Annotated in this window: 106 protein-coding genes and 1 tRNA gene (1 of these 107 running past the window's edge); 90 read left to right on the plus strand and 17 right to left on the minus strand. The window is 32.4% G+C overall.

Translation table 11 applies throughout. The features are described 5' to 3' along the window. Window positions 1–666: 666 nt before the first annotated feature. Window positions 667–906, minus strand: coding sequence for a glutaredoxin family protein (locus tag CD032_RS11305; protein WP_019467857.1), 240 nt, complete (start codon window positions 904–906; stop codon window positions 667–669). A gap of 200 nt (window positions 907–1106) precedes the next feature. Here CD032_RS11305 and CD032_RS11310 point away from each other — a divergent pair, with 200 nt between their 5' ends. The 3 genes from CD032_RS11310 to CD032_RS11320 all read left to right on the plus strand — a co-directional run bounded on the left by CD032_RS11310 (window position 1107) and on the right by CD032_RS11320 (window position 4224). After that, complete coding sequence (locus CD032_RS11310; RefSeq protein WP_019467856.1) at window positions 1107–2459, plus strand: cytochrome ubiquinol oxidase subunit I; 1353 nt, start codon at window positions 1107–1109, stop codon at window positions 2457–2459. Continuing rightward, window positions 2459–3475: a cytochrome d ubiquinol oxidase subunit II gene (locus CD032_RS11315; protein ID WP_026034735.1), complete on the plus strand. Its 1017-nt coding sequence runs from the start codon at window positions 2459–2461 to the stop codon at window positions 3473–3475. Before CD032_RS11310 ends, CD032_RS11315 begins: the two co-directional genes overlap by 1 nt. A gap of 89 nt (window positions 3476–3564) precedes the next feature. Next, window positions 3565–4224 (plus strand): potassium channel family protein, encoded by a 660-nt coding sequence (locus CD032_RS11320; RefSeq protein WP_103211499.1) that lies wholly within the window; start codon window positions 3565–3567, stop codon window positions 4222–4224. A gap of 265 nt (window positions 4225–4489) precedes the next feature. On the opposite strand, the gene rnjA is transcribed toward CD032_RS11320, so the two are convergent. Then, window positions 4490–6355: a ribonuclease J1 gene (gene rnjA, locus CD032_RS11325; RefSeq protein WP_064264095.1), complete on the minus strand. Its 1866-nt coding sequence runs from the start codon at window positions 6353–6355 to the stop codon at window positions 4490–4492. After that, window positions 6355–6570, minus strand: coding sequence for a DNA-dependent RNA polymerase subunit epsilon (locus CD032_RS11330; protein WP_019467852.1), 216 nt, complete (start codon window positions 6568–6570; stop codon window positions 6355–6357). Before CD032_RS11330 ends, rnjA begins: the two co-directional genes overlap by 1 nt. A 483-nt stretch (window positions 6571–7053) precedes the next feature. On the opposite strand from CD032_RS11330, the gene CD032_RS11335 reads away from it, so the two are divergent. After that, complete coding sequence (locus CD032_RS11335; protein ID WP_019467851.1) at window positions 7054–7326, plus strand: hypothetical protein; 273 nt, start codon at window positions 7054–7056, stop codon at window positions 7324–7326. A gap of 52 nt (window positions 7327–7378) precedes the next feature. Here the strand turns inward: CD032_RS11335 and def are convergent, their stop codons facing one another. Continuing rightward, window positions 7379–7930, minus strand: a complete 552-nt coding sequence (gene def, locus CD032_RS11340; RefSeq protein WP_019467850.1) for a peptide deformylase — start codon at window positions 7928–7930, stop codon at window positions 7379–7381. A 122-nt stretch (window positions 7931–8052) separates the two neighbouring features. Between def and CD032_RS11345 the strand changes: the two genes are divergently transcribed. The 12 genes from CD032_RS11345 (at window position 8053) to auxB (ending at window position 20168) form a co-directional block, all read left to right on the plus strand. Next, window positions 8053–8679 (plus strand): YkyA family protein, encoded by a 627-nt coding sequence (locus CD032_RS11345; protein ID WP_019467849.1) that lies wholly within the window; start codon window positions 8053–8055, stop codon window positions 8677–8679. Window positions 8680–8943: 264 nt separating this feature from the next. Continuing rightward, complete coding sequence (gene pdhA, locus CD032_RS11350; RefSeq protein WP_103211500.1) at window positions 8944–10056, plus strand: pyruvate dehydrogenase (acetyl-transferring) E1 component subunit alpha; 1113 nt, start codon at window positions 8944–8946, stop codon at window positions 10054–10056. A 3-nt stretch (window positions 10057–10059) separates the two neighbouring features. Beyond that, window positions 10060–11037, plus strand: coding sequence for an alpha-ketoacid dehydrogenase subunit beta (locus tag CD032_RS11355; protein WP_040030519.1), 978 nt, complete (start codon window positions 10060–10062; stop codon window positions 11035–11037). Between the two features lie 141 nt (window positions 11038–11178). Next, window positions 11179–12486 (plus strand): dihydrolipoamide acetyltransferase family protein, encoded by a 1308-nt coding sequence (locus CD032_RS11360; RefSeq protein WP_040030520.1) that lies wholly within the window; start codon window positions 11179–11181, stop codon window positions 12484–12486. 3 nt (window positions 12487–12489) lie between these two features. After that, entirely contained in the window at window positions 12490–13896 is a 1407-nt protein-coding gene (lpdA, locus tag CD032_RS11365) for a dihydrolipoyl dehydrogenase (RefSeq protein ID WP_019467845.1), read from the plus strand. Window positions 13897–14136: 240 nt separating this feature from the next. Beyond that, window positions 14137–14415, plus strand: a complete 279-nt coding sequence (locus CD032_RS11370) for a UPF0223 family protein (protein WP_019467844.1) — start codon at window positions 14137–14139, stop codon at window positions 14413–14415. 166 nt (window positions 14416–14581) lie between these two features. Next, complete coding sequence (locus tag CD032_RS11375) at window positions 14582–15121, plus strand: helix-turn-helix domain-containing protein (RefSeq protein WP_019467843.1); 540 nt, start codon at window positions 14582–14584, stop codon at window positions 15119–15121. 11 nt (window positions 15122–15132) lie between these two features. Continuing rightward, complete coding sequence (locus CD032_RS11380; RefSeq protein ID WP_103211501.1) at window positions 15133–16227, plus strand: ABC transporter ATP-binding protein; 1095 nt, start codon at window positions 15133–15135, stop codon at window positions 16225–16227. Continuing rightward, the gene (locus CD032_RS11385; protein WP_040030523.1) at window positions 16220–17023 is read left to right on the plus strand and encodes an ABC transporter permease; all 804 of its coding nucleotides are present in this window, start codon (window positions 16220–16222) and stop codon (window positions 17021–17023) included. Before CD032_RS11380 ends, CD032_RS11385 begins: the two co-directional genes overlap by 8 nt. 5 nt (window positions 17024–17028) lie before the next feature. Continuing rightward, a complete protein-coding gene (locus tag CD032_RS11390) occupies window positions 17029–17838 on the plus strand; it encodes an ABC transporter permease (protein ID WP_019467840.1) in 810 nt (269 codons plus the stop codon). Continuing rightward, on the plus strand, window positions 17838–18911 hold the full coding sequence (locus tag CD032_RS11395; RefSeq protein WP_040030525.1) for an ABC transporter substrate-binding protein: 1074 nt from the start codon (window positions 17838–17840) through the stop codon (window positions 18909–18911). Before CD032_RS11390 ends, CD032_RS11395 begins: the two co-directional genes overlap by 1 nt. Window positions 18912–18986: 75 nt before the next feature. Then, complete coding sequence (auxB, locus tag CD032_RS11400; protein ID WP_103211502.1) at window positions 18987–20168, plus strand: lipoteichoic acid stability factor AuxB; 1182 nt, start codon at window positions 18987–18989, stop codon at window positions 20166–20168. Window positions 20169–20642: 474 nt separating this feature from the next. Here auxB and CD032_RS11405 read toward each other — a convergent pair whose 3' ends face one another. Continuing rightward, entirely contained in the window at window positions 20643–21968 is a 1326-nt protein-coding gene (locus tag CD032_RS11405) for an Nramp family divalent metal transporter (RefSeq protein WP_103211514.1), read from the minus strand. A 236-nt stretch (window positions 21969–22204) separates the two neighbouring features. Here CD032_RS11405 and CD032_RS11410 point away from each other — a divergent pair, with 236 nt between their 5' ends. After that, window positions 22205–22717: a DUF4064 domain-containing protein gene (locus CD032_RS11410; RefSeq protein ID WP_019469258.1), complete on the plus strand. Its 513-nt coding sequence runs from the start codon at window positions 22205–22207 to the stop codon at window positions 22715–22717. A gap of 719 nt (window positions 22718–23436) precedes the next feature. On the opposite strand, the gene CD032_RS11415 is transcribed toward CD032_RS11410, so the two are convergent. After that, a complete protein-coding gene (locus tag CD032_RS11415) occupies window positions 23437–24048 on the minus strand; it encodes a YktB family protein (protein ID WP_019469260.1) in 612 nt (203 codons plus the stop codon). A 246-nt stretch (window positions 24049–24294) separates the two neighbouring features. Between CD032_RS11415 and CD032_RS11420 the strand changes: the two genes are divergently transcribed. Then, window positions 24295–25110, plus strand: coding sequence for an inositol monophosphatase family protein (locus CD032_RS11420; RefSeq protein ID WP_040030527.1), 816 nt, complete (start codon window positions 24295–24297; stop codon window positions 25108–25110). Window positions 25111–25308: 198 nt separating this feature from the next. Here the strand turns inward: CD032_RS11420 and CD032_RS11425 are convergent, their stop codons facing one another. Continuing rightward, a complete protein-coding gene (locus tag CD032_RS11425; protein ID WP_019469262.1) occupies window positions 25309–25500 on the minus strand; it encodes a DUF5325 family protein in 192 nt (63 codons plus the stop codon). A gap of 100 nt (window positions 25501–25600) precedes the next feature. Here CD032_RS11425 and typA point away from each other — a divergent pair, with 100 nt between their 5' ends. After that, window positions 25601–27448 (plus strand): translational GTPase TypA, encoded by a 1848-nt coding sequence (gene typA / locus CD032_RS11430; protein WP_103211503.1) that lies wholly within the window; start codon window positions 25601–25603, stop codon window positions 27446–27448. 598 nt (window positions 27449–28046) lie between these two features. Here the strand turns inward: typA and CD032_RS11435 are convergent. Continuing rightward, window positions 28047–28220, minus strand: coding sequence for a DUF2197 domain-containing protein (locus tag CD032_RS11435; protein WP_019469264.1), 174 nt, complete (start codon window positions 28218–28220; stop codon window positions 28047–28049). Continuing rightward, window positions 28221–28703, minus strand: coding sequence for a hypothetical protein (locus CD032_RS11440; RefSeq protein WP_103211504.1), 483 nt, complete (start codon window positions 28701–28703; stop codon window positions 28221–28223). A 344-nt stretch (window positions 28704–29047) separates the two neighbouring features. Between CD032_RS11440 and CD032_RS11445 the strand changes: the two genes are divergently transcribed. The 3 genes from CD032_RS11445 (at window position 29048) to CD032_RS11455 (ending at window position 34741) form a co-directional block, all read left to right on the plus strand. Then, on the plus strand, window positions 29048–29323 hold the full coding sequence (locus CD032_RS11445; RefSeq protein ID WP_064264221.1) for an Fpa/YlaN family protein: 276 nt from the start codon (window positions 29048–29050) through the stop codon (window positions 29321–29323). Between the two features lie 358 nt (window positions 29324–29681). Next, the gene (ftsW, locus tag CD032_RS11450) at window positions 29682–30917 is read left to right on the plus strand and encodes a cell division peptidoglycan polymerase FtsW (RefSeq protein ID WP_071562379.1); all 1236 of its coding nucleotides are present in this window, start codon (window positions 29682–29684) and stop codon (window positions 30915–30917) included. A gap of 368 nt (window positions 30918–31285) precedes the next feature. Further along, on the plus strand, window positions 31286–34741 hold the full coding sequence (locus CD032_RS11455) for a pyruvate carboxylase (RefSeq protein ID WP_103211505.1): 3456 nt from the start codon (window positions 31286–31288) through the stop codon (window positions 34739–34741). A gap of 62 nt (window positions 34742–34803) precedes the next feature. Here CD032_RS11455 and CD032_RS11460 read toward each other — a convergent pair whose 3' ends face one another. Continuing rightward, window positions 34804–35712 carry a COX15/CtaA family protein gene (locus CD032_RS11460; RefSeq protein WP_019469269.1) on the minus strand — a complete coding sequence of 303 codons (909 nt, stop codon included), beginning with the start codon at window positions 35710–35712 and terminating at the stop codon, window positions 34804–34806. Between the two features lie 279 nt (window positions 35713–35991). On the opposite strand from CD032_RS11460, the gene cyoE reads away from it, so the two are divergent. Both cyoE and CD032_RS11470 read left to right on the plus strand, forming a co-directional pair. Then, window positions 35992–36903 carry a heme o synthase gene (gene cyoE, locus CD032_RS11465; protein WP_040030530.1) on the plus strand — a complete coding sequence of 304 codons (912 nt, stop codon included), beginning with the start codon at window positions 35992–35994 and terminating at the stop codon, window positions 36901–36903. Between the two features lie 24 nt (window positions 36904–36927). Beyond that, entirely contained in the window at window positions 36928–37404 is a 477-nt protein-coding gene (locus tag CD032_RS11470; protein WP_019469271.1) for a DUF420 domain-containing protein, read from the plus strand. Between the two features lie 196 nt (window positions 37405–37600). Here CD032_RS11470 and CD032_RS11475 read toward each other — a convergent pair whose 3' ends face one another. Further along, a complete protein-coding gene (locus CD032_RS11475) occupies window positions 37601–39856 on the minus strand; it encodes an ATP-binding cassette domain-containing protein (protein ID WP_103211506.1) in 2256 nt (751 codons plus the stop codon). Window positions 39857–40036: 180 nt separating this feature from the next. Here CD032_RS11475 and CD032_RS11480 point away from each other — a divergent pair, with 180 nt between their 5' ends. Together CD032_RS11480 and CD032_RS11485 are read left to right on the plus strand one after the other, a co-directional pair. Then, window positions 40037–41086: a CAP-associated domain-containing protein gene (locus tag CD032_RS11480; RefSeq protein ID WP_019469273.1), complete on the plus strand. Its 1050-nt coding sequence runs from the start codon at window positions 40037–40039 to the stop codon at window positions 41084–41086. A gap of 11 nt (window positions 41087–41097) precedes the next feature. After that, complete coding sequence (locus CD032_RS11485) at window positions 41098–41532, plus strand: YlbF/YmcA family competence regulator (protein ID WP_019469274.1); 435 nt, start codon at window positions 41098–41100, stop codon at window positions 41530–41532. Window positions 41533–41599: 67 nt separating this feature from the next. Here the strand turns inward: CD032_RS11485 and CD032_RS11490 are convergent, their stop codons facing one another. Next, window positions 41600–42526 (minus strand): lysophosphatidylglycerol phospholipase D, encoded by a 927-nt coding sequence (locus tag CD032_RS11490; protein ID WP_040030532.1) that lies wholly within the window; start codon window positions 42524–42526, stop codon window positions 41600–41602. A 131-nt stretch (window positions 42527–42657) separates the two neighbouring features. On the opposite strand from CD032_RS11490, the gene CD032_RS11495 reads away from it, so the two are divergent. After that, window positions 42658–42909, plus strand: a complete 252-nt coding sequence (locus CD032_RS11495) for a YlbG family protein (RefSeq protein ID WP_064263882.1) — start codon at window positions 42658–42660, stop codon at window positions 42907–42909. Window positions 42910–42995: 86 nt separating this feature from the next. Here CD032_RS11495 and CD032_RS11500 read toward each other — a convergent pair whose 3' ends face one another. Then, window positions 42996–43385, minus strand: a complete 390-nt coding sequence (locus CD032_RS11500) for a DUF7147 family protein (RefSeq protein ID WP_019469277.1) — start codon at window positions 43383–43385, stop codon at window positions 42996–42998. 65 nt (window positions 43386–43450) lie between these two features. Between CD032_RS11500 and rsmD the strand changes: the two genes are divergently transcribed. The 3 genes from rsmD (at window position 43451) to CD032_RS11515 (ending at window position 45087) form a co-directional block, all read left to right on the plus strand. After that, complete coding sequence (rsmD, locus tag CD032_RS11505) at window positions 43451–43993, plus strand: 16S rRNA (guanine(966)-N(2))-methyltransferase RsmD (protein WP_019469278.1); 543 nt, start codon at window positions 43451–43453, stop codon at window positions 43991–43993. Between the two features lies 1 nt (window position 43994). Continuing rightward, a complete protein-coding gene (coaD, locus tag CD032_RS11510; RefSeq protein WP_019469279.1) occupies window positions 43995–44480 on the plus strand; it encodes a pantetheine-phosphate adenylyltransferase in 486 nt (161 codons plus the stop codon). A 106-nt stretch (window positions 44481–44586) separates the two neighbouring features. Then, window positions 44587–45087 carry a MepB family protein gene (locus CD032_RS11515; RefSeq protein ID WP_019469280.1) on the plus strand — a complete coding sequence of 167 codons (501 nt, stop codon included), beginning with the start codon at window positions 44587–44589 and terminating at the stop codon, window positions 45085–45087. Window positions 45088–45312: 225 nt separating this feature from the next. Here the strand turns inward: CD032_RS11515 and CD032_RS11520 are convergent, their stop codons facing one another. Then, window positions 45313–46452 (minus strand): nucleotidyltransferase, encoded by a 1140-nt coding sequence (locus tag CD032_RS11520; RefSeq protein WP_040030533.1) that lies wholly within the window; start codon window positions 46450–46452, stop codon window positions 45313–45315. Window positions 46453–46578: 126 nt separating this feature from the next. On the opposite strand from CD032_RS11520, the gene CD032_RS11525 reads away from it, so the two are divergent. The 6 genes from CD032_RS11525 (at window position 46579) to pheT (ending at window position 52984) form a co-directional block, all read left to right on the plus strand. After that, complete coding sequence (locus tag CD032_RS11525; protein ID WP_019469282.1) at window positions 46579–47115, plus strand: YceD family protein; 537 nt, start codon at window positions 46579–46581, stop codon at window positions 47113–47115. An 81-nt stretch (window positions 47116–47196) separates the two neighbouring features. Beyond that, window positions 47197–47370 (plus strand): 50S ribosomal protein L32, encoded by a 174-nt coding sequence (rpmF, locus tag CD032_RS11530; protein ID WP_019469283.1) that lies wholly within the window; start codon window positions 47197–47199, stop codon window positions 47368–47370. Between the two features lie 330 nt (window positions 47371–47700). Beyond that, the gene (locus CD032_RS11535) at window positions 47701–48438 is read left to right on the plus strand and encodes a M23 family metallopeptidase (RefSeq protein ID WP_231912213.1); all 738 of its coding nucleotides are present in this window, start codon (window positions 47701–47703) and stop codon (window positions 48436–48438) included. A 17-nt stretch (window positions 48439–48455) separates the two neighbouring features. After that, window positions 48456–49196, plus strand: a complete 741-nt coding sequence (locus CD032_RS11540; protein WP_019469285.1) for a TrmH family RNA methyltransferase — start codon at window positions 48456–48458, stop codon at window positions 49194–49196. 327 nt (window positions 49197–49523) lie between these two features. Further along, on the plus strand, window positions 49524–50582 hold the full coding sequence (gene pheS / locus CD032_RS11545; protein WP_040030535.1) for a phenylalanine--tRNA ligase subunit alpha: 1059 nt from the start codon (window positions 49524–49526) through the stop codon (window positions 50580–50582). Beyond that, a complete protein-coding gene (gene pheT, locus CD032_RS11550) occupies window positions 50582–52984 on the plus strand; it encodes a phenylalanine--tRNA ligase subunit beta (protein WP_103211507.1) in 2403 nt (800 codons plus the stop codon). The genes pheS and pheT overlap by 1 nt, the downstream gene beginning before the upstream one ends. An 88-nt stretch (window positions 52985–53072) precedes the next feature. Here pheT and rnhC read toward each other — a convergent pair whose 3' ends face one another. Further along, window positions 53073–54011 carry a ribonuclease HIII gene (gene rnhC / locus CD032_RS11555; RefSeq protein ID WP_071562369.1) on the minus strand — a complete coding sequence of 313 codons (939 nt, stop codon included), beginning with the start codon at window positions 54009–54011 and terminating at the stop codon, window positions 53073–53075. Window positions 54012–54312: 301 nt separating this feature from the next. Between rnhC and zapA the strand changes: the two genes are divergently transcribed. The 17 genes from zapA to CD032_RS11640 all read left to right on the plus strand — a co-directional run bounded on the left by zapA (window position 54313) and on the right by CD032_RS11640 (window position 70464). Then, the gene (gene zapA / locus CD032_RS11560) at window positions 54313–54579 is read left to right on the plus strand and encodes a cell division protein ZapA (protein WP_019469289.1); all 267 of its coding nucleotides are present in this window, start codon (window positions 54313–54315) and stop codon (window positions 54577–54579) included. Then, window positions 54579–55100: a CvpA family protein gene (locus CD032_RS11565; RefSeq protein ID WP_040030538.1), complete on the plus strand. Its 522-nt coding sequence runs from the start codon at window positions 54579–54581 to the stop codon at window positions 55098–55100. The genes zapA and CD032_RS11565 overlap by 1 nt, the downstream gene beginning before the upstream one ends. A 112-nt stretch (window positions 55101–55212) precedes the next feature. Then, complete coding sequence (polX, locus tag CD032_RS11570) at window positions 55213–56925, plus strand: DNA polymerase/3'-5' exonuclease PolX (RefSeq protein WP_026034796.1); 1713 nt, start codon at window positions 55213–55215, stop codon at window positions 56923–56925. Window positions 56926–56934: 9 nt separating this feature from the next. Continuing rightward, the gene (locus CD032_RS11575; protein WP_019469292.1) at window positions 56935–59283 is read left to right on the plus strand and encodes an endonuclease MutS2; all 2349 of its coding nucleotides are present in this window, start codon (window positions 56935–56937) and stop codon (window positions 59281–59283) included. Between the two features lie 81 nt (window positions 59284–59364). Further along, complete coding sequence (gene trxA, locus CD032_RS11580) at window positions 59365–59679, plus strand: thioredoxin (protein WP_019469293.1); 315 nt, start codon at window positions 59365–59367, stop codon at window positions 59677–59679. A gap of 492 nt (window positions 59680–60171) precedes the next feature. After that, window positions 60172–61956 carry an excinuclease ABC subunit UvrC gene (uvrC, locus tag CD032_RS11585; RefSeq protein WP_019469294.1) on the plus strand — a complete coding sequence of 595 codons (1785 nt, stop codon included), beginning with the start codon at window positions 60172–60174 and terminating at the stop codon, window positions 61954–61956. Between the two features lie 336 nt (window positions 61957–62292). Further along, a complete protein-coding gene (locus CD032_RS11590) occupies window positions 62293–62904 on the plus strand; it encodes a succinate dehydrogenase cytochrome b558 subunit (RefSeq protein ID WP_019469295.1) in 612 nt (203 codons plus the stop codon). Between the two features lie 40 nt (window positions 62905–62944). Then, window positions 62945–64708, plus strand: a complete 1764-nt coding sequence (gene sdhA, locus CD032_RS11595; protein ID WP_103211508.1) for a succinate dehydrogenase flavoprotein subunit — start codon at window positions 62945–62947, stop codon at window positions 64706–64708. 1 nt (window position 64709) lies between these two features. After that, a complete protein-coding gene (sdhB, locus tag CD032_RS11600) occupies window positions 64710–65534 on the plus strand; it encodes a succinate dehydrogenase iron-sulfur subunit (RefSeq protein ID WP_019469297.1) in 825 nt (274 codons plus the stop codon). Between the two features lie 348 nt (window positions 65535–65882). Next, on the plus strand, window positions 65883–66677 hold the full coding sequence (racE, locus tag CD032_RS11605; protein ID WP_019469298.1) for a glutamate racemase: 795 nt from the start codon (window positions 65883–65885) through the stop codon (window positions 66675–66677). 15 nt (window positions 66678–66692) lie between these two features. Further along, window positions 66693–67274: an XTP/dITP diphosphatase gene (locus CD032_RS11610; protein ID WP_040030540.1), complete on the plus strand. Its 582-nt coding sequence runs from the start codon at window positions 66693–66695 to the stop codon at window positions 67272–67274. After that, window positions 67274–67783, plus strand: coding sequence for a metallophosphoesterase family protein (locus CD032_RS11615; protein WP_019469300.1), 510 nt, complete (start codon window positions 67274–67276; stop codon window positions 67781–67783). The genes CD032_RS11610 and CD032_RS11615 overlap by 1 nt, the downstream gene beginning before the upstream one ends. Window positions 67784–68058: 275 nt before the next feature. Next, window positions 68059–68132: transfer RNA gene (locus CD032_RS11620), tRNA-Arg, on the plus strand. 991 nt (window positions 68133–69123) lie between these two features. Beyond that, window positions 69124–69258: a beta-class phenol-soluble modulin gene (locus CD032_RS11625; RefSeq protein WP_019469301.1), complete on the plus strand. Its 135-nt coding sequence runs from the start codon at window positions 69124–69126 to the stop codon at window positions 69256–69258. A gap of 37 nt (window positions 69259–69295) precedes the next feature. Next, a complete protein-coding gene (locus tag CD032_RS11630) occupies window positions 69296–69430 on the plus strand; it encodes a beta-class phenol-soluble modulin (RefSeq protein ID WP_019469302.1) in 135 nt (44 codons plus the stop codon). Window positions 69431–69477: 47 nt separating this feature from the next. Continuing rightward, window positions 69478–69612: a beta-class phenol-soluble modulin gene (locus CD032_RS11635; protein ID WP_019469303.1), complete on the plus strand. Its 135-nt coding sequence runs from the start codon at window positions 69478–69480 to the stop codon at window positions 69610–69612. A 165-nt stretch (window positions 69613–69777) separates the two neighbouring features. Beyond that, the gene (locus tag CD032_RS11640; protein WP_019469304.1) at window positions 69778–70464 is read left to right on the plus strand and encodes a YjjG family noncanonical pyrimidine nucleotidase; all 687 of its coding nucleotides are present in this window, start codon (window positions 69778–69780) and stop codon (window positions 70462–70464) included. Window positions 70465–70617: 153 nt separating this feature from the next. On the opposite strand, the gene CD032_RS11645 is transcribed toward CD032_RS11640, so the two are convergent. Continuing rightward, entirely contained in the window at window positions 70618–71058 is a 441-nt protein-coding gene (locus CD032_RS11645; RefSeq protein WP_019469305.1) for an N-acetyltransferase, read from the minus strand. A gap of 275 nt (window positions 71059–71333) precedes the next feature. Here CD032_RS11645 and bshC point away from each other — a divergent pair, with 275 nt between their 5' ends. The 32 genes from bshC to CD032_RS11805 all read left to right on the plus strand — a co-directional run bounded on the left by bshC (window position 71334) and on the right by CD032_RS11805 (window position 107816). After that, entirely contained in the window at window positions 71334–72947 is a 1614-nt protein-coding gene (gene bshC, locus CD032_RS11650) for a bacillithiol biosynthesis cysteine-adding enzyme BshC (protein ID WP_103211509.1), read from the plus strand. Between the two features lie 149 nt (window positions 72948–73096). Then, the gene (mraZ, locus tag CD032_RS11655; RefSeq protein WP_019469307.1) at window positions 73097–73528 is read left to right on the plus strand and encodes a division/cell wall cluster transcriptional repressor MraZ; all 432 of its coding nucleotides are present in this window, start codon (window positions 73097–73099) and stop codon (window positions 73526–73528) included. 14 nt (window positions 73529–73542) lie between these two features. Further along, window positions 73543–74478 carry a 16S rRNA (cytosine(1402)-N(4))-methyltransferase RsmH gene (rsmH, locus tag CD032_RS11660; RefSeq protein WP_019469308.1) on the plus strand — a complete coding sequence of 312 codons (936 nt, stop codon included), beginning with the start codon at window positions 73543–73545 and terminating at the stop codon, window positions 74476–74478. 14 nt (window positions 74479–74492) lie between these two features. Beyond that, complete coding sequence (gene ftsL, locus CD032_RS11665; RefSeq protein ID WP_019469309.1) at window positions 74493–74897, plus strand: cell division protein FtsL; 405 nt, start codon at window positions 74493–74495, stop codon at window positions 74895–74897. Continuing rightward, window positions 74878–77160 (plus strand): penicillin-binding protein, encoded by a 2283-nt coding sequence (locus CD032_RS11670; protein WP_019469310.1) that lies wholly within the window; start codon window positions 74878–74880, stop codon window positions 77158–77160. The genes ftsL and CD032_RS11670 overlap by 20 nt, the downstream gene beginning before the upstream one ends. A 202-nt stretch (window positions 77161–77362) precedes the next feature. Then, window positions 77363–78328: a phospho-N-acetylmuramoyl-pentapeptide-transferase gene (gene mraY / locus CD032_RS11675; RefSeq protein WP_019469311.1), complete on the plus strand. Its 966-nt coding sequence runs from the start codon at window positions 77363–77365 to the stop codon at window positions 78326–78328. 1 nt (window position 78329) lies between these two features. Continuing rightward, window positions 78330–79679, plus strand: a complete 1350-nt coding sequence (murD, locus tag CD032_RS11680; RefSeq protein WP_019469312.1) for a UDP-N-acetylmuramoyl-L-alanine--D-glutamate ligase — start codon at window positions 78330–78332, stop codon at window positions 79677–79679. 14 nt (window positions 79680–79693) lie between these two features. Further along, window positions 79694–80584, plus strand: coding sequence for a cell division protein FtsQ/DivIB (locus CD032_RS11685; protein WP_103211510.1), 891 nt, complete (start codon window positions 79694–79696; stop codon window positions 80582–80584). Between the two features lie 105 nt (window positions 80585–80689). Then, a complete protein-coding gene (ftsA, locus tag CD032_RS11690) occupies window positions 80690–82105 on the plus strand; it encodes a cell division protein FtsA (RefSeq protein WP_019469314.1) in 1416 nt (471 codons plus the stop codon). A 29-nt stretch (window positions 82106–82134) separates the two neighbouring features. Beyond that, on the plus strand, window positions 82135–83301 hold the full coding sequence (gene ftsZ, locus CD032_RS11695) for a cell division protein FtsZ (RefSeq protein ID WP_019469315.1): 1167 nt from the start codon (window positions 82135–82137) through the stop codon (window positions 83299–83301). 237 nt (window positions 83302–83538) lie between these two features. After that, on the plus strand, window positions 83539–84327 hold the full coding sequence (gene pgeF / locus CD032_RS11700; protein ID WP_019469316.1) for a peptidoglycan editing factor PgeF: 789 nt from the start codon (window positions 83539–83541) through the stop codon (window positions 84325–84327). A gap of 18 nt (window positions 84328–84345) precedes the next feature. After that, window positions 84346–85020 carry a YggS family pyridoxal phosphate-dependent enzyme gene (locus CD032_RS11705; protein ID WP_019469317.1) on the plus strand — a complete coding sequence of 225 codons (675 nt, stop codon included), beginning with the start codon at window positions 84346–84348 and terminating at the stop codon, window positions 85018–85020. A gap of 5 nt (window positions 85021–85025) precedes the next feature. After that, window positions 85026–85607, plus strand: a complete 582-nt coding sequence (locus CD032_RS11710) for a cell division protein SepF (RefSeq protein ID WP_019469318.1) — start codon at window positions 85026–85028, stop codon at window positions 85605–85607. A 12-nt stretch (window positions 85608–85619) separates the two neighbouring features. Continuing rightward, complete coding sequence (locus CD032_RS11715; protein WP_019469319.1) at window positions 85620–85910, plus strand: YggT family protein; 291 nt, start codon at window positions 85620–85622, stop codon at window positions 85908–85910. Window positions 85911–86031: 121 nt separating this feature from the next. Further along, window positions 86032–86802 (plus strand): YlmH family RNA-binding protein, encoded by a 771-nt coding sequence (locus tag CD032_RS11720; RefSeq protein WP_026034797.1) that lies wholly within the window; start codon window positions 86032–86034, stop codon window positions 86800–86802. Window positions 86803–86935: 133 nt separating this feature from the next. Next, window positions 86936–87544, plus strand: coding sequence for a DivIVA domain-containing protein (locus CD032_RS11725; protein WP_019469321.1), 609 nt, complete (start codon window positions 86936–86938; stop codon window positions 87542–87544). 243 nt (window positions 87545–87787) lie between these two features. After that, window positions 87788–90538, plus strand: a complete 2751-nt coding sequence (gene ileS, locus CD032_RS11730; RefSeq protein ID WP_019469322.1) for an isoleucine--tRNA ligase — start codon at window positions 87788–87790, stop codon at window positions 90536–90538. A gap of 313 nt (window positions 90539–90851) precedes the next feature. Then, window positions 90852–91646, plus strand: coding sequence for a VOC family protein (locus CD032_RS11735; RefSeq protein WP_019469323.1), 795 nt, complete (start codon window positions 90852–90854; stop codon window positions 91644–91646). A 136-nt stretch (window positions 91647–91782) separates the two neighbouring features. After that, window positions 91783–92259 carry a signal peptidase II gene (gene lspA, locus CD032_RS11740; protein ID WP_019469324.1) on the plus strand — a complete coding sequence of 159 codons (477 nt, stop codon included), beginning with the start codon at window positions 91783–91785 and terminating at the stop codon, window positions 92257–92259. A 12-nt stretch (window positions 92260–92271) separates the two neighbouring features. Next, complete coding sequence (locus CD032_RS11745) at window positions 92272–93189, plus strand: RluA family pseudouridine synthase (protein ID WP_064263623.1); 918 nt, start codon at window positions 92272–92274, stop codon at window positions 93187–93189. Between the two features lie 511 nt (window positions 93190–93700). Continuing rightward, window positions 93701–94228 carry a bifunctional pyr operon transcriptional regulator/uracil phosphoribosyltransferase PyrR gene (gene pyrR, locus CD032_RS11750; RefSeq protein ID WP_019469326.1) on the plus strand — a complete coding sequence of 176 codons (528 nt, stop codon included), beginning with the start codon at window positions 93701–93703 and terminating at the stop codon, window positions 94226–94228. 303 nt (window positions 94229–94531) lie between these two features. Further along, window positions 94532–95839, plus strand: coding sequence for a uracil-xanthine permease family protein (locus CD032_RS11755; RefSeq protein WP_040030548.1), 1308 nt, complete (start codon window positions 94532–94534; stop codon window positions 95837–95839). Window positions 95840–95869: 30 nt separating this feature from the next. Continuing rightward, window positions 95870–96784 carry an aspartate carbamoyltransferase catalytic subunit gene (locus CD032_RS11760; RefSeq protein ID WP_040030549.1) on the plus strand — a complete coding sequence of 305 codons (915 nt, stop codon included), beginning with the start codon at window positions 95870–95872 and terminating at the stop codon, window positions 96782–96784. Continuing rightward, the gene (pyrC, locus tag CD032_RS11765; protein ID WP_019469329.1) at window positions 96768–98042 is read left to right on the plus strand and encodes a dihydroorotase; all 1275 of its coding nucleotides are present in this window, start codon (window positions 96768–96770) and stop codon (window positions 98040–98042) included. Before CD032_RS11760 ends, pyrC begins: the two co-directional genes overlap by 17 nt. After that, window positions 98042–99142 carry a carbamoyl phosphate synthase small subunit gene (locus CD032_RS11770; RefSeq protein WP_019469330.1) on the plus strand — a complete coding sequence of 367 codons (1101 nt, stop codon included), beginning with the start codon at window positions 98042–98044 and terminating at the stop codon, window positions 99140–99142. The genes pyrC and CD032_RS11770 overlap by 1 nt, the downstream gene beginning before the upstream one ends. Continuing rightward, a complete protein-coding gene (gene carB, locus CD032_RS11775) occupies window positions 99135–102308 on the plus strand; it encodes a carbamoyl-phosphate synthase large subunit (RefSeq protein ID WP_019469331.1) in 3174 nt (1057 codons plus the stop codon). The genes CD032_RS11770 and carB overlap by 8 nt, the downstream gene beginning before the upstream one ends. A 218-nt stretch (window positions 102309–102526) precedes the next feature. Further along, window positions 102527–103231, plus strand: a complete 705-nt coding sequence (gene pyrF, locus CD032_RS11780) for an orotidine-5'-phosphate decarboxylase (protein WP_019469332.1) — start codon at window positions 102527–102529, stop codon at window positions 103229–103231. Further along, complete coding sequence (pyrE, locus tag CD032_RS11785) at window positions 103224–103835, plus strand: orotate phosphoribosyltransferase (protein WP_019469333.1); 612 nt, start codon at window positions 103224–103226, stop codon at window positions 103833–103835. Before pyrF ends, pyrE begins: the two co-directional genes overlap by 8 nt. Before the next feature lie 22 nt (window positions 103836–103857). Continuing rightward, window positions 103858–104043, plus strand: a complete 186-nt coding sequence (locus CD032_RS11790; protein WP_019469334.1) for a hypothetical protein — start codon at window positions 103858–103860, stop codon at window positions 104041–104043. Window positions 104044–104255: 212 nt separating this feature from the next. Beyond that, entirely contained in the window at window positions 104256–105815 is a 1560-nt protein-coding gene (locus CD032_RS11795) for an MFS transporter (RefSeq protein ID WP_230621648.1), read from the plus strand. A 620-nt stretch (window positions 105816–106435) separates the two neighbouring features. Then, on the plus strand, window positions 106436–107290 hold the full coding sequence (locus CD032_RS11800) for a YitT family protein (RefSeq protein WP_019467774.1): 855 nt from the start codon (window positions 106436–106438) through the stop codon (window positions 107288–107290). A gap of 118 nt (window positions 107291–107408) precedes the next feature. Then, on the plus strand, window positions 107409–107816 hold the full coding sequence (locus tag CD032_RS11805) for a VOC family protein (RefSeq protein WP_019467773.1): 408 nt from the start codon (window positions 107409–107411) through the stop codon (window positions 107814–107816). A gap of 119 nt (window positions 107817–107935) precedes the next feature. Here CD032_RS11805 and CD032_RS11810 read toward each other — a convergent pair whose 3' ends face one another. Beyond that, window positions 107936–109636 carry an Rqc2 family fibronectin-binding protein gene (locus CD032_RS11810; protein WP_019467772.1) on the minus strand — a complete coding sequence of 567 codons (1701 nt, stop codon included), beginning with the start codon at window positions 109634–109636 and terminating at the stop codon, window positions 107936–107938. 159 nt (window positions 109637–109795) lie between these two features. Here CD032_RS11810 and gmk point away from each other — a divergent pair, with 159 nt between their 5' ends. The 5 genes from gmk to CD032_RS11835 all read left to right on the plus strand — a co-directional run. Further along, on the plus strand, window positions 109796–110419 hold the full coding sequence (gmk, locus tag CD032_RS11815) for a guanylate kinase (RefSeq protein WP_019467771.1): 624 nt from the start codon (window positions 109796–109798) through the stop codon (window positions 110417–110419). Further along, window positions 110419–110619: a DNA-directed RNA polymerase subunit omega gene (rpoZ, locus tag CD032_RS11820; protein ID WP_019467770.1), complete on the plus strand. Its 201-nt coding sequence runs from the start codon at window positions 110419–110421 to the stop codon at window positions 110617–110619. The genes gmk and rpoZ overlap by 1 nt, the downstream gene beginning before the upstream one ends. A gap of 363 nt (window positions 110620–110982) precedes the next feature. Next, the gene (gene coaBC, locus CD032_RS11825) at window positions 110983–112185 is read left to right on the plus strand and encodes a bifunctional phosphopantothenoylcysteine decarboxylase/phosphopantothenate--cysteine ligase CoaBC (protein WP_019467769.1); all 1203 of its coding nucleotides are present in this window, start codon (window positions 110983–110985) and stop codon (window positions 112183–112185) included. Window position 112186: 1 nt separating this feature from the next. Continuing rightward, on the plus strand, window positions 112187–114595 hold the full coding sequence (gene priA, locus CD032_RS11830; protein ID WP_103211511.1) for a primosomal protein N': 2409 nt from the start codon (window positions 112187–112189) through the stop codon (window positions 114593–114595). Window positions 114596–115047: 452 nt separating this feature from the next. Then, window positions 115048–115343, plus strand: the 5' portion of a protein-coding gene (locus CD032_RS11835; RefSeq protein ID WP_019467767.1) for a GNAT family N-acetyltransferase. The gene runs 151 nt beyond the window's last position; only the first 296 of its 447 coding nucleotides appear in the window; it begins with the start codon at window positions 115048–115050; its stop codon lies off the right edge, out of view.

The following is a 115343-nucleotide window of genomic DNA, read 5'->3' on the forward strand; positions in this document are numbered from 1 at the left end:
AGACTTAGTAAGTAATTATACAAAATAAAAAAGATTGGGACACAAATCCCATTCTCACAATAAGAGGGCCAATCCTTAATATGGATTGGTCCTCTTTATATTTAAAATATTACGATTTTGATTGTGCATGCTTGCCTGGGGATATGGCTCGAGCCTGTAGTCTTTCGCTCATATCAATTCCCCGGGCGTCAGCACGATGCAAAATCGATATAATTTATATTTTGTTATTTAAAAAATAAGGCTTTTTCGTATAATTTTATAAGCACTATTAAAATAACGAAGCGCCTTATTTATAAAGATTACAACATGGCTTGAATTTACATTACCAATGGAAACTTCAACTCTTATTTCTAAAAATGATATGCCACGACATGTGAATGAAATTGTTGAAACGATTTTTAATGAAAAAAGCAATTTCTATAACATCCAATAGATATTGCCTTTTTCACTTGTTCAAGAACTTTATGTCCTAGACGTTTTTATAGTTATATTAAAATTTACTCAAAAGGTAAGGAAATGTATGTGAAATTGAATAGTTTAGAGAAGTCGCAACTTGCTAAATTGTTTATTTTAGTTGAAATTAGGTTATGGTTAGATAACTCGTTTAAAATGTTGCATTTAGCCTTATTTCAGTTGATTTAGTTAATGTGTTTGTATTTGAGTGTTTTAATGTGTTGTTTCAATATTTAAGGTTTGGTTAATTTTTTCCATATCAACCTGGTACATCGGTTCACCATTCAATAATATAAAAGGTGTTGCAAAAGCATCATAATCAATCATTTCATTTCGATATTGCTGATTAGCGATGTTTTTTTCTACATATTTAAAGCCTTTATCAGTTAAATAGTTTTTAATAAAGGTACAAGGAGGGCAGTCATTCTGTGTGTAAATGATGATATCAGTCATTCAACATCAATCCTTTCTACAAAGTCGTTTTCTATAATGGTAAGTGACTTTTAATTAAAATTCAAGTTATAAAATTGCATGTAATTGGTCATTAATTTGTCACTTAATTCTGAGTTTAACTAATTTTAAAACATAGCCATTGGGTTTATAATGAATGGACGTTGTGATTTTTGTCACAAATAAATTAAAAAGGTGATATTATGGATTCAGTTGAATTAGCTCGTTTTCTAACTGCAATGACACTTGCAGTGCATATCATATTTGCAACAATTGGTGTGGGTGTCCCATTGATGTTTGCAGTTGCTGAGTTTTTAGGGATTAAAAAGAATGATCCTCATTATATAACATTAGCCAAAAGATGGTCTAAAGGTTATACGATTACTGTGGCAGTTGGGGTTGTAACAGGTACGATTATAGGACTACAACTGTCATTATTATGGCCAACGTTTATGCAAATGGGCGGCCATGTGATTGCATTACCGTTATTTATGGAAACATTTGCGTTTTTCTTTGAAGCAATTTTCTTAAGTATATATTTATACACTTGGGATAGATTTAAGAGTAAATGGACACATTTTTTAATTAGTATACCAGTGATTATTGGAGGTTCTTTCTCTGCCTTCTTTATTACGGCTGTCAATTCATTTATGAATACACCAGCTGGTTTTGATATTAAGAATGGTAAAATGATAAATGTTGAACCTTGGGTAGCAATGTTTAACGATTCATTTTTAATAAGATCTTTTCACGTTGTAACGACTGCTTTTATGACGATGGCTTTTGTACTAGCTGCCATTGCTGCATTCAAGTTAGTGAAAAATAAGTTTAAAAAAGATGCAGAATATCATAAAAAAGCATTGAAGTTAACAATGATTCTTGGCATTATCTTTACTTTAGGTTCAATGTTAGCAGGAGATTTATCTGCAAAATTTTTACATCAAGAACAACCAGAAAAACTAGCTGCGTATGAGTGGCATTTTGATACGGAATCCAATGCTGATTTAGTACTTTTTGGTTCTTTAAATGAAGAAACACAAGAAGTAACTGGAGCAATTAAAATTCCTAGTCTACTTAGTTTCTTGGCTGATAACAATGTCAATACTAAAGTGAAAGGCTTGGATGAATTTCCAAAAGAATTACATCCTCCAATGATTGTCCATTATTACTTTGATTTAATGGTGTCAATGGGTGTGTTCTGTTTAATTGTTTCAGCTGCATTTGTACTAACATTATGCTTTAAAAAATTACGGAAATTCACTTATTCAAAACCAATGTTATACGGTGCTTTATTAACTGGACCTGCAGCGATGTTAGCGATAGAGTTTGGTTGGTTCTTAACTGAACAAGGACGTCAACCTTGGATTGTACGTGGATATCTAAAAGTGGCTGAAGCAGCTACTCAAGCAGGTGGCTTAACACTCGTGACAATATTATTTGGTATATTATATTTAATATTAATTGTTACTTCTTCCTATGTATTAATAAGAATGTTTAAGGATAAACCAGCATACGAAGAATTTGAAGTAACTTCATCGGAAAGAGGTGATGCATGATGGTATTCGCATATATAGGTATCACGGTACTATGGATATTCTTATTTTGTTATATTATTGTTGCATCAATTGATTTTGGTGCTGGTTTCTTTACGCTACATGCTAAAATAACAAAACAAGATAAAAAAATTAATCACTTGATTGCACGTTACCTTAATCCAGTTTGGGAAGTAACGAATGTTTTCTTCGTATTCTTTTTCGTAGGAATGGTTGGTTTTTTCCCAGATTCAGCTAAGTATTTCGGTACAGTATTGCTTTTACCAGCATCTATTGCGCTGATATTGTTGTCCATTAGAGGTGGCTTTTATGCCTTTGAAAACTATGGACCAGATACAAAACTACCGTGGCTTGTACTATATGGTTTAGCAGGTTTATTCATACCTGCAGCCTTAGCCACTACTTTAACGATTTCTGAAGGTGGTTATATTACTGGCTCAAGTAATCACTTAGATTTAAATTGGTTTGAATTGTTGTTAAGTCCATATTCATGGTCGGTTGTATTTCTTGCAATTATATCCGTACTTTATATTTCATCTGGATTTTTAACTTACTATGCTTCAAAAGCAAATGATAAACCTGCTTATGGGTTATTAAGATACTGGTTCTTATTTTGGGGACCGCCAATGATCGCTATTTCATTATTTGTATTTCTATCATTAAGATTGCAAAATGAGACGCATTTCTATACAGCAGTATTTGATTATTGGTGGATGTTTGTACTCAGCTTACTATGTTTTGTTGGTGCAATGTTACTCACATTGATGAAAAAATGGCACGGTTTTGCATTTGTTTTAGTAATTTTACAAATGGCTTTTGCGTTCTTCGGCTACGGTGCAAGTAAATTACCATATATTTTATATCCATATATTCGCATAGATGAACATGTTGTTAATAGTGGTATGGCTATTGCTTTAATCATTGCGTTTATTTTAGGTTTACTTTTATTAATTCCATCGCTAATATTATTATTGAGATTATTTGTTTTTGATAAAAAATATGTTGAAGGTAAAAAGTAGACAAATATACTTAAATACAGTAGTAATGTTTATTGTTTAAACTACTAATATTTGATATATTTCAATTATCTTATTTTTGGAGGACGCATATGGATAAAGAATATGTGGTTATAGGTTTAGGTCGTTTTGGTGGTAGTATTGTTAGAGAATTAAATGCTTTAGATATGGATGTCATGGCGATTGATATGGATGAAGCGCGTGTGAATGAATATAGTGATATTGCCACACATGCAGTAATTGCTGACACAACTGATGAAGCAGTGATGAAAAGCTTAGGTATTAGAAATTTTGATCACGTTATTGTTGCAATAGGCGAAAATATTCAATCTAGTACGTTAACGACTTTGATTTTAAAAGAGTTGGGCGTAAAAAAAGTAACGGCTAAGGCTCAAAATGATTATCATGCTAAAATTTTAAATAAAATTGGTGCAGATACTGTTGTTCATCCTGAAAGAGATATGGGCAGAAGAATTGCACATAATGTAGCTAGTGCTAGTGTTTTAGATTATTTAGAATTAGCAGATGAACATTCAATAGTAGAAATTAAAGTTAATGAAAAGATGGCAGGCCAAACAATTATAGAATTAGATATTAGAGCTCAATATGGTATAAGTATTATTGCTATTAAAAGAGGCAGAGATATTATCGTATCTCCGGATCCAAACATAAATATTGAAATTGGAGATATTTTAATTATGATTGGCCATGACAATGACTTAAACCGATTTGAAAAAAAGGGAGTTAGATAAATAATAATATATAAATTAAAGAAGGGATAGGGACGAATCAATGGTGCCCATACCCTTCTTTTTTTAACACTTAACTGATTTTGTTTACTGGTGATGCGCAATATGTATATTATGTAAGAGTGATACTGTAGAGACGTACTATATCCTCCACACACAAGCAAACCAATACGTTCAAAATAGTAAGTATTTTAATATAAAAAGCACTCATCCAATGCAAATAGATGAGTGCTTTATTTTGAAAAGCTGATTATATTTTTGGTTATGATTATGATTCTGATGATTGATCTGATTGATTATCATCTTTTTTTGGTTTTGATTTCTGAGTTGTGTTTTTATTAGTTTTATTGTTCGAAACTTTTGTGTTTTTGCTTTGAGATTTAGGATTGTGTTTTTTTGCATTGTCTTTTTTTTGATTTGGTTTATTTTGTGGTTTTTTATTTTGAGAAGGTGTATCACCTTCATTTACTTTCATTATCACTGGTAAAATCATTGGCTTACGTGCTGTTTTTTCAAATAAATATGGTTGCAGCGTTTCAATGATTGATGATTTAATTTGATGCCATTGTATTTCTGGATTTTGGTTCAGTTTAGAAATTACATCGGTCTTGATTTTTCTTTGAGCATCATATATTAATTGACCAGATTCACGCATGTAAACAAAACCACGAGAAATAATGTCAGGGCCTGAGAGTAGTTTATTTGTTTTAAAGTCTATACTAACGACGACGATGACTAAACCTTCTTCAGACAATAATTTTCTATCTCGAAGAACTACATTTCCAATATCTCCAATACCGCTACCATCGACTAACACGTTGCCGGATGGTATTCTTCCAGCTTTTCTAGCTGAATTATGTGTTAAAGCTAAGACGTCACCGATATCAAAGATAAACACGTTGTCTGGTTCTACGCCACATTCAATTCCTGATTGACCGTGTGCTTTTAACATACGATATTCGCCATGAATAGGAAGGAAGAATTTTGGACGTAGTAAGCGTAACATTAATTGTTGATCACCTTTAGATCCGTGTCCAGATGTGTGAATGTTTGAAACCTTATTGTGTATTACTTCAGCACCAGCGCGATATAATGAATTTATTGTGCGGTTGATACTTTTAGTATTACCTGGAATAGGCGAAGAACTAAATACAACAGTATCTTCTGGAATAATTTTTATTTGTTTGTGTGTACCGTTAGCAATTCTTGATAAAGCTGCCATTGGTTCACCTTGTGAACCTGTACATAAAATGAGTAACTCATGTTTAGGAACACTATTAATTTTGTTTGGTTCTATAAATGTTTCAGGTGGTGCTTTGATATAACCGAGTTCCATACCAATTTTAATATTGTTTTCCATTGAGCGACCAAAAGTTACAATTTTACGGTTGTGTTTAATTGCAGCTTCGACTGCTTGTTGAACACGGTAGATATTAGAAGCAAAAGTTGCAAAGATAATTCTACCACTACAATTACGGAATATCTTTTCAACATTTTGGCCTACTTCACGTTCACTCAATGTAAAATCAGGAACTAATGAGTTAGTAGAGTCTGAAAGTAAACAAAGTACACCTTCTTCTCCGAGTTTCGCCATTTTCGCTATATTTGCTGGCTCACCAACTGGCGTAAAATCAAATTTGAAATCTCCAGTGTGAACAATATTACCTTCTGGTGTATTAACAATAACACCATATGATTCTGGAATACTATGTGTTGTTAAATAGAAAGAAACTTCGAAATGTTTAGATTTGATAACGGAACTTTCTTCAATTTCAATAAGTTTTGTTGTTCTTAACAAGTGATGTTCTTCCAGCTTATTTCTGATTAAACCTAAAGCTAATGGTCCACCATATATAGGCACGTTTATTTGTTTTAATAGGTAGGGCACACCACCTATATGGTCTTCGTGGCCGTGTGTTATAAACAGACCAACTATTTTGTCTTGGTTCTGTTCTAAATAAGTAATGTCAGGAATCACGTAATCAATACCTAATAAGTTATCATCAGGGAATTTGATACCTGCATCTATAATTACGATTTCATCCTGATATTCTACGGCATAAGTGTTTTTTCCGATTTCACCTAAGCCACCAAGGGCATAAACCGCAACTTCATTTTTATGAATTTGTTTCATTACTCAGCTTGCTCCACATTAAAGTGATCAGATTGTTTTTCATATTCTAAATGTGCGCCCTCAAGTTTAGTAATAAACTCGATATTGTAATTACGGTCTTTCAAATATCTTCTTACTTGTTCTTCTGATTGAGCTTCAACATAAATAGTTTGTGTATGTTCTCTAACAACTACTTCTTCTTTGTTATGTTGAAAAAATACTTTAAATACTGCCATTATATCTATTTCCTCCTAAAATTTGGTTAAATTATTTATATAAACCCTGAAATGTATATTATTTTGTGAGCTTCTTAATCTTAAATAAAATGATATTTACTAAAAGTGTATTGAAACTACGTTTTTATATAAAGAGAACATACGAGCATTTGCCCAGTATGTTTCTAGGGTCATTTTAAATTCGTTCGTATAGAAAAATACAATTAGAAAGCATTTGTATGTTTTCAGTTATTTCTCATTTTACATGATGTAGTAGAATAAATAAAGCAGTTTTATTTTCTACTGATACTTAATATGTAGAAAAAAGTGATTCGCTATATATAAGGTGTTTAACATGAGTAAATTTAAATTAATCATTTTGAAATATTAAATGAATTACCAAATAGCTTGAGTCGATAATAAAAATTAATTATGATTAAAAGGAAATATAATAAGTAATAATATAAAGTAAAAAGTAATAGAGATGAAATGAAGGTGGTTGCTATGGATAAAGTGAAGCGTATTGTTGAAGATATTAAAAATGAAAAACAACGAACTGATAAGGTCTTTCAAGATATTACATTTGAAATACGTGCGGAACAAGTTATCATGTTTTTCAATTACAATGAAATCATTGATACTGTGAATGGAGATCAAAATTATGTAAAGCACAATCATGATCCTGTATTTATTGATATACAAGAATTAAATGCTTTGAAGAAAGAATTACAAGAATTGAATATAATGTACCATGAAAGAAGAGACGATTTTATGTAAAAAGAACTGTTAGTAAACGTGTGCAATTGCCACATATACTAACAGTTCTTTTTTATACTTCTACTGCATCTTCATGAGGTTGCAGTGGATGTTCTGAATCTATGTGATCATAAAACATGATACCATTAATATGGTCTATTTCATGTTGAACAACAACAGCTGGATAACCTTTTAATCGTAGTTTAACATCATTACCATCTATATCTTTTGCTTTAACAGTGACTCTATATTTACGATGTACTAGGCCTGGTACATTTTCGTCTACACTTAAGCAACCCTCACCAGTAGGTAAATAGGCTTCTTGAATGCTATGACTCATAATTTTAGGATTTACTAACATCAAGTCATAACTTTTACCTTCTCCATCATCTGGTAAATAGACGGCAATCATTCTTTTAGAAATATTGATTTGTGGTGCTGCAAGTCCGACGCCAGAACGAAGACCATATTTATTAGCAGTTTCTTCATCTTGGCTATTTATTAAAAATGCTCTCATAGATTTTAATGTCTCTCTATCTTCATCTGATAATGGGATTTCGACATCTTTAGCTTTTTCACGTAGTGTTGGATGTCCGTCTCTAATTATATCTTTCATTGTTAACATTTGTTCATACACCTTCCTTAATATAAAATATACCAAAGATTACCAAATAAAATACAGTAATAAATTTGATTTATTAAAATTTATTATATAATATAGCACACAAAAAAGGAGGATTTCTCAAAATGAAATTTAAATATGGTATTGGTGCCATACTAGCTTCCACTGTACTTATAGCTGGATGTACAACTGATAAAGGTGAAATAAAAGATTATAATGAAAAAATACAACAAGCATTCGATGAAGAAAAGCCTGTTTCATCAGTAGGCAAAAAACTTAATGAACTAGAGCAAAAAAAACAAAAGCTTGTTAAAAAAATCAATGGGAAAGATCAACAAGAAGCCAAACAAACTTCTGAAAAAATTGTAGATAATGTTGAAGAAAGACAAAAAGAATTTAAAAAAGAAGAAAATGCGTTAGATAATTCAGAAAAAGAATTTAAAAAAGCACAAAAACATTTAGATAATATTAGTGATAAAGATAAGAAAAAAGAAGTGAAAGAATTAAATGATGCTTTGAAAAATAAATATAAAGCACATGATAACTATGCAAATGCATACAAAAATATTATGAACAAAGAAAAAGATTTATTTGAATATGGATCTCGTGATCAAGCAAACCAAGAGGAAATGAATAAAAAGACAGAAGCTGTATCCAAATCATATAAAACTATGGATAAATCTTTTGATAAATACAAAGATGCAATGGAAAAAGTAAATAAAGAAAAACAAGATGTAGATAATTTAAATTAACTTAAAATGCTATTAATTTGAAATTTAAGGTAAATAACTATAGCATAATAAATGAGGACGCTTACATTCTTTTGGGAGTGGACAATTTGAAACTTGTAAAAAAGATAGTACAGCATGTTTGAAAATAGTAATACAGTTTTAAAACTGTACCTATTTACTGTATTACAGAACTTTTCATATTTGTTTAACAGTGAAACAGTTTTGTGATACAATGTTAAAGGATAAAATGAATTTCTATTATACGGGAAAGGTATGGTGAATTGAATGGCTCCGAAATTGAAAGCCCAATTCGATGCAGAGAAAGTATTGAAAGATACTGAATCTCAATTTGAAATGATCCAAATTTTGGATGAAGACGGTAATATCGTTAATAAAGATCTAGTACCTGATTTATCAGACGAGCAATTAGTAGAATTAATGGAAAGAATGGTTTGGACACGTATTCTTGATCAACGTTCTATTTCACTAAATAGACAAGGAAGATTAGGATTCTATGCACCTACTGCTGGACAAGAAGCTTCACAGTTAGCTTCTCAATATGCATTAGAACAAGAAGACTTTATTCTTCCTGGTTATCGTGATGTTCCACAATTAATTTGGCAAGGTCTGCCATTAACTGAAGCATTTTTATTCTCTAGAGGTCACTTCAAAGGAAATAGAATGCCTGAAGGTGTTAATGCACTAAGCCCACAAATTATTATCGGTGCACAATACGTACAAACAGCTGGTGTTGCACTTGGACTTAAAAAACGCGGGAAACAAGCTGTAGCAATCACATATACTGGTGATGGTGGTTCTTCACAAGGTGATTTCTATGAAGGTATTAACTTCGCTTCAGCTTACAAAGCGCCAGCAATATTTGTAATTCAAAATAATAACTATGCGATTTCTACGCCACGTAGTAAACAAACAGCTGCTGAAACTTTAGCTCAAAAAGCTATCTCAGTAGGTATTCCTGGCATACAAGTAGATGGAATGGATGCACTTGCAGTATATCAAGCAACTAAAGAAGCTCGTGATCGTGCTGTAAATGGTGAAGGTCCAACACTTATTGAAACAATCACTTATCGTTACGGTCCACATACAATGGCTGGCGACGATCCAACGAAATATAGAACTTCAGACGAAGATTCTGAATGGGAGAAAAAAGATCCATTAGTTCGTTTAAGAAAACATCTTGAAAATAAAGGTCTATGGACTGAAGAGAAAGAAAACGAAGTAATCGATCGTGCGAAAGCTGAAATTAAAACTGCTATCAAAGAAGCGGATAATACAGAAAAACAAAAAGTTACAGACTTAATGGAAAATATGTATGAAGAAATGCCTCAACATTTAGCAGAACAATATGAAATCTATAAAGAGAAGGAGTCGAAGTAACCGATGGCACAAATGACAATGGTTCAAGCGATTAATAATGCGCTTAAAACCGAATTACAAAATGATGAAAATGTCTTACTTTTCGGTGAAGACGTCGGTGTTAACGGTGGTGTATTCCGTGTAACTGAAGGATTACAAAAAGAATTCGGTGAAGACCGAGTATTTGATACACCTTTAGCAGAATCTGGAATTGGTGGTTTAGCTCTAGGCTTAACTACACAAGGTTACCGTCCAGTTATGGAAATCCAATTCTTAGGATTCGTATTTGAAGTGTTTGACTCTGTTGCAGGTCAAATTGCACGTACACGTTTCCGTTCTGGTAACTCAAAACAAGCACCAGTAACTATTCGCGCCCCATTTGGTGGTGGTGTGCACACTCCTGAATTACACGCAGATAATTTAGAAGGTATCTTAGCTCAATCACCAGGATTGAATGTAGTTATCCCATCTAGTCCTTATGACGCAAAAGGATTATTAATTTCTGCAATTAGAAGTAACGACCCAGTTGTATATTTAGAACACATGAAATTGTATCGTTCTTTCCGTGAAGAAGTGCCTGATGAAGAGTATACAATTGAAATTGGCAAAGCGAGTGTCAAACAAGAAGGTAATGACATTACATTAATAGCTTATGGTGCTATGGTACAAGAATCATTAAAAGCTGCTGAAGAATTAGAAAAAGATGGTCATTCAGTGGAAGTTATTGATTTACGTACTGTGCAACCAATCGACATAGAAACGTTAGTTGCTTCAGTAGAAAAAACTGGACGTGCAGTCGTAGTTCAAGAAGCACAACGTCAAGCTGGTGTTGGAGCTACTGTTGCTTCAGAATTAGCAGAGCGCGCAATTCTGTCATTAGAAGCACCTATTGCTCGTGTAGCTGCTGCTGATACCGTTTATCCGTTTACTCAAGCTGAAAATGTTTGGTTACCAAACAAAAACGATATCGTTGAAAAAGCAAAAGCAACATTAGAATTCTAATATTAATAAGTTTGGTATAACTTTTAAAATGTTATCCCGACTTCATTGATTAATAATAAAACAGCATGAGATTGCGAATCATAAGTTCCGCTCTCATTTTCTAATTTTTGACTAAATATGAATTTTTAGGAGGATAATAACGTGGCATTTGAATTTAAATTACCCGATATTGGTGAAGGTATCCACGAAGGTGAAATTGTAAAATGGTTTGTTAAAGCTGGAGATACTATCGAAGAAGATGATGTTTTAGCTGAAGTTCAAAATGACAAATCTGTAGTAGAAATTCCGTCACCTGTGTCAGGTACAGTGGAAGAAGTACTTGTAGATGAAGGTACAGTAGCTGTTGTCGGAGATACAATTGTTAAAATTGACGCGCCTGATGCAGAAGATATGGAATTTAAAGGTAGCGGTAGCAGTGAGTCTAAAGATGAAGCTGAAGCAGAAGCAGAACCTGCTAAAGAAGAAAGCTCTGAAGCAGCGGCAGCAACGCAATCATCAGCTGATGAAGATGTAGATGAAAATAAACGTGTTAAAGCAATGCCTTCAGTACGTAAATATGCACGTGAAAATGGCGTAAACATTAAAGCAGTTGTAGCTTCAGGTAAAAATGGACGTACAACGAAAGAAGACATTGATGCATACTTAAATGGAGATGCAAGTGCAGCTTCAACTGAAAGTGCAAGTGAAACTGCAGAAGAAACTTCTGCGAGCACAGCACAATCAGCGCCAGTTTCTAGTGAAGGTGAATTCCCAGAAACAACAGAAAAAATTCCTGCTATGCGTAAAGCAATCGCAAAAGCAATGGTGAATTCTAAACACACTGCACCTCACGTAACTTTAATGGATGAAATTGATGTTCAAGAATTATGGGATCATCGTAAAAAATTCAAAGAAGTTGCAGCTGAGCAAGGTACTAAATTAACATTCTTACCTTATGTAGTGAAAGCTCTTGTTTCTGCACTTAAGAAATATCCAGCACTTAACACAGAATTTAATGAAGAAGCTGGAGAAATTGTACACAAGCATTATTGGAATATTGGTATTGCAGCTGATACAGACAGAGGTTTATTAGTACCTGTTGTCAAACATGCTGACCGTAAGTCTATGTTCCAAATTTCAGATGAAATTAATGAATTAGCTGTAAAAGCACGCGATGGTAAATTAACTTCAGATGAAATGAAAGGTGCTACTTGTACTATTAGTAATATTGGATCAGCAGGTGGACAATGGTTCACACCAGTTATAAATCATCCAGAAGTAGCTATCTTAGGTATTGGTCGTATTGCCCAAAAACCTATCGTTAAAGACGGAGAAATTGTAGCTGCGCCAGTATTATCATTATCATTAAGCTTTGACCATAGACAAATCGATGGTGCTACTGGACAAAATGCAATGAACCATATCAAGCGTTTATTAAATAATCCAGAATTATTATTAATGGAGGGGTAAAACATGGTAGTTGGAGATTTCCCAATTGAAACAGATACTATTGTAATCGGAGCAGGACCTGGAGGATATGTTGCAGCAATTCGTGCAGCACAATTAGGTCAAAAAGTAACAATCGTTGAAAAAGGCGAATTAGGCGGTGTATGTCTTAACGTTGGATGTATTCCATCAAAAGCATTATTACACGCATCTCACCGTTATGATGAAACTAAAAACTCTGAAAATTTAGGTGTTATTGCTGAAAGTGTTTCACTTAAATTTGACAAAGTTCAAGAATTCAAACAATCAGTTGTTAAGAAATTAACTGGTGGCGTTGAAGGATTATTAAAAGGAAACAAAGTAGAAATCGTTAAAGGTGAAGCTTATTTCGTAGATAACAATAGTTTACGTGTTATGGATGAGAAAAGTGCTCAAACTTATAACTTCAAACATGCAATCATTGCAACTGGTTCAAGACCAATTGAAATTCCTAATTTCGAATTTGGTAACCGTGTTATTGATTCAACTGGTGCTTTGAATTTACAAGAAGTTCCTGGTAAATTAGTAGTCGTTGGTGGCGGTTATATCGGTTCAGAACTAGGTACTGCATTTGCAAACTTTGGTTCAGAAGTTACTATTTTAGAAGGTGCTAAAGATATCTTAGGCGGCTTCGAAAAACAAATGACACAACCTGTTAAAAAAGGCATGAAAGAAAAAGGCGTTGAAATTGTTACTGAAGCAATGGCTAAATCTGCTGAAGAAACAGATAACGGTGTTAAAGTAACTTATGAAGTTAAAGGTGAAGAACAAACGATTGATGCTGATTATGTATTAGTTACTGTTGGTCGTCGTCCAAACACTGATGAATTAGGTTTAGAAGAATTAGGCCTTAAATTCGCAGATCGTGGATTATTAGAAGTAGACAAACAAAGCCGTACTTCTATCGACAACATTTTTGCAATTGGTGATATCGTTCCTGGGCTACCATTAGCTCATAAAGCGAGCTATGAAGCAAAAGTAGCTGCTGAGGTTATTTCTGGAGAAGCATCAGAAGTGGATTACATTGGTATGCCTGCTGTTTGTTTCACAGAACCAGAACTAGCACAAGTAGGTTACACTGAAGCGCAAGCAAAAGAAGAAGGATTAGAAGTTACAGCTTCTAAATTCCCATACGCAGCAAACGGTCGTGCATTATCATTAGATGATACAACTGGTTTCGTTAAATTGTTAACACTTAAAGAAGATAATACACTAGTTGGTGCACAAGTAGTTGGTACTGGTGCTTCTGACATTATCTCTGAATTAGGCTTAGCAATAGAAGCTGGTATGAATGCTGAAGATTTAGCATTAACTGTACATGCTCACCCAACATTAGGTGAAATGTCTATGGAAGCTGCTGAAAAAGCTTTAGGATTACCAATTCATACAATGTAATAAATTAAAAAGTATAAATAGTTACACTTTAGATGTTTTATCTTAAATGGTTATGGAAGTAATGAACGAGATTACTGTTCTAGTGCTTTCAAATCAATGTATAAATGTTTAAAGCTTACAACAAATATATAGGGGCGGGAATAAGGAATCAATTTATTATATTTTGATTTCTGTCCCGCTCTTTTTTTACATTTTTTAAAATTTTGGTAACTATTTGTTAATTATAGGGAGGATAAGTATATGGAATATTCATATCCGATTGATCTTGAATGGACAAATGAAGAAATGATGCAAGTGGTTGCTTTTTTTAATGCTATTGAAAAATACTATGAATCAAAAGTTGAAGGTAAAGTACTGTTAGAACGTTACAATCAATTTAAAAAAATAGTTCCAGGTAAAGCCCAAGAAAAGCAAATATTTAAAGAATTTGAAAAACAAAGCGGCTACAATAGTTACAAAGTAGTAAAATCAGTCAAAGATGCGTCAAATCAAAAATATTTTAGTTCAAAACAAATTTAACTATTGTCATCTTAGCTATATTTTGATATTTTTATTAAGCACTAAACAAAATGTTTGATAAAAGTAAACAAAATATAGCTTTTTTTGTATAAATAATACTCATGTTTTGGTTAACTATTGTTTCCTAAATGTGCAAAATAAGAAATTAAAAAAATAAGGTGACAGAATGAAGATTGGAAAAAAATTAAAAAATCTTAGAAATATTAAGCAACTCACTCAAGGTGAGCTGGCAGAGCGTACAAATCTATCTAAAGGATATGTTTCACAAATTGAAAGTGAACATGCCTCACCAAGTATGGAAACTTTTTTTAATATTTTAGAAGTGTTAGGTACTACTCCTCGTGAATTTTTTTATGATTCAGCAAATACTAAGGTGTTATATAGGAAAAATGAACAAATTCATTATGATGAATCTGATAAAGGATATTTACTAAATTGGCCAATCACACAATCGAATAATTTTGAAATGGAACCGTTAATACTTACTTTGAGACCTAATGCATCGTATAAAAGTTTTGATCCATCAGATTCCGATACATTTATATATTGTCTACAAGGCGAAGTTTCACTTTTATTAGGAAGTGATTATTATCACGCTGAAGAAGGAGATGCGTTATATTTTAAAGCAAATCAAATACATAGATTAAAGAACCTTACATCACAAGATGTGAAAGTTTTGGTTGTTGCTACAGCATCATATTTATAGGAGGACAATACATGAACCCTTTATTGACATTCCAATCAGTAAGTAAAGCTTATGATGGAACTCAAATATTAGATAATATAGATTTGAATATTGAGTCTGGACATTTTTACACATTATTAGGCCCTTCTGGTTGTGGAAAAACTACAATTCTGAAACTGATTGCAGGCTTTGAACAAGTTGATCATGGACAAATCGTTTATCAAGGAAAATTGATTAATCAAGTTCCTGCTAATAAGAGAAAAGTAAATACTGTTTTTCAAGATTATGCCTTATTTCCCCATTTGACTGTATTTGATAATATCGCATTTGGATTAAAAATAAAAAAATTAAATAAGGAAGTAATTAAAGCTAAAGTGCAGGAAGCTTTAAAATTAGTGAAATTAACTGGCTTTGAAAATAGAATGATAGATGGTATGAGTGGTGGACAAAAGCAACGAATTGCAATTGCGCGAGCTATCGTAAATGAACCTGAGATTTTACTTTTAGACGAATCATTATCGGCATTGGATTTAAAATTAAGAACTGAAATGCAATATGAATTAAGAGAAATTCAATCTAGATTAGGTATTACTTTTATTTTTGTGACACATGATCAAGAAGAAGCATTGGCATTGAGTGATTATATCTTTGTTATGAAAGATGGGAAAATACAACAATTTGGTACACCTACAGATATTTATGATGAACCAGTAAATCGTTTTGTTGCTGATTTTATTGGAGAATCTAATATTTTGAAAGGGACAATGGTCGAAGATTATGTTGTTAATATTTACGACCAAGCATTTAAGTGTGTTGATATGGGAATTCCTAGTCAACAACAAGTTGAAGTCGTAATCAGACCAGAATACATTGCGTTAGTAAACCACAACGAAGGATTATTTGAAGTGACTGTTGATTCTATGTTATTTAGAGGTGTACACTATGAAATCAATTGTGTAGATAGAAAAGGTTATGAGTGGATGGTGCATTCTACAAAGAAAACTGAAGTAGGTAATAAAGTAGGTTTGTTTTTTGAACCAGAAGCGATTCATATTATGGTGCCTGGCGAAACCGAAGCAGAGTTTGATGAACGTATTAATAGTTATGAGGTTAATGATAATGCGTAAAATAAATAGATTTTTATTTATACCATATATTTTATGGATGGTTTTATTTATCGTTGTGCCAGTCATTTTGCTAATTTATTTCTCAATGATTGATATACATGGTCATTTTAGTTTACATAATTATAAACAAATGCTGACACCAAAATATTTTTTGATGATATGGGACTCTATAGTGTACGCTGTGTTAATTACGATGACTACGTTGCTTATTAGTTATCCAGCAGCATACTTTATCCGTACAGCAAAACATCAGAATTTATGGTTATTGATATTAATTATACCTACTTGGATTAATTTACTTCTAAAGACCTATGCATTTATTGGCTTGTTCAGTCATGATGGTATTATCAACCGAATATTATATAGTTTGCATTTACCTAAAGCGGAACTTTTATTTACAGGTCCTGCCTTTATAATTGTAGCCAGTTATATTTATATACCATTTATGATTTTACCAATTTTTAATAATATGAAGGACATACCAAATAATTTATTACAAGCTTCAAGTGATTTAGGTGCTAGTCGATTAATGACCTTTAAAAAAGTGATTATGCCTTTGACAAAACGTGGCGTACTAACAGGGGTGCAAGTTACATTTATTCCTGCGCTTTCTTTGTTTATGATCACAAGGTTAATTGCTGGTAATAAAGTCATTAATATTGGAACGGCGATTGAGGAACAATTTCTTGTAATTCAAAACTATGGGATGGGTTCAACTATTGCGTTGTTTCTCATTCTTTTTATGGCTTTTGTCTTAATCATTACAAATAAAAAATCTACAAATGGAAAAGGGTGAATCATATGAAATGGTATGGCAAACTATATATCGGTATATTAATTGCAGTGTTGTATATCCCTATACTGTTTTTAATGTTTTATTCATTTAATTCAGCAGGTAATATGATTCACTTTGAGCATTTTACATTAGCGCACTATTTATCCTTATTTAAAAATGACAGATTATTAGCAGTTATTTTTAATACGATTGCAGTGGCATTATTAGCGGCTGCAATTGCAACGGTAATTGGAACAATGGGGGCCATTGCTTTATATCATTTAAGAAATAAAAAATTAAAAATTTCGTTACTCACTTTAAATAATGTGCTCATGGTTTCTTCAGATGTTGTTATTGGTGCATCATTTTTGATTATGTTTACGGCAATAGGTCATTTTACAGGTTTAGGGCTTGGATTTATCACTGTATTAATTTCACATATTGCTTTTTGCATTCCAATTGTAGTGATTATTGTGTTACCCAAGTTATATGAAATGAATGTACATACTTTAGATGCTGCTAGAGATTTAGGTGCTAGTGAATTGCAAGTTTTAAATAAAGTGATGTTACCACATTTGTTTCCAGCGATACTTGGCGGTTTTTTTATGGCATTAACCTATTCTTTGGATGATTTTACAGTTAGTTTTTTCGTTACAGGCAATGGATTTAGTGTATTATCAGTAGAAGTTTATGCTATGGCAAGAAAAGGTATAAGTATGGAAATTAATGCGATATCGACAATACTTTTTATAACGATCATCATAGGCATTCTTGGTTATTATTTGATACTAAAATTTATCAAACGAAATAAAGTATTGAAGCAGGTGACACAATAATGAAACGATTTTTACAATTAATCGTGCTTTCAATTTTCGTTGGACTACTATGTTTATTGGTAAGCCAAAAACTCACTGAAAAAGAGCATTCTGCTTCAGGTGAAAAAATTTATGTGTATAATTGGGGAGAATATATTGATCCGAGTTTAGTAAAAAAATTTCAAAAAGAAACTGGCATTGAAGTTGTGTACGAAACATTCGATTCAAACGAAGCTATGGAAGCAAAAATACGTAATGGTGGTACAAATTATGATGTAGCTTTTCCAAGTGAATATACGATAGAAAAAATGAAAAAAGAAGGTTTGTTATTACCTTTAAATCATGAGAAAATACCAAATATGAAAAATTTAGATAAAGATTATATGAATATGTCATTTGATAGGGGTAATCATTATTCGGTGCCATATTTTTTTGGGACAGTAGGTATTTTATATAATAAAAATGTATATCCACAAGATAACTTTAATTCATGGGAAAGTTTATATAATCCCAAATATCAAAATGATATTTTATTAGTAGACGGTGCAAGAGAAGTTATGGGTTTAGGTTTAAACAAATTAGGCTACAGTTTAAATGATAAGCAATCAAAACATCTTGCAGAAGTTGAACAAGATTTAAAACAATTAAGCCCTAATATTAAAGGTGTTGTCGGTGATGAAATAACTATGATGCTTGAACAACACGAAGCTAATATTGCAGTTGTGTGGAGCGGTATAGCAGCGCCAATTTTACAAAATAATAGTGATTTTGATTACGTTGTACCAAAAGAAGGGTCAAACTTATGGTTTGATAATATGGTAATACCAAAGACAGCTCAAAATAAAGCAGGGGCACATAAGTTTATCAATTTTATGTTAGATGCACAGAATAGTAAACAAAATACGGAGTGGGTAGCTTATGCAACACCTAATAAGGCTGCAAGAGCACAATTACCAAAAGACATCAAAGATGATGAACGTTTTTATCCTTCAAAGCGTACACAAGCACGTTTAGAAGTCTATAAAGATTTAGGTAAAGATACACTAAGTGAATATAATGAACGCTTTTTAAATTTTAAAATGTCGCTAAATTAAAGCGTAGTATAGTAGTTATTTTATCGTTTATTCGATATAATAGTTTGATAAGTAGTATAAGGAGTTGTATAAAAAATGTCAGGAGAACAATATACTCAAGTTAGGCGTCCAGTGAGTCGACTAGCAGAAAAGGTATTGGGTTGGTTGAGCTGGATATTCTTACTATTACTAACAATCATCACAATGTTTATTGCATTAGTTTCTTTTAGTAGTGAAAGTTCTATTCAAGATTTAGAAACGTCGTTAAATGGTAATGATTTTATTCAGCAAATATTGGCAAATAATGGATTAAATACGATTCAATTTGTTATTTGGTTACAAAATGGTATATGGGCAGTTATTGTATATTTCATTGTTTGTTTATTAATATCATTTTTAGCGTTAATTTCAATGAATATTAGAATATTATCTGGGTTTTTATTTTTAATAGCTACCATCGTCACTTTACCTTTAGTTCTATTATTTGTACCACTCATTATACCGATTCTATTTTTAATAGTTGCAATTATGATGTTCGCACGTAAAGATAAAGTAGAAATGATACCAGCTTATTATTCAGGTGGTTATCAAGGTAGTTATAATGACTATGGTCAAGAAAGAGAATCAGAACCAAAATCTGAACCGAGGTCTGAGCCAAAATCTGAACCAAACCCACAATATAATGTACAACAAGATACTTCTGACTTAGAACAACCATCCAATCAAGAACAACAATTAAGAAGAGGTGGGTATAGTTCCGAAATTGCAGACAAAGTAAATTCGGATATTAATTCAAAAGAGGAAGAACCTCAAGTATTATCTCGACAGGCTAAATATAATTATAAATCAAGAAAACAGTCAAATGATATTGATGATAATCTTCAAAATGAACAAGAGGACGCAAACATAGATAGTGAAGAATCTGAAATAGAAGCTAGACAAAGACAAGAAGCATTTGAAAAAGAACAACAACTTCAGCAAGAAGCTTATGAAGAACAACAGCGAATCAAGCAAGAAAAGGCTGAGGAAGCTGCTAGATTGAAACAAGAAAAAGCTGAAGAAAAAGCTAGAATTAAGCAAGAAAAGAAAGCACGTAAACAGCGTGAAAAAGAAAGACGTAAACAACAACCAAGTGCTGTTAGTCAACGAAGAATGAACTTTGAAGAACGAAAGAAAATCACAGGTCAATCTGCTGAATCATCAGAGATTGATGAAGCAAAAAGTCAATCAAGTAAAACTAAACAAAATGAAGCAATAGATTCAGATAAAGAAAAATAATGGTTTTATTTGCGCTATGCTATACGCAAAATAAGAGGGTCAATCCTTAATATGGATTGACCCTCTTTATATTTACGATTTTGATCGTGCATGCTTGCCTGGGGATATGGTTCGAGCCTGTAGTCTCTCACTCATATCATTTCCCCGGGCGTCAGCACGATGCAAAATCCCTATAAGTGATATGATTTAATACAATAGAAACTTCTTCGTATTATTTAACTTATACAACTAAAGCAAGTCATATTTTTAATTAACCAAAAGATATAACTTAATATGAATACACATGATGGATGCGTCCATTTTATATAAAAAACTTACGATTTTGATCGTGCATGCTTACCTGGGGATATGGTTCGAGCCTGTAGTCTCTCACTCATATCATTTCCCCGGGCGTCAGCACATTTCAAAACCGCAATTTCGCAAAGAAATCGTCAGTTTTGTTTCTCTGTAAATATTTGAGTTGCAGTCGCATGTTTACATGAGTTCTTTAAATGTTTCTAATATTAAGTATACATTTAATATGCTTAAAATAATGATTAATAGCCATGAAATTGTATTAACCCAGGTTCTGTTTTTAAATTGACCCATTAAATAACGATTATTTGTTGCCAGTTGTAAAGGTATTAATGAGAACGGTAAAGCTAAACTTAAAAATACTTGTGAGAATACTAGCAATTGTTCAATTTTTGCTTCATCACTTTTGAAAATAATGATACAGAATATGATAGGTAAAATTGCAAGTAGACGAGTAACTAGTCTACGTAACCAGTTTGGAATTTTAAGATGCAAAAACCCTTCCATTACAATTTGACCAGCCATTGTACCAGTAATTGTAGAATTTTGGCCTGATGCTAATAGAGCAACTGCGAATAAGGTACTCATAATTTCACCCATAGAAGCTCCTAATACAGGCTGATTTTGTAAAGCGTGATATAAATCGTAGAAACCACCTAATTGATCAGTATTAACACCATAAAATAAGGCAGCACCTAAAACGAGTAATAAGCAATTAATGATAAATGCAATCGAAAGTTGAATATTAGAATCCATCGTAGCATATTTAATTGCATGTGCTTTTGATTTTAAACTATTTCTATCATACATTCTTGATTGAACAATTGAAGAATGTAGATATAAATTGTGTGGCATAATCGTAGCCCCAATAATTCCTAAAGCAATAAACAATGCGCTATTATTCGTTATTATTTCTTTGCTTGGTACAAAACCAGTTAACACTTCATTGACATGAGGTGAAGCAATAAACACCTCAAATATAAAGATCACAAGTACCGTGAAAATTAACGTACCTACAATCGCTTCAATTTTTCGGAATCCAAATCGCATGATAAAGAGTAATAAAAATACGTCCAATACCGTGATAAGTGCACCGACAAGTAGTGGAATGCCAAACAATAAATCTAATGCTATCGCACTCCCGATAACTTCTGCGATATCAGTTGCAATAATTGCTAATTCAGCAATAATCCAAAAAACAAAAGCTAATGGTTTGTTTAAGTAATATTTTGTAGCTTGTACTAAATCCATACCTGTCGCTATTCCTAATCTTACCGTCATACTTTGTAGTAACATTGCCGATAAGCTAGAGAGTAAAATTACGAATAGCAAAATGTATCCAAATTGTGCACCACCTTGCATTGAAGTAATCCAATTTCCTGGATCCATGTAACCAACTGCTACTAACAACCCTGGACCTAAATAAGATAATAACTTTTGACTAAATTTACCATTGCTATTAATAGAAACCGTGTTATTGATTTCTTCTAAACTTTTATTATGCATTTTTATATTATTAGCCAATAATGATACCTCCTATACTTCTAACTAACTTTTTATAGGTTACTCCAAAAAAATATTAGGTCAACCTAATAACGCGTAATTGCTTAGATAAAGTTTTACTGTTTTTAATTTTTTATTAGTAAATTAATATTTTGAAATATAGAAAATAACACTTTGTAATTTTGTAATTTTGTTAAATTTGCTATGATAGTGATAATGAAAGAATAGGAGGAAAAATGATGAATCGGAAAGCAGAAAAAATCCTTGCTTGGATTGCAAACGGTCTTAGTCTATTATTTTTAATACTCATGATTTTGGGACTAATTTTATTGAATTTTCCCGAATCCAAGGAAGCATTAAACCAAATATATGAACAGCAAGGTATGTCTATATCGGCAGATGCGCTTAAAGCTTCAATATTAATGCAAGGTGGATTTTTATTATTCGCGACGATTCTAGGGTTCTGTGGCGTATTTACAATTAAAGGAAACAGAATTTTAGCTGGTTGCCTATTAATTGCTGCAGCTTTAATTAGTCTTTTTACTGGTAATTTTATTGCGTTAATACTTTGGATTATTGCTGGAATTATGCTATTAGTGAAAAAAGACAAGGGTCAACCACAATATCATAATCAAATACAACAAAATGACATTAGTGAAGATGCCAAAGATATTGGTCAACGACAAAAAAGTGATATGAATCCAGAACAAGAATTAAAAAAGAAAAAAGATGAGGATCCTTATATTTATTAAGTTATGTGAAAAGGCTTAGTAATAAATGATCTATAAAAACTGAAAATATACGCTAACTGCTAACAAAGTAATAACTATGTTAGCAGATTAGTTGTTAGTACAATTTTTGATTTTATATACAATACAAATTCAGGAGTTTAAAACACCATCCTTTTTTTTGATTATATTAATAACAAGATAGATATCACAACATGCTAATGTATTATTTATAAACGTAAAACAGCGACAACTTCTATTTTAAATAGAAATTGTCGCTGTTTATAGTCTAAAATATTTATATCTTAGTTCAGACTGTCGACAAAGCCTCCGACTTTGTTGGCAGTTTTTTATGCACGCTTTCCGCGGGCACTGCCTTAGCCTGTAGTCTTCGGCTAGAGCTCTTCTCGCAAGAGTCGGCATAAATCACTGTCAATATTATAATATATGTAAATTAAGCAGTGGTGGTGTTTATTATGTTGAATAAATCTATTGATAAAAGAGATCAATATGAAATGATTTCTATCTCTGAATTAGCAGAAAACGACACACTTTATTTTCAAGAAGAATTAAATAATGAAATTAACGAGTAAAGACTAGTTAAAGGAAAAGAATCCTATTTGAAAAACTATAAAAACAGAAAATAGACAAACCCTTCGCATTAATAATTTGCGAAGGGTTTGTCTACGGTCTGTTCTTATATATTAATATCTTAGTTTATTTATAGAATTAAAAATAAAACTTTAGTTGTAAAATTTTAATAGCTGTTCGAAGGTTTCTTCTAAAAATTTTAAAAAGGTTTTATCTGTTTTTAATTCGTCTGCATTTGGAGCAAGGGTACGTGCAACAAATAATTCACCTTTTTTTACTTTTTTAACACGATCAATTGCACTTTGTATTTCGTCATCTGACATGTCTTTAATATATGTTTTTTCTTGAGACATGTGGTCCAAGCTTAAGCTATAATCGGATGGTAAATTTCTAAGCGTATGAAATTGTTCTTCAAAAACTTTCACACGCTGTGCTTTATCTTTTGCTTCATGCATAACACCGTACATGACAAATAATTGGTTTTCAAAAAGACCTATTTGAAAATGTGGTAACATTTTATAACCGCGATTGTTGGTTGCAAAAGCGACCCATGTATCTTTAGGTGGATTTACACTTCGTCTTGCATGTTTAGCAACGTGTGGATAAAAAACTTCTCCAGTTGTTGCCTCTAAATATTGAGAAAAATATTCTCCTAGTTCATGCAATTGTGGTCGAACATGTTTATTCAAAGCTTCCATTCTATTATCTAAACCATCAACAGTAAATGCTTTGAAATCGTTTGTTTTAAATGTATATTTAGCCATTTTAACCTCCTAGTGTGCATCTATTCGTTTATATTTTAGCATAATATAACACTATAAACATTGACTTTGTTTTTTTATTTGAACAATCGTACATTGTACAGAAACGTGTATAAATCTATGAATTAGGGTAAAAACATAGTATTATTAACTAATATGATATTACATACAATTGACTATTTTAAATATATAGTTCTATATCTTATTAAATATTAATGAAAAGTGAGTCGTGAAAAGGAGAGGGATACAATGACTGTTTATGAGTTTGCAAAAGGCCTTATTTTAGAAGCGGGCATCAATGTAAAAAAAATCATGAAACAAGGTATAGAAATAGAAACTAAGTCAAATCCCAATGATTTAGTGACAAATGTTGATAAAGCGACAGAAAAATATATTTTTGACAATATCAAGCAGACTTATCCAGAGCATTTAGTAATTGGTGAAGAAGGGCATGGACATGACCTTAAAGACGAATCAGGTATTGTATGGGTTATTGATCCAATTGATGGGACATTGAATTTTGTACACCAAAAAGAAAACTTTGCAATTTCTATTGGTATATTTAACGATGGCAAACCATATGCAGGATTTGTATACGATGTAATAAACGATAAACTTTACCATGCAAAAGCTGGTGAAGGTGCATTTGAAAATGGTAACTTACTACCTGCAATTCAATCGAGCCCTTTAAGTACAAGCATAATTGGTATCAATCCTAATTGGCTTACAAAACCAAGATTGGGTGAAGTGTTCAAACCAATTGTGGATGAAGCTAGAAGCGCGAGAGCTTATGGTTCAGCCGCGTTAGAAATTATTCATGTTGCTACTGGCAAATTAGGAGGCTACATTACACCAAGATTACAACCTTGGGATTTTGCTGGTGGTTTAATCATCCTGCAAGAAGTAGGTGGCATTGGTACAGATTTAATGGGTAACATCTTGTCTATATATGAACCAAGTTCCATAGTAATGGCTAATCCACAATTACATGCGGAATTATTAGAATTTCATTTTCAAAAGAATAATGAAATCATCGAAACATTACAAAAACGTTTAAAACATTAAGATAACTACTTTAATTCATACTATTATGCAAAATTTATATACTTAAATAAAAGATATATGACAAAAGCAATGAATAAGATAATAAGTAGAGAACCGAATATAAACTTTAAATCATTTTAAAAATTTAAATCGATATATATATAAAAGGACAGAAAATACATTTTCAAAATGATTTTCTGTCCCTATTTATTTTAACAATTATAGCCAGTTATTTTCACGATATTTCTTTTTTAAAGTGAAACCGTACCCAAATGTTGCAATGAATAGTATAAATGTTAAAATCATCATTGGAACATTTGTAGCAGCGATACTAAAGCTAAATAAAAGCAATAATATAACAGCTATGATAGCGAGTACCCAGAATATTGATTTAGATTTTTTTTGTTGCATCCCAACCACACCTTTATAGTTTTCTTTAACCAATTATATGATATAATAAAAAAGTTGCAAAGAAAAGTGGGAATTTACTCGAGAAAGGAAATTGTATAAAATGACTAAAATAAGAGAAGATGTTCGTAATATCGCAATCATCGCTCACGTTGACCATGGTAAAACTACATTAGTAGATGAATTATTAAAACAATCAGGAATATTCCGTGAAAATGAGCATGTAGATGAAAGAGCAATGGATTCTAACGACATAGAAAGAGAACGAGGCATAACAATTCTTGCTAAAAATACAGCAATTAATTATAAAGATAACAGAATCAATATTTTAGATACGCCAGGACACGCCGATTTCGGTGGAGAAGTTGAACGTATTATGAAAATGGTTGATGGTGTAATCTTAGTTGTAGATGCTTATGAAGGTACAATGCCACAAACACGTTTCGTCTTGAAAAAAGCACTTGAACAAAATTTAAAACCTGTAGTAGTTGTAAATAAAATTGATAAACCTGAAGCTAGACCAGAAGGTGTAGTAGATGAAGTATTAGACTTATTTATTGAATTAGAAGCTAACGATGAGCAATTGGATTTCCCCGTTGTTTATGCATCAGCTGTTAATGGTACTGCAAGTCTAGATTCTGAAAAACAAGATGAAAACATGCAATCACTATACGAGACGATTATTGATTATGTCCCAGCTCCAATTGATAATAGAGATGAGCCGTTACAATTCCAAATAGCATTATTGGATTATAACGATTACGTTGGACGTATTGGTGTAGGACGTGTGTTTAGAGGAACGATGCGTGTTGGTGATAGTGTATCTTTATTAAAATTAGATGGCTCAGTTAAGAATTTCAGAGTAACTAAAATTTTCGGTTATTTCGGATTAAAACGTGAAGAAATTGAAGAAGCTTATGCTGGTGATTTAATTGCCGTTTCAGGTATGGAGGATATTAACGTAGGTGAAACTGTAACACCTAATGATCATCAAGAGCCTTTACCAGTTCTAAGAATTGATGAACCTACATTGGAAATGACATTTAGAGTGAATAATTCACCGTTTGCTGGACGTGAAGGTGACTTCGTAACATCTCGTCAAATTCAAGAACGTTTAGATGAACAACTAGAAACAGATGTATCATTAAAAGTAACTCAAACAGAATCGCCAGATAAATGGATAGTTGCAGGACGTGGTGAACTACATTTATCTATTTTAATTGAAAATATGAGACGTGAAGGTTATGAATTACAAGTTTCGAAACCACAAGTTATCTTAAGAGAAATTGATGGCGTTAAATGTGAACCATTTGAACGTGTGCAATGTGAAGTGCCTCAAGAATATACAGGTGCTGTCATAGAGTCATTAGGTCAACGTAAAGGTGAAATGTTAGATATGGTGACAACGGATAATGGTTTAACTCGTCTTATCTTCATGGTTCCAGCACGTGGTTTAATCGGTTATACTACTGAGTTTATGTCACAAACACGTGGCTATGGTATTATTAATCATACTTTTGAAGAATTCAAACCTCGTGTTAAAGGCCGTATAGGTGGTAGAAGAAATGGTGCGCTTGTTTCTATGGATAAAGGTCAAGCAAGTTCATATGCGATTATGGGACTAGAAGATCGTGGTACAAACTTTATGGACCCAGGAACTGAAGTTTATGAAGGTATGATTGTTGGTGAACACAATCGTGAAAATGACTTAACAGTAAATATTACGAAAGAAAAACACCAAACTAACGTACGTTCAGCTACAAAAGACCAAACAGTTACAATGAAACGACCAAGAAAATTAACTTTAGAAGAAGCATTACAATTTATCAATGATGATGAATTAGTAGAGGTGACACCTGAAACGATTCGTATTAGAAAGACAATTTTAGAAAAAGCAGCACGTGAGAAAGAATCGAAACGAATCAAACAATTAATGCAAGAAGAAGAATAATTAGTAAATCATTAAAATAATCGAGAGATAAATATCGTTGATTCACATGACAACGTCAATTTCTATTGAAATAAAATAGAGATTGACGTTGTCTTTTTTTATAACATTATATTGTTTAGTAAATATACAATGATTTTTATTTAGTAATAAAGTCAGTTCAAATTTCAATCTCCTAATTTGAAAGATTTAGTATGAGGTGTGTTGCATTAGAATATAACTATTATGTGTATTACACTGAGGTAATTTGATTGAATTGCATTTAATTAAAGTGTAAGTAAATAATTTAATTGTGTGGTGAATGATTGGAAAAATTTCAATGAAATTTAAAATAATTTTCATTGATAAATGTTAGCGTGTATATTTGCGTTTATATGTTAAGTCTTGTTTCACATCAAGAAAGTTGTTGATATAAAAAACATGAAAGTTTCAAATTAATAGAAACTTTCATGGAGTAATTTTTAGAATTAAACGTTCAGTTTAATGTGGTAATATTAACAATTATTGATAATCGTCACATACCTTCTTCAACGATTACTAATATTACGATGACATGTTTTAGTTTTTCGGTTAAAAATAACATTAAGATTGTAAAAATATGCTATCGATGGTCGAAAGTGGTTTCTCGTTTTCGTTGTTTTGGTGTATCTAGACGACTTTTACATTCGTCGCACATAAAAGTGTGCATTGGATCATTTCTTAATCTTTTAGCTTCTAATGTATTTTGATCAATGAAAACTTCAGTATCACAGATAATACATTGAACTTTTATCATTTAAATCACCTCGATATGAGTAACATACTTGAACTCATATGAATAACCTTGTTTTGGTATATAGACAAAACTATCAACGAAGTTATCGTCATACAATCTTTTGCCATCACGAGCAAATTGGAAGAAAAGATATGGTAGTAGGTCTATTGGTACTTCTATAGAATCTTTATCATTAAACAAACGTATTGCCTTCGCATGATCATATGGTTCAGCATTTTTGAAAAATGGTGACATATTAATTACAAATGAATCTTTTAAAACTGCTCTTTTTCGATATTTAATTTCTGAATTTAGTGTTGGAGGATTTGTTTGTCCTTCTAAAATTGCACGATTCCATTCGCGGTTATCACTGAAATTGATTGGTTTGGTGCCATCAAATACACCATTCTCTAAATCTTCTAATTTAACTTTTCTATCATCAAATATCCAAGTAGTGCTATCTAAAGTAATTGGATATTTAACTTCGCCCTTAATTTGAATCATAATCCCACTCCTAATATATTTTAAAAATTTTAAATAAAACGATTCGACAACAAGTTAAGTCGTTATGATAATTGACATTTTTGTGAATTTGAACATAATTAAATAATTTGTATCATTGAAGATGCATCATAAAATTAAAAATGCCTAATTGTTTGAATGCTCATATCACAATGATTTGTGCAGTTCGTTTTATTAATTGTATATGTAACTAAAACAAATATATCACTAATTCCAATATTATCATAAATAACTAGCCTTAGTATATTACTGAATTCACTTGCTTTTTCCGTATCAGTGAGATAAACTTTTACATATAAAGTTACAATTGATAGGGGGAGTATGTCATGGTAAAGGGCCAAAAATTAAATAGTGCGGCATATGACCAATTAAATAAAGATGCAGACAGGATTCTTCAATTGATTAAAGTTCAAATGAATAATCTTACATTACCTCAATGCCCATTGTATGAAGAAGTTCTTGATACACAAATGTTTGGTTTACAAAAAGAAGTTGATTTTGCTGTTGAACTAGGCTTAGTGGATAGAGAATCGGGCAAAGATTTAATGCTTCGTTTAGAAAAAGAATTGTCTAAATTACACGAAGCATTTACAAACGTTTAATTGGATTCGCTAATTTTGAAAAGTATAAATTTATTTTTACTAAATAAAATGATATAAAACGAATTAACGTAGTTAAAAACTACATAAGATATTTGAAGTGGCTAAGATGTCAATATTATATTGATTATTTCGTAGCCACTTTTTTTGTTGGATAATAAATGATGTTACGGTTTGATAATGATTGAACAACAAATTTTATTTGTTCGAAAAATGAATACATTTTTTGATATACTATTAAAGGTACAATGAATTTTTAAAAACAATTTCAGTATTTGAAATAGTGAAAGTGATTGAAACTATTATAAAAAAATGATTAATATGTAAAGAATATATAAAATAGAATTGGATGATATGTCGAATGAATAACATAAAGAAATTTTTTCAGTATATTAGCAAGAATGCTAAATATATTGACTATCCGTTAGTAATTACATATTTGTTGTTATGTCTCATTGGCTTAGTCATGGTATATAGTGCAAGTATGGTTGCAGCCACTAAAGGTTCTTTAACAGGTGGCGTACCTGTAACAGGAACATATTTTTATACTAGGCAATTAATGTACGTAATTATGAGTATCATTCTTGTTTTTTTTATGGCATTCGTGATGAATGTGAAGTTACTAGAAACGATTAAGTTTCAAAAATGGATGATGCTTGGCATTATCTTATTGTTAGTAGCAACCCTATTAGTAGGAAGTAATATTAATGGCTCAAAAAGTTGGATTAATTTAGGTTTTATGAATTTACAAGCATCAGAATTATTGAAAATTGCCTTGATATTATATATTCCATATATGATTGAAAAGAAAAGGCCAAAAGTTTTTAAAAATCCTAAACTCATGACTTCTCCAATTATTTTATCTGCTATTTGTATCGGCCTTGTATTTTTACAACGCGATGTTGGTCAAACATTATTAATTTTAATAATTTTTTTCTCAATCTTATTTTATGCAGGAATTGGAGTCCAAAAATCGCTAAAATATGGATTAATGATACTCACAGGTATTGTACTTATCGGTGGTTTATTTTTACTGATAGGACTTGTGCCAGATTATTTAACTGCTAGATTTAGTACGCTAACAGATCCATTCAGCAATGAAGGTGGCACAGGGTACCATATTTCTAATTCATTAATTGCAATTGGTAATGGCGGTTTGTTAGGTCGTGGTTTGGGAAACAGTATTATGAAGTTAGGCTACTTGCCTGAACCACATACTGACTTTATTTTTTCCATTATTTGTGAGGAACTTGGACTTGTTGGAGGACTAGTTGTCATTTGCTTATTATTCTTTATTGTATATAGAGCATTTGAACTTGCGAGTAAGACGACTTCATACTTTTATAAATTAGTTTGTGTAGGTGTTGCTAGCTATATAGGTAGTCAAACATTTGTCAATTTAGGTGGTATTTCAGGTACGATTCCTTTAACTGGTGTTCCATTACCATTTATTAGCTTTGGTGGGTCGTCAATGATTAGTCTAAGTATTGCAATGGGGCTATTATTAATCACTGCTAAACAAATTAAAGTCGATGAATCCAAAAAAAGACAACAGCGTAAACATACGCACCATTTTAGCGTTCCCAAAAATGGTTAATACGCGCATAATAAGCAAACGATTCAACATATTGATGTTGAAAACGTTTGCTTATTTTTTTAACGATATTATTTACTTTTGAAAAACTTAGCAATTATAGTGGTTTTAATAAGTTAAAGTTATTATTAATGATAACTTTATATTATGTTATTTTTATGATATAATCTCTTTTAAATACGATAGGTATCAATTTTTAAGTGCTCATTGCTGTAAAAAAGATAGTGTTATGGTAAAAATATTAGCACTAGTCATATTGTAATTTTAAATAATGTGAAAACTATTTTACTGTATACATAGTTCGTATTTTGCTATAATCAATTTTATATCCAACTTTTTAGAAAATTCAAAATTTAAGGGGGGACCATGATTTGAAACAAATTAATAAACTTATGGTAGCCAATCGTGGAGAAATAGCAATAAGGATTTTTAGGGCTGCAACAGAATTAAATATTAAAACGGTTGCGATTTATTCAAATGAAGATAAAGGATCATTACATAGATATAAAGCTGATGAGTCATATTTAGTTGGGAAAGATTTAGGACCAGCAGAATCATATTTGGATATAGAACGCATCTTAGATGTTGCGAAACGTGCAGGAGTGGACGCAATTCATCCTGGTTATGGATTTTTAAGCGAAAATGAAACTTTTGCCAAACGTTGCCAAGAAGAGGGGATTAAGTTTATCGGACCACATGTCGAACATTTGGACATGTTTGGTGATAAAGTTAAGGCAAGAACTACAGCAATTAATGCTGATTTAAGAGTTATTCCAGGTACAGATGGACCAATTGATAGTCAATCCGATGCAATTGCTTTTGCAAATGAAGCCGGCTATCCTTTGATGATTAAAGCTACAAGTGGTGGCGGTGGAAAGGGCATGCGTATTGTGCGTTCCGAAGATGAATTAGAGGAGGCATTCCACAGAGCAAAATCTGAAGCGGAAAAATCTTTTGGTAATAGTGAAGTTTATATTGAAAAATATATAGATAATCCAAAACACATTGAAGTACAAGTCATTGGTGATGAACATGGTAACATTGTTCATTTATATGAACGTGATTGTTCTGTTCAAAGACGTCATCAAAAAGTTGTTGAAGTTGCGCCATCTGTTGCACTTACTGATGATTTGAGGGAACGTATATGTGATGCTGCAATTCAATTAATGGAGAAAATTGAGTATGTGAATGCTGGCACAGTTGAATTTTTAGTATCTGGAGACGATTTTTATTTCATAGAAGTCAATCCACGTGTACAAGTTGAGCATACGATTTCTGAGATGGTGACTGGTGTAGATATAGTTAAAACGCAAATTCTTGTAGCTGATGGTGAAAAGCTATTTGATAATGAAATTGGCATGCCACAACAAAAAGATATTCAAACATTAGGTTATGCAATTCAATGTCGTATTACAACTGAAGATCCAACAAATGACTTTATGCCAGATACTGGTAGAATTATAGCTTATCGTTCAAGCGGTGGCTTCGGAGTAAGACTTGATGCTGGTGATGGTTTCCAAGGTGCTGAAATTTCACCCTATTATGATTCATTACTTGTAAAATTATCTACACATGGCATGACATTTAAACAAGCAAATGAAAAAATGGATCGTTCATTACAAGAAATGCGTATTCGTGGTGTGAAAACAAATGTGCCATTTTTAATTAATGTTATGAGAAATACACAATTTAAGACTGGCGACTACACAACTAAGTTTATCGAAAGTACACCAGAATTATTTGATATTGAGCCTACATTAGATAGAGGTACGAAAACGTTAGAGTATATTGGTAATGTGTCTATCAATGGTTTTCCTAACGTAGAAAAAAGACCGAAACCAATTTATGAAACGTCGACAATCCCTCAGGTTCCAAAAAAGGTTGTCGAAAAATTTGAAGGTACGAAGCAGTTATTAGATCATAAAGGACCGCAAGCAGTTGCAGAATGGTTAAAACAGCAAGAGGATGTATTAATTACAGATACTACTTTCAGAGATGCACATCAATCATTGTTGGCTACACGCGTACGTACTAAAGATATGATGAATATTGCTTCTAAAACAGCTGATGTAATGAAAGATAGTTTTTCATTAGAAATGTGGGGTGGTGCAACATTTGATGTTGCTTACAACTTTTTAAAGGAAAATCCATGGGAAAGACTTGAAAGATTGAGAAAAGCCATTCCAAATGTTTTATTCCAAATGCTTTTACGTGCGTCTAACGCTGTTGGCTATAAAAATTATCCAGATAATGTCATTAAAAAATTTGTGAAAGAAAGTGCTGATGCAGGTATAGATGTTTTCCGTATCTTTGATTCGTTAAACTGGATAGATCAAATGAAAGTAGCAAATGAAGCAGTTCAAGAAGCAGGTAAGATTTCAGAGAGCGCTATTTGCTATACAGGAGATTTTTTAAATGCAAATCGTTCTGACATTTATACCTTAGATTACTATGTAAATATGGCAAAAACACTTGAATCTGAAGGATTCCATATATTAGCGATTAAAGATATGGCTGGTTTATTAAAACCGAAAGCAGCTTATGAATTAATCGGTGAGTTAAAAGCAGCAGTTGACTTACCAATTCATTTACACACACATGATACGAGTGGTAATGGACTATTAACTTATAAAGAAGCTATTGATGCTGGCGTAGATGTTATTGATACAGCAGTTGCATCAATGAGTGGTTTAACAAGTCAACCAAGTGCTAATTCATTGTATTATGCACTGAATGGCTTCGGTAGAAGTATGCGTGCAGACATTGATGGAATGGAAGAATTATCACATTATTGGGGTACTGTACGTCAATACTATAGCGATTTCGAAAGTGATATTAAGTCACCTAACACAGAAATTTATCAGCATGAAATGCCAGGTGGACAATATTCTAATTTGCGTCAACAAGCGAAAAGTTTAGGCTTAGGCAACAGATTTAATGAAGTAAAAGATATGTATAAGCGTGTTAATTTCTTATTCGGTGATATTGTTAAAGTAACACCTTCATCAAAAGTTGTTGGTGATATGGCCTTATACATGGTTCAAAATGATTTAGATGAGCAATCCGTAATAAAAGATGGACATAAATTAGATTTCCCTGAATCAGTAGTATCCTTCTTTAAAGGAGAAATTGGTCAGCCAGTTAATGGATTCAATAAAGATTTACAAAAGGTAATATTGAAAGGTCAAACACCATTAACTGAACGACCAGGAGAATATTTAAAGCCAGTTGATTTCGAAACAGTAAGACAAGAATTAGAGGAAAAACAACAAAAAGAAGTCACTGAACAAGATGTAATTAGTTATGTGTTATATCCAAAAGTATATGAACAATTTATTGCGACACAAGAACAATATGGAAATGTATCACTTTTAGATACACCAACATTTTTCTTTGGCATGAGAGCAAACGAGACTGTAGAAATAGAAATTGATACAGGAAAACGTTTGATTATTACACTTAAAACGATTACAGAACCTGATGAAAAAGGTGTACGTACAATATTTTATGATATGAATGGCCAGGCAAGACGTATCTTCATACAAGATGAAAATGTTAAAGCCAATGCAAGTGTTAAACCAAAAGCAGATAAACTAAATCCAAATCACATTGGTGCACAAATGCCTGGATCAGTTACAGAAGTTAAAATTGCTGAAGGTGAATCTGTGACGAGTGGACAAGCATTATTGATTACTGAAGCAATGAAGATGGAAACAACGATTCAAGCACCATTTGATGGTGTTGTAAGAAAAGTGACAGTACAAAATGGTGATGCCATTGAAACAGGTGACTTATTAATAGAAATTGAAAAAGAACAAGAAGATTAAATTAAAAATGGCTGTGATACGATTAATGTATCACAGCCATTTTATATGTTAATTAAAGTGGATTATCCGCCACTTCGTATGGTTCTTAGCATCAGTACAATAAAGTAAGCAATCAATCCAAACAATATTGTTATGAATAGTGCGTGTAATAGAGCGATTAATAAATTCACTTCAGTAATAATAGATAAAGCACCTGTTATCACTTGTAAAATTATTAAAATAAATGCAGCGGTATAGCCGAAACGAATTGTTCGATTTTCTTTGTAATTATTAATTGCATGGACAAACGTGATTAAAATCCAAATAAAAGCGATTAAAGCCATACCTCTGTGAGTGAAATTCACCCAATCTTGAACGTTATGAGGTATTAAATCATTAAATGGAAGCGGCCATTGACCATAAGCTAAACTTGCTTCCTTATGTCTAACTAACGCACCAGTATATATCGTTAAGTATACAATGATTGCCATAATCCACGTATAAATTCTAAGCGGCTTACGAATAAATAATTCATCAGCTTCGTATTTACGGTCTACTTCAAAGATAATTAAAGTTAAAACAAATACTGAAGAAAATGAAATTAATGAAATACCAAAATGTAACGCCAAAACATAATCGTTTTGTTGCCACATTACTGCTGCTGCACCAACAAGTGCTTGCAATAATAGGAAACCAATACTGATCATGCATAACGGTTTAACTTCTTTGATATAGCCAATGTGTTTCCAAGCAACAATCACTAGCCATAAAACAAGAATTAAAGATAGACCTGATACTGCACGATGACTTAATTCAATTATTGTTTGTATAGGCAAATTTTGAGGTAAAAAAGCACCATGACACAATGGCCAGTCAGAGCCACAACCATCAGCTGAACCAGTTTTAGTAACCAATGCGCCTCCGAGCTGTACAAATGCCATTATTATCGCTGCCAATACAGATAACCATTTCAGGTTTTTTTTGTTAAACAAGAATTAACCCCCCACAAATAAATAAAACAGATATGAGTAATGATTCAGCTACAATGATATCAATCATTTATAGTTTAAACCAAAGACTCTTTACATTTACTTTTATATTTTTAAATAAAACTTAACTATTATTATAACAAGAAATACGCTTCTAATTGTGTCACAAAAATGACTATTTGTGAATGTCGATAAAGTGTCACAAATAACTTTGTATAAATGTAGTCAATCACAGTAAATTGATATATCATTGTATTATATGGAAAAATTAGGAGGGAAATTATGAACAAAGAACAAACTTTGTCGCATAATTCTAGTCGTGTAACGTTTAAAGAGTTACAACAAATTATTAAAATGGGACTAGTTCAGGGCAATTTAATTCCAGCATTCGCTGGTTCATGGCTTGCAATTGTGTTGGCAAATCATTCCTTCCTCTCGTCAATACCACAGATTTTAATGATGTTGGTAGGTTCGACATTAATTATGGGGGGCGCATGCGCTTTAAATAATTACTATGATCAAGATATTGACAGTATCATGCCAAGTAAACAGCAAAGACCTTCAGTTAATGGAAAAATTTCAAATAGAAATTTATTATTACTTAGTTTTGGAATGATGCTCGTAGGGGAAGCATTATTATTTGCTTTAAACATACCATCTGGTGTAATAGGATTGTTAGGTATTGTTGGATATGTGTCATTTTATTCAATTTGGTCTAAACGTCATACAGTTTGGAATACAGTGATTGGGAGTTTTCCTGGTGCTGTACCACCGTTAATAGGTTGGACAGCTATCGAAGGCAATATTAGTATGGTTGCTGTAGCGCTTTTCTTAGTCATATTTTGTTGGCAACCAGTACATTTTTATGCATTGGCAATAAAGCGTAAAGATGAATATAGCTTGGCAAATATTCCAATGTTACCTTCTGTTAAAGGTTTCAACCGCACGAGAGTGAGTATGTTTATCTGGCTAGTATTGTTATTACCGCTACCATTATTATTGAATGATCTTGGTACAACATTTATTATATTAGCTACATTATTAAATTTAGGCTGGTTATATTTAGGTTTAACGAGTTTTAAAAAAGATTCAGATCAAACAAAATGGGCAACAAAAATGTTTATATACTCTTTAAACTATTTAGTAGTTTTCTTCGTACTCGTTGTTGTTGTTTCATTAATTAAAATGTTCTAATAAATATTAATAAGGATGGAATATATGAATTTACCAATCTTACCTACAATTAGCACAACATGTATAGTGATAAGCGCAATCCTTATTGCAATAGGATGGCGTAAAATATGGAAAAGAGAAATCGAAAGTCATAAAAAATTTATGTTACTTGCTGCTATATTTGCGCTAACTTTCTTTATTATTTATGCTTCGAGAACAATATTTATTGGTAATACTGCTTTTGGTGGCCCAGATTCAATTAAGATTTATTATACAATCTTCTTAATTTTTCATATCAATTTAGCTACCATCGGTGGTCTGCTAGGACTTTTCCAAATCATCACTGCGTTCAAAGACAAATTTAAACTTCATAGATTTGTAGGACCAATTGCATCAATTGTTTGGTTTTGTACTGCTATCACAGGAGTGATGGTTTATGTATTACTCTATGTATTGTATCCAGGTGGAGAAACAACATCATTGTTAAAAGCAACTTTCGGTTTTGTAAATATACTTAGTTAAAATATTGATGAACTAAGTTGAAATAATCATTATATCTAAAAATAACCTGAGACACAGTTGTGTCTCAGGTTATTTTTATTTTAAAGTTGCAGATGTTATCTGTTTAAGTGAGAGATTCTTTTTTATAATTTTTGTAATTCAAATTTTGCGTGTCGTTTCACTCAAATGATTTAAATGAATATTAAAAAAAAGCAACTCAAGATAAATATCTTTTTAAGTGTTTAGCCGTAACAGAAGCAGTGTTTGCTAATAAACCATCTGGATTTCCTTGGTAAAGTAACTTACCACCTTTGTTTCCAGCATATGGCCCTATATCAATAATCCAGTCTGCATTTGTCATCATCGTTAAATTATGTTCAAAGATAATTACTGTGTTACCTTGGTCAATTAAATTATCAAAACAAGCTAAAATGATTGGTATATCATCTTCATGTAAGCCAGTAGTTGGCTCATCAAATACAAAAATATGATTACTCACAACGTGTGTCAAATATTTACTGAGCTTAACACGTTGTATTTCTCCACCAGATAATGTATCAAGTGTTTGTCCTAAATTCATGTAATTTAAACCTGTTGCTTTCAGTGATTGCAAAGGCTGTGCAATAGACTGATTTGTATTAAAAAAATCTAAAGCTTCATCCACTGTTAAGTTCAATATATCTGCTATAGAATAGCCTGAGATAGTTGCATTTAAAACTTCAGGTTTATATCGTTTACCACCACAAACGTTACAAATTTGGGTGAAGTCTGGCATAAATGCAAGCTCCGTTTTTAGCACACCTTTGCCATGACATTCAGGACATGCGCCTTCAGAGTTGTAACTGAATAATGACTTCTTCAACCCTGTGTTTTTATTGAAATAGGTGCGAACATCATCAAATATATCTAAGTAAGTTAACAAATGAGAACGACTTGAAGCATGTACGGGCTTTTGATCAATAATAATAGCGTCTCTATTGTTTTGTAAGCCGCCATGTATAAGCGTACTCTTGCCAGAACCAGCTACACCAGTTACAACGGTCATTGCATGTTTAGGAATACGAACTGAAATATCTTTTAAATTATTTTGCGTCATATGATTTAAGTCAATAAACGCATCTGTTTGTCTAATGTATGATTTCAATTTATGTTTTTTCTTTAATGCTTTTCCAGTACTGGAATTTGATGATAATAAATCAGAATAGTTACCAGTGAAAATAATTTCACCACCGTTTTTACCAGCATAAGGCCCTAAATCTATGATGTGATCTGCAATTTTGATAACGTCCGGATCATGTTCTACTACTAGAACTGTGTTACCTTTATTTTTTAAAGATTGAATGATTTCATTTATTTTTTGAATATCCTCAGGATGTAGTCCGATACTCGGTTCATCGATGATATATACTAAGTCACTTAAAGGGCTATTTAGATGCCTGATAAGTTTAATACGTTGAGATTCTCCACCAGATAGTGTTTTCGTTTCACGATCCAAAGTGAGATAATTAAGCCCAATATAACTAAGAGATTCTAATTGTTTTAGCAAAGGGCTAATTATAAATTGTGCTTTGGTAGATTCTAATTTTTGAATGAAAGTTATTGCTTCATCTATAGATAAATGCGTGAACTCAGCGATATCTAAGCCATTAATTTTGGATTGTAATACATTTTGATTTAATCTTTTACCATCACATGTTGGGCATTTTTTTGATGTCACAACTCTTTCAATATCGTGTTTGAATTTATTTTTTTCAAAATTATCATTTAATAAAAATGAGCGCCTAAACCGATGAATAAGCCCTTCAAATTTTGCAGTTTTTGGCCAATTTTGTGGAGGGTTTTTCAATTTGGTAGGTTTTGTGTATAACAGAGTATCCAATTCTTTTTTATCATAATGTTTCAATTTCTTGTCATTATCAAATAAACCAGAATATAAATAACGTTTACCGCGCCAACTATCCGGTCTGAAAGAGGGAAAACGGATTGCGTCTTCATTTAAAGATTTTTCAAAATCTAACAGTTCCTCCAAGTTAATATCTTCTACGTATCCAAGACCAGAACATGTTTCACACATACCTTTTGGATTGTTAAAAGAAAAAACATCAGAATATCCTACAAATGGTGTTCCGATACGGGACCATAATAAACGCACTGAAGCATAAATATCGGAAATTGTACCTACTGTAGAGCGCGAATTACCACCTAACCTTTTTTGATTGATAATCATAGCTACGGGTAAATGTTCTATTAAATCTACATTTGCTTTACTAAATTGTTTTAATTGATTTTGTATATATGTAGAATATGTTTCGTTAAGTAAACGTTCAGATTCGGCAGCAATTGTATTGAAGACTAATGATGACTTACCCGAACCAGAACGACCCGTGAATACAGAAATTTTATGTTTTGGTATATCTAAAGAAATATCTTTTAAATTATTTTGTTTCGCACCATGTATACGAATGATTGACATATTTGTCACCCCTTCATTTATTTTATACCCAAAATTCTCTTGTATATTACGTCATGCAAATATTGTATATGATGAAAATGTAAAGGGTTTATTACAAATTAACAAATTTGAGGACATGCCTTGCTTGTATCTGTCATAAACATGTACAATGAACCAAAGAATAATGTAGGTGGATGAGCGATGAAGAAACTAATAATTAAAGTTATTGGTGTATTATTATTGATTTGTTTTATAATTTATCTATTTTACTCACCGCGTTTGAAATTTGATGTTTTAGAAAATCCTAATAAAGAAACTTCAAAAACAACTCAAAACAAAGATTTTCAAAACAAAAAAACAAATGTTGAAAATCCTAAACTTAAAAAAGGTGTGGGTACTTGGATTGGACAAGATTTACATAATTTAACTGATAATTATGGTCAAGCAGATAGAGTTTATTCATATAAAGGTGGTTTTAAAAACTACGTATATAAACAAAACGATCAGTATTATCTTGTCACAACGAAAAAAAATAAAATTAAATCAGTTTATGCCACTGGTAAAAATGCTAACGTTAATCCAGTAGAAATTGGTGATAATGCGGCGCATGTTTTTGAAAAGTACAGTATCAATCCAGAGCCAACGATTAAAGCTAATGGAAAAGCGTATGAAATAGAACTTTCAGATTCAGATATGAAAACACAGACACTAATAAAATTCAATAATGTTTACGCACAAGTATATATTGATCAACAAGCTAACGAAATCGTAGGTGTAAGATATTTAGATAGTGAAGCATTAATAGCATTCAAACCCTATCAAATGATTACTGCACAAGAAGATAAAAAAGTGAAAAATAATTATAAAAAAATACCATATGAACAAAATGCAAATCAATTGATGACACTTTATGAAATTACTAATGAGATGCGCAAATTAAAAGATGCTAAGCCTTTAAAAGTTAATAATGACGTAGCTCATATTGCATCATATAATTTGTACGAAGCAATTGATACTGATAGTGTAGAATTTACAGAAGATGCCTTAAAACAAAAGCTTAATGAACAAAATATTTCTTTTGTTTCTACTAGTCAAAATGTAGGATATGATTTTAACGAAGTACCAACTTTAATCCATAGTTGGTTAAACTCTGATATTCATAGATCAAGGATGTTAAATTCTAAATACAATGAAGTCGGCGGCGAAGTGTCAAACGGTTATTATACAATTATTTTCATTGAAGATAAGTAGGAGAGGTTATAATGATAACAGAAGAAACTTTGAACATTCTTGATGATATTGAGGAATTAAGTGATAAAATACTTGATTCAAGTTTATATCATTCATTTAAAATAGCAGAACAAAATTTACAAGAAAATGATGAAGCGCATTTGCTCTATCAAGCTTTTTTAAAATCAAAAGAGCAATATGATGAAATAATGAGATTTGGAAAATATCATCCAGATTATCAAAAAGTAATGTTAGAAACACGTAAACGAAAACGTGCTTATGAAATGTTACCAGTAGTTATGGATTACAAACAAAAAGAAGTCGCATTACAAGATCTAATAGACGAGGTTATAATGAAAATAGCTTATGCTGTATCTGAAAATGTAAAGATAGAAACAGGTAATCCATTTTTCCAAAAAGATGCAAGTGGTTGTGCAACAGGTGGTTCTTGTAGCTGTTCCTTATAGTGAATCAGGGCGGTAATGTTAATTAATATAAAAGCTGGGCACTTGTAGTGACCCAGCTTTTATATAACTATTTATTTTGATAGGTGTTTTTAAAACGTTCTGCTAAATCAGGCCTATCTGTGACTATAGTATGCACCCCGTTTTTGGCTAAATCATTCATTAAATCAAGATTATTAATACCATAAAAGCCAGGGACGATGTTGCGTTCATTCAACCACTGTATAAATTTAGGTGAAGTCAATTTAATACCATTAAACGTCACTGGCATTTGAAACGTATGTGCTTGTGGTTTAAATGTATCGCCTAAACCTGATTTGAATTTTAAGAAGCCTTCTGCCACTTCGCTCTGACTTGCTCCAATAGCTATTGTGTAGTTACTTTCTTTTTTGAATCTTTCAATTTGATCACTTTGAAAACTAGTAACTAAAACACGATTTTGCGCGTGGTTTTTAACAATGATATCATGAATGATTTTAGGTGCCAATTTACCTTGATCACTTTGTGAATCATCTTTAAGATCAACATTTATAAGTGTATTAGGATATAATTTTAATAATTCATCAAAAGTTAGTATTTTAGCGTCAGTATTATTACGATAAGGTGTTGACCCGTTTAAATCAGTAAAATGGTAACCTGCGTCTAATTGCTTTAATTCTGTTAAAGTATGTGTTGCTACTTTTCCTGAACCATTTGTCGTACGATCAACGTCTGCATCATGAAAAACCACCAATTGTTGATCTTTAGTCAATCTCACATCAATTTCGAATCCGTCAATGTGATGTGATAAAGCATTGTCAAATGCGAGTTTTGTCAGTTCAGGCCTTACTGCCATGCCACCACGGTGTGCAAAGATATACGGTGCAGGCATAGAGAAAAAGGGCGGGATTTCTTGGTTCATAGGTTTAACTTTATATTTAGAAAAGAAGATAACACTACCTACTAAACCAACTGTACCTAGAAACGCACCTTTTATTAATTTGTTGATTGTTGTCATGCGCAAATCCTCCTTGATTTGAGTATATACGGTAATATAGCAAATGTTAGCTATTGTTCAAAATAATTGTTATTTATTAATCGAATTAGACATGATATTATAAAGTGGCTAATAAATGGAGTGATAATTGTATGAATATTGTATCTAGAACAAGTTTAGTTATATATTTAAAACATATGAAACACGAACGCCAAATTAGAAAATTTGGACATATTGTCAGTACGAATAAGCTACATCGCTATGTTATTATGTATATAAATGAAGAAGAAGTGGACGCAATTGTAGATAAACTTATGAACTTAAAATATGTAAAACATATTGCAGGTTCACCTTATAAATATCTTAAAAAGGAATATCCCAAAGAACAACATGAATTTTCTTGATTACATGATACTTAAATAAAATTTTAATTAACAAGCAAAGTCACATTAGATTTATATATAGCTACGTGACTTTGTTTTATTTACGATTATTGCAATGGTGGTATCCATCTTTGAAGTCGCAATACACTGATTAGATAATTGAAATAAATACTGTTGGAATGAAAATGCTCTGGTGGTTGCACATCAATTTCTTTTACATCAATATTAAAACGTGTTGCTTGTTCATTAATTAAATCGAATTTTTTGTTTGAATGAGGATATGGATATTTAACCGCGTTTACCATAATATACATCGCTTGGAAATGTTTACCATGTGTAGGTTTCATAATAATAGCCACTGAAGATAATTGTTTATCAAAAGTAGGGGTGTGGAAATAAACGATATGCTCAATTCTTGCATGATTGTATTCAATAAGTGTTGTAAATTCAAATAAGTCCGTAAGGCCTTCGCCCAATTGTATAAATGCTTGTTTCATTTTGCCCCTCCTTTCATGCAGTATGTATTATATAAAAATAACTTAAAGAATGGAAGTGTTTCTCAATGAGAGTGATTTCTGGAATCCATAAAAGTAAACCATTAGAAAGTATGGAAGGCCGTAACACTCGGCCTACGATGGACAAAGTTAAGGAAGGTATTTTTAACAGCCTACATGAAGTATCAGGTATCGGGTTAGATTTATTTGCTGGAAGTGGTGCTTTGGGTATTGAAGCATTGTCTCGGGGAATGGAAAAAGTGATTTTTGTAGATCAAAATTTTAAAGCAATAAAAATCATCAAAGCGAACCTTCAACATTTAAACATCTCTGACCAAGCGGAAGTATATAAGAATAATGCAGATAGAGCCCTTAAGGCACTTTCAAAAAGAGCGATGCAATTTGATGTTATATTTTTAGACCCACCTTATGATAAAGGATTAATTGATGAAGCACTGGACGGAATTATAAAGTTTAATTTATTAAAAGAAAATGGTATTATCGTTTGTGAGTTCAATCATAAAGAAGATATTGATACAAAATCATTTCATGTGATTAAAAGATATCATTATGGATTAACAGACACTTTGTTATTAGAAAAAGGAGATTAAGATGTCTACAACTAAAGCAGTGATTCCAGGAAGTTTTGATCCAATTACATATGGTCATATTGACATCATTGATAGGAGTGCCGATCGTTTCGATGAATTGCATATTTGTGTTTTGAAAAATAACAACAAGTCGGGGACCTTTTCAGTTGATGAGCGCATTGAATTAATAGAAGCATCTGTAAAACACCTTGATAATGTTACAGTACATCATTTTAATGGATTACTTGTCGATTTTTGTGATGAAATTGGTGCGCAAACAATTATTAGAGGATTAAGAGCTGTAAGTGATTTTGAATATGAATTGAGATTGACTTCAATGAACAAGAAGTTAAATAGTAATGTAGAAACTATGTACATGATGACAAGTACAAATTATTCCTTTATTAGTTCGAGTGTAGTGAAAGAAGTGGCTGCATATAAGGCTAATGTATCAGATTTTGTACCAGAACATGTTGAAAAAGCGTTGAATGAAAAGTTCAAGAAATGATAAAGAACCACTTCCCAACTTGTTGGGTTAGTGGTTCTTTATGCTTTGAGTAGAATGAGAGAAAATAAAGTTGCGCACTTCACGGTGAACAATAGAATATAAAAGGGTGATAATCATTAATTTTAACTCGAGTTTATTATTTGATAAATTAAAAGAAACGAAATTAGCATTTTCATTGAAAGATTTAAATATAGAAACCTGGAATCAAGATTATGAAGCTATCAATTTTATTTTTAATAACATCACTTTTAAAAGTAGATTAGCTAAAAAAACACCAAAGAAACACGGCTATTTTGTTGCAATATGGCATAAAAATAATCAAGGGAACAATGTACCTTTTACATATGATGAAATAGCAGATAAATTAGTTGTTAATATTATAGATGGTGTACAAAAAGGACAATTCATTTTTCGAAAAGAAATACTCATGCATAAGGGTATAATTAGTTCTGAAAATAACAAAGGGAAAATGGCTTTTCGTGTTTATCCGAGTTGGGAAAATAATTTAAACAAAGTTGCACAGCTTAGTCAAAAATGGCAACTCGAATATTTTGTTGATTTGTCAAATGCTGTTGATGAACAAAAGTTAATTGAATTGTATACATAGTGTTGATTTAAGATATTTAATATAGGCATCCATTATTTTTTATTTCGTCTAATTGCGAACAATAAATGATATATAATATTGTTTAAAATAAAATATTATCAAAAAAAAGAGCCGAATATTAAAATTTACCATTTTAAACTAGCCTGAGAATGAAACTTTTATAAATTCATTTTCAGGCTGATTATACTAGAAAAGAAATTTTAAATTTTTACGAGTAGTAATTATTCAATCTTCAATGCGTAATACATGTGTATTAAAATCTGTTTCTGTACGATTAGAAAGCAAATTGTAAATGTGTGTTGAATGGATTTCTTGCTCAAATAAATGTGCATTTTGTTGATTTAGTTGCGTAATGAAATGACGTTCTGGAAATTTTTGCTTTAAGTATTTTAAATATTGTTGACCTTTTGGTGACATACCAAGGATATGCACTGCTTTTATGCTGTTATGTTTATGGTGGTGTTGAAAGTTTAGTAAAATATTCATTAATACACGTTGTATATGCGTATATGTATATCTCTTTGTTTTAATCAATGACATTAAATGCTCGAATGATGAAGCATATCTGATTTTATCTAAGATGCGATTTTCTAATCCTTCGCTCATCGTATAGATATTTTTCAATGAATGGGTCGTATGACTTAAAATAGCATATTTAATATACGGAAACGTATCTTCTACAGTCGCGTGTGGCTCTTGATAAAGCTGTTGTATTGAGTTGGGAACAACCGATTTCCATAGATCGTTTTGAGTTTGTAATGCATTGCGAATGGCAGTGCCACTAGCGAAATTTAGGTTTGAAATGTTGAAATCATGGTGATGACTACTTTCTCTTGATATCGTCCAAGGTTTGATATGTGGTGCTAGCTTTTGAATTGCCCGCATATAAGAAACACCTAATGTATTATTTGGAGAAGATAATAACGTATGATTGTTTAAAAGTTCGCTTAATATTCTGGGGTAACTTTTACCTTCTTTTAGTTTCATTAAAAATTCAGATGTTTGTTCTATTTTAGAAATGTCTTTTTGCAATTCGTGAAATGAATCGATGTCACCTGATTCACTACCAAATGATAGATGATCTGCGTCAACATAACTTGCTATTTGGACAGCTGTTTCTGCAAAATATTGGCCTGCTGATAAAGCGGCTACTGCTGGTAATTCAATGACTAAATCGACAGCATTCAATGCCATTCGGGTGCGTATAAATTTATTATATATAGCTGGTTGTCCTCTCATAACAAAATTACCACTCATAATGGCTATTGATATTTCAGAATCAGTTATTGACTTTGATGTCTGGGCATGGTATAAGTGACCATTGTGGAAAGGATTATATTCAGTGACTAGTGCAACGCTTTTCATTTGCAATTCTCCCTTTCAGAATTCATTATAGATATTGTATCAGATTAATTTGTGTTAAGAAAAAATCTTGACAACTTTTATCTATAAAGTTAAAATAAATTTTGTGCTTGTTAGAGGTGAAGCCATATGAAATGGTCAATAACACAATTAAGAAAATTCCAAGATAAGCCATTTGAGTTCCATCAAACGGTGAATTTTGATCATTTAGTAAAATCATTAGATTTAATAGATCTATCTGATATTGATGTTGAGGGTGAACTAACTGTCAAATCAAATGAAGTCATTGCAGATATGCATATAACTGGAACCTATACGATGGCATGTGCCCGTACGTTAGTACCAGTCGAAGTTCCTATTGATATAAAATCACAAGAAATTTTTGATTTAGAAGGTAACGCGTATATAAGTGATGACGAGGAAGATGAGCATTATCATGATGCCACAGACGGCATGATTAATCTAAAAGATATTGCTGAAGAACTTGTTATTATAGAAAAGCCAATGCGCGCTTTTGCAAATAATAGCGATCAGATGTTACGTGAAGGTAATGGTTGGGAAGTTATTGACGAGGAACAAGCGGTTGAGCTTGCTGAAGAAGAGGAAACTGAGCAAATCGATCCTAGGCTTCAAAAACTACAACAATTATATGACGAAGAGCAATAGCGGATTTAAATAATTTATAGTATAATAGATTATTGAGTCTGAAAATAATTTAGTAATGTATGAATATAAGGAGGATATATCATGGCAGTACCAAAAAGAAGAACGTCAAAAACAAGAAAAAATAAACGTCGTACGCATTTTAAAATTTCAGTACCTGGTATGACAGAATGCCCAAATTGTGGTGAATACAAATTATCTCACCGTGTTTGTAAGAACTGTGGTTCATACAAAGGTGAAGAAGTTGTATCTAAATAATTTCATTTATTTAAAGGCTAATGTATAGCCGAGATTAATCGTTCATTAATTATTCATATAATAATTTTTGAGCGATTTTTTATTTTATAATACAAATGTTATATACAATTGATGGGTTGTGTAAATGATGATTGAAATAAATGCACAAGTAATTTTAGAAAAAAAGAAAAAAGTGATAGCGAATGGTTGTATAATCAATTTAGTGATTATTTTCAAGAAATTTCTTCTTTTCACGAATTAGAAAGATTATTGAAATCTTATAATACAATCAGGCATAAAAATATATTATATAAACACATACACCTCAATTATAAAGAAGAATACATATGGTTGGATGTTAAGCAAACATCTGGTATTAGTGTGACTTTAAATAAATATCATGAAATTATTGGTTTCGTTCTTATGCCTATTAATTTGGTAAACAGGCATAAAGAAACGAAATTAAGATATACGATACCAGTTCTAAATAGTTGGTTTGTTTACGCTGGCGGTGAAAATGAACTTTTAAACCATCATTACGCATACAAAAATCAAAGTCATGCATTAGATTTAATTTTTGTGAAAAATCATCTTACTTATCAGGGCAATCCTAATAGCTGTGAAAGTTATTATAGTTATGGTCAAAGCGTGATTGCACCAGCAAATGGCGTTGTCATAGATATTGTAGATGGAATACCAGATGCACCACCAGGTGAAAATAATATGAAGCATCCTGAAGGTAATTACATCATTATTAAACATGCAAGTAAAGAGTATAGTATGATAGCACATCTTAAACCAGACGCTTTTGAAGTGAATGTTGGAGATTATATAAGGCGTGGGCAATTAATTGCACGGGTAGGAAATTCGGGTAACTCAATGGAACCGCACATACATTTTCAAATTATGAATCAAAGCAACCCACAATTCGCCAAAACATATAAGATTAGGTTACTAGATAACGTTTTGCCTGAAAAAGGTGATATGGTAAGTTATAGTGGAGACAGTATTATTATAGAAAATCAATTTGATTTAGCTAGAAGATGTAAGCAATTAAGTTCAAATATTAGGCATATATTTAAAAATTGAAATAAAGAGGCTATATTATGGAAATGATAACTTCTGCACAAAATAATAAAATTAAAAGTGCAAATAAATTAAAAAAGAAACGTGAAAGAGATAAAACAGGTCATGTACTTATCGAAGGTGTACACTTAATTGATGAAGCATATAAGAGTAATATAAAAATATTGCAATTATTCGCTATTGATATCGATAGACTAGATGGGCAATTAGTGAATGATGCAGAAGAAGTATATGAAATAAATATAAAAGTTGCGGAGTCATTGTCTGGTACGGTAACCCCACAGGGATTCTTTGCGATTATAGAAAAAGTACATTATGAGGAACGCGCATACCAGCAAGTACTATTGTTAGATCGTATCCAAGATCCAGGCAATATGGGGACATTAATACGTACTGCGGATGCGGCAGGTATTGATTTAATCGTGCTAGAAAAAGGAACCGCAGATCCTTATCAAGATAAAGTACTACGTGCAAGTCAAGGTAGTGTTTTTCATATTCCTATTATCACTAGAGACTTAAGTGAATTTATAGATGGTTTTAATGGAAATGTTTATGGTACAGCGTTAGAGAACGCTATACCTTATAATCAATTGCAACATCAAGAAAGATTTGCACTGCTCCTTGGAAATGAGGGAGAAGGTGTTAATCCTGATTTATTAACACAAACGACTCAGAATTTAAACATTCCCATATATGGACAAGCCGAAAGTTTAAACGTTGCCATAGCTGGTAGCATATTATTGTATCATCTCAAAGGTTGACCCTTTGAATGAACTTCGTATATAATACAAATATCAATGAAAAATATTAACCTATAAAAAGACGTAAACTAATTGAGACAGTTGTTCAAGGGAGATTATTCATAGACTGAAAGATAATCCGCTGTGATTGGTTTTTTTCATCTTTTTGGTTACTTAAAGAAATTTAAGTCGGAAATCATTTCCGTTATCAAAGATTACAAGTGTATGCGTGTGCATAAATTTGGGTGGTACCACGGAAAGCTTTCGTCCCAGTTTCAAGGGATGAAAGCTTTTTTGTATGCATTTATTGTTTATTTGAAAATATAGATCTTAAATAGGAGGCAAAGTATGGCACAAACAGAGGCAATGTCCGAGATTAAACAACAAGCATTAGTTGATATAAATGAAGCTCAAAATGAAAAAGAGTTACAAGATGTCAAAGTCAAATATCTAGGTAAAAAAGGTTCTGTGACTGGTTTGATGAAACATATGAAAGAATTATCAAATGAAGAGAAACCAGCATATGGCCAAAAAGTAAATGAAGTGAGACAAACCATCGAAGGTGAGATTGAATCTCGTCGAGAGGTTTTAGCAAATGCAAAATTAGAACAACAGTTAGAAGAAGAAAAAATTGACGTAACGTTGCCTAGCCGTAAAATTTCAATAGGTGCTAAGCATCCTTTAACAAGAACGATTGAAGAAATTGAAGATTTATTTTTAGGATTGGGCTATGAAATTGTTGATGGATATGAAGTTGAAAAAGATTATTACAATTTTGAAGCATTAAATTTACCAAAATCTCATCCAGCGAGAGATATGCAAGATAGTTTTTATATTACAGAAGATATTTTAATGCGTACACATACGTCACCAGTTCAAGCGAGAACAATGGAACAACGTAATGGTCAAGGACCAGTGAAAATATTATGTCCTGGTAAAGTTTATAGACGTGATTCTGACGATGCAACACACAGTCATCAATTTACGCAAATTGAAGGTTTAGTTGTTGACGAAAATATTCAAATGAGTGATTTGAAAGGGACATTAGAGTTGTTAGCCAAACAATTATTTGGTGAAGACAGAGAAATTCGTCTTCGTCCAAGCTACTTCCCATTTACTGAACCATCTGTAGAAGTTGATGTTTCTTGTTTTAAATGTGGTGGGGAAGGATGCAATGTCTGTAAACAAACAGGTTGGATAGAGATTTTAGGAGCTGGTATGGTTCACCCGAATGTACTAGAAATGGCTGGATTTGATGCAACGAAATATACAGGATTTGCTTTTGGTATGGGACCAGATAGAATTGCGATGCTCAAGTATGGTATTGAAGATATACGTCATTTCTATACGAATGATGTGCGTTTCTTAGACCAATTTAAAGCAGTAGAAGATAGAGGTGAGTTATAATGTTTATTTCAAAAGAATGGTTAGAGACATTTGTAGAAATTAATCAACCTGTCAATGTTCTAGCAGAAAAAATTACACGCACAGGTATTGAAGTAGATGATATTATTGATTACACAAAAGACATTAAAAATTTAGTGGTTGGACATATTCAATCTAAAGCACCGCATCCAGATGCAGATAAACTAAGTTTATGTCAGGTTGATATAGGTGAAGAAGCACCAGTGCAAATTGTTTGTGGTGCACCTAATGTAGATGCAGGACAGAGTGTCATAGTGGCAACTGTAGGTGGACGTTTACCCGGGGGAATAAAAATCAAAAGAGCAAAATTACGAGGTGAACGTTCAGAAGGCATGATTTGTTCATTACAAGAAATTGGTATTTCTTCAAATCTTGTTCCTAAGCAATTCGAAGAGGGCATATATGTATTTACCTCAGATGTCAAACCTGGAACAGCTGCACTTACGGCTTTATATTTAAATGACCAAGTTATGGAATTTGATTTAACACCAAATAGAGCAGATGCGTTAAGTATGATAGGTACAGCTTACGAAACAGCTGCACTTTATAATATGCCTTTAAAAAAACCTGAAACACAATGCGAGACAACAAACGAAAAAGCCGCTGATGAATTAAGTATTAGTGTTCAAAACCAAGACAAGGTACCATACTATAGTGCTAGAATAGTAAAAAATGTTCAAATTCAACCATCACCAGAATGGATGCAAATGAGATTGATTAAAGCAGGTATTCGACCAATCAATAATGTTGTAGATATTTCAAATTATGTATTATTAGAATATGGTCAACCACTGCATATGTTTGATAAAGACCACATCGGCTCTGATCAAATAGAAGTGCGCCAAGCCAAAGCAGAAGAAAAAATGACAACACTAGATGATCAAGAGAGAACATTAAAAGAAAGTGATATTGTTATTACTAATGGTGATAGCCCTATTGCAATTGCTGGTGTTATGGGCGGTGATTTCTCAGAGGTGACTGAAAATACCACAAATGTCATCATCGAAGGTGCAATTTTTGACCCAGTTTCAATTAGACACACTTCCCGACGTTTAAATTTGCGTAGTGAAGCTTCAAGTCGATTTGAAAAAGGGATTGCAACAGAATTTGTAGATGAAGCTGTGGACAGAGCATGTTATTTGCTACAACAATATGCGAGTGGAACGGTGGTACAAGATCGAGTAGCTGAAGGCGACTTGGGTCAATTTGTTACTCCGATTGAAATTACTGTTGAAAAAGTGAACAAAACGATTGGTTTTGATTTATCGAGAGAAGAAATTGAAGCGATTTTTGTGCAACTTGGCTTTGAAATAACACGAGAAGGTAATACATTAACAGTAATGGTTCCGTCTCGTCGTAAAGATATTACAATCAAAGAAGACCTAATCGAAGAAATTGCTCGAATATACGGTTATGATGAAATTCCTTCAACGTTACCTGTGTTTGAACATGTAACACCGGGTACATTAAATGATAGACAAGCAAAAACAAGAATAGTAAAAGCGACATTAGAAGGTGCCGGTTTAAGCCAAGCGATTAATTATTCACTTGTAGATAAAGCACGTGCAACTGATTTTGCATTGCAAGATCGCTCAACTATATCATTGTTGATGCCTATGAGTGAAGCACATGCTACTTTGAGACAAAGTTTGATTCCTCATCTCATTGATGATGTGTCTTATAATGTAGCTAGAAGTAATCATCATGTTGCGCTATATGAATTGGGCCGTGTATTCTTCGGCAATGAGGAAGATCAATTGCCAGACGAAGTAGAATATTTAAGTGGTATACTAACAGGAGATTATGCTGTTAATACTTGGCAAAATAAAAAGGAAGCAATTGATTTCTTTGTAGCAAAAGGTATCGTTGAACGTATTGCAGAAATTTTAGACATTCAATTTGAATATGAAGCTGGTGAAATAGCTGGATTACACCCAGGTAGAACTGCATTGGTTAAATTAGATAATGAAATTGTTGGATTCGTAGGGGAATTACATCCGCAAACTGAAAATGATTATGATTTAAAACGAACTTATGTATTTGAACTTAATTACGATAAGTTGATGTCAGTTTCAGTAGGCTACATTAATTATCAACCAATACCAAGATTCCCTGGTGTATCAAGAGATATTGCACTAGTCATTAATCGTGCAACACCATCAGCGCAAATCGTTAATGTGATTAAAAATAACGGTGGCGACATTTTACAAAAAACGGAAGTCTTTGACGTTTATGAAGGTGAACATGTGGCAGGAGATGAAAAATCAATTGCACTGCGTTTATCATATTTAGATACCAAACAAACACTTACTGATGATAAAGTAAATGAAGTACATGACCGTATTTTAGAAGCTTTACAAGCAGAAGGTGCAACGATTAGATAATATAATAAAGCCTTGAATCTATGCCGCATGTGGCTATGATTCAAGGCTTTATTTTGCATTAGTAACGTTATGATTTACAAGGAAGCGTTTATTGATGCTTTTTATTTATTAAATTTAAGGCTTTTGTTCTGTTAGCAAAATGTCTTTTGGTCATGGTATCTAAATAATGGACACCTTTTTTATCAATGATTTTTGCAGCGGCCAAATCTACTTTATTACTGGCGCCTTTAGGTAATTCAACTTTGGCGTACTTTGAAAGTTGATCCATATTTTTCACAAAGGCATAACGTGAAATAATACTAGCAGCAGCAATTGCTATGGATTTTGATTCACCTTTCGTTTCAAATTTTGTCTTATTTTCATACGGCAGTTCGCTAAGTGCATATCTTTTATATACGCCAGGTTCAGCAAATTGATCAATAACGATATAATCAAGTTCGTCTGTGTCAATTTTTGCAACGACATTTTTAATTGCTTCGTTATGCAAAACTGCTTTCATTTTAACTTGAGACCAACCTGCTTTTTGTTTCTCGTTGTATTTTTCATTATTCATTGTTAATAAAGAATGTGGGATGAAAGTGATAATTTGTTCGGCAATTTCTATTATTTTAGGATCAGTAAGTCTTTTAGAGTCGTCTACGCCAAGTGTTTTTAAGATTTGAGCGTGTTTTTTTGATACATAAGCTGCACAAACTGTTAGTGGTCCAAAGTAATCACCACTGCCTGCCTCGTCACTGCCGATACATTGAAATTGGTTATAGGAGATGTGCTGTTTAGTTTGTTTGGTACTACCATGTTTTGTATTATTTTTGGGAGAAGCTGATTTATTAGGTAATATAGCGTTTACTACAGCTTCAGCATCTTTACCTTGAAACATTACTTTATTAGAATTATATATCGTAATCGCAGTATTGCGATGTTTTGTACGTGCTTTCATACCTTGTGAAAGATTAGACGTATCAAAATTGATTTTAGTCATTAATTGTTGTATTTCTGAATTTGTTAATTTATGTACTATATTAGTCATTTAGCGACCTCTCTTTGTTCGTATAACGTATTTTAAAATTTAACAATGCATATCATATCATAAATTTAAATAAGTAAGCTATTTATGATATAACTAGCAATATGACTTTAATGAATGATTATTAAACAATAGTTTTATAATCATTGAATATTTCAAATAGAACAATTCCCACCTCTTACAAAAAAATATCTTGTCGTGTATAATAGTTCGTAATAAATATTATAAATTACCAACATATAAATATAAACAAAGTAAAAAACATTTAGATTAGAAATAAAATACAAAAGTCAGGAGTTATTATATGGGTGAGTTTAAAAATCGGATTAACGTAACTATAAATGATCAACATTATACAATCGTCGGAGAAGATAATCCTGAGCATATCCGTTATGTAGCACATTTGGTAGATGAGAGACTTAAAGAGTTAGCAAGTAAAAGTGCGGGTTTAGACACAACTAGAAAAGCCATTCTTACTGCAGTTAATATCATGCATGAAAAAGTCCAAGTAGAAGAAGAAAATGATCGTTTAAGACAAGAAATAAATCAATTGAAACACAGTGAAGATTAATGATTATTGATATAGTGATAGCTGTCATCTTTATATATATTGGCATCATTGGATTTAGAAGAGGTATATGGTTATCAGCTATACATTTGAGCACAACAATTTTTGCTTTGTGGATGGCTCAACGATATTATTTACAAATAGCACAACGCTTGGAGTTATTTGTACCATATCCAAAGACACGTGCTTACGATATGAATTTTGCTTTTCAATTTGATAATTTGCAACAACGTTTTGAGCATATTGTCGCATTTGTAACGATTGCTCTGATTACAAAAATAATATGTTATGGCATTATTGCTATATTTGACTATACGCTTAAACAAAAGTTACCAAATATTACGAGCAGGCTATGTGGTATGATTTTAAGTGTTATTCCATCGTTAAGCATTAATGTTATTTTGTTATATAGTTGTGCAATTTATCCTAATGCGACGATACAACAACAACTTTCTCATTCGATTATAGCAGAACATATATTATTACATATTCCATTTATCTCAATGTTTATCACGCAACTATAAAGATATTGATGTGAAATTTATAGATTTAAAAAAATTAGGGGGTCAAGGCATAACTGAAATACCAAAATGGTTTGGTGATGCTGTCTTGGCCTTTTTCTATGGAGTGAAACAAATGACTAAAAAAGAAATTATTCAATTATTAGAAAAAATTGCGGTATATATGGAAATAAAAGGCGAAAACACTTTCAAAATTTCAGCTTATAGAAAAGCAGCTCAAAGTTTAGAAATAGATGAACGGCCTTTAGACCAAATTGAAGATGTTACAGAATTAAAAGGGATTGGTAAGGGTGTAGGAGACGTGATCAATGAATATAGAGAAACAGGTAATTCTACGACTTTAGCAACATTACAAGAAGAGGTGCCAGAAGGGTTAATTCCATTACTTAAAATACAAGGTCTCGGTAGTAAAAAAATAGCGAAATTATATAAAGCGCTTAATATTGATGGGAAAGAAGCGTTGCAAAAAGCATGTGAAGAAGGAAAAGTAAGTGAATTAAGTGGATTCGCTAAGAAAACTGAAAAGAATATTCTTGAAGCAGTAAAAGCATTGGGAGCGAAAAAAGAGCGTTATCCAATTGATCAAATGAGAGGACTAAATTTAGAAATTTGTGACTATTTGTCATCGATTGAAACGATAGAAAAATATGAAGTTGCAGGTAGTTTCCGTCGCTTTAAGGAAATGAGTAAAGACTTAGATTATATTATAAGTACGAATCAACCTTTAGAAGTTCAAAAAGCTTTATTAAAGATTCCTAATAAGGTTAAAGAAGTGGCAGTTGGAGCAACAAAAGTGTCATTAGAGTTAACTTATGATGATGAAACCATTGGCGTAGATTTTAGATTAATCGAACCATCTGCGTTTTACCATACACTACAGCATTTTACAGGTTCAAAGGATCATAATATTCGAATTCGTCAATTGGCAAAAGAAAACAACGAAAAGGTTAGTGAGTATGGTATAGAAAAAGCGAACGGAACACTAATCCAATATAACAGTGAAGAAGAGATTTATAATCACTTTGGTGTGAATTGTATTGAACCTGCACTACGTGAAGATGGTAGCGAATTTGACAAAGATTTAACAGATATTATCAATATCAATGATATCAATGGTGATATTCATATGCATACAACATATAGTGATGGTGCTTTTAGTATTGAAGATATGATTGAAGCCAATATCGCAAAAGGTTATCAGTTTATGGTTATTACAGATCATTCTCAAAGCTTAAAAGTCGCCAATGGACTTTCTGTTGAGCGGTTGTTGCGACAAAATGAAGAAATTAAAGCGTTAAACGAAAAATATGATGACATTGATATATATTCAGGCATTGAAATGGACATTTTGCCTGATGGCCGTTTAGACTATGATGATGAAATATTAGCACAGTTAGATTATGTCATCGCAGCGATACATCAAAGTTTTAACCAATCTCAAGAAGATATTATGTATCGACTAGAACAAGCATGTCGTAATCCTTATGTCCGTCATATTGCACATCCAACAGGACGTATCATAGGTAAACGTGCAGGTTATGAACCTGATATTGATAAATTATGTGAAATCGCAGAAGAAACAAATACAATTTTAGAAATCAATGCGAACCCTAAACGCTTAGACTTAAATGCAGATATCGTTAAAAAACACCCTAATGTTAAATTAACGATTAATACTGATGCGCATCATGTAGATCACTTAGAATTTATGAAATACGGTATAGCTACTGCACAAAAAGGATTTGTAAAAAAAGAAAGCGTGATTAATACAATGGATAGAGCATCCTTTAAAACATTTATTGAAAATAATATAAAATTGAAGAAATAGAGGGATTATATGAGACAAAAATCATTAAATGTCTTAGAATTCGATAAAATAAAAGCACTTGTTGAAAAAGAAACCATGAGTGACTTAGGTAGAGAAAAAGTTGTTGGAATGGTACCAGCAACTGACTTTCAAACTGTCGAATTTCAAATGAATGAAACGGATGAAATTGCTCAAATATATAATAAACATCGTTTACCCAGTTTGAGTGGATTGTCTAAGATTTCTTCACTGATTCATAGGGCGACAATCGGTGGTGTATTAAGTGTTAAAGAACTCAATGCAATTAAACGTTTAATTCAAATTCAAAATCAATATAAGACATTTTATAACAATTTATTAGAAGAAGAAGAAATAGTGAATTATGCTATTCTTCACGATAGGATGGAACAATTACCTGTGCTTTCAGAATTGTATCAAAATATCCATCAAAAATGTGATGCTAATGACTTATTTGATAACGCTAGTTACGAATTACAAGGTATCCGGAGTAAAATTTCTGGTACGACGCAACGGATAAAACAAAACTTAGACAAAATTGTTAAGCGTCAAGCTAATCAGAAAAAATTGTCAGATGCTATTATAACGGTACGTAATGAACGCAATGTTATTCCAGTAAAAGCAGAATATCGTCAAGATTTTAATGGCATCGTTCATGATCAATCAGCTTCTGGGCAAACACTTTATATTGAACCTTCGTCTATCGTTGAAATGAATAACCAAATCAGTCGTCTACGAAACGATGAAGCGGCTGAACGTGAACGTATTTTAACTGAGTTAACGGGTTATGTAGCGGCTGAAGCAGACGCTTGTTTAATTTCAGAAAATATTATGGGGCAAATTGACTTTTTAACCGCTAAAGCACGTTATGCACGATCAATCAAAGGTACGAAACCTGAGTTTACGAACGAGCGAACTGTTTATTTACCCAAGGCATTTCATCCATTATTAGATAGAGATACTGTTGTAGCAAATACAATTGAATTTGCAGACGATATTGAAACTGTGATTATCACTGGTCCTAATACAGGGGGTAAAACTGTAACACTAAAAACCCTTGGACTCGTTATTTTGATGGCACAATCAGGGATGTTGATACCAACATTAGACGGTAGTAAACTAAGCATTTTTGAAAACGTTTATTGTGATATCGGAGATGAGCAATCTATTGAACAATCACTTTCAACTTTTTCATCACACATGAAAAATATTGTTGAAATCTTACAGCATACAACTAAAAATAGTTTGATTCTTTTTGATGAACTCGGTGCTGGAACAGATCCAAGCGAAGGTGCAGCTTTAGCGATGAGTATCTTAGATCATGTTCATGAAATAGGTTCATTAGTAATGGCGACAACGCATTACCCTGAACTTAAAGCATACAGTTACAATAGATCAGGTGTGATGAATGCTAGCGTAGAGTTTGATGTTAATACATTAAGCCCAACATATAAATTGCTCATGGGTGTACCGGGACGTTCTAATGCTTTTGATATTTCAAAAAAATTAGGACTTAATATGAAAGTGATTCAAAATGCGAAAGCAATGATAGGACAAGATGAGCAAGAAATAAATGAAATGATTGCTTCATTAGAACAAAATTCTAAACGTGTAGACGAACAGAGAATTGAATTAGATGGCTTATTAAGAGAAGCTCAAGAAACACATGATGAACTTGAAAAAGAGTACGATAAATATCGTAATCAAGAGAAACAATTAATGAGTGAAGCCAAAGAAAAAGCCAATCAACGCGTGAAAGCCGCTACCCAAGAAGCAGATGAAATCATTAAAGAATTACGCGAACTTAGAGATAAAAAAGGTGCTGATGTAAAAGAACATGAGCTTATCAATAAAAAGAAACAGTTAGATGATCAATATGAAGCTAAGTCTATAAAGCAAAATGTTGAAAAGAAAAAATGGGATGAAATTAAGGTTGGCGATGAAGTAAAAGTTCTGACATATGGCCAAAAAGGCGAAATATTAGAATTACTAGCTGATAATGAAGCGGTTGTTCAAATGGGCATCATTAAAATGAAATTACCAACCAGTGATTTAGAAAAAACACAAAAGACGAAAGAAACACCTTCTAAAATGGTTAAACGTGAAAATCGTCAAAGTATTAAAATGGAACTTGATTTACGTGGCTACCGCTATGATGAAGCCATGGTTGCAGTTGATCAATATTTAGACCAAGCTGTATTAAGTAATTATGAACAAGTATATATTATTCATGGTAAAGGCACAGGCGCACTTCAAAAAGGTGTGCAAAAACATTTAAAACAACATAAAAATGTGTCATCATATAGGAACGGCATGCCAAGTGAAGGTGGATTTGGCGTGACCGTTGCAGAATTGAAATAAATGTGAGCAAGAGGTATGCAGATTTGTACAAAGTCTGTTATAATTTCTTCATCATTTGAAATTTAAGGAGGATTGGCAGTTATGGCAATCGTAAAAGTAACAGATTCAAACTTTGATGAAAATATTCAATCAGGTGTCAATTTAGTAGATTTTTGGGCAACATGGTGTGGCCCATGTAAGATGATTGCTCCAGTATTAGAAGAATTAGCTGGTGATTATGATGGAAAAGCTAATATTTTAAAACTTGATGTAGATGAAAATCCATCAACAGCTGCTAAATTTGAAGTAATGAGTATCCCAACTTTAATCTTATTTAAAGATGGTGAACCTGTCGATAAAGTTGTAGGTTTCCAACCTAAAGAAAACTTAGCAGAAGTAATTGAGAAACACTTATAAAAGCACAACGAAACGACCTGGGACATCAATGATTGTCTCAGGTTTTTTCTATGATTTTTGTTAGTTTGTCTGAAATCGTAGTTTTTATGGTTTTTATAGAGCTAGGCTTACATTCTGGTTATTTAGAGCATTAGTATAAAAATGCGAATTCGTTTTATCTTCATAACTAAAATTGAGTGCATATTCACATCCTATATTATTAAGCGTTGCTTATCCTCTAGTTAAGTTTTATGAAAAAGCTTCAGTGATTAAAATATTTTGATGTACCAGCACTTTAAAGATTAAGGTGCTTTATATATAATATATAAAATTTTTACTTGCCAATTATTTCATGTTCAAACGAATACTTTGGTTTAATGATAATGTATATTCTATAATGATTATTAGAATTGAAATTTTATATTTGCGAACCAGCTTTCAACATTATACAACTGTGATGCAAATGATATATCTTATTTTAACAATATATTTTTACTAGAAAGGGGGGCTAAAGTGGAAAAATACCAAGAAGATATTAAACAAAAATTAACGGTCGTACCCACTGAACCGGGTTGCTATTTAATGAAAGATAGAAATGATCAAATTATTTATGTCGGCAAGGCTAAAAAATTAAGAAATAGATTAAGGTCTTATTTTACAGGTGCACATGATGCTAAAACGACACGGCTCGTTTCAGAAATTAGAAACTTCGAATATATTGTAACTTCAAGTGAAACAGAATCACTATTGCTCGAACTCAATTTGATTAAACAATATCAACCAAGATATAACATTTTGTTGAAAGACGATAAAAGTTACCCTTTTATTAAAATCACTAAAGAAAAATATCCTCGATTAATTGTGACACGCACAGTTAAAAAAGGAACAGGAAAATATTTTGGTCCTTACCCTAATGCATATTCAGCACAAGAGACAAAAAAGTTATTAGATAGAATTTATCCATTTAGAAAATGTGATAAAATGCCCGATAAATTGTGTCTGTATTACCATATTGGCCAATGTTTAGGTCCTTGTGTTTACCCAGTAGATTTAAATAAATATGCGGAAATGACTAAAGAAATTACTGACTTTTTAAATGGAGAAGATAAAACAATACTGAATAACTTAGAACAAAAAATGAATGAAGCGAGTGAAGCACTGGACTTTGAAAGAGCAAAAGAGTATCGAGATTTAATACAACATATTCATAATTTAACTAAAAAACAAAAAATTACAACTTCGGATAATACTATAAGAGATGTTTTTGGATATAGTGTGTCAAAAGGTTGGATGTGTATTCAAGTATTTTTCATTAGACAAGGGAATATGATCAAACGAGATGCAACAATGATTCCATTGCAACAAACAGAAGAAGAAGAATTTTATACTTTTATAGGTCAATTTTATGATTTAAATCAACACATTCTTCCTAAAGAAGTCCATATTCCTAAAAATTTAAACAAAGACATCATTCAATCGGTAGTAGATACGAAAATAGTCCAACCCATTAAAGGAAAGAAAAAAGAAATGATTGATTTAGCGAATCATAATGCTGAAGTAACGCTAGAGAATAAATTTGAACTCATTGCTAAAGATGAATCACGTACCGTGAAGGCGATTGAAGAATTAGGGGATCATATGGGTATTCAAACACCTATTCGTATTGAAGCTTTTGACAATTCAAACATACAAGGTGTACATCCGGTTTCAGCTATGGTTTCATTTGTTGATGGCAAACCTAATAAAAAAGGATACCGTAAATATAAAATTAAAACAGTGGATGGTCCAGATGATTATAAATCGATGAGAGAAGTTGTGCGTAGACGTTATACACGTGTTTTAAATGAAGGTACACCATTACCAGACTTAATCATCGTCGATGGTGGTAAAGGTCATATGAACGGAGTAATCGATGTGCTTGAAAACGAATTAGGTTTGGATATACCAGTTGCTGGGCTACGTAAAAATGATAAACACCAAACTTCAGAGATTCTGTATGGTGAAAGTGCAGAGATTGTACCTTTGAAAAAAAATAGCCAAGCGTTTTATTTACTTCAAAGAATACAAGATGAAGTTCATAGATTTGCAATTACGTTTCATAGACAAACACGCCAGAAAACTGGTTTGCAATCAGTTTTAGATACCGTAGACGGTATTGGTTCTAAACGCAAAACTAAACTATTACGAACTTTTGGTTCCATAAAGAAAATGAAAGAGGCAAGTATCGAAGATTTAAAATCTTCTGGTTTACCTCAAAAAGTCGCTGAGAATCTTCATCACGCACTATATAACAAATAGAAAAAAAGAATATGGCATGAGAATCATTCTCATGCCCAAAATTTTATGAATTAGTGTTACAATAGCAAATAACAGGAATTCTTTTTTTAAAAGTATATGGAAGCGTTTACTAATTGAGAAAAATTATCACTTAAATCTAAATAATAAAACAATTGTTAAATTCAACTAGGGGTATTACTTCATTGTTTTATACATACATGTTGAAGTTTATATTGCTATAAATATAAAGCGATTGCATAACATGTTGTTGTTTAGTTTTAGTTGATAAGTATCATCACATTTATACTTTAAAAAAAGATACCAAAAAATTAATTGTTTCACAGGGGGGACTTCCTTTTGGCATATTCGAAAAATCAATTCTATTTAAGACGCTTACATTCTTTGTTAGGCGTAATACCGATAGGTGGATTCTTATTAGTGCATCTACTTGTTAACCACCAAGCTACAAAAGGCGTTGAGGCGTTTAACAAGGCTGCTGGATTTATGGAATCTTTACCATTCTTGATTGCATTGGAGTTTATCGTAATTTATATTCCAATTCTATATCATGCGGTATATGGTGTACATATTGCATTTACGGCAAAAGAAAACGTAGGACATTACTCTCAATTTAGAAATTGGATGTTCTTATTGCAACGTATTACAGGTATTATAACGTTTATTTTTGTTGCTATACATTTATGGCAAACACGTATCCAGCGTGCATTAGGTCAAGAAGTAAACTTCGATATGGTACATGATATTGTATCTAATCCAGGTTGGTTAATTTTCTATATCATTTGTTTACTTTCTGTAACATTCCACTTCGCAAATGGCTTATGGTCATTTTTAGTTACATGGGGTGTTTTACAATCTAAAAGATCACAACAGATCTTTACATGGGTATCACTTGTTGTATTTATCGTAGTTTCGTATATCGGAATAAGTGCTATTCTTGCGTTCGTATAATTTAAAAATGTTTCAGATATATTTAGGGGAGTGACTATTTATGGCAGAGAAGAAAATTATTGTTGTCGGTGGAGGACTTGCCGGTCTGATGTCAACAATTAAAGCAGCAGAACAAGGCGCACACGTTGACTTGTTCTCATTAGTGCCTGTTAAACGTTCACACTCCGTATGTGCTCAAGGTGGCATAAACGGAGCAATCAATACGAAAGGTGAAGGTGATTCACCTGCTGTTCACTTTGATGACACAGTTTATGGTGGAGATTTCTTAGCGAATCAACCACCAGTAAAAGCAATGGCAGAAGAAGCGCCCAATATTATACATTTGCTTGACCGTATGGGTGTAATGTTTAATAGAACGAATGAAGGCTTGCTAGATTTCCGTCGCTTTGGTGGTACGATGTATCACAGAACAGCATATGCTGGCGCAACAACTGGTCAGCAATTAATGTATGCCTTAGATGAACAAGTACGTAGTTATGAAGTGGATGGTTTAGTTACAAAATATGAAGGATGGGAATTCTTAGGTATTGTCAAAGATGATGACAATATGGCTAGAGGTATTGTGGCTCAAGATATGACATCTTCTGAAATAAAATCATTCGGTTCAGATGCAGTTATTATGGCAACTGGTGGTCCAGGTATTATATTTGGTAAAACAACTAACTCAATGATTAATACTGGTTCTGCTGCCTCAATTGTTTACCAACAAGGAGCAATTTATGCAAATGGTGAGTTTATTCAAATTCATCCAACTGCAATCCCTGGTGATGACAAACTACGATTAATGAGTGAATCGGCTCGTGGTGAAGGTGGACGTATTTGGACATACAAAGATGGGAAACCATGGTACTTCTTAGAAGAAAAATATCCAGATTATGGTAACTTAGTACCTCGTGATATTGCAACACGTGAAATTTTTGATGTATGTGTTAATCAAAAATTAGGTATTAACGGTGAAAACATGGTATACCTTGATCTTTCTCATAAAGATCCGCATGAATTGGATGTAAAATTAGGTGGCATCATTGAAATTTATGAAAAATTCACTGGTGACGATCCAAGAAAAGTTCCAATGAAAATCTTCCCAGCAGTCCACTATTCAATGGGTGGTCTTTATGTAGATTACGATCAAATGACGAATATCAAAGGCTTATTTGCAGCAGGTGAGTGTGATTTCTCACAACATGGTGGTAACCGCTTAGGTGCTAATTCATTGTTGTCTGCTATTTACGGCGGAACAGTTGCAGGACCAAATGCAATTGAATATGTTGCAAATATTGAAAAATCATATACTGATTTGAACGACAGTATTTATGAAAAACGCGTTAAAGAAGAACAAGATAAATTCGATAATTTATTGAATATGAATGGTACAGAAAATGCATATAAACTTCATAGAGAACTTGGTGAAGTTATGACAGCAAATGTTACTGTTGTACGTGATAATAAAGCATTATTAGAAACCGACAAGAAAATCTTAGAATTGATGGAGCGTTATCAAAATATTGACATTGAAGATACGCAAACATGGAGTAACCAAGCAGTCTTCTTTACTCGTCAATTATGGAATATGTTAGTACTAGCACGTGTAATTACCATCGGTGCATACAACCGAAATGAGACTCGTGGGGCACATTATAAACCTGAATTCCCTGAGAGAAACGACGAAGAATGGTTAAAAACGACTTTAGCATCATATCAAGGAAAAACAGAACCGCCTAAATTTACATACGAACCAGTAGATGTAAGTTTAATCCCACCTCGTAAACGTGACTATTCAAGTAGTTCTAAAGGAGGTAAATAAAATGGCAGATACTAAAGAAGTAAATGAAACTCAAGCGCAAAGCGAACAACAAAGCCAACAACAAAATCAAAAAACAATTAAATTTATCATTAAACGACAAGATGATGCAGAATCTAAACCTTATGAGGAAGAGTTTGAAATTCCTTATAAAGAGAATTTAAACGTTATTGCTTGTTTAATGGAAATTAGACGTAACCCAGTTAATAGTAAAGGTGAGAAAACAACACCTGTTATTTGGGATATGAATTGTTTAGAGGAAGTTTGTGGTGCTTGTTCTATGGTTATCAATGGTAAAGCGAGACAATCTTGTACAGCAATTGTTGACCAATTAGAACAACCAATTAAGTTGGAGCCAATGAGTACATTCCCAGTGGTTCGTGACTTACAAGTTGATCGTAGTAGAATGTTTGATAACTTAAAACGCATGAAAGCATGGGTACCGATTGATGGTACGTATGATCTTGGACCAGGGCCTCGTATGCCAGAGAAAAAACGTCAAACTGCATATGAATTATCTAAATGTATGACATGTGGTGTATGTTTAGAAGTTTGTCCAAACGTTACAAGAAATAACGACTTTGTTGGTGCGCAAGCTATTTCACAAGTTAGATTGTTTAACTTACACCCAACAGGTTCGATGACTAAAGATGAACGTTTAAATGCATTGATGGGCGCAGGTGGTTTACAAGAGTGTGGTAACTCACAAAACTGTGTTAACGCATGTCCTAAAGGTATACCTTTAACGACATCAATTGCAGCATTAAACCGTGAAACTTCTTTCCATATGTTTAAATCATTCTTTGGTTCAGACCACCAAGTAAATTAATATATATTAAGACTGTCAACAAAGTATTAACTTTGTTGGCAGTTTTTTTATGAATTATGATATAGATAGAAATTAATTATAATATTTAGATGGATAGTATATTTAATTTTCATAGTTATATATTATTAAGTCACTGATTCAGTACTTTATATAAAAATTAGTAATTCGTTTTATTATAATTAAATGGCGAAGATGAACAACATTGCTAACTTTTATTTATGCGGATCATATGACTAAATTTAATGTCTGAAATGCCTGTTATTTAGAAATTTAGTTCTTGTAAAATGATTTTGAAAACACAGCTATGCTACAATAATAGACAAGTAAATATATAAGGATGAACAATATATGGAGAAACCAATTGGAGTTATTGACTCTGGCGTTGGAGGTTTAACAGTAGCTAAAGAAATCATGCGTCAATTACCAAACGAAACAATCTACTATTTAGGAGATATAAAACGTTGTCCGTATGGGCCAAGAGAAGCTTCGGAGGTAAGACAATTTACTACAGAATTAGCTGAAAAGCTCATGACGTTTGATATCAAGATGTTAGTGATTGCGTGTAATACTGCAACGGCAGTCGCATTAAAACATTTACAAAATTTATTAGCGATACCAGTTATTGGTGTAATAGAACCAGGCGCTAGAACAGCCATTATGACAACAAAAAATCAAAATGTTTTAATATTAGGTACAGAAGGTACGATTAAATCAGAGGCGTACAGACACCACATTAAGCAAATTAATCCGAATGTGGAAGTATCTGGGGTTGCATGTCCAGGCTTTGTTCCACTTGTAGAACAAATGAGATACAAAGATCCAACGATTACGAGTATTGTTATACATCAAACATTAAAGCAGTGGAGGAACAGCAAAGCAGATACAGTTATTTTAGGATGTACGCATTATCCATTACTGTATCAACCAATTAATGATTATTTTCATGGAGAAAAAGTAGTTATTTCATCTGGTTTAGAAACAGCGAGAGAAGTGAGTGCATTATTAACGTTCAGTAACGAACATGCAGGTTATAAAAAGCAGCCCGAACATAAATTTTTTGCTACAGGAGAAACAGAACATATTGAACGCATTATTGAAGAATGGTTAAATATGAAAGCAACAGTTGAAAAAATAGAAGTTTAAAGCGAGGCGTAAATAATGGAAGATATTGTTATTGCATCAAATAATAAAGGGAAAATAAACGATTTTAGAGTTATTTTTCCTGATTATAATGTTATAGGTATATCAGAACTCATCGAAGGTTTTGATGTTGAGGAAACAGGTGACACTTTTGAAGAAAATGCAAAACTAAAATCTGAAGCAGCTGCGCAAGCATTAAATAAACGTGTTATTGCTGATGATAGTGGATTGGAAGTTTTTGCGTTAAATGGTGAACCTGGTATATATTCAGCTCGCTATGCTGGAGAAACTAAAGATGATAATGCAAATATTGAAAAACTATTAACTAAATTAGGTGATGAAACTGACCGTAGTGCGCAATTTGTTTGTGTTATTAGCATGAGTGCACCGGGTGAAGATACAGTACAGTTTAAAGGAACTGTACAAGGAGAAATCACACTAAATAAAATTGGTGAACATGGCTTTGGATATGATCCTATCTTTTTCGTAGAAGACAAAAATAAAACAATGGCTCAACTAACTGCAGAAGAAAAAGGGCAAATTAGTCATAGAGGTAAAGCAATAGAACAACTACAACAATACTTAGAAGGTGATCAATAATGTCGAAATGGATTATAGTTAGTGACAATCATACCGAACAAGGTGTGTTGTTTGATATTATAAATCAACATGAACATGTAGATGTTGCTATTCATTTAGGTGACTCTGAATTTGCTTATGATGATAGTGAACTCAGTCATTTTTATAGGGTAAAAGGAAATACCGATTTTTATCCTGAGTTTCCAAATGAACAAACAATTAAAATAAATGGTATCAATGCATTTTTAACGCATGGTCATTTATATCAAGTGAATCGTACAAGAATCCCTTTAGCAGAACAAGCAAAAACAGCAGACTGCAAATTAGCATTTTATGGACATACACATGTTGCTAAACATGAAGCAATAAATGGTGTGCATGTAATAAATCCAGGCAGTATTTCACAGTCAAGAAGTAATATTGAAGAAACATATGCAGAATTGCTTATTGATGATACGAGTTTAGATGCGACTTTAAATTTCCGTAATCGAAATCATGAAATCATTAGCAGTGAAAACTTTACAATTTAAAAAGACGGAGGATGGAGCTACGTTTAGAATTAATTTAATCGTAGCTTCATTCTCTTATTTCTATAAATAGTTAGATGCAACAAATATTTGAGGATTATAAAGTTGTAAAAATAACGCTAACGTTAATGCATATCTCAATTTAAAGAATTTAAATAAATTAGCAATATTATGATAAAAAGTTTACAATAGTGAAAAATCATATTTATTTTTAAGGGATAGAGTATTGCTTTATCAGTGCAAGTTAGATATAATTATTCTTGTGTTCAAAAGATAATGTCCTGGTAGCTCAGCTGGATAGAGCAATGGCCTTCTAAGCCATCGGTCGGGGGTTCGAATCCCTCCCAGGACACTAAAAACCGTTGTTATGACAACGTTTCAAGCGTGCAGGTGTCAAATATGTGTCAAGAGAATATTTCTCTGACATGTTGGCCCTGCTTTTTTTATGTTCTTCAAGTAAATGTGTATAAACACTCTCAGGACACTAAAAACGTTAAAATACATAAATTAATTTATGCATTTACTGACTAGACTGCTGATATATGAGTAGTCTTTTTATTTTGCTTTAAATTTTATTTACATATAATTGACACACATAGTGAATACAAACATACTGTTGATTAAAATCATAAAATAATTAATTAGCACATTGCAAAAGTAAGTTTACAGATGAGATTGGTTATTGCATAAAGTGAATTAGCATTGTGAGAATTATGTCAAAAAGTATTATTTTATATAGTGAATTTAAACTTCCATTGATCATTTAGCCATAACAATTAAAATATATTGTCATTTAATGTTTTAATCCTCTAAATTTGAAGGATGCTGAAATTGTTTATAGATAATTGAGACATTAATATATGTTTCAGTCCAACAATAAGTGGTATTCAATATATAACTATAAGGTAATGTATAATTTAATGATTATTTTGCGTTAGCGCTACTTCAATTTGAAGTGGCGCATTTTTAATGTTACTTATAAAATTAATAAAAAGTCTTTCATATTAAAAACATTGATATATTACATAGCGAGCTTAATTAGCATTAAATTATTCGGTAAGTTTAATTATATATATATATATTATAATTAAAAATGCACGTCTAAGTTGTATGGCATGGAATTGTGCAAAATACAGTTGGGCATTCAAAACTGTAAGATGATGTGTTTTTCACTACAGTTTTTACTACTATTTAATGAAGTATGAAATAAAACACAATTTTATATGTAAATGTCTTATAGTTATAGATAACAAACGATACTTAATTAAATAACAAATTAACAGTATCGTTTAAAACATAAAAAACAGTCATAAGCATCTATCATATAATGAGGAGTGTTTATAATGGAAGGTTTATTTAACGCAATCAAAGATACAGTTCAAGCTGGCATAGCAGGGGACGGTGCTAAATTAGGTACAAGTATCGTAAGCATCGTAGAAAACGGTGTAGGTTTAGCAAGTAAATTATTCGGATTCTAATATAAATAAATAATAAATAATAAAGGAGAAATAAATTATGACTAAATTAGCAGAAGCAATTGCAAACACAGTTGAAGCGGCAAAATCAGGTAACGGTTCAGAATTAGGTACAAGTATTGTAGATATCGTTTCAAGTGGTGTAGGTTTACTAGGTAAACTTTTCGGATTTTAAAATTGAGTACTTAGCTTATTTTAAAAATATAGTGAGGGGTGTTTATAATGGAAGGTTTATTTAATGCAATTAAAGATACAGTACAAGCTGGCATAGCAGGCGATGGTGCTAAATTAGGTACAAGTATTGTAGACATCGTAGAAAACGGTGTAGGTTTAGCAAGTAAATTATTCGGATTCTAATATAAATTTCTATGACGGACTGGCCAAGGTAATAACCTTGGCTTTTTTTGTTTGCTGAAATATGAAATATGATATGATGAAATAAAATTCGGCTATGTTTACATATTGACGAGGACATAACTAACTTAGTTTAAAAAAGATATCAATAAGAGGTTAGAAAACACTATGAATAAAAGATGTTTGCTTATCGATTTTGACGATACAATTGTTGATTTTCATGATGCAGAAGCATATGCATTTCACCAACTTACAAAAAAATATAATTTAGAGACAAACCAAAATGATTTAAATCAATTTATGACTATAAATCAAGCGCATTGGGAAGCGTTTCAACAAAATCAATTATCAAAGACTGAAGTTTTAAGTAAAAGGTTTGAAGTGTATTTTGATTTGCATCAAATCAATGTTAATGGAGAAGAAGCAGACGTAATCTTTCGAGATGAACTCGCAAATGCTCCAATAAAGTATTTTATGAATACGGTGGAAACGTTGAGAATGCTCAAAGATACACATGATCTATATATTGTTACAAATGGTGTTTTAGAAACACAAGAAAGACGCATAGCAAAAACAAAAATGGGAAATTGGTTTAAAGGTGTTTATGTATCTGAGGAAACAGGATATCAAAAGCCGATGCCAGAATTTTTTGATTTTGTGTTTAATGAAATTGGTCATGATAAAAGGGACCATGCAATGATTGTTGGCGATTCAATAACATCAGATATTTTAGGTGGGAAAAATGCTGCGATAAAAACATGTTGGTTTAATCCAAGAAATAAAATAAATAACACAGAAATTAATCCGGATTATACTATCGAATCGCTTGATCAATTGTTAGATATAGCAAAATAAAAGAAGCGTGAATTCTAATCAGAAAATTGATTTTAATTCACGCTTCATATTATGTTAATAATCATTCAAGAAATGAAAAAAGTTTACTTTATTAATAAGTATCTACTATATTATAAAAATGAGTGTATTATTTTAAATGTATTGGATGTAAAATTAAGGTGTCCAAATAAGTATATCGTGACCATCTTTATTTTGTTGTTCAATATCTTTAAATCCATGTTTAATGAAGAAATTTTTTGATTGATTACGTGCAATAACTTTAATAGGTTGGCCTTGTTCCTTAGCGAAATCTAACAACGCTTTACCGTAACCACGACCTTGGAAATCACGTAAAACTTCTAGTTTCCATAAAATGTTATAATCATCAAAATCTGAGAAGTATACATCTTCAACTTCTCCTTTACGGTATAAAGCCATACGAGCGCCCAACCTATCACCAACATATATGCCATAAAATGGTGAGTCTGAACTAGCGTCTATCATTTCACCGCGTAATTCATCTACTAAATATAAATCTTCATTTCCGAAGTTTCTAAAATCTTCAAATAATTCGTCGGTTTTGTAATTAATATCTAGTCGTTTAACATTACTCACTTTAGCTTCCCCCTTTGTTTTATTACTAACTATTATACCTTATTTTATTGAATATTTCACAAAAATGAATGCTTAAAACATTTTGTAAAATAACGATATTAATTTGCTCATTGTTTTTATATAATGTAAAGTGCTGATAACTTGTATGAATATTGATCAACAATGTTTATACATATGTAAAATAATTTTCAATCAATTTATAAGCCGTAAAATTGTCAATGTTGAATATAAACTTTATACTATATAGGAATAGAGTAACGTAAGGAGAATTACGAATGGATTGTATGACAACGAAACTTAATGAAAAAGATCAATTTATATCTAATGTTAAAAATAGTGATTCAACTTTAGCTAAATATTATCATTTTGATGCGATGAATAAACATGATTATAAAAAAAGACTGCTTATGGAAAATAACGGAAGAGAAGCATCGCTAGCTAAAATCATTGAAGCATACATGGGTGATTTAACATTAGATCATCAACAAAATGATAACTTAAAAGCACTTAGTAACGGTGCGAAAGTTGTGATCGGAGGCCAACAAGCCGGTTTGTTTGGTGGGCCCTTATACACGTTCCATAAAATATTTTCAATTATTACATTAAGTGAAAAACTATCAAAAGATTATGATACGCACGTTGTCCCTGTTTTTTGGATTGCGGGTGAAGATCATGATTTTGATGAAGTAAATCATACTTATGTTTTTAATGAGCACAAGGCAACTTTACAAAAAATTAGATATAGTACAATGACGCCACCAGAGTCTAGTGTTTCAAAATATTTGCCAGATAAAGAAGCGTTACATAAAGCGTTAAATCATTTTTTTAAAGAATTAAAAGAAACTGAGTCTTCTTCAAAATTATTAAACATGTGTAGAAATATTATTGATCATTATGATAGTTGGACTGACATGTTTAAAGCGTTATTACACGAAGTTTTCAAACATTATGGATTGTTACTGATAGATGCAAATGATAAAGCGTTGCGTCAATTAGAAAAACCAATGTTTAGAAACATGATTGAAAAGCATCATTCAGTTGACGATGCCTTTAGACAAACGCAAGCTCAAACGATGGCTGATGGCTTGGAGCAAATGATACAGACAGAGACGAATGTGCATTTGTTCATGCATGATGAGAGTGTAAGACAACTATTAACTTTTGAAAATGGGAGATTTTATTTAAATAAATCAGAGAAGTCGTTTTCGAAACAAGAGCTTCTTAATATAGTAGAAACAGAACCAGAAAGATTTTCTAATAATGTCGTTACAAGGCCAGTAATGGAAGAGTGGCTATTTAATACAGTAGCCTTTGTAGGCGGTCCTAGTGAAATTAAATATTGGACAGAATTAAGTGAAGTTTTTCGAACGTTAGAAGTATCCATGCCTATCGTTTTACCACGATTAAGAATTACTTATATAAATGATAGAATTGAAAAGTTATTAGCACATTATCAATTGAACCGTAATGATATCATTGAAAAAGGAATCGAGGCAGACAAAGCACAGTTTATTAGATCCAAAGCGTCACAATCTTTTATAGAACAAGTTGAAGCACTGAAAGAACAACAAAAGGATCTATTTCATTCTCTGCAAGCAGAAGTTACAGACAATCATGATAATAAAGTATTGTTAAATAAAAATAATGAAATTCATCAAAAACAATTTGATTATTTGCTAAAACGGTACTTATTAAATATCGAAAGAGAAAACGACATTAGCATGAAACATTTTGAGACATTAAGTAAAACACTCCATCCAATGGGTGGATTACAAGAAAGAATATGGAATCCACTTCAAATTATGAATGATTTTGGGATAGATGTGTTTAGTCCCTCCACCTATCCACCACTTTCTTACACATTTGATCATATATTGATAAAACCTTAGAGCGACAACGGGAACACCCGATTCATCATTGAGATGAATCGGGTGTTTTTTTCTATGTTTCAAGAAATTTTGGTGGAATTTGTATAATTAGTGGAGGATAGTGGTGAGATGTGGTAAATTATATATATAAGAAGGTGAGGTGATTATAAATGTTCATGGGTGAATACGAGCATCAATTGGATACCAAGGGACGTATGATTGTTCCTTCCAAATTTCGTTACGACCTAAATGAGCGTTTTATAATTACTCGAGGCCTTGATAAATGCTTATTTGGTTACACTTTAGAAGAATGGCAAGTAATTGAAGAGAAAATGAAAACCTTACCAATGACAAAAAAAGATGCACGTAAATTTATGCGTATGTTCTTTTCAGGCGCTGTCGAAGTAGAATTAGATAAGCAAGGGCGTATTAATATTCCTCAGAATTTGAGGAAGTATGCCAATTTAAACAAGGAATGTACGGTAATAGGTGTCTCAAATCGCATAGAAATTTGGGATAGAGAAACTTGGAATGATTTTTATGATGAATCAGAAGATAGTTTTGAAGATATTGCCGAAGACTTAATTGACTTTGATTTTTAAATGGAGGCGTTAAATTGTTTCATCATGTCAGCGTTATGCTAAAAGAAACTATAGATTACTTAAATATTAAAGAAGATGGCATATATGTCGACTGTACATTAGGTGGAGCAGGTCATGCCCTCTATTTATTAAATCAAATTGGAGACGAAGGTAGACTAATTGCAATTGATCAAGACACAACAGCACTTGAAAATGCAAAAGAAGTATTGAAAGACCATATACATAAAGTTACCTTCGTGCATAGCAACTTTAGAAAATTGACTGAAATTTTAGATGATTTAAATATTGAAAAAGTAGATGGCATTTATTATGACTTAGGTGTGTCTAGCCCACAATTAGACGTGCCTGAAAGAGGTTTTAGTTATCATAATGAAGCAAAATTAGATATGCGTATGGATCAAACTCAATCATTATCAGCATATGAAGTAGTGAATGAATGGTCGTTTGAAAAATTAGTGAGAATTTTCCATCGTTATGGTGAAGAAAAATTTTCAAAACAAATTGCAAGACGTATAGAACAAAACAGAGCACAAAAGCCAATAGAAACAACTTTAGAACTTGTAGATGTTATTAAAGAAGGCATCCCAGCTAAGGCAAGAAGAAAGGGTGGGCATCCTGCTAAAAGAATTTTTCAAGCAATTAGGATTGCAGTTAATGATGAATTATCTGCATTTGAAAATTCGTTAGAACAAGCGATTGATTTGGTGAAAGTGGACGGAAGAATATCTGTGATTACATTCCATTCGTTAGAAGATCGACTATGTAAACAAATGTTCCAAGAGTACGAAAAAGGACCCGAAGTTCCTAGAGGATTACCTGTCATACCAGAAGCTTATACACCTAAATTGAAACGAGTTAACAGAAAACCAATTATTGCTACAGATGAAGATTTAGAAGAAAATAATCGAGCGCGTAGTGCCAAGTTACGTATAGCTGAAATACTAAAATAAGGAGTGATTTTTGAGTGGCAGTAGAGAAAATATACCAACCGTATAGTGGAGCAGAGCAGCATATACCACAAACGCAACCGTCGCCTCATCCCCAGAGTCAACCCCAGACAGTTAAGCGTAAAGTAATTGTCAAGCTAACTAAGTTTGAAAAGATGTTATACATAGGACTTATAACAGTAATTGCTTTAATAAGTATTTATATGCTATCTTTAAAAATGGATGCGTATGAAACTCGAGAAAAAATTGCAGATTTAGATACAAAAATTGAAAAACAATCTAGTGAAAACAGCGCAATAAAATCTGAAATTAAAAAGAACTCCTCATATGAACGCATTTACGATAAGGCCAAAAAAGATGGAATGAGCCTTAAGAACGATAATGTAAAGGTAGTGCGTAATAATGGCGAAGCGAAGAATTAAATTAAAAAAACCGAAGTTTTCAATTAAAAAAAGTAAAATAGGGGCAGTCCTACTCATCCTTGGATTTGGACTGCTCTTTTTTACGTTGGTTTTAAGATACTCGTTTATTATGTTGACAGGACACTCTTCTGGTGAAGATTTAATTATGAAAGCGAATGAAAAGTATTTAGTAAATACACAACAACAACCAGAAAGAGGTAAGATTTATGACAGAAATGGCAAAGTCTTAGCTGAAGATGTGGAACGTTATAAAGTTGTGGCAGTTGTAGATAAAAAAGCGAGTGAAGGTAGTGATAAACCTAAGCATGTGACAGACAAAAAAGAAACCGCTAAAAAACTTGCTACTGTGATTGATATGTCAGCAAAAGAAATTGAAAAAAAACTGGATAATAAAAAAGCCTTTCAAGTGGAATTTGGTCAAAAAGGCACAGACTTAACGTATCAAGAGAAAGAAAAAATTGAAAAAATGAAACTTCCTGGTGTGACGTTATATCCAGAAACTGAAAGATTTTATCCTAATGGAAACTTCGCATCTCATTTGATAGGTATTGCTCAAAAAGATCCAGATAGTGGCGAATTAAAAGGTGCTTTAGGCGTTGAAAAAATATTTGATAGCTATCTTTCAGGTCAAAAAGGTGCATTATCATATATTCATGATATTTGGGGCTATATTGCACCAAATACAAAAAAAGAAAAAGTACCTAAACGTGGAGATGACGTCCATTTAACCCTTGATTCAAACATACAAGTTTTCGTTGAAGAAGCGCTAGATGGCATGGTTGAACACTATAAACCTAAAGATTTATTTGCCGTAGTTATGGATGCGAAAACAGGTGAAATCTTGGCATTTAGTCAAAGGCCAACTTTCAACCCAGAAACTGGTAAAAATTTTGGCAAAAAATGGGCGAATGATTTATATCAAAACACATATGAACCGGGATCAACTTTTAAATCTTACGGATTAGCTGCTGCAATTCAAGAAGGTGAATTTAAGCCAGATAAAAAATACACTGCTGAACCTAGAGAAGTAATGGGATCTAAAATATCTGACTGGAATAAAGTAGGTTGGGGAGAAATCTCAATGTCTACTGGTTTCACATATTCTTCAAACACTTTAATGATGCACTTACAAGATTTAGTTGGCGCAGATAAGATGAAAGAATGGTATGAAAAATTTGGTTTTGGTAAATCTACTGATAGCATGTTTGATGGTGAATCTACAGGCGGTATTGCTTGGGATAATGAAGCACAGCAAAAAACATCTTCATTCGGTCAATCTACAACCGTAACACCAGTTCAAATGTTAAGAGCGCAATCAGCTTTTAATAATGAAGGTAAAATGTTGCAACCATGGTTTGTGGATAGCGTGAGCAATCCTGTTACTGATGATACCTTTTATAAAGGTAAAAAAGAGTTTGCAGGAAAACCAATTACTAAAGATACTGCTAAGAAAGTTCGTACCGAATTAGATAAAGTTGTAAACAGTGAAGACAGTCATGCTAAAAACTATCAAATTGATGGTTATGATGTAGCAGGTAAAACAGGTACAGCACAAGTTGCCGACTCTGATAATGGTGGTTATGTTCAAGGTGAAAATCCATATTTTGTAAGCTTTATTGGTGACGCACCTAAAGATGATCCAGAAGTAATTGTATATGCTGGTATGAGTTTAGCACAAAAAAACGACCAAGAAGCCTACGAAATGGGTGTAAGTAAAGCGTTCAAACCTATTATGGAAAATACATTAAAATACTTAAATGTTGGAGATAAAAATTCTAAAGATAAATCTGATGTGAAGTATAGTAAAGTACCAGATGTTCAAGGTCAGGAGACGCAAAAAGCACAAGATAAGGTGAATAGTAAATCTCTTGATCCAATAGTCATAGGAAGTGGCGATAAAGTTGTAAAACAATCAGTATCACCTGATAAAGAAGTGCTTCCAAATAGTAAGGTGCTCCTATTGACAGATGGGGATATAACAATGCCTGACATGACTGGTTGGACAAAAGAAGAAGTGATTGCCTTTGAAACATTGACGCAAACAAAAGTGACTACAAAAGGTAGTGGTTTTGTTTCTAATCAATCTGTTAATAAGGGACAGAAAATTGACAAAAAAGATAAAGTAGAAGTGTCATTATCTGCTGAAGCGATTAATGGTGAATCATCGACCACGTCATCTGAAGAAAAGGAATCATCCAAAGCCGATTCTGATAAAAATGATGATAACAACTCAGATTCAAGCAGTGATAAACAAAGCGAATAAATAAGTTATTTTATTTCTGACGTCAATGGTAAAACATGTTAAAATGTATAATTTGAAATTGATGCGAGGTAGTAATTTAAATGTTTAGTACGAAATATATTTTTGTAGTTTTAAAACATAAATACTGCCTCGTTACATATGATTTATAAGTTGCACCTAGCATTAACGACATTAATCCAATTTAATATTAAAGGAGCATAATATGGTTTATTTACTAGCGATCATTGCATTACTAATAACATTTATATTAGTCCCTGTATTGATACCAACACTAAAGAGAATGAAATTTGGACAAAGCATAAGAGAAGAGGGCCCTCAAAGTCATATGAAAAAAACAGGTACACCAACTATGGGTGGGTTAACTTTCCTACTTAGTATTATTGTCACATCAATATTAGCTATTATTTTTATGGATAATGCGAATCCGATTATATTATTATTGTTTGTGACGATTGGTTTTGGGTTAATTGGTTTTATAGATGACTACATCATTGTAGTTAAAAAAAATAATCAAGGTTTAACGAGTAAACAAAAATTCCTTGCTCAAATTGCTATTGCGGTTATTTTCTTCATATTAAGCCAAGTATTTAATTTAACAGACTTTTCAACTGGCATTCATATTCCATTTACAGGTTTAGAAGTACCTTTATCAATTGCATATGTAATTTTCATTGTATTTTGGCAAGTTGGTTTTTCTAATGCAGTGAATTTAACGGATGGATTAGATGGACTTTCTACAGGGCTTTCCATTATTGGATTTATTATGTATGCATTAATGGCTTATATCCAAGGAGCTAATTCCATTGGTTTGTTTTGTATTATCATGATTTTCGCATTGCTTGGATTCTTACCGTTTAATTTAAATCCTGCAAAGGTATTTATGGGAGATACAGGTAGTTTAGCTTTAGGTGGTATCTTTGCCACGATTTCAATTATGCTAAATCAAGAATTGTCACTCATTTTTATCGGTTTTGTATTTGTAGCCGAAACATTATCAGTTATGATTCAAGTTACATCATATAAGCTTACAGGGAAAAGAGTTTTCAAAATGTCACCACTACATCACCATTTTGAGTTAGTCGGTTGGAATGAACGAAAAGTTGTTACTGTATTTTGGACAGTTGGTATTATTTCGGGTCTTATTGGCTTATGGATTGGAGTGAATTAAATTGCTGAAATATACAGGTTTAGAAAATAAAGATGTATTAGTAATAGGATTAGCAAAAAGTGGATATGAAGCAGCGAAATTATTACAAAAACTTGGCGCAAATGTCGTTGTTAACGATGGCAAGGATTTAAGTAGAGATGCACATGCAATTGATTTAGAAAATATGGGGGTCAAAGTTGTCGGTGGGGAGCACCCATTTTCTTTACTTGATAATGAACCACTCATTTTTAAAAACCCTGGCATACCTTATACTGTTCCGTTGATTCAAGAAGCGGAACGCCGAGGATTACAAATACTTACTGAAGTGGAATTGAGTTATTTAGTTTCAAAAGCACCTATTATTGGTGTGACAGGTACAAATGGAAAAACAACGGTAACTTCATTAATTGGAGATATGTTTAAAAAAAGTAGAATTACTGGTAAATTATCTGGCAATATAGGTTATGTTGCTTCAAAAGTGGCACAAGAAGTAGATGAAGAGGATTACCTTATAACTGAATTATCTTCATTTCAATTATTAGGCATTGATCAATATAAACCACATATCTCAATTATTACAAATATTTATTCGGCACATTTGGATTATCATGAAAATTTAGAGAATTATCAAAATGCCAAAAAGCAAATATATAAAAACCAAACAGAAGAGGATTACTTAATATGTAATTATCATCAACGCCATTTGATAGAATCTGAATCTTTAAAAGCCAAAGTATATTATTTTTCAACACAGCAAGAGGTTGATGGTATCTATGTAAAAGATGGTTATATTACATTTAAAGGTTTCCGACTTATTCATAAAGATGACTTAGTATTACCTGGTGAACATAATTTAGAAAACATACTAGCTGCTGTATTAGCTGCATTATTAGCAGGTATTTCTGTAAGAGCAATTATAGATAGTTTGACAACATTTTCAGGCATAGAACATAGGCTTCAATATGTAGGGTCAAACAAAACGAATAAATACTACAATGACTCAAAGGCTACTAATACTTTAGCAACGCAATTTGCGCTTAATTCATTTAAACAACCTATTATTTGGTTGTGTGGTGGTTTAGACAGAGGAAATGGATTTGATGAATTAATTCCATATATGAATAACGTCAGAGTGATGGTAACTTTTGGTGAAACACAAGATAAATTTGTGAAATTAGGCGAGAATCAAGGCAAATATGTAATAAAGGCTACTGATGTAGCGGATGCAGTCGATAAAGTACAATCAATTATTGAGCCTAATGACGTTGTATTATTATCGCCAGCTTGTGCTAGTTGGGATCAATACAATACATTCGAAGAGCGCGGAAATAAGTTTATAAAGAGTTTCCAAGCGCATTTACCTTCACTTTAAAGGTTGTGAAATAAATGTCAGATAAAGTTAGTGAATTTGATTCTGAATATTTAAAAGAGAAACGTGCAAAGCGACGTAAAAAACAAAAGCAAATCCAATATACTATTTTCGGTATTTTGTTATTTATCATTTTGCTGATTCTTATTTATATGTTCACACCATTAAGTAAAATCAACTCAGTAACCATTGAAGGTAATGATAATGTATCAAAAACTTCTATTAAAAAAGCTATTGATGTGAAAGATGATTCAAGAATGTATACCTATAGTACTTCAACAGCTGTTAATAATTTAAAAGAGAATAAATTAATAAAACATGCAGAAGTGACTAAAGTATTACCAAATAAGTTGAAGGTTAAAGTGACAGAAAGTCAAATCGTGGGTTTAGTTAAAAAGAAGGATGATTATGTTCCCATTCTTGAAGATGGTACAGAGTTAGAAAATTATGAAGATAGTAATGTAACAGATGACGGTCCCGTACTTGAAGGATTCAAAAAAGAGAAAAAAGAAAAAATGATACAAGAATTATCAAAAATGCCTGCAAAAGTTCGAGGTATGATTGCAGAAGTGCAATATGATCCACAAGAAAATTTACAAAATCAAATCAAATTATTTACGACAGATGAGATTCAAATTGTAGGTAACATAAATACTATTGGTAATAAGATGAAGTATTATCCTCAAATGTCACAATCATTAGAACGTGATGAATCTGGAAGTTTGAAAAAATCAGGTTATATTGATTTGTCAGTTGGCGCTTCTTTCATTCCTTATAGTGGCGGAAGTACGACTAAATCAACGAGTGATCAAAATGTTGATAAAGGAAATACACAGGAAGATAAGGCTAAAGACGAGTTACAAAGTGCAATAAATAAGATAAATAAAGAATCAGACAAAAATAATTAAAAAATTTAGACAAATACATGTGTTTATAGTTCACAAGCGTCAAAACGTATTGTAAACTGTTAATAGTGTGAACATGAATAAGTAATTGTCAGGAGGTGCCTATCTATGGAAGAGCATTATTATGTAAGTATAGATATCGGTTCGTCAAGTGTTAAAGCGATAGTGGGCGAAAAATTTCACAATGGAATAAATGTGATAGGTACAGGACAGACCTACACAAGTGGTATAAAAAATGGTCTTATTGATGATTTCGACATCGCAAAACAAGCGGTTAAAGATACAATCAAAAAAGCCTCTATTGCATCAGGCGTCGATGTTAAAGAAGTGTTTTTAAAACTTCCAATTATCGGTACTGAGGTATTTGATGAATCAAATGAAATTGAATTTTATGAAGATACTGAACTAGATGGTACACACATTGAAAGTGTACTGGAAGGTATACGTGAAAAAAATGATGTACCCGAAACAGAAATAATAAACGCATTCCCAATTAAATTTGTGGTAGATGGCGAAAATGAAGTATCAGATCCTAAAGAACTCATTGCTAGACACAGTTTAAAAGTTGAAGCTGGTGTCATTGCCATTCAAAAATCAATCTTAATAAACATGATTAAATGTGTAGAATCTTGCGGTGTAGACGTATTAGATGTTTATTCTGATGCATATAACTATGGGTCAGTACTTTCAGCAACAGAGAAAGAACTGGGTGCATGCATCATCGACATAGGTGAAGATATAACACAATTAGCATTTTACGAAAGAGGAGAGCTCGTGGATGCTGATGCCATAGAAATGGCTGGTAGAGATATAACAGAAGATATTGCAAAAGGTTTAAATACGTCATATGAAACGGCTGAAAAAATTAAACATCAATATGGTCACGCTTTCTTCGATTCAGCGTCCGATCATGACGTCTTCACTATTGACCAAGTAAATAGTGAAGAAGAAGCGCAATTTACTCAAAAAGATTTAGCAGATGTAATAGAAGCACGTGTGGAAGATATATTCTTTAATGTGTTTGATGTATTACAAGAGTTAGGTCTTACAAAGGTAAATGGTGGTTTCGTTGTAACTGGTGGTTCAGCTAATTTACTAGGCGTTAAAGAATTGCTTCAAGATATGGTAAGTGAAAAAGTAAGAATTCATACACCATCACAAATGGGCATAAGAAAACCAGAGTTTTCTTCAGCGATTTCAACGATTTCTAGTAGCATTACTTTCGACGAATTACTAGATTATGTTACAATTAATAATCATGACAGTGAAGAATTTGAAGAAGAAGTCATAGAATCAAATGATCGAGAAAATAGTACGAAGTCAAGCGGATTTGATTGGTTCAAAAAGAAATCAAACAAACAAGAAGAGCCACATACATCAACTTCTGATATAGAAGAACCAGAAGCGTCTGAGGCATACGAACATGAAGACAACAAAGAACAAGAACAAGAAGTACAAGAAAGTAAACCTCAAGACAAAGAAGAAAGTAAGTTCAAGAAACTTATGAAATCTCTATTCGATTGATTGGCCACTAAAACTAGGAGGAAATTTAAATGTTAGAATTTGAACAAGGATTTAATCATTTAGCGACGTTAAAAGTCATCGGTGTAGGGGGCGGCGGAAATAACGCTGTTAACCGAATGATTGATCATGGTATGAATAATGTTGAATTTATTTCTATCAATACGGATGGACAAGCTTTAAACTTATCTAAAGCGGAGTCTAAAATCCAAATTGGTGAAAAATTAACGCGTGGGTTAGGCGCTGGTGCAAACCCTGAAATAGGTAAAAAAGCTGCCGAAGAATCGCGTGAACAAATTGAAGATGCAATCCAAGGTGCTGATATGGTCTTCGTAACAGCAGGTATGGGTGGCGGTACTGGTACAGGTGCTGCGCCAGTTGTAGCGAAAATCGCAAAAGAAATGGGAGCGTTAACTGTTGGTGTTGTTACACGTCCATTTGGATTTGAAGGCCGTAAACGTCAAACACAAGCAGCTGCTGGTGTAGAATCAATGAAAGCTGCTGTTGACACATTAATCGTAATTCCTAATGACCGTTTATTAGATATTGTTGATAAGTCTACACCAATGATGGAAGCATTTAAAGAAGCTGACAATGTATTACGTCAAGGTGTTCAAGGTATTTCAGATCTAATCGCTGTTTCAGGTGAAGTTAACCTTGACTTTGCAGACGTTAAAACAATTATGTCTAACCAAGGTTCTGCGTTAATGGGAATCGGTGTTTCTTCTGGTGAAAACCGTGCAGTAGAAGCTGCTAAAAAAGCTATTTCTTCACCGTTATTAGAAACTTCTATTGTGGGTGCACAAGGTGTGTTAATGAACATTACTGGTGGAGAATCACTTTCATTATTCGAAGCACAGGAAGCAGCAGATATTGTACAAGATGCAGCAGATGAAGACGTTAATATGATTTTCGGTACTGTCATTAATCCAGAATTACAAGATGAAATCGTGGTAACAGTTATTGCTACTGGATTTGAAGATAAACCTTCATCTCAAGGTCGCAAAGCTTCAAATACTGGATTCGGCAATAGTGCATCATCTGGAAGTACAACTGCAAAAGAAGATTCATTCTCTTCTAGTGCATCACAATCTACAGATAGTGCAAATGAAGGTAGAACACATACTACAAATGAAGATGATATTCCTAGCTTTATTAGAAACCGTGAAGAAAGACGTTCTAGAAGAACTAGACGTTAATCTCGAATGAACTTCTTCTTCTGTTAGTTTTTCATAATAATTAATATTAATTAAGACAACATAAAACATATAGATGTCATCAGGTCCAAAGATCTGATGACTTTTTTGAATTTAGAAATTGGCATATAATTAGATGTGAAATACTTCGTTATGGAGCAAAATGCAGTTTCCAATTATTTAGAATCTCCCAATGACTTTAGATAGTTTGTAAATGTTGAATAGCTGGAGGTTTATGACATGCAAGAGAAATTTATTAAAGACCGTCATATTTTAAAATATGATGACAATCAATTAAACAATGTGAAATTGGGTATAACAACAAGAGAAGATGGATTTAGTAATTATCCGAAAAATGCATTTAACATGGCAAGATATATTAATGATGATCAAGATAATGTTACAAAGCATCAAATGTTACTTGCTTCTGTAATTCAGTTTCCTAGAGATCAATGGGTTTTTCCGATTCAAACACATGAAAATAAAGTGGTTGAAATTACAAACAAAGATAAGGGTACAAATATTGATAGACTTTCTAATGCGTTACATGGTATAGATGGTATGTATACATTTGAAAAAGATATTTTATTAACCATGTGTTATGCAGATTGTGTACCAATTTATTTTTACAGCGAAAAACATGACTTTATTGGTTTGGCTCATGCGGGTTGGCGTGGCACAGTAGGACAAATTGTCAACCAAATGTTAAAACATATACCATTTGATTTTAATGATTTAAAAGTTGTTATAGGACCAGCTACAGCAACTTCATATGAAATTAATGATGATATTAAAAGTAAATTTGAGCGCTTACCTATAGATTCACATCAATATATTGAGACGAGAGCAGAAAACCGTCACGGTATAGACTTAAAAAAAGCGAATGCTATGTTGTTAGCGTATGGTGGCGTCCCTGAAAATAACATTTATATAACGAATTATGCTACTTCAGAAGATTTAACTTTATTCTTTTCATATAGAGTAGAAAAAGGTAATACTGGTCGTATGTTAGCTTATATTGGTCAATAACTAAGAGGTGTATAAAAATTGGATGTACAACAAAGTTTAACGCAAATAAATAAACAATTGGACATACATTGTAAAAAAGGAAATATTACAACAGTCCCAAACGTGATAGCAGTGACAAAATATGTTACAATAGAGCGAGCTAATGATGCTTACCAAGCAGGTATTAGACATTTTGGTGAAAATCGTTTAGAAGGTTTTCAACAAAAAAAAGCAGCCTTACCAGACGATGTAGTCATGCATTTTATAGGTTCCTTACAAACAAGGAAAGTTAAAGAGGTAATCAATGATATCGACTATTTTCACGCTTTAGATCGTCTGAAATTAGCAAAAGAGATTAATAAAAGAGCTCAACATAAAGTGAAATGTTTTGTTCAAGTAAATGTTTCTGGAGAAACATCAAAACAAGGCATCGCTTTAGATGAAGTAGATACGTTTATTAAAGATTTAGAGCAATATGAAAACATTGAAATTACTGGTCTTATGACTATGGCACCATACACGGACGATGAACCGTACATTAAAGATTTATTCAAATCATTAAGAGCAAAAAGAGATGAAATTAAAGCGCTCAATTTAAATTTTGCACCATGCACAGAGTTGTCGATGGGAATGAGTAATGATTACCATTTAGCAGCTGAAGAAGGTGCGTCATTTGTGAGAATTGGGACTAAACTTGTAGGAAAAGAGGAGTGAGCCCCGTGGCTTTAAAAGATTTATTTAGTGGTTTTTTCGTAGTTGAAGAGGAAGACGATGATTTAAAAGCGCCACCCGAAGAAGAACAAGATAGACAACAAGCACAGTCTCAAACAAATTATAATAACCAACAAACTGAAAATACAGAAAGACAACGTATACAGTCCGTACCCAAAAAACAACCAACAAGATTACAACAATCAACAGGGGAAAGGAAGTATCAAATGAATAACAGTGCACCTAAAAATAATACTAGGAACGTTGTGAACATGAATAATCAAGAACAAAATAATTATGGATTTACACAAGAAAGTTCTAAAATGTGTTTATTTGAGCCACGCGTTTTTTCAGATACTCAAGATATTGCGGATGAATTAAAAAATCGCAGAGCAACTTTAGTAAACTTACAACGTATAGATAAAGTGTCGGCAAAAAGAATTATTGATTTTCTAAGTGGTACAGTTTATGCAATTGGTGGAGACATTCAACGTGTAGGTTCTGATATATTCTTATGTACACCAGATAATGTTGAAGTCGCAGGAAGCATAACGGACCAAATTGAAAATATGGAATACCAAAGTGAATAGAGGTAAACAGAAATGGATATAGGTTTATTAGCAAATATATTTCAATTTATTTTATTCTTGGTTCAAGTTTATTACTTTGGGATGATAGTGTATTTCTTTATGTCATGGCTTCCAGGCGCACGTGAGAATAAATTCGGTCGATTTTTATCAAAATTGTATGAGCCGTTTTTAGAACCATTCCGTAAAATTATTCCGCCCATCGGCATGATTGATATTTCTTCAATTGTTGCAATTATTGTTTTATATCTATTTAGAATGGGACTAGCAAATATTTTTAGCCTTATATTAAATTATTTAGCATAGCCTATTTTAAATATAATTCATGAAACATACGGAGCTAAAAATAACTAATGTATAAAATAAATGTTAAGCACCTAACGTTAAAAACGAGAGGTGCTTTAACTTATATTTGGAGTGAAATCACATCGATATTTATCAACATTTTAGAAAAGAAGAGCATGAATTAATCGATCAACTTATCGATAAGTGTTATCGTGCCAACGAACAATTTGCGCCTGTGTTAACTTCTTTTTTAGATCCCAGAGGCCAATATATATTAAATGTTGTAGTTGGTAGTTTTCAAGATTTAGAAGTAACATTTTATGGAGGACCATTTGCTGAGAGACAAAGAGCCATCATAGCACCAGATTACTTTCAACCTGAAGTGGAAGATTTTGAAATCATTCTTTTTGAAATTGATTATCCTCAAAAATTTGTGACACTTCAACATCAACATGTACTGGGTACAATTATGTCATTAGGTATCGAAAGAGATCAATTAGGTGACATTGTGGTAGATGAAAGTATACAATTTACTTTGACAAAGCAATTAGAATCATATATTATGTTGGAATTAAATAAAATTAAAGGTGCTGCAGTTAAACTAAATGCGATATCAATAAAAGATATGATACAATCAAAAGAGAACTGGCACTCATTTGAGACAACTGTATCTGGTTTACGTTTAGATGTCGTTCTAAAAGAAATGATTCGTAAATCGCGTTCTATTAGCAAACAGTTAATTGAAAAAAAACGTGTTAAAGTTAATCATACGATTATTGATTCTGCTGATTTTCAACTGGACAAAGGTGACTTACTATCTATTCAAGGTTATGGAAGAGCAATGATTGTTGATATTGGTGGAAAAACAAAAAAAGATAAAACACGAATTTCCTACAAAACTTTATTCAAATAAGTTATACTTATAGAGTGTAAAACAACCGAATTTTAACGACTAAAATTAGCAGTGTTACGATATAAAATAAATTTTATTTCTGATATTTAATGAAATAACAAAATAGTGTATGATAAAAGGAGGATAATGACGCATGGCTTTTACACCAAGTGAAATAAAAAACAAGTCATTTACTCGTGTTAAAACGGGTTTTGAACCAACTGAAGTTGAAAGTTATTTAGAACAACTCAGTAATGAAATTGAACGTTTAAAAGAAGATAAAGCACAATTAGAAAAAGTTGTTGAAGATAAAGAAACGAATATTCAATCTTATAAAGATGTGCATCAGTCAGTGAGCGATGCATTAGTTCAAGCGAAACAAGCTGGAGAAGAAACGAAAGCAGCAGCAAATAAAGACGCAGAGGCAACAATTGCAAAAGCGAAAAGTGAAGCAGATCGAATTGTCAATGATGCAGTTGAAAAAGCCCGTAGACTTTCTTTCCAAACAGAAGATATGAAGCGTCAATCTAAAATATTTAGATCTCGTTTCCGTATGTTAGTAGAAGCACAATTAGATTTACTTAAAAATGATGATTGGGATTATTTATTAAATTATGACCTTGATTCTGAACAAGTAACACAAGAGAACATTAATCATTTAAATGAAAATGAATTAACTGAAGAAGAAAAAGCGATGAAAGCAAAAGCAGATAGTGCAGCAGAAGCGGATGCAGATGCAACAGATAATGAGAATAAACAATAAACAAACAACAGACGCGTAAGAAACAGTCGATATATTCAAGCGAGTTAGGGATAGTGCGAGCCTAATATATATTTGTTTCTTATATCACTGTCGTTTAAATTGAATAACATGCAATGAGAGAACTCTAAGTTGAGTTAATCAGGGTGGTAACGCGGTAAATATCGTCCCTGTTAATTGAACTTAGAGTTCTTTTTATTGTTTGATACTAGACAAGTTAGAATATTGTAATAAGGAGTGTAGGAAATGGATTACAAAGATACGTTATTAATGCCAAAAACGAATTTTCCAATGCGTGGAGGATTACCAAATAAAGAACCAAAGATTCAAGAAGAATGGGATGCTAATGATATTTATCAAAAAGCATTAGAAAAAAACAAAGATAATGAACATTACATTTTACACGATGGTCCACCGTATGCAAATGGTAATTTACATATGGGACATGCGTTAAATAAAATTTTGAAGGACTTTATTACCCGTTATAAAACAATGCAAGGTTTCTATACACCATATGTTCCAGGTTGGGATACACATGGATTACCAATCGAACAAGCACTTACTAAAAAAGGTGTTAAGCGTAAAGAATTATCAATTGCTGAATTTAGAAGAAAATGTGAAGCATTTGCGTTAGAGCAAATTGAAAATCAAAAAAAAGATTTTAAACGACTTGGTGTTAAAGGAGATTTTGCTAATCCTTATATAACATTAAAACCAGAATACGAAGCGGCTCAAATTCGTTTGTTTGGTGAAATGGCTGATAAAGGACTTATTTATAAAGGTAAAAAACCAGTTTATTGGTCACCATCTAGTGAATCTTCATTAGCTGAAGCAGAAATTGAATATCAAGATAAGCGTTCGCCATCTATTTATGTCGCATTTGATGTTAAAGATAGTAAAGGTATTGTTGCTGAAGATGCAAAATTCGTTATTTGGACTACTACACCTTGGACATTACCATCTAATGTTGCAATCACTGTACATCCAGATTTAGTTTATGGTCAATATAATGTGAATGGTGACAAATATATTATCGGTAAAGACTTAGTAGCTAATGTTGCAGAAGCATTAGAATGGGATGAAGATGCCATTGAACTAGAAAAAGAATTCAAAGGTAGTGACTTAGAATACATCGAAACACAACATCCATTCGTTGATCGTGTGTCACTTGTAATTAATGGATTACATGTTACAACAGATGCTGGTACAGGATGTGTTCATACAGCTCCTGGACACGGGGAAGATGACTTTATAGTAGGTCAAAAATATAACTTGCCTGTTATCAGCCCTGTAGATGATAAAGGTGTATTTACTGAAGAAGCTGGTCAATTTGAAGGTATGTTCTACGATAAAGCCAATAAAGAAATTACAGATTTATTAAAAGAGAATGGTTCATTATTGAAATTAGAATTCATGACACATAGTTACCCACATGACTGGCGTACTAAAAAACCTGTTATTTTCCGTGCAACACCACAATGGTTTGCTTCTATTGATAAAGTACGTCAAGATATTTTAGATGCAATCGAAAATACACACTTTAAGGTTGATTGGGGCAGAACTCGTATTTACAACATGGTAAGAGACCGTGGCGAATGGGTTATTTCACGCCAACGTGTTTGGGGTGTGCCATTACCAGTATTTTATGCGGAAAATGGCGACATTATTATGACTAAAGAAACTGTTAATCATGTTGCAGATTTATTCCAAGAGCATGGTTCAAATGTGTGGTTTGAGCGAGAAGCTAAAGATTTATTACCTGATGGATTCACACATCCTAGCAGCCCGAATGGTGTATTTACAAAAGAAACAGATATCATGGATGTTTGGTTCGATTCAGGGTCATCACACCGTGGTGTATTAGAAGAACGTCCGGAATTGTCTTATCCTGCTGATTTATATTTAGAAGGCAGTGATCAGTATCGTGGTTGGTTTAACTCCTCAATTACAACATCTGTTGCTACGAGAGGTATTTCACCATACAAAATGTTACTTTCACATGGATTCGTCATGGACGGTGACGGTAAAAAAATGAGTAAATCATTGGGCAATGTCATCGTACCTGATCAAATAGTAAAACAAAAAGGTGCAGATATTGCACGTCTTTGGGTAAGTAGTGTTGATTATTTATCAGATGTGCGTATTTCTGATGAAATTTTAAAACAAACTTCTGATGTATATCGTAAAATTAGAAATACACTAAGATTTATGTTGGGTAATTTAAATGATTATAATCCGTCAACAGATGCAATCCCAGAATCTGATTTATTAGAAGTAGATAAATATTTATTAAATAGATTACGTGAATTTACTGCGAACACATTAGACAATTATGATAACTATGATTATTTAGATATATATCAAGAATTACAAAATTTCATTAACGTTGAACTAAGTAATTTCTATTTAGATTATGGTAAAGACATCTTATATATAGAAGAACAAAATGCGCATAAACGTCGTAGTATGCAAACTGTGTTATACCAAATTGTAGTAGACATGACGAAATTATTAGCACCTATTCTAGCACATACATCTGAAGAAGTATGGTCACATATTCCACATGTAGAGGAAGAAAGTGTGCATTTATCACGCATGCCTGAACGTGTAGCTGTTGACACTGAATTCATGGAAAAATGGAATACATTTATGAAATTGCGTGACGATGTGAACCGAGCTTTAGAAGTTGCACGTAATGAAAAAGTAATTGGAAAATCATTAGAAGCCAAAGTAGTAATCGGTAGTAACGATAACTTTGATGCAACTACATTTTTACAACAATTTTCTGATTTACATCAACTATTCATTACTTCACAAGCAGAGGTAGTTGATAAAGTTGAAAATGGAGAAGCATATCAATATGGTGATATCCACATTGAACATGCTCATGGAGAAAAATGTGAACGTTGTTGGAATTATAGTGAAACATTAGGTTCTGTAGGCGAACTAGATAACCTATGCCCACGTTGTCAAGCAGTTGTTAAAACACTTGTTTAAACATTTATAAATGAAAATGTAGAAGTATAGCAATAACTGTATTAACAAAAATATTCCACAGTTTTGTTCCAACATAATTGAATTGAATTAAATAAAGTTCGATATGTGTTTTAAATACTACAACAACTTTCGACTAATATTTTTGAATAACCTGAGACATCGTTGCGATGTCCCAGGTTTTCTTTTCTCTTATATAAAGATTAAGCGAAATATTTAGCAAATCCAATTTTTAGATTAAAATGAGCATATTGAAATTTAAAATTGAACAATTCATATATAATGAATGCAATAAGTAATTAGAAAGGTGTTAAATATGTTCCATAACGAAAGTGCGCATTTTGTAAATGGCATTATATTAAATGTGAGAGACAAAGATGAAATGAAAAAATTTTATGGTGACATAATAGGATTAAATGTAGTGAATGAATCATATTCTACGATTCAATATGAGATTGGAAATCTAAATCACTTCATGACACTTAATCAAATAAATATGGGCAGAGAACCACTTGTTTCAGAAGCAGGTTTATTTCACTTAGCTATTAAATTACCAACTAAAACAGATTTAGCAGACTTACTTGTACAATTAAGTGAATATAAAATACCAATCAACGGTGGAGAACATGATATTTCAACTTCATTATATTTAGAAGATACTGAAGGAAATGGTTTAGAGTTTTATGTAGACAATCCAATTGATGAATGGTCTATTGAAAATGAAAAAGCAGTATTAGAAACAAAACCATTAAATGTACCTAAATTATTAACATATGTCTCAGATGAAAAATGGCAAGGCATTCCTGATGACAGTATTATCGGATATATTAATTTAAAAACAATTCGGTTAAAAAGAGTTAAACAATATTATAAAAATTACTTTGGTTTGGTCCCATCTTCTGTAGAAACAGATAGTGCAGTATATTTGGCATCAAATGGTTATCATCAACATCTTGTAGTGAATAATTGGCTATCAAGTGTTAAACGTATAGAAAATCATAAAACTTATGGTCTAGCATGCGTGGATTTTCATTTTCCAGAAACAACACATAAATTATTGACTGGTCCCGATGGAATTCAGTTTAGGTTTAATTATTATTCTGTACTTTAAAAGAATGTCTATTTGAATAATCTTTCAAAAAATTAACTTAATATTTGAACTGTAACTTTTTTTATAAGTTTGATTAGGATATAATGAGAGTTGTTGTAAAAATCGACCGCACGTAGAATAAATAGGAGGTACAGACATGAAACGTCAGTACTATATTGGTACTTCTATATTTATAACAATCGTTATACTTATATTAGATCAAATCACAAAATTTATAATAACTAAAACAATGCAAATTGGTGACTCATTTGAAGTAATTCCTAATTTTTTGAGCATCACTTCACATAGAAATAATGGTGCAGCATGGGGGATTTTAAGTGGAAAGATGGCTTTTTTCTATATCATAACTGTCATTATTCTGATTATACTCATTGTCTTTTTTATAAAAGAAGCGAAGCATAATTTATTGATGCAAATTGCTATAAGTTTGTTATTTGCTGGTGCTTTAGGTAACTTTATTGACCGTGTATTAAACGGTGAAGTTGTAGACTTTGTTGATACTTATATATTTAGTTATAATTTTCCAATATTTAACGTAGCTGATTCTAGTTTAACTATAGGCGTCGTTTTAGTAATAATCGCTTTATTAAGGGATATGAGGACAGAAGAATAGGAGAGATATTGTATGGAGTTTCATGAGTTTAACATAGAAGACCCAGTTAACGCAGGACAACGAATAGATAAACTATTGCCTGAATTTAATGCTGAATGGTCACGTACTCAAATGCAAGATTGGATAAAAGAAGGTTTAGTTAAAGTCAATGATAAAGTGATAAAATCCAATTATAAAACTAAGGTAAATGATAAAATTGTAGTAACTGAAAAAGAAATTGTTGAGGCAGATATTAAACCAGAAAATCTAAATCTGAATTTTTATTATGAGGATGATGATGTTGCAATTGTTTATAAACCTAAGGGTATGGTAGTCCATCCTTCTGCAGGTCATTATTCAGGTACGTTAGTAAATGGTTTAATGTATCAAATGAAAGACTTATCTGGTATAAATGGTGAAATACGTCCGGGAATTGTACATCGTATTGATAAAGATACTTCTGGTTTATTAATGATTGCGAAAAACGATATTGCACATCGTAGTTTAGTTGAACAATTGATAGATAAATCAGTTACGCGTAAGTATATCGCATTAGTACATGGTAACATTCCACATGATTACGGTACTGTTGATGCACCTATTGGTCGAAATAAAAATGACCGTCAATCAATGGCTGTGGTCGATGATGGTAAAGACGCAATCACTCACTTTAATGTATTAGAACATTTTAATAAGTATACTTTAATAGAGTGTCAGTTAGAAACAGGTCGTACCCACCAAATTCGTGTGCATATGAAATATATTGGTTACCCATTAGTAGGAGATCCAAAATATGGTCAGAAGAAAACATTAGATATTGGTGGTCAAGCATTACATGCGGCAGTGATTGGTTTTGAACATCCAGTTACACAAGCTTACATTGAAAAGACATCACCTTTGCCAGATGATTTTGAACAACTTTTAAATGATATTCGTAAATCTGATAATTAAAAAGGCTAAGTGGTATGACAAATTAAAAGTCATACCATGATATTGATATGAGAGTGGACAGAAATCTAATTTTATTAAATAGGCTTCGTTGTCCCACCTCGACAAGGATAACTAGAATTGAAAAAATGATTTAAAGAAAAACGATAGCTTTTACAAATCGAACGATATTCTAATATAGACTTGCAACAACATGTTATTCATGATAATATAATGACAGTTTAATAAAGAACGAACGTCTTTAATTGAAAGTCCAGAGAGGCTTCGAAGACATGTAATGAAAATGGAATATACAAACAAAGCATTTTAGTCAAAAATAGCTAAAAGCCATCGTAGTTTTATAGTAAACGCGATAAAAATCGTAATCTCAGACACAAAATGGGTTATGATGGAGAAATCATCTGAATTTCAGATATGTCTCTGCGTTTTGTTTGTAATATTTTATTACGCAACCTCATGTCTTCTGAAGATGTGAGGTTTTTTTATATCATTAAGATTAAGGTAGGTGCCCAAAATGTCAGAACGAGTGATTATGGATGAAGCAGCAATACAAAGAACAGTGACACGTATTGCACATGAAATCTTAGAATATAATAAAGGTACTGATGATTTAATTTTGTTAGGTATTAAAACAAGAGGGGCATTTTTAGCGCGACGGATACAACAAAAAATTGAACAAATTGAAGAACTCACTGTTCCAACAGGTACCATTGATATCACACAATTTAGAGATGATTTGGAACAGACAATAGATCAAGTTTCAGAGCAAACATATGAAATTGATGTCAATATAACAAATCAAGTCGTAATTATAGTGGATGATGTTTTATATACTGGACGCACAGTTAGGGCATCACTTGATGCAGTACTTCAATATGCAAGACCTAGAAAAATAGGGCTAGCAACACTTATCGATCGCGGACATAGAGAACTGCCGATACGCGCAGACTTTGTTGGTAAAAACATACCTACTGCTAGAGAAGAAGCAGTCTCAGTTTTTCTTAGTGAAATAGATAGTAGAAATGCAGTTGTAATTGAATAAATCAACACCTTTTAATTCAGTACGAGAGACTGAAAAAGGGAAGAGAATCATGTGGTAGTTAAAATCAAGTTTCAAAACAACCACATTTCAAAATATAGTTATATTATATAAAACATATACTATAGATTCTCTCCATATCATCTGATCTTAATTTAAACTAAGTATTCAAATAACAATCCTAACGCTTTGAGCAGTAATGTTGTTTGAATGAGCTAAATTTTGATTTGAAGATTGATACTTTTTAAGTCTCTTTACATGAAAACAATGTAAAGAGACTTTTTTAATGAGAGGAAGCGGAAAGTCATGGAAAATGAAACAATGTTTGAACGGACAGCTAAACCAGTATTAGATGTACAAGATAAACCTAAATTAGGACAATTGGCATTTTTAAGCACCCAACATTTATTTGCAATGTTTGGATCGACTGTTCTCGTACCTTTTTTAACTGGATTACCCATATCATCTGCCTTACTAGCATCAGGCATAGGGACATTATTGTATATACTAATTACAAAAGCGAAAATACCTGCATATTTAGGTTCAAGTTTCGCATTTATCACACCAATCATAACTGGATTGAATTCACATGGTTTAGGTGACATGTTAGTGGCATTGTTTATGAGCGGTGTAATGTATGTGCTCATTGGATTAGCTATTAGATTAAGCGGAACAGGGTGGCTTATGCACTTACTCCCTCCTGTTGTTGTCGGACCTGTCATTATGGTGATTGGTTTGAGTCTAGCACCTACTGCGGTTAACATGGCAATGTTTGAAAATTCAGGAGATATGAAAGGTTATAACTTAAGTTATTTAGTAGTAGCAATGATTACATTACTTGTAACGATTATCGTTCAAGGATATTTTAAAGGTTTCTTGTCTCTTATACCTGTCTTAATAGGCATTATCACGGGTTACATTGTTTCAATTTTCATGGGACTTGTTAACTTTAAACCTGTAGCCGAAGCAAAATGGCTGCAGTTTCCAGAGGTGTATCTACCGTTTAAAGATTACACGCCATCATTTCATTTAGGTTTGGTTCTCGTTTTAATACCAATCGTTTTTGTTACGGTAAGTGAGCATATTGGACATCAAATGGTGATTAACAAAATCGTGGGACGAAATTTCTTTAAAGATCCAGGATTAGATAAATCCATTATTGGTGACGGTGTGTCAACAATGTTTGCAAGTATTATAGGTGGTCCTCCAAGTACAACTTACGGAGAAAACATCGGCGTATTAGCTATCACGAAAATTTATAGTATATATGTGATTGGCGGTGCTGCAGTCATAGCTATAATATTAGGGTTTGTAGGCAAATTCACAGCATTAGTTTCATCTATACCAACACCTGTTATGGGAGGTGTATCGATATTACTTTTCGGAATTATTGCAGCAAGTGGTCTGAGAATGCTTGTAGAAAGTGAGGTTGATTTTGCAAGTAATCGAAATCTTGTCATTGCATCAGTCATATTAGTAATAGGTATAGGCAACCTCGTCTTCAACTTAAACGGGATAGGTATTAATTTAGAAATTGAAGGTATGGCATTAGCAGCACTCGCAGGTATTCTACTAAACTTAATTTTACCGCAAGAGATTGAAACAAATAAATAAATGCGTATTTCATTATTAGGAGGCTGAAAAATGGATAATTTACTATCAATGGAACATCTAACTACAAATGAGATTTATGAACTAATCGAAATTGCTAGCGGTATTAAAAACGGATCGTTTAAACCACATAATTATGAAGACAAATTTGTAGCAAATTTATTTTTCGAAAATTCTACACGTACGAAAAGTAGTTTTTTAGTGGCAGAGCAAAAATTAGGGTTAAAATTGATTGATTTTGAGACGAGCACTTCTTCAGTTCAAAAAGGTGAGAGCTTATACGATACGTGTAAAACATTAGAACAAGTAGGTGCAGATGTTTTAGTAATTAGACATTCAGATACAACATACTATAATGATTTAAATTCACTGAAGTTACCGATTATCAATGCAGGTGATGGAAGTGGACAGCATCCAACACAAAGTTTATTAGACCTTATGACAATATATGAAGAGTACGACACATTTAAAGATTTAAATATTTTAATATGCGGAGACATAAAAAACTCTCGTGTAGCGAGAAGTAACTTCCAAAGTTTAACAGCACTCGGTGCAAACGTTATGTTCTCAAGTCCTGAAGCATGGAGAGATGACACTTTAGCAGCACCCTATGTTGATATAGATAAAGTGATAGATGATATAGATATTGTCATGTTACTTAGAGTACAGCACGAAAGACATGGAGATGAAGAAACATCAAATTTTGAAAATCAAAATTATCACGAAAACTTTGGTTTGACGAAAGAACGTTATAATCGATTGAAATCATCAGCAATTGTTATGCATCCAGCACCTGTCAATCGTGGTGTTGAAATTGATGATTGTTTAGTGGAAGCAGAAAAATCACGCATCTTTAAACAGATGGAAAATGGCATGTATACACGTATGGCTGTCATTGAGTATATATTACAAACAAAGGAGGCAGAAATAAATGAAATTGCTAACTAATGCGAAAATCTTAGAAAATGGTGAACTTAAAACCACTTCTATCTTAATAGAGGGTAAAAATATAAAAAAAATTGCGTCAGATATAGAGGTTGATGACGATGTTGAAATCATTGATTTAAAAGGGGATTTTGTTGCTCCAGGTTTAGTTGATGTACATGTACACTTAAGAGAACCGGGTGGTGAACATAAAGAAACAATTGCAACAGGGACTCAAGCAGCTGCAAGAGGAGGTTTTACGACAGTTTGTCCAATGCCAAACACGCGACCTGTACCTGACTCTGTTGAAAATTTAGAGCGTTTAAACAAATTAATCGAAGAAAATGCACAAGTTAGAGTTTTGCCATATAGTGCAATCACAGTTAGACAAGCAGGTAATGAACACGTAGATTTCGAAGCTTTAGCAAAATTAGGTACATTTGCCTTTACTGATGATGGCGTAGGTGTACAACAAGCAAATATGATGTATGAAGCTATGCAGCAAGCAGCAAAAGTAAATAAAGCAGTTGTTGCGCATTGTGAAGATAATAGTTTGATATATGGCGGTGCTATGCATGAAGGGGAACGTAGTAAAACTTTAGGTATACCGGGCATACCTAATATTTGTGAAGCGGTTCAAATTGCGAGAGATGTTCTATTAGCTGAAGCAGCAGGAGCACATTACCATGTGTGTCATGTATCTACAAAAGAAAGTGTAAGAGCTATAAGAGATGCTAAAAAAGCAGGTATTCATGTAACAGCAGAAGTGACACCACATCATTTATTATTAACTGAAGAGGATGTGCCTGGCGATGATGCAATCTATAAAATGAATCCTCCTTTAAGAAGTAAAGAAGATCGAGCTGCGCTAATCGAAGGATTGTTGGATGGGACAATAGATTGCATTGCTACAGACCATGCACCACATGCGAAAGAAGAAAAAGCACAACCAATGACAAAAGCACCTTTTGGCATCGTTGGCAGTGAAACAGCATTTCCATTATTGTATACGCACTTTGTAAAAAATGGAGATTGGTCATTACAACAATTGGTTGATTATTTAACAATCAAACCATCTCAAATATTTGATTTACCTTATGGAAAATTAGAAGAAGGTGGTTTGGCTGACCTTACTGCCATTAATCTAGAAGAAGAGCAAGAGATTAGGGCAGAAGATTTTGCATCTAAAGGAACCAATACACCATTTATAGGTGAAAAAGTATACGGTACTCCAGTATTAACATTGGTAGAAGGTGAAGTTAAATTTAAGGAGGAAAAGTAATGTTGCAAAAACGCTATTTAGTTTTAGAAGATGGAACATATTATGAAGGTTATCCATTAGGTTCAGATCATTTGACGAAAGGTGAAATAGTATTTAATACTGCTATGACAGGATATCAAGAAACGATATCAGATCCATCATACACTGGACAAATTATTACATTTACTTATCCATTAATAGGAAACTACGGAATTAATCGAGATGATTTTGAATCACTGATACCAACATTGAGTGGTGTTGTTGTTAAAGAAGCGAGCACTTATCCGAGCCATTTTCGCATGCAAAAAACATTCCACGAAGTGTTAAAAGACTATGATATACCAGGTATTTCTGGCGTGGATACACGTAGTATTACTCGGAAAATTAGAAACTATGGCGTTTTAAAAGCAGCTTTTACAGATAATAAGGCAGATATTCCACAATTGTTAGAAGAGTTGAAGGTAATTGAATTACCTAGAGATGAAGTGAAAACAGTGTCTACGAAGACACCATATGTGTCAACTGGCTATGATTTAAGTGTTGTATTAGTAGATTTTGGTAAAAAACAAAATATTGTGAGAGAACTTAATTTACGTGGTTGTAACGTTACAGTTGTACCTTATGATTCCACAGCAGAAGAAATTATTAGAATGTCACCAGACGGTGTGATGTTATCAAATGGCCCTGGTGATCCAGAAGAAGTCAAAGTTGCAATTAATATGATTAATGGCATTTTAGGAAAAATTCCTTTCTTTGGCATTTGCTTAGGACATCAATTATTTGCGCTTTCACAAGGAGCTACATCATTTAAAATGAAATTTGGACATAGAGGTGCAAATCATCCTGTGAAAGATTTAAAAACTGGGAAAATAGCATTAACAAGCCAAAATCATGGTTATGCAATTGATAAAGATTCATTAGTTAATACACCATTAGAAATCACACATGTTGCGATTAATGATGGTACAGTTGAAGGATTAAGACACAAATCATTACCTGCATTTTCAGTACAATATCATCCTGAAGCCAATCCTGGCCCGACAGATTCAAATTATTTGTTTGATGAATTTATTAAAATGATGCATGACTTTAAAGAAAAGGAGCTTTTGACAAATGCCTAAACGTAACGATATTAAAACGATTTTAGTAATAGGATCTGGACCGATTATTATAGGTCAAGCTGCAGAGTTTGATTATGCCGGAACACAAGCTTGCTTAGCATTACGAGAAGAAGGTTATCGTGTTATATTAGTAAATTCAAATCCAGCGACAATCATGACGGATAATGAAATTGCTGACAAAGTCTATATTGAACCCTTAACGCATGATTTTATTGCACGTATTATTCGTAAAGAACAACCTGATGCTTTACTACCAACCTTAGGTGGTCAAACAGGGCTTAATATGGCGATTCAATTACATGATAGTGGCGTATTAGAAGCGAACAATGTACAACTACTTGGTACAAAACTAGCGTCTATTCAACAAGCGGAAGATAGAGAATTATTCAGAGACTTAATGAATGAGCTAGATGTTCCCGTTCCGGAAAGTGATATCGTAAATACTTTAGAACAGGCGTTTGAATTTAAAGAAGTGGTAGGATACCCATTAATTGTGAGACCTGCTTTCACTATGGGCGGTACTGGCGGTGGTATTTGCCATAATGATGAAGAGTTCAGACAAGTGGTAACAAACGGCTTGCATTACAGCCCTGCAACGCAATGTTTAATAGAAAAATCAATTGCAGGTTTTAAAGAGATTGAATATGAAGTGATGCGCGATAAAAATGATAATGCCATTGTTGTTTGTAACATGGAGAATATAGATCCAGTCGGTATACATACAGGGGATTCAATTGTAGTAGCACCTAGCCAAACTTTATCAGACGTTGAATATCAAATGTTACGTGATGTGTCGTTAAAAGTGATTCGTGCTTTGGGCATTGAAGGTGGCTGTAATGTACAACTGGCATTAGATCCACACTCAATGAAATATTATATTATTGAAGTGAATCCACGTGTTTCACGTTCATCAGCTTTAGCTTCAAAGGCTACAGGCTATCCGATTGCAAAATTAGCTGCCAAAATAGCGATAGGCTTATCATTAGATGAAATGCTGAATCCAATAACTAAAACGTCTTATGCTGCATTTGAACCTACGTTGGATTATGTTATAACAAAAATTCCACGTTTTCCGTTTGATAAGTTTGAAAAAGGTGAACGTGTGCTAGGTACACAAATGAAAGCAACTGGTGAGGTAATGGCGATTGGCCGAACATATGAAGAGTCTTTATTGAAAGCGATTCGTTCACTTGAATATGGTGTACATCATTTAGGATTACCAAATGGTGAAACATATGATTTAGATTATATAAAAACGCGTATACAAGATCAAGATGATGAACGTTTATTCTTTATAGGAGAAGCTATAAGACGAGGTACATCATTAGAAGAAATACACGAAATGACTAAGATTGATTATTTCTTCTTAAATAAATTCCTACACATCATTGATATAGAACATGATTTAAAAGAACACAAAGGAGATATAGACTATTTAAAATTTGCTAAGAGTTATGGTTTTAGTGATCGAGTTATTGCACATCGTTTTGATATGTCAGAATCTGAAGTTTATAACTTAAGAAAACAACATAATATTTCACCAGTATATAAAATGGTAGATACTTGTGCAGCAGAATTTGAATCTGCTACTCCATATTACTATGGCACATATGAACAAGAAAATGAGTCAATCGTCACTGAAAAAGAGAAAATATTAGTTTTAGGTTCAGGACCAATTAGAATCGGTCAAGGTGTAGAATTTGATTACGCAACTGTGCATGCTGTTTGGGCAATTCAGCAAGCTGGTTATGAAGCTATTATCGTCAATAATAATCCTGAAACAGTATCTACAGACTTCTCAATTTCAGACAAATTATATTTTGAACCATTAACAGAAGAAGATGTAATGAATATTATAAATATTGAACAACCAAAAGGTGTAGTAGTTCAGTTTGGCGGTCAAACTGCGATTAATTTAGCAGATAAAATTGAAAAGTATGGTGTGAAAATTTTAGGTACATCACTTGAAGATCTGAACCGTGCAGAAGATCGTAAAGAATTTGAGGCGCTATTACATACGATTGATGTGCCTCAACCTAACGGTAAAACAGCAACTTCAGCTGAAGAAGCGCTCAAAAATGCACGTGCAATAGGATATCCTGTAGTAGTTAGACCATCATATGTATTAGGTGGACGTGCTATGGAAATCGTGTATAACGATGAAGAGTTAACCAATTATATGAACCAAGCAGTGAAAGCGAGTCCGGATCATCCTGTATTAGTTGATAGATATCTCACAGGTAAAGAAATTGAAGTCGATGCTATCTCAGATGGTGAAACGGTAATTATACCTGGGATTATGGAACATATTGAACGCGCTGGTGTTCATTCAGGTGATTCGATTGCAGTATATCCTCCACAAACCTTGACACAAGAAGAGCTTAAAACACTTGAAGATTATACAATTCGCTTGGCGAAAGGTCTAAATATCGTAGGTTTAATCAATATCCAATTTGTTATTGCACATGATGGTGTATATGTTTTAGAAGTGAACCCTCGTGCGAGTCGTACAGTTCCTTTCTTAAGTAAAATTACACATATACAAATGGCACAGTTGGCCATGCGTGCAATTATAGGGGAGCAACTTACAGAATTAGGATATAGCGAAGGTGTTCAGCCATATAGTGAAGGTGTCTTTGTCAAAGCACCGGTATTTAGCTTTAATAAATTGAAAAATGTAGATATCACATTAGGACCTGAAATGAAGTCAACTGGAGAAGTAATGGGCAAAGATTTAACTATGGAAAAGGCTTTATATAAAGGTTTGACAGCAAGTGGTATGGAAGTTAAAGATTATGGCACGGTATTGATGACAGTAAGTGATAAAGATAAAGATGAAATTGTGAACATTGCAGCTCGTTTAAATGAAGTCGGCTATAAAATATTAGCTACTGAAGGTACTGCTAAAAAATTAGAAAATAACCATATAACTGCAGAAACTGTAGGGAAAATTGGTGGAGAAGACGATTTATTATCACGTATCCAAACGAATGATGTGCAAATTGTGATTAATACGATGACAAAAGGAAAGGAAGTTGAACGTGATGGTTTTCAAATCAGACGTGCTTCTGTAGAAAATGGTGTACCTTGTCTAACTTCATTAGATACAGCGGAAGCATTAACTTCGGTTATAGAAAGCATGACTTTCACGATGAAAAATATGTAAAGTTTAATTTTCAATGTCAAGAAAAAGAAAACAATTGTTTATGTTTAAGTAAAATTATGATATTGACAGTAGATAGCTAGGATGAAAAACAGTTTTATAAATTTTTCTCCTAGTTGTCGTTGTCAGAATGAAAAAATTTTAAAATATCATTGCTGTCAGATGATGCCTTTACACGCTTGGCAAATATAATAACAAAGATATTATGAGAGGCGATATATATGCAAAATAACCTACCTATTATTGCTTTAGATTTTGATTCAGCAGAAGCAGTTGAACAATTTTTAGATCAATTTGATGAACCCTTATTTGTCAAAGTCGGGATGGAACTTTTTTATCAAACTGGTCCGTCATTAATCACTAATATTAAAAAACGTGGTCATCGCATATTCTTAGATTTAAAATTACATGATATTCCTAACACTGTTGGCAAAGCAATGGAAGGCTTAAGTAAATTAGATGTCGATTTAGTAAATGTACATGCGGCTGGTGGTTCAGAAATGATGAAACGAGCCCTAGAAGGCATTAAAAAATATAATAGTAATATTAAAATTATTGCAGTGACACAATTAACGTCAACTACTGAAATAATGTTACATGATGAACAAAATATCCAAAGTACAATGGATGAAGCAGTTTTGAATTATGCGCGTTTAGCCAAATTATCAGGTTTAGATGGCGTTGTATGTTCACCACTTGAGGCAAAATTATTAACACAAGAATTAGGTGAAGATTTCTTGAAAGTGACGCCAGGCATCCGACCGGAAAATACTTCCTCCGATGATCAGCAACGTGTTACGACACCAGAAAAGGCAAGCATTTTTGGTGCTACACATATTGTTGTAGGGCGACCAATCACGCAGAGTGAAACTCCGGTTAAGAGTTACCAAAAAATTAAAGAAAGTTGGTTGAAATCAAATGACTAAATCAATAGCACAAGCATTGTTGGACATAAAAGCTGTATCATTATCTCCCAATGATCCATTTACTTGGAGTTCAGGCATTAAATCACCAATATATTGTGATAATCGTGTTACATTAGGTTTTCCAGACGTACGTAATCATATTAGAGATGGACTACAAGCATTGATTGAATCACATTTTAAAGATATTGAAGTTATATCAGGGACTGCAACGGCCGGTATTCCGCATGCAGCTTATGTCTCAGAAGTGATGAACTTACCGATGAACTATGTTCGATCAAAAAGTAAAAGCCATGGTAAACAGAATCAAATTGAAGGTGCATCAAGTGAAGGTAAAAAGGTAGTAGTTATAGAAGATTTAATATCTACAGGTGGTTCTTCAATAACTGCAGTAGAAGCATTGAAAGCTGCTGGTGCGAATGTCATAGGTGTAGTAGCAATTTTTACTTATGGTTTGAAAAAAGCAGATGAACAATTTGCACAAGCTGGAGTTCCTTTTTATACATTAAGTAATTATAATGAATTAATTGAAGTTGCAAGAGAAAATGGAGAAATTTCTGAAAATGATATTACTACATTAGTTGATTGGAGAGATAACTTGTCATAAAATGTTAAGTGGAGGGGATGTTATGACAAAAGACTCGAATGTAGCCTATAATCATTTTGCTCATTTAAATAAATTCCTCAAAAAATCAGAAGACTATAGAGCACAATCAACTTCAGAAGACGAAAATAAATGGGTATTTAACGCTACAGAACCAAATATTTATAAACAATCTAAATCAAATCTTAAGCAAAAAGGCCATATTAAATAACTATATTTGCAAATATATTGTGAAATTTGAAATAACGCAAAAATGATGTAATTAAATTGATTAGAAAATGCTTAAAAGACTTTTATATATTGATAAAAGGTCTTTTAGGCATTTTTTAATATGTAAGTACATTTGTGTTCATAATTAGTTCACAAAGTAGGTTTTAAATAATAAATATCATATGAAACCCTAAGACAGAAAGAAAGGAATGAATGAATTTGAAACATAAAAAATTTGATATTGTTGCACTATTTTTACTCATTGGTGTGTTTATGGCGGCTTTAGATAACGGTATTATTAGTGCAGCGTTAACTACAATAAATCAATCCTTTGAGATTTCAGCACAAATGGGATCGTGGGGAATAACGATTTATACATTAGGTATGGCTGTAACCACACCTATAGCAGGTAAACTTGCTGATATGTATGGTCGTAAAAAAATATTTATTATTGAAGTGATTTTATTTGGTTTTGGATCATTGTTAGTTGCATTAAGCCCTAATTATACGTTCTTTATCATTGCACGTTTAATTCAATCATTTGGTGGTGGCGGTTTATTTGTAATCGCTAGTTCACATATCATTTCTACATATACTAAAGAAAAACAAGGTAGTATGCTTGGTGGATTAGGTGCAATGAATGGTATTGCTTCGGTATTAGGACCAAATATTGGAAGTTTATTAATTAATGTAAGTGGTACATGGCATTGGTTATTCTTGATCAATGTTCCAGTGGCAATAATGATTGTTATTTTTATGATGATTAAAATGCCAGAAACACAAGAAAAAGTTAAAACTAAAATTGATAAATATGCCATCATTGTATTTTCATTTTCAACATTATTAATAATGTTTGCGATTAATAATATACAAACCGGTAATATTGCTAATAGTATACTCAGTTTTTCGGTGATTGGTTTATTTGTATTGGCTATTATTGGCTATGGTATTTTAATTTTAGTGGAATATAAAAATGAAGCAACTGATATAGATGCTTTCTTACCTTTTTATTTACTGAAAAAGCCAGCTTTTTCAGTGGTATTGATTATGGGCGTTTTATCTGGGATGTTAATAGGCTCAATTATTTTCATTCCTTCATTTGTTGAAAACGTATTACATGTTAAAGCTGCTAACAGTGGATATTGGATGACGCCCTTGGCATTAGCTTCAGGTGTAGGCGCATCAATAGGTGGTAAGATAGTAGATAAAAAAGGACCAATATTTGCATTAGTGATTGCAAGTATCATTAGTATGGTTGGTTATGGCGGTTTAGCATTTTTAACTTATTCAACTATGCCATTTTTAGTATTTTCAATAATTGCAGGCTTAGGATTTGGTTTTACTATTGGCGCACCAATGACTGTATTAGCAACTAAGTCAGCACATTCAGCTAAAAATAATAGTACAGTTATTGGAACATTATCAGTTTCCAGACAAGTCGGAATTACTATTGCACCGACAATATTTACGACATTTATTCAATTCGGCTATAGCCAAATGGGGAGTAAAATTAAAGACAGTATAAATTCAGCACATTTTGGACTCAAAGACATACCAGTTTCTTTAATGAACACAATGGAGCATCGTTCAGGTAATCTTACTAAAATATTAGGACAAGTAAATGAAATTTCTAATGATACATTAAGGCATGCAATCACAAATGGGATTGAAGATGCAACCCACCTTGCGTATATGCCAATATTTTTAACTGCAGTTATTGCAGCTTTTATCATTTTGTTACTTGTTACACTTTTTAGAAAAGAATTTAAATAAAGTGAAAATTTAACAAGTAAGTCAATGGTATAGACTTTTTATAGGAGTTTCGGTTAATTTCAAAAGCAACAACACAGAAACGTAGACAAGATTACATTGTCTACGTTTCTGTGTTGTTGAATATTGTTATATGAAAACGACTGAAATCATTCGTGATGTTGAAATGATTAAAAAGAAATGTGATAACGTTGTTGTATAAAATTTATTAACGAATCATAATTTTAATGATGATAAAGCCAATGAGTATCACTAAAGCTGCAATAAGTAATGGAATAACATAATAAAGCATGAAATACCTCCAATTGTATTTGTATTTATTTTAACTATAAATATTCAAAAGTAAAGTGATTTTATTGTTTAAAGTCGTCAAAGCTTTCAATAACACACGCTTTAGAAATTAATGTTGCAAACTACACTAAGTGGTATATTGGAATAGGTTGTGTTACATTTGCAATTATACTATGTAACAAAAAATAATGTTATATTTTCATTTAATTTGGTTTTTAATTCAATTGTGAGTGAAAATACGCATTTGTAAAATCAAAACGGTGCATGATTTAAATACGCTTTTCTAGCTTACCTTATTTAATTTTATATTATCAAATGTAAGGGGAAATGATATGAAATTTGTGAAACAACTACTAAAAAACCATACTAAAAATGTGATTGTTTGTTTAATTGGTGCATTTGTGAGTGCAATTGCAGTTAATTCATTTATATTAGAATCTAATTTAGGTGATGGGGGTACAGTTGGTATGGCATTGGCATTAAAATATGCTTTTGGCTTTTCACCTGCTATATCCTCTTTAATTATAAATACATTGGTCATTATTGTAGGGTGGCGTTTTTTAAGTACCAGAACAGCGGTATATACTTTTATTGCCAATACAGCGATATCTATCTTTTTAGATTTAACTGAAAACTTTAAAACAGGTATTGATAATTTTGTAATAAATGCTTCTTTTGGAGGGGTATTAGTAGGCGTGGGTATAGGATTAGTAATTGCTTCTGGGGGTGTGATAGGGGGCACATCAGTTATTGCTAAGATGTTAAATAAATATTTTGACATCAAAACATCGCAAGGTATTTTTGTTTTAGATGCTCTGGTTGTCTTATCCTTTTTATTTGTTTTACCATTAGAAAATGTCTTATTTACTGTAATTATGATATTTATCACTGAACGTGCGACTGCATTTATTATAGAAGGATTCCATCCTAAAAAAGCAGTTACTGTGATATCAAGTAAAAATGAGATAATTAGTGATGAAATCAATAGCTTTACAGGTAGAGGCTCGACACTTTTAAAAGGTAAGGGTGGTTACGGTAAGCATGAAACAAGTATGTTGTATGTTGTAGTGCCGCAATCACAAGTGACCAGAGTTAAAAAACTTGTAAATGAGGTAGATGAAAATGCCTTTTTAGTTATTCATGATGTGAGAGATGTATTAGGAAACGGATTTATGAATTTATCTTAATTATAGATTATTATAAGTACTATGTTTCAGGTTATTTGTCAATTGCTAATTTTATTCGTTCGATTTTTTTAAGAATTTGTTTTATTCTATATTTAAGATGTTTTAAGGAGGCAATTCAATGGCAATTCCAAAAATAACGACATTTCTTATGTTTAATGGGCAAGCAGAGGAAGCAATCAATCTGTATGTAGAAGCATTTGAAGATGCAGAAATATTAACGATGGTTAAATATGAAGAAAATGATGAAGAACCTACCGGTGCAGTGCAACATGCTATCTTTCGCTTGAAAGATCAAGTTTTTATGGCGATTGATAATATGAATGGTGTCGATGTGGACATGAATCCAGCAATGTCATTATATGTGACAGTAGACAGTCCGTTAGAAATGGAAAGATTATTTAGTAAATTAAAAAGTGGTGGGGCAATTTTAATGCCTAAAACTGAAATGCCACCATTTAGAGAATTTACATGGATTGTAGATAGATTTGGTGTTAATTTTCAACTCGCGTTACCAGAAAAAAAATAAATATTAAAAAGGCTAAGATTAAGCATCGTGCACATGTTGTGTGTACTGATTACTCATAATCTTAGCCTTGTTTTTAATTTATAGAGACGTGGTTACTACAACTTTAAAGTATTTGACATTTATGATGTCACTTTCATTTTTTGAATATGATCGTAATCAGGTGTAGCATAGAGCGTTTTTTGATGATCATATGTTACAAACCCTGGTTTTGCGCCAGAAGGTTTATGAACATGTTTAATTTCAGTGTAATCTACTGGTATTTGTCCAGAATTACCAGCTTTTGAAAAATAACCAGCTAGCATAGCCGCCTCTTTGATGGTATTTTCACTAGGTGTATCATTTAAGATCACCACATGAGAACCAGGAATGTCTTTTGTATGAAACCAGAGATGCTGTTTGCTTGCCTTTTTATTTGTTAAATAATCATTTTGCTTATTATTCTTTCCTACAAGCATCGTATCTCCGTCAGTTGAGACATATTCCTGTAATTGAATAGTAGGTTTCTTTTTCTTATTTTTTTGTTTGCGTTGCTTCATATAACCTTGTTCGGCAAGTTCTTCTCTAATGTCATCAATATCCTCTACGGATATATGTGTAAGTTGTTGTTCTATATTTTCAAAATATGTGATGTTTTCTTTAGTTAAATCAATTTGACGTGTTAATTCATGTGCACGTGTTTTTAATTTATTATATTTTTTATAATACATTTGGGCATTGGTTGCTGGTGATTTTGTGATATCTAAAGGAATGGTTACTTCATTACCATCATAATAATTAGTAGTCGTCAGATACTCATCGCCTTGTTTAATTCTATAAATATTGGCAGTGATTAATTCACCAAATAATTGCTGTTCTTCTTTATCTTTAGTACCTTCTTGTTCATCGATTAATTTACTTAATTTATTTTGATATTTATGCAACTGTTGCTGTACAAATTTAACTAAATCATTTGCACGTTGTTTAACGCGTTCTCTTTCGCCTCTGGCATCATAATATCTATCTAATAAATCATGTAAAGAATCATATTCAACCATATCATCATAAAACTGATTTAAATGCATGAAGTAGAAATCTTCTTTTCCTGTTTCATGATTTTTATGAAAAACAGGGGTAGGCGATTCCTTTGTCTCATTCATTACAGAATCAAAAGCCTCTGGTAACGTTTCAGGTGTCATAAATTGTTTGCGATTGACGATTTCGTTCGTAATTAAAGGACTAAAGCCTTCAAATTGATTTAATAGCTGTCTAGCGATTTTCCCACTATTGAAATCAATGAATTTTAAAGCTTCTGTACCTGTAATATCATATGGATTTGTTTTATTTTGCGTAGGAGGTACTTCATATTGAAACCCAGGCATAACTGTACGATATTGATTTGTATTAGGCGTTAAATGTTTAAAACCTTCAATGATTTTGCGTTGATCATCTACTAATATTAAATTACTGTGTTTACCCATTATTTCTAAAATAACTGTACGGTATGTGGTATCACCAATTTCATCTTTACTGTGTATATCTATTTCTACACGTCTATCATTTCCAATTTGTCTTATAGCTTTAATAAAGCCACCCTCTAGATGCTTACGAAATACTCTTGCAAACATTGGTGGTTCAAATGGATTATCGTATTTTTTATCTGTTAAATGCATTCTAGCAAAACTAGGATGGATCGAGAGTAGAAGTTGATGGTTTTTACGATTTTGACGTATTACCATGATGATTGTATCGTTTTCAGGTTGATTGATTTTATGAATTCTACCATCAACGAGAAATTGTAAAGATTCTACCATTTTTCGTGTAAATAAACCATCGTATGCCATTACTATCAGCCACCTTATTTTTAGTCATTCATCATATTGTAACATGATGAAAAGATTTGGTCATGAGCAAAGATTGTTTGAACGTATGCTATACAACCAAACGCTCATTATGGTATCATAGTTTAATAATAGAAGAATAGCTTAGAGAGGTAGTAAGGCATGGACAATGAGAAAGGTTTGTTGATTGTACTTTCTGGACCTTCTGGTGTAGGAAAAGGTACAGTTAGAAAAAAAATATTTGATGACCCAACCACATCTTATAAATATTCTATCTCGATGACAACACGTAATATGCGTGAAGGTGAAGTCGATGGTGTAGATTATTTCTTCAAAACAAAATCAGAGTTTGAAGCATTAATTAAACAAGACCAATTTATAGAATATGCAGAGTATGTGGGTAATTATTATGGTACACCGGTGCAATACGTAAAAGATACAATGGACCAAGGACATGACGTATTTTTAGAAATTGAAGTAGAAGGTGCCAAACAAGTTCGTAAAAAGTTCCCTGATGCATTATTTATTTTTCTAGCACCACCAAGTTTAGATCATTTACGTGAACGCTTAGTCGGGCGTGGTACTGAGTCTGATGAAAAAATACAAAGTAGAGTACTCGAAGCTCGTAAAGAGGTTGAAATGATGAATTTATATGATTATGTTGTGGTTAATGACGAAGTTGAATTAGCTAAGCAACGTATTCAATCTATTGTTGAAGCTGAGCATTTGAAAAGGGAAAGAATTGAAGCAAAATATAGAAAAATGATATTGGAGGCAAAAAAATAATGTTATATCCACCATTAAATGATTTAACATCAAAAATCACATCAAAGTATTTAATCGCTACGACTGCTGCTAAACGTGCACGTGAGTTGGACGAGCATCCAAATAGTACGCTATTAAACAAATATAATTCTGAAAAATCAGTGGGAAAAGCATTGGAAGAAATTGCTGGCGGCGAAGTTTATCCTGAAACTACTAAATAACACTTTCTAAGCGAATGTTGAATAATATAATTTTATAATTTTGAAAAGTACACCGGGTTAATGTTGTGCACTTCAAAAGTCGGACATATGCGATGACTTTGAGGTTTCATAGCCAAGGTGTGCTTTTTTAATTTGGACATTAATTTGTGTATAATAAGCAGTAACCATATGTATACTTAAAGCAATTTAGCTAAAATATTAAAAGTTAAATTAACTAATGAAAAAATGCTATGTAATCCTATACATTAACCTTATACAGAATAAATACATTTGTCTATATTTAGTTATATTGAAGATTAAATATATAAACTACTATGTTAAATCATTAATAGAAAGATATAAATTATTTGGAGGAGAACTACGATGAAAAATATATTACTTGCTGTAACTGGTGGTATCGCTGCGTATAAAGCAATAGATTTAACGAGTAAACTCACACAGGCTGATTATAATGTCAGAGTGATGTTAACAGACCATGCACAAGAGTTTGTAACGCCTTTAGCTTTTCAAGCCATCGGTAGAAATCCTGTTTATACGAGCACTTTTAAAGAACACAATCCAGAAGAAATTCAACATGTAGCTTTAGGAGATTGGGCAGATGCAATTGTAGTTGCACCGGCAACTGCAAATATAATCGCTAAACTAGCAAACGGTATTGCTGATGACATGGTTACATCAACACTATTAGCTACAGAAACACCTAAATTTATCGCTCCAGCAATGAATGTACATATGTATGAGAATAAAAGAACGCAACATAATTTAGCAACGTTAAGCTCAGATGGTTATTATTTCTTAGAACCTGGTGAAGGTTTCTTAGCATGTGGCTATGTTGCAAAAGGTAGAATGGAAGAACCTTTGCAAATTGTAGAAAGGTTAAATCAATATTTTCAACACGACATATCAACACCAACAAATAGTAGATTTAACGGTATGAAAGCTTTGGTGACTGCTGGACCCACGATAGAAGAACTAGATCCAGTTCGTTATTTATCTAATCGCTCATCAGGTAAAATGGGATATGCGCTAGCAGAATCTTTAGCTCAAAGAGGGGCGACCGTGACACTTATATCTGGTCCAACCAAACTAACACCACCGAAAAATGTGGAAGTCATACAAGTAGAAAGTGCACAGCAGATGTTTGAAGCGGTTAAAACACGATTCGAGAACATGGATATTGTCTTTAAGTCTGCAGCAGTATCAGATTATGCTCCAACAGAATTATTAGAGCATAAACTAAAAAAACAACAAGGTGATTTGACGGTTACTTTTAAACGCACACCCGATATTTTAAAATATTTGGGAGAACATAAAGGTAAACAATTTTTAGTTGGTTTTGCAGCAGAAACGCAAAATATTGAAACATATGCTCAAAGAAAATTAAAAAGAAAAAACGCAGATGTTATCATAGCGAATAATGTTGGAGATCGCACAATTGGGTTTAGCTCTGATGATAATGCATATACAATGTACTATAAAAACGGTGAAACAATAGCGTTAGGAAAACACAAAAAAGTCATATTAGCGGAGCATATACTAGATAGTTTAGAAACAAGGTGGCAATAAAATGATAGCAAAAGTAATCGTAGATATCCCATCTAAAAGTGTTGACTTTACATTTGATTATATAATTCCACAAAAATTTCAAGCGATGATTGAAGTTGGTATGCGCGTAATTGTACCTTTTGGGCCGAGAACGATACAAGGTTATGTCATGGACATCACTAAGCAACCTGACACTGATATGGACATATCAAAATTAAAAGCAATAAAAGAGATACAAGATATTAAACCTGAATTAACGAAAGAATTAATACAACTAACAGACTGGTACCATACTTATTTTGTAACAAAGCGAATTTCTATGTTAGAGGTTATGCTTCCAAGTGCAATCAAAGCTAAATATACTAAAGTGTTTGCAGTTAAAGATGCTGAAGCTATACCAGAAAAATTATTAAAACGATTTGACTCGGAAGGGCATTATGCATATAAAGAAGCACAAAAAAATGATGACTTAACTCTAATTGCACCATTCTTAAAGCAAGGTGCAATTCTTGAAGATACCATTTTATCTCAAAGTTTAAAGAAAAAGAAACAACGTGCAGTGCGTATCGTCGAAGGTTTTGATTATGATATGGTATTAGGTTCTTTAGAAAAATCAAAAAAGCAATATGAATTATATGCTTATTTAATCGATGAAAGTCATCACGTTGTTTTTTTAAAGCAATTAGAAGAAATGGGATTTTCAAAATCTAGCATTGAGACATTAGCTCGTAAAGGTTTTATTGAGAAATATGATACAACCGTAGAGCGCGATCCTTTTGCGACGCGAGTATTTGAACAAGATCAAAAGCAACAACTTACAGAAGAACAACAAGAAGCATATGATGCCATACTTGAGACGATTAATAAAAATGAACAACGGACATTTTTATTACACGGTGTAACAGGTTCTGGGAAAACGGAAGTTTACTTACAAACCATAGAAAAAGTACTCAATCAGGGTAAACAAGCGATGATGTTAGTACCGGAAATTGCACTCACACCCCAAATGGTACTAAGATTTAAGCGAAGATTTGGGGATGAAGTTGCTGTTTTACATTCAGGATTATCTAAAGGTGAACGTTATGATGAATGGCAAAAAATTAGAGATGGTAAAGCGAGTGTGAGTGTTGGTGCTCGTTCCAGTGTGTTTGCCCCTTTTAAAGATTTAGGTATGATTATAATTGATGAAGAGCACGAGTCTTCGTATAAACAAGAAGACTATCCAAGATACCATGCTAGAGATATTGCACAATGGCGCAGTCAATATCATCAATGTCCTTTAGTATTAGGCAGTGCTACGCCAAGTTTGGAAACATATGCACGTGCAACTAAAGGTGTTTATGAACTATTATCATTACCTCATAGAGTGAATCAACAAGCATTGCCAGAAGTGAACATCGTAGATATGCGCGCTGAACTTGCATCAGGAAATCGCTCTATGTTTTCAGAAGATTTGCGTCAGGCGATTCAAGAACGATTGGATAAAAAAGAACAAGTTGTTTTATTTTTAAATAGACGTGGCTATGCGTCATTTATGTTGTGTCGTGATTGTGGTCATGTACCTCAATGTCCTAATTGCGATATTTCTTTAACATATCATAAATCAACGGATCAATTGAAATGCCATTATTGCGGTCATCAAGAAATCCCACCCAATAAGTGTCCTAACTGTGAAAGTGAACATATTAGGCAGGTTGGAACGGGTACGCAAAGAGTTGAAGAATTATTACAAGAAAATTATCAGGAAGCAAAGATTATTCGTATGGATGTTGATACCACTTCCCGGAAAGGCGCACATGAACAATTATTAGATGACTTTGGTTCAGGTAAAGGGGATATTTTACTGGGAACACAAATGATAGCAAAAGGCTTAGACTTTCCAAATATTACATTAGTTGGCGTATTAAATGCTGATACGATGTTGAATTTGCCTGACTTTAGAGCTAGTGAGCGTACATATCAATTGTTGACGCAGGTTTCAGGTCGTGCAGGCCGCCATGAAAAAGAGGGGCAAGTAATTATACAAACGTATAATCCTGAACATTATGCAATTAAAGATGTTCAAGATAATGACTATTATTCCTTTTTTGAAAAAGAAATGAATTATAGAAAATTAGGTAAATATCCGCCATATTTCTTTTTAATTAATTTTACGATTGCACACAAAGATATGAAAAAAGTAATGGAAGCTTCTAAACACATACACAAAATATTGTTACAGCATTTATCAGATAAGGCATTAGTGTTAGGTCCTTCTCCAGCAGCTTTATCACGAATTAATAATGAATACCGCTTTCAAATATTAATTAAATATAAAAGCGAACCTTCCTTACACGAAGCACTAAAATATTTAGATGATTTTTATCATGATCAATATTTAAAAGACAAATTGTCACTGAAGATTGACATTAATCCTCAAATGATGATGTAGGACACTATTAAATGTCGTTTAACCGTAATGTTTTAAAAACTTTTCTAGGTTGTAAAAAATAAACTAGTGGCAGAAAAGGACAATAATTTAACATGCTATATTATTAAATTACTGAATACGCGTTAGTCTTATTTTAGAAAAGCAACTTTTGCTTATGTTAGATTTGTGATATTAAATCGTAAATTTTAACATTAAAGCACTAAATTTTTAATATGTTTGTTTACAAATAAATTTTGACAAGAGGGGAGCAAACAACATAAACCTGTTGTTTAGCGATTAAGTTACAGGTTAGATAGTTAATATTTTCTTTTTTAAAAGTGGGGTCTGTCAATCGGTGTTTTGCTGATTTGATGGCCCTATTTTTTTGTTAAATTTTAAATATTAATGGTTGAATATGATTAATAGATATAGTAAATTTATTTGCTCATATTTTTTTAAAAGGAGTAATAGATATGGAGATGAGAATTGCAAATATAAATGATATTGAAACAATTATAAAATTAAGAAAAGAACAATTACTTGATCAAGGTATGCTTGCTACGGAAGATATTGATGATAATATGAGAGAATATTTTGAAGATGTTTTCGACAAAGAAAATATTTTCCAAGTGTTTATGATAGATAATCAACAAGTTGTATCTACAGGAGCAGTTATTTTTCAACAAATACCACCCGCATATGATAATTATTCTGGTATTGAAGGTTATATTACCAATGTTTATACAACTAAATTGTACAGAGGATTAGG

It is taken from the genome of Staphylococcus cohnii subsp. cohnii, assembly GCF_002902365.1.
GTDB classification, from domain to species: domain Bacteria; phylum Bacillota; class Bacilli; order Staphylococcales; family Staphylococcaceae; genus Staphylococcus; species Staphylococcus cohnii.

Bases quoted from the DNA above. Each gene is read 5' to 3' on its own strand.
- CD032_RS11305 (WP_019467857.1), bottom strand. From the start codon at position 906: ATGACTGATATCATCATTTACACACAGAATGACTGCCCTCCTTGTACC.
- CD032_RS11310 (WP_019467856.1), top strand. From the start codon at position 1,107: ATGGATTCAGTTGAATTAGCTCGTTTTCTAACTGCAATGACACTTGCA.
- CD032_RS11315 (WP_026034735.1), top strand. From the start codon at position 2,459: ATGGTATTCGCATATATAGGTATCACGGTACTATGGATATTCTTATTT.
- CD032_RS11320 (WP_103211499.1), top strand. From the start codon at position 3,565: ATGGATAAAGAATATGTGGTTATAGGTTTAGGTCGTTTTGGTGGTAGT.
- rnjA (WP_064264095.1), bottom strand. From the start codon at position 6,355: ATGAAACAAATTCATAAAAATGAAGTTGCGGTTTATGCCCTTGGTGGC.
- CD032_RS11330 (WP_019467852.1), bottom strand. From the start codon at position 6,570: ATGGCAGTATTTAAAGTATTTTTTCAACATAACAAAGAAGAAGTAGTT.
- CD032_RS11335 (WP_019467851.1), top strand. From the start codon at position 7,054: ATGGATAAAGTGAAGCGTATTGTTGAAGATATTAAAAATGAAAAACAA.
- def (WP_019467850.1), bottom strand. From the start codon at position 7,930: ATGTTAACAATGAAAGATATAATTAGAGACGGACATCCAACACTACGT.
- CD032_RS11345 (WP_019467849.1), top strand. From the start codon at position 8,053: ATGAAATTTAAATATGGTATTGGTGCCATACTAGCTTCCACTGTACTT.
- pdhA (WP_103211500.1), top strand. From the start codon at position 8,944: ATGGCTCCGAAATTGAAAGCCCAATTCGATGCAGAGAAAGTATTGAAA.
- CD032_RS11355 (WP_040030519.1), top strand. From the start codon at position 10,060: ATGGCACAAATGACAATGGTTCAAGCGATTAATAATGCGCTTAAAACC.
- lpdA (WP_019467845.1), top strand. From the start codon at position 12,490: ATGGTAGTTGGAGATTTCCCAATTGAAACAGATACTATTGTAATCGGA.
- CD032_RS11370 (WP_019467844.1), top strand. From the start codon at position 14,137: ATGGAATATTCATATCCGATTGATCTTGAATGGACAAATGAAGAAATG.
- CD032_RS11375 (WP_019467843.1), top strand. From the start codon at position 14,582: ATGAAGATTGGAAAAAAATTAAAAAATCTTAGAAATATTAAGCAACTC.
- CD032_RS11380 (WP_103211501.1), top strand. From the start codon at position 15,133: ATGAACCCTTTATTGACATTCCAATCAGTAAGTAAAGCTTATGATGGA.
- CD032_RS11385 (WP_040030523.1), top strand. From the start codon at position 16,220: ATGCGTAAAATAAATAGATTTTTATTTATACCATATATTTTATGGATG.
- CD032_RS11390 (WP_019467840.1), top strand. From the start codon at position 17,029: ATGAAATGGTATGGCAAACTATATATCGGTATATTAATTGCAGTGTTG.
- CD032_RS11395 (WP_040030525.1), top strand. From the start codon at position 17,838: ATGAAACGATTTTTACAATTAATCGTGCTTTCAATTTTCGTTGGACTA.
- auxB (WP_103211502.1), top strand. From the start codon at position 18,987: ATGTCAGGAGAACAATATACTCAAGTTAGGCGTCCAGTGAGTCGACTA.
- CD032_RS11405 (WP_103211514.1), bottom strand. From the start codon at position 21,968: ATGCATAATAAAAGTTTAGAAGAAATCAATAACACGGTTTCTATTAAT.
- CD032_RS11410 (WP_019469258.1), top strand. From the start codon at position 22,205: ATGAATCGGAAAGCAGAAAAAATCCTTGCTTGGATTGCAAACGGTCTT.
- CD032_RS11415 (WP_019469260.1), bottom strand. From the start codon at position 24,048: ATGGCTAAATATACATTTAAAACAAACGATTTCAAAGCATTTACTGTT.
- CD032_RS11420 (WP_040030527.1), top strand. From the start codon at position 24,295: ATGACTGTTTATGAGTTTGCAAAAGGCCTTATTTTAGAAGCGGGCATC.
- CD032_RS11425 (WP_019469262.1), bottom strand. From the start codon at position 25,500: ATGCAACAAAAAAAATCTAAATCAATATTCTGGGTACTCGCTATCATA.
- typA (WP_103211503.1), top strand. From the start codon at position 25,601: ATGACTAAAATAAGAGAAGATGTTCGTAATATCGCAATCATCGCTCAC.
- CD032_RS11435 (WP_019469264.1), bottom strand. From the start codon at position 28,220: ATGATAAAAGTTCAATGTATTATCTGTGATACTGAAGTTTTCATTGAT.
- CD032_RS11440 (WP_103211504.1), bottom strand. From the start codon at position 28,703: ATGATTCAAATTAAGGGCGAAGTTAAATATCCAATTACTTTAGATAGC.
- CD032_RS11445 (WP_064264221.1), top strand. From the start codon at position 29,048: ATGGTAAAGGGCCAAAAATTAAATAGTGCGGCATATGACCAATTAAAT.
- ftsW (WP_071562379.1), top strand. From the start codon at position 29,682: ATGAATAACATAAAGAAATTTTTTCAGTATATTAGCAAGAATGCTAAA.
- cyoE (WP_040030530.1), top strand. From the start codon at position 35,992: ATGAACAAAGAACAAACTTTGTCGCATAATTCTAGTCGTGTAACGTTT.
- CD032_RS11470 (WP_019469271.1), top strand. From the start codon at position 36,928: ATGAATTTACCAATCTTACCTACAATTAGCACAACATGTATAGTGATA.
- CD032_RS11475 (WP_103211506.1), bottom strand. From the start codon at position 39,856: ATGTCAATCATTCGTATACATGGTGCGAAACAAAATAATTTAAAAGAT.
- CD032_RS11480 (WP_019469273.1), top strand. From the start codon at position 40,037: ATGAAGAAACTAATAATTAAAGTTATTGGTGTATTATTATTGATTTGT.
- CD032_RS11485 (WP_019469274.1), top strand. From the start codon at position 41,098: ATGATAACAGAAGAAACTTTGAACATTCTTGATGATATTGAGGAATTA.
- CD032_RS11490 (WP_040030532.1), bottom strand. From the start codon at position 42,526: ATGACAACAATCAACAAATTAATAAAAGGTGCGTTTCTAGGTACAGTT.
- CD032_RS11495 (WP_064263882.1), top strand. From the start codon at position 42,658: ATGAATATTGTATCTAGAACAAGTTTAGTTATATATTTAAAACATATG.
- CD032_RS11500 (WP_019469277.1), bottom strand. From the start codon at position 43,385: ATGAAACAAGCATTTATACAATTGGGCGAAGGCCTTACGGACTTATTT.
- rsmD (WP_019469278.1), top strand. From the start codon at position 43,451: ATGAGAGTGATTTCTGGAATCCATAAAAGTAAACCATTAGAAAGTATG.
- coaD (WP_019469279.1), top strand. From the start codon at position 43,995: ATGTCTACAACTAAAGCAGTGATTCCAGGAAGTTTTGATCCAATTACA.
- CD032_RS11520 (WP_040030533.1), bottom strand. From the start codon at position 46,452: ATGAAAAGCGTTGCACTAGTCACTGAATATAATCCTTTCCACAATGGT.
- CD032_RS11525 (WP_019469282.1), top strand. From the start codon at position 46,579: ATGAAATGGTCAATAACACAATTAAGAAAATTCCAAGATAAGCCATTT.
- rpmF (WP_019469283.1), top strand. From the start codon at position 47,197: ATGGCAGTACCAAAAAGAAGAACGTCAAAAACAAGAAAAAATAAACGT.
- CD032_RS11540 (WP_019469285.1), top strand. From the start codon at position 48,456: ATGGAAATGATAACTTCTGCACAAAATAATAAAATTAAAAGTGCAAAT.
- pheS (WP_040030535.1), top strand. From the start codon at position 49,524: ATGGCACAAACAGAGGCAATGTCCGAGATTAAACAACAAGCATTAGTT.
- pheT (WP_103211507.1), top strand. From the start codon at position 50,582: ATGTTTATTTCAAAAGAATGGTTAGAGACATTTGTAGAAATTAATCAA.
- rnhC (WP_071562369.1), bottom strand. From the start codon at position 54,011: ATGACTAATATAGTACATAAATTAACAAATTCAGAAATACAACAATTA.
- zapA (WP_019469289.1), top strand. From the start codon at position 54,313: ATGGGTGAGTTTAAAAATCGGATTAACGTAACTATAAATGATCAACAT.
- CD032_RS11565 (WP_040030538.1), top strand. From the start codon at position 54,579: ATGATTATTGATATAGTGATAGCTGTCATCTTTATATATATTGGCATC.
- polX (WP_026034796.1), top strand. From the start codon at position 55,213: ATGACTAAAAAAGAAATTATTCAATTATTAGAAAAAATTGCGGTATAT.
- CD032_RS11575 (WP_019469292.1), top strand. From the start codon at position 56,935: ATGAGACAAAAATCATTAAATGTCTTAGAATTCGATAAAATAAAAGCA.
- trxA (WP_019469293.1), top strand. From the start codon at position 59,365: ATGGCAATCGTAAAAGTAACAGATTCAAACTTTGATGAAAATATTCAA.
- sdhA (WP_103211508.1), top strand. From the start codon at position 62,945: ATGGCAGAGAAGAAAATTATTGTTGTCGGTGGAGGACTTGCCGGTCTG.
- sdhB (WP_019469297.1), top strand. From the start codon at position 64,710: ATGGCAGATACTAAAGAAGTAAATGAAACTCAAGCGCAAAGCGAACAA.
- racE (WP_019469298.1), top strand. From the start codon at position 65,883: ATGGAGAAACCAATTGGAGTTATTGACTCTGGCGTTGGAGGTTTAACA.
- CD032_RS11610 (WP_040030540.1), top strand. From the start codon at position 66,693: ATGGAAGATATTGTTATTGCATCAAATAATAAAGGGAAAATAAACGAT.
- CD032_RS11615 (WP_019469300.1), top strand. From the start codon at position 67,274: ATGTCGAAATGGATTATAGTTAGTGACAATCATACCGAACAAGGTGTG.
- CD032_RS11625 (WP_019469301.1), top strand. From the start codon at position 69,124: ATGGAAGGTTTATTTAACGCAATCAAAGATACAGTTCAAGCTGGCATA.
- CD032_RS11630 (WP_019469302.1), top strand. From the start codon at position 69,296: ATGACTAAATTAGCAGAAGCAATTGCAAACACAGTTGAAGCGGCAAAA.
- CD032_RS11635 (WP_019469303.1), top strand. From the start codon at position 69,478: ATGGAAGGTTTATTTAATGCAATTAAAGATACAGTACAAGCTGGCATA.
- CD032_RS11640 (WP_019469304.1), top strand. From the start codon at position 69,778: ATGAATAAAAGATGTTTGCTTATCGATTTTGACGATACAATTGTTGAT.
- bshC (WP_103211509.1), top strand. From the start codon at position 71,334: ATGGATTGTATGACAACGAAACTTAATGAAAAAGATCAATTTATATCT.
- mraZ (WP_019469307.1), top strand. From the start codon at position 73,097: ATGTTCATGGGTGAATACGAGCATCAATTGGATACCAAGGGACGTATG.
- CD032_RS11670 (WP_019469310.1), top strand. From the start codon at position 74,878: ATGGCGAAGCGAAGAATTAAATTAAAAAAACCGAAGTTTTCAATTAAA.
- mraY (WP_019469311.1), top strand. From the start codon at position 77,363: ATGGTTTATTTACTAGCGATCATTGCATTACTAATAACATTTATATTA.
- CD032_RS11685 (WP_103211510.1), top strand. From the start codon at position 79,694: ATGTCAGATAAAGTTAGTGAATTTGATTCTGAATATTTAAAAGAGAAA.
- ftsA (WP_019469314.1), top strand. From the start codon at position 80,690: ATGGAAGAGCATTATTATGTAAGTATAGATATCGGTTCGTCAAGTGTT.
- ftsZ (WP_019469315.1), top strand. From the start codon at position 82,135: ATGTTAGAATTTGAACAAGGATTTAATCATTTAGCGACGTTAAAAGTC.
- pgeF (WP_019469316.1), top strand. From the start codon at position 83,539: ATGCAAGAGAAATTTATTAAAGACCGTCATATTTTAAAATATGATGAC.
- CD032_RS11715 (WP_019469319.1), top strand. From the start codon at position 85,620: ATGGATATAGGTTTATTAGCAAATATATTTCAATTTATTTTATTCTTG.
- CD032_RS11725 (WP_019469321.1), top strand. From the start codon at position 86,936: ATGGCTTTTACACCAAGTGAAATAAAAAACAAGTCATTTACTCGTGTT.
- ileS (WP_019469322.1), top strand. From the start codon at position 87,788: ATGGATTACAAAGATACGTTATTAATGCCAAAAACGAATTTTCCAATG.
- CD032_RS11735 (WP_019469323.1), top strand. From the start codon at position 90,852: ATGTTCCATAACGAAAGTGCGCATTTTGTAAATGGCATTATATTAAAT.
- lspA (WP_019469324.1), top strand. From the start codon at position 91,783: ATGAAACGTCAGTACTATATTGGTACTTCTATATTTATAACAATCGTT.
- CD032_RS11745 (WP_064263623.1), top strand. From the start codon at position 92,272: ATGGAGTTTCATGAGTTTAACATAGAAGACCCAGTTAACGCAGGACAA.
- pyrR (WP_019469326.1), top strand. From the start codon at position 93,701: ATGTCAGAACGAGTGATTATGGATGAAGCAGCAATACAAAGAACAGTG.
- CD032_RS11755 (WP_040030548.1), top strand. From the start codon at position 94,532: ATGGAAAATGAAACAATGTTTGAACGGACAGCTAAACCAGTATTAGAT.
- CD032_RS11760 (WP_040030549.1), top strand. From the start codon at position 95,870: ATGGATAATTTACTATCAATGGAACATCTAACTACAAATGAGATTTAT.
- pyrC (WP_019469329.1), top strand. From the start codon at position 96,768: ATGAAATTGCTAACTAATGCGAAAATCTTAGAAAATGGTGAACTTAAA.
- CD032_RS11770 (WP_019469330.1), top strand. From the start codon at position 98,042: ATGTTGCAAAAACGCTATTTAGTTTTAGAAGATGGAACATATTATGAA.
- carB (WP_019469331.1), top strand. From the start codon at position 99,135: ATGCCTAAACGTAACGATATTAAAACGATTTTAGTAATAGGATCTGGA.
- pyrF (WP_019469332.1), top strand. From the start codon at position 102,527: ATGCAAAATAACCTACCTATTATTGCTTTAGATTTTGATTCAGCAGAA.
- pyrE (WP_019469333.1), top strand. From the start codon at position 103,224: ATGACTAAATCAATAGCACAAGCATTGTTGGACATAAAAGCTGTATCA.
- CD032_RS11790 (WP_019469334.1), top strand. From the start codon at position 103,858: ATGACAAAAGACTCGAATGTAGCCTATAATCATTTTGCTCATTTAAAT.
- CD032_RS11795 (WP_230621648.1), top strand. From the start codon at position 104,256: ATGAATTTGAAACATAAAAAATTTGATATTGTTGCACTATTTTTACTC.
- CD032_RS11800 (WP_019467774.1), top strand. From the start codon at position 106,436: ATGAAATTTGTGAAACAACTACTAAAAAACCATACTAAAAATGTGATT.
- CD032_RS11805 (WP_019467773.1), top strand. From the start codon at position 107,409: ATGGCAATTCCAAAAATAACGACATTTCTTATGTTTAATGGGCAAGCA.
- CD032_RS11810 (WP_019467772.1), bottom strand. From the start codon at position 109,636: ATGGCATACGATGGTTTATTTACACGAAAAATGGTAGAATCTTTACAA.
- gmk (WP_019467771.1), top strand. From the start codon at position 109,796: ATGGACAATGAGAAAGGTTTGTTGATTGTACTTTCTGGACCTTCTGGT.
- rpoZ (WP_019467770.1), top strand. From the start codon at position 110,419: ATGTTATATCCACCATTAAATGATTTAACATCAAAAATCACATCAAAG.
- coaBC (WP_019467769.1), top strand. From the start codon at position 110,983: ATGAAAAATATATTACTTGCTGTAACTGGTGGTATCGCTGCGTATAAA.
- priA (WP_103211511.1), top strand. From the start codon at position 112,187: ATGATAGCAAAAGTAATCGTAGATATCCCATCTAAAAGTGTTGACTTT.